This window comes from Bacillus sp. FSL R10-2780, from assembly GCF_038006125.1.
Taxonomy (GTDB): Bacteria; Bacillota; Bacilli; order Bacillales; family Bacillaceae_G; genus Bacillus_A; species Bacillus_A cereus_U.
On the sequence record NZ_JBBOUQ010000001.1, the window covers coordinates 921,780 to 1,037,122 of the forward strand.

Here is a 115,343-nt window from a genome sequence, read left to right on the forward strand (position 1 = left end):
TAGTAATAAACCAATCGTGACAACTATAGGTGCATTTCCGCCAAATTGGACGATAAATTGTAATAGTCCGTTTGTATGAAAAATACATTCCATAAAAACGAATGAAAGAATAATGGAACTCAAAATAGATTTATGATTAGAAGTAAGCGCAATAAATAACGTATCAACAAGGAAAGATGAATTTTTTATTTCGTATTCATTAGTAGTATTTAAAAACGGTAGCCATTTTTTAATTGCTTGCATAACGATTATCATAGAAGTGCTACATACGATGATAAAAGAGGAGAAGAAAGGAAACTTTATGAATTTCGCGATGTAGAGAAGTGATAATAGGACTAAACATTGTAATATCACCGTGCCAAAAGAATACGGTATCCAGCGAAATAAAGAACTACACTTTTTTAAAGAGTTTGGTGCTTTTAAAAATAGATGACCAATTCCTAGACTTATAAAGAAACCGATTACAAGAGTGAATGTGAAACGAACGATCGATAAAAAATATATTTCCCATATGTAGGGGAACAGTGGTGACGAATGGTTAGAGGTATGTATTATATTTTGTGTATGTATAAGCTGATTTGCTGAGAAAAGGATAGGTTCATGCATCCAATCAATTGTTGGAATTGAAATGGAAGAAGGCTGTGCTAAATTATGAAAAATGCTTATAAATCCAGTTAAGTAGGAGTAATTATGTGTAATGAATAATACTGGAAGAGGACTTATGACAAAAATAATCAAAACACCGGCTATAAATTTACATATATGTGAGCGCAATAAGGACATACAACCACCTACTCTTTGAATATTCAGAAAATTCTTATTCTTATTTTATCTTTTTTCGGATGAAGTTACAACATATTTTTCTCGAAGTAAGTTAGAGAGAATATACTATACTGTGATTAAACAAGTGTATGATTAATGAATAAATTATGACGGAAAAACGAATAATTTTCAGAAAAATAAAATAATATATTTATTTTTTTCTGAAAATATAATATAGTTATGGCACAGAAAGTATTTTAGCATAAGGAGGCTTTTTTATGAGGATTAAAGGGAATTATGTGCCAAAGAGGGAAGTTTTGTTTTGCTCAAGTTCAATTACGATAGGGGAAACGCTGGAGCATTTAAATAAAACGGGGTATCGTTGTGTACCAGTTTTAGATGAAAAAAAAGAGAAGTTTTTAGGGAATGTATACAAAGTAGATATTTTAGAATATAAAGGTTCACTTGAAGATAATGTATTACAATTATTGAACGATACGAATGGGTACGTGAGAGAAGACTCTTCCTTCTTTAAAGTATTTTTTACAATTAAAAAACTACCGTATTTATCAGTAGTTGATGAAAAAGGGATCTTCCTTGGTATTTTAACTCATAAAAAAGTTTTTGAACTATTAGAAGATGCATGGGGAGTCCATTCTAGTAAATATTCTGTCATGATTGGAACACAAGATTATAACGGGGCCATTCAAAAATTATCGACAGTGCTAAAGAAATACACTGGTATTCAAAGCTTAATGACTTTTGATAATGATGCTTTATTAGTACGTAGAATTATGTTTACATTGGGAGAAGAGTTTGAAGATAGTGAATTAGAAACATTGCTAAAGGATTTAGAAGATCATGGATTTAGAGTTGTGTATGTTGAAGAGATGAATAATCCACGTGAAGTTGAAACGATAGAGTAACAAGTAAAAGCCATCTTATTTTTTGATGGCTTTTACTTTCTTTCGCATAAAAATATTCAAATATAATAAAATGTAAAAATCGTAAATTTCTAAAAAAATTTGTGTAATAGAATAAATAAAGGAGTTATGTGTGGATAATTTTGATTTTCAAAAAATTCTATTTAAAAATATGTTTTTATTTTTCAGCCAAATATGTTACTATATGTGTGATAAAAACAAAGAGGTCTGACAACTAAACTCCACGTTATAACACTCTAATGACTTAAATATTCAAAAAAATCAAAATCTATCATTTGGAGTAATTAAAAGGGGAATGGAGAAATTATGGAGAAAGACATTGCTTTGTAAGGGGCATATTTTATGATTATGAACAGAGAGGAGGATGCATAGCATATTGTGAAAATAGAGAAAAACAATGAAAAAGTGCTATGCAAATGAAAAAAATGAAGGGACGATTAAGGCCAGGTGATACGCTAGCAATCGGTTTAATGTTATTTGCATTATTTTTAGGAGCAGGAAATTTAATTTTTCCACCAGTTTTAGGTCAACAAGCAGGAGAAAATGTTTGGATTGCTACCATTGGATTCCTAGTAACAGGAGTCGGATTACCCCTATTAGCTGTCACAGCTGTCGCGTTTGTAGAGGGGGACTTGAAAGCGCTATCTTCTAGAGTTCACCCTATATTTGCGTTTATTTTTCCACTAGTTAGTTATTTAGCAATTGGACCATTCTTTGCGATCCCGCGTACTGGAGCTGTTTCGTTTGAAATGGGAATGAAGCCGTTTTTATCAGAAGCAATGGTTTCAGAATGGTACATGCTGTTCCTTTACACTATAGTTTTCTTCGGAGTAACGTGGTACTTATCATTAAATCCATCTAAATTAGTTGATTGGTTTGGAAAGTTCCTTACACCGTTGTTAGTATTAATAGTTGCTGTTATTGTCGGAAAGGCAATTATTGATCCGATTGGAACACCGGCGGAACCGTTAGCTGCTTATAAAGAAAATGCTTTCTTTGGAGGGTTTATTCAAGGGTATTTAACGATGGATGCAATTAGTGCTCTTGTGTTTGGAATTGTTGTTGTACAAGTTATTCGCTCAAAAGGAATAAAAGAGAGCGGACAAATCGCAAAAATAACAGTCGTATCAGGAGTAATTGCTGTAATAGGTTTAACGTTAATATATTTATCACTTGCTTATCTAGGTTCAACAAGTACATCACTTGGTGTTTCAGAGAACGGTGGTCTTATATTAACGAATGTTGTAAATGAGTTGTATGGAACGAGTGGGAAAATTTTATTAGGACTTGTTATTACACTTGCTTGTTTAACGACTTCGGTTGGATTAGCATCTGCATGTGCAGGGTTCTTTTCAAACTTATTCCCGAAATTTTCACATAAAACGATTGTAACAATAGTATGTGTATTTAGTTTAATTGTATCTAACTTAGGATTGACACAATTAATCGCAGTAACTTTACCAGTGTTAATGATCATTTATCCAGTTGCAATTGTATTAATTGTACTTTCGTATTTCCATAAATGGATTGGAAAGCGTAATACAATTTATATTGGTGCAATATTAGGTGCATTGTCGATTAGTTTATTTAATGGTTTAGAAAGTGCGAACATCAAAATTGACGCAATTTCAAATGTACTACAAATGTTACCGTTATATAAAGAAGGAATAGGGTGGTTAATCCCATCATGTATTGGCGGAGTTCTCGGTTTCTTCTTCTATAAATCAAATGAATCATGTGAATTACAAAAGAAAGGTGCCTAGGCGCCTTTCTTTTTTTTGAAGGAGATTTTTATGCTTTGTCTAAGTAATAATTGGGAGGATTGATAAAATGGCTAATTTTGAAGATTTTTTAACTTTGGATTTGCGTATTGGGACGGTAAGAAAGGCAGAGGAATTTAAAGAAGCAAGAATTCCTGCAATTAAGTTAGAAATCGATTTTGGAGAGTTAGGGGTTAAGCAATCAAGTGCTCAAATTACGAAAAGATACAATCCAGAAGATTTAATCGGTCAACAAGTCGTTGCTATTGTGAATTTCCCACCAAAGCGTGTGGCAGGATTTAAATCGGAAGTACTTGTACTTGGCGGAGTTCCTGAAGCTGACGATGTTGTTTTACTTCAGCCTAATATGGAACTACCGAATGGAACGAAAATTAGTTAGTGTGAAGGTAGGTGTTAATTTGGATATCGGACGAGAATATTTAAAATGTGCAATTTCGAATTTTAAAGCAACACAAAGCCAAGGAGAACGAGTACTTTCTCAATTATCTTATGAACAGATAATGTTGTCTTCTCATGAGGAGATAAATAGTATTGCGATTATTATTAAGCATTTGCATGGTAATATGCGTTCGAGATGGACGGATTTTTTAACGTCTGATGGTGAAAAAACAGATCGTAACCGAGATGGTGAATTTGAAGGGGGCTATCGTTCTAAGGAAGAAGCCCTTGCAGCGTGGCAAGAAGGGTGGGAATACGTTTTTAAAACGATGAATACTATAATGTCTGAACACTTATTAAAGACAGTATACATTCGCGGTGAAGCACTTACTGTCATACAAGCAATTGAAAGACAAATTTCTCATTATGCTTTGCATATTGGACAGATTATTTACATTGGAAAAATGTTAAAAGAAAATGAATGGGAGTGTTTAAGCATTCCTAGAGGTCAGTCTACTAGTTATTTAGAGAAAAAACGTTCAACGTAATAATAGGAAAGAAATCGATATAAGATAGGAAGCAAAAAAATAAGCCAAACGATAGATGGCTCCGTGAACATTAGAATGCTACCAGCAATAAGTCCATATATAATAAGAAAGAAACCAAAGAGTGTATTTATAGGAATAAAACGTGAGACAAATAATTGCTGATTTTTGAAACAAGTGTTGTGAAATAAATAAAAGCGGAAATGCCATGTAGAGGTAATAAGATCTTTCTTTCTTGCTATTCTTTTTTTGCATTTATGACAGATGAATGGTGGCTGCATTTCGTTACGCTCCATTTTTTATATTCATTAGTTTCATAATAATTTGAGACAAAATTAAGTACAAAGTGTATATACCTATATATGCTCCTGCAAGTAGAAAAAGTGGATTTAGTAAAATTCCATGAATGCTTGTCATGAAAACTAAATTTTGTATTAAAACATCATATATATTAATAGAAATAATTGTCCCGAGTACATACAGTGCTAAGTATGCGAAAATATGTAGCGTAATACGAATTTTAGGATGTAAAGCAAACAAATAAAAAATAAATGATAAGACGATTGGTAATGTTCCTATTAGTAGCTTCAATTCATTTCACCTCATTAACAATATAGCCGGAATTTAAGCGGTCTATTCTCTAGAGCTTGTACATAACTTGAAATAGAGAGGGTGATAGTATGAATCGAGGCTTTTTTTACGTGAAATTAACAAGTGTACGCAAGTTAATTATATTTGTTATTACTACGGTATTAGCGACTTTCTTTCTTATTAGTGTAATGGTAACTTCCATGAAAGAGACAAAGTCAACGTATTTATATAATTGGTTAAATGAGTTATCAATGAATGGTTACATGTACGTTATTGGGAAAGAGAATCATTATTTTACACAGGAATACCGGAATTTGAATCAAGACTTTTCTATTTCTTCATTCCTCTTTTCGATGGCTACGAATATTCGTTTTGATGATGTACGTAGTTTTGTCGGGAAAGAACTTCCGGGATTTGGGAAATATGATACAGAAATCGTTATAGCAGGTGAAGGAACAAATTACTCCAACTTACCGATAGAATCGAGTGTTCCTCTTGAAGAAGTAGTGAAGGAACGGACTGGAGAAGCTGGACAAGTTCCTAAGCCTGATCCGAATAAAGAGAAGAAACAACCATCTCAAACGACGGGAAAAAGACAAGTTGCATTGATTTATCATTCACATAGCTGGGAATCTTATTTGCCGTTACTCAACTTAACGAATGACCCAAATCCAAATAAAGCAACGAGTTCTGTAACGAATATTTCAATAGTTGGCGATCGATTGCGTGAACAGTTAGAAAGTGAAGGGATCGGTGCTACTAACGATAAAACTGATGTTGGTCAAAAATTAATAAGTAAAGGATTAAATAGTAATAGTTCTTATAAACTGTCACGAGAAATTGTACAAGAAGCGATGGCTGGTAATAAAGAACTCCAATATTTTTTCGATTTGCACCGTGATAGTGCACGGAAAAATGTCACGACAAAAACAATTGGAGATAAATCATATGCAAAGCTTGCTTTTGTAATTGGGAAAGGAAATAAAAATTATGAAAAGAACTTACAATTAGCAACAGCTCTTCATGAGGAAATTAATAAGAAATATCCAGGAGTAAGCCGTGGTGTCATTCAAAAAGGGTTCCAAACAGGAAATGGAGTCTATAATCAAGACTTATCGGGACAAGCGATTTTAATTGAAGTTGGTGGTGTAGATAATACAGATGAAGAATTAAATAGATCGATTGATGTTCTTGCTAAAGCATTTGGAGGGTATTTTTGGCAAGCGGAAAAAGTGAATGGATAAAGTGGGAATTTAATTAGCCCTCATCAATCGGGATACCCGTTAATACGGGAAAAACGTAAGCGAGAAGCTTACGTTTTTTTTATTCATAATCTATAGGTAGAAAGACATGTCACATTATAGACATAATTACCTATTATTATAGTAATATCGAAATTTGTCTATTTATAGTAAGAAATTTAGAAAGGAATTTTCAGAATAGTGGAGAAAATGTTTTTACAAGGGAAATTTTAAACTAACAGAATGGATAGGGGATCAAGATGATACGAGAGATTAGAGTAGAAGATGCAGCATCATTTTTACAATTAAGTAAGCAATTAGACGAAGAAACGAAATTTATGTTATACGAACCAGGAGAACGAAAAACTACAGTAGAGCAACAAGAAAAGATGGTCCACCGTTTTATAGAAAATGAATATGCGACAATATTTGTAGCAGTTGAAGATGATAGAGTAATTGGATTTATTTTAGCTAATGGTAATGATGTTCAAAGAAAGAGACATGTTGCGACAATTGTAATTGGTATTTTGCAAGAGTATAGTGGCCGAGGTATTGGAACGAGTTTGTTTAAAGAAGTGGAGATGTGGGCAAGATTACATGATGTATGGCGTTTAGAATTAACGGTAATGGCCCACAATACAAGAGCTCAGGCACTATATAAAAAAGCTGGATTCGAACAAGAAGGTGTCAAAAAAGCTTCTCTTATTATCGATGGAAAGGACGTCGATGAGTATTACATGGCCAAATTATTAAAATAAGAGGTCGTTATATGAAAAAAAGATGGACATTACTTGGTATCGTAGCAGTGATACTGATTGTTGGAGTAGCGGGAATAAATTATAAAATGTATAAGGATCAAGAGGCGCGAGAAGTAAATGTAAACAATATATTTCCGAAAGCAAAAGAAACGATTGCTAATATGGATGGGGATATCGCAGTCATTAGTAATCCAAATTCGATGCTTGTACTTGTGAATAAAAATAGGCGTTTACCAGATGGGTATAGACCGCCAGATTTAGTTGTTCCGAAAGTACGTTATTCTAGTGAAGGTGATCAGGAGAAGAAAAAGATGAGGAAAGAGGCAGCGGTGGCACTTGAGGAAATGATTCAGCAAGCCGATAATGAGCGGATTTTCCTTTTTGCAGTCTCTGGATTTAGATCTTTTGATCGACAAAAAGCATTAAATACAATGTATAAAAAACAAGATGGAGAAGCAAAGACAGCGATGTCTAGTGCAGTCCCTGGTACGAGTGAACATCAAACAGGACTAGCTATGGATATTACATCTCAATCTGCTAAATTTCAGTTAGAAAATGTTTTTGGGGAGACGAAAGAAGGAAAGTGGCTTTCTGAAAATGCCCATAAGTTTGGTTTTGTTATTCGATATACGAAAGAGAAAGAAGGGATTACCGGCTATCGTTATGAACCGTGGCATGTACGGTATGTTGGGAATCCGCAAGCTACATATTTATATGAAAACCAACTGACGCTTGAAGAAGTAACGCAGTAATGAATTGAGGGGAGAGGGCTAAGATGACGATGTTATATAAGAAAAAGGTACATGCATATATTACGAGAGAAAAAGAAGGGGTTATGCAACTACTCGTTTTTAAACATCGTGATATACGAGAGGCTGGTATCCAAGTGCCAGGTGGGACAGTAGATGAAGGGGAAACGTTAGAGGCAGCAATTTTACGCGAAGTACAAGAAGAGTCAGGGCTACGCCATTTTTGTATCGAACGCTTCCTTTCTGATTACATTATTTATATGAAAGAAAAAAAGGAATATCAAAAATGTCATTTTTTCCACATTTCATTATTAACAGATGTGAAAGATACGTGGGAACATATAGTAAGTGCCGGTGAGGAAGACAAAGGTTTAGTATTTTGTTATGAGTGGATTGATATTAACAAATGTCCTGAATTAGCGGGTAAACAAGGCGAGTTTTTACATTTGTTAGAAGAGGTATATGTAAAATAATAAAAAGGGTCTGAGGCGATATTGAATTCGTTTCAGACTCTTTTTATTTCTCTGGAAATTAAAGGTTTTTGAACTAGTAAGTTGAAGTCCTTTAAAGGGTAACTAACTGTTACGATTTATTTAACCAATTATAACCAAAGTTAATTAAATATATCAGTAAGCCCTGCTAGTCAAGTGATTGGCTAGTAGGGCGGGTTAACTGCGGGCAATCCCTAAAGCTGATTGAACTACAACGTGGCTAGAAATGGTGAGCGTGAATGTTGCGAAAGCTGAAAAAATCAATCAGATGATTAAGGAGTTGACTTCTGATGATATTGTCGAAGAAAGTCAGACTGATTCCAACGCCTGAACAAGAAAAAGTGCTTAGAAACCATGCTGGTGCTGCAAGATTCGCTTATAACTATTGTAAAAGAATGAGTGATAGATACTATAAGCTATTTGGAAAATCTGTTTCACAGTTAGCTTTACAGAAACGATTTACAAAGATCAAGAAGCGAAAGAGATATAAGTGGTTAAAAGACATCAATGCACAAGTTCCCAAACAGGCTTCAAAAGATTTTGACAAGGCGAGGAAACATTCGTTCGAAAAGTACAAAAATGGTTATCACACTTCTTATAAATCCAAAAAAGATTTAATCCAAGGATTTTATGCCAATTATGAAAGACTGATTATAGGAAAGAAAGTAGTTGATATTCAGTCCATTGGAGAAGTAAAAACAAGCCAACAACTACCAAGAAACAAAAAACCATCAAATCCAAGAGTTACCTTTGATGGTCGTCACTGGTGGATTAGTGTAGGGTTCCAAGAATCCTTTGAAGCACAAGAATTAACCGATGAGTCGATTGGTGTGGATGTTGGTTTAAAAGAGCTGTTTGTAGCTTCTAATGGTACGAAAGAACGAAATATAAACAAAGATGCTAAGGTTAAAAAACTTTTAAAAAGGAAAAAGTCAGCGCAAAGAGATATGTCTAGGAGATTTAAAAAAGGTGTGAAAATTCAATCTGCCGGATATGAAAAAGTTAAAACTGAGCACCTTCGGTTATCTAGGAAAATTATTAATATCCGAAATAACCATATCCATCAAGCAACAGCTAACTTGGTGAAAACCAAACCAATGAGGATTGTTGTGGAAGACTTACATATCTTAAACTTGTTAAAAAACAAAAAACTATCGAAAGCATTTTCATTTCAAAAATTAAACTTCTTCTTTCAATGTTTGTCATACAAGTGCGAGAAGTACGGCATTGAATATGTAAAAGCTGATAAATGGTTCGCTTCAAGCAAGATTTGCTCATGTTGCGGAGTTAAATACGACCATTCAGTTCAATCAGAAGGACAGTGGAGTTTAAAGATTCGTGAATGGGACTGTGTTCAATGCAATAGCCATCACGATAGGGATTTAAATGCTTCGATAAATTTATCAAGATGGGTAAAATAAATGCTTGATAATATGAGGTAACGATACTGCCTCGTGTGGAGTGTGATACCCCTCGTCCCTTCGGGGTTGCGAGAACACGATGAAGCACTAACTTGTGTAAATTTGATTGAATTGTATAGATTTAGTTAAGTTTATCGTATCGGCTTATAAAAGGAGAATGAAAATGGAAATTCAGTTCAATACATTATTGCAAAAAGAATTAACAATTCATGATATACAAACTGCAATGGAAGAAGGAAAATTAACGTCGAAAGAATTAGTCATGTATTATTTTTATAGGATCGCAAAGTATGACCAAGATGGTCCGAAAATCAATTCTATTTTAGAAATAAATCCAGATGCTATCTTTATTGCAGAAGCGTTAGATCATGAAAGAAAGACAAAAGGTGTGAGAGGTCCATTACATGGTATACCAGTTTTACTGAAGGACAATATTGAAACGAATGACTCCATGCATACAAGTGCAGGTACGATTGCCTTGGAACAAAATATAGGTAGTGAAGATGCATTTCTCGTAAAAAAATTGCGAGAAGCAGGAGTAGTTATAATAGGAAAAACAAATATGACAGAACTAGCAAATGCAATGTCTTTTGAAATGTGGGCCGGGTATAGTGCAAGAGGTGGTCAAACAATCAATCCATATGGAACGGGCAAGGATGATATGTTTGTTGGAGGATCGAGTACAGGTTCTGCTATAGCGGTTGCCGCTAATTTTACAGTGTTATCTGTTGGGACAGAAACGGATGCTTCTATTTTAAGTCCGGCTATTCAAAACTCTGTAGTAGGTATTAAACCGACTGTTGGTTTAATTAGCCGTAGAGGAATTATTCCGTTCACTTATTCACAAGATACAGCCGGTCCGTTTGCTAGAACGGTAACAGATGCAGCTATTTTGCTAGGGAGTTTAACTGGGGTAGATGAGAAAGATGTAGCTACTCATAAAAGTGAAGGTATGGCAGAGAAGAGTTATACAAAATATCTCGAGGTTAATGGCTTAAATGGAGCGAAGATTGGTGTATTTAGCAATGCACCAAAAGATTATTACGAATCTAGTGAGTACGATGAAAAATTGTTTGAAGAAACACTTCAAGTATTACGTAGTGAAGGAGCGACAGTAATAGAAGAGATAGATATTCCATCCTTTCATAGGGAATGGAGTTGGGGAGTTCCGCTTTATGAACTGAAGCATAGCTTAGATAACTATCTTTCTAAATTACCTTCTACTATCCCAGTACATTCTATTTCGGAGTTAATGGAATTTAATAAAAATATAGCAGAAAGAGCTTTGAAATATGGACAAACTAGGTTAGAAATAAGAAAAGATTTTCCTAATACGTTAAGAAATTCTGAATACTTAAATGCAAGATTAGAAGATATATATTTTTCGCAAGAACAAGGAATTGATTTTGCATTAAAAAAATACGATCTTGATGCGATACTGTTCCCTTCCTATATAGGCTCTACAATATGTGCAAAAGCTGGGTACCCATCTATAGCAATACCAGCAGGATATATGAAAAGCGGGAGGCCTTTTGGAATTACGATTGCCAGTACTGCTTTTAGTGAGGGGACTTTGATTAAATTAGCATACGCTTTTGAACAAGCGACAAAACATAGAAAAATACCAAACTTATCGTAAATAGAAACGAGAGAAGGTTGCCTGAAATGGATTTATTATAACAAGAAGCATAAGATGGCCGTTTTGGTCAACTTATGCTTCTTTTAGTATACGGCCAACTTGTGCTTCCAGGATTTGAAGAATATTTTTAATGTCGCGACTTTTAGGGATAGCATCACATTGCCATCAACCTAAGAATAGCAAATACCCCAAAATGAAAAACGAGCTGAATTCCCATAAATAAATGTAGAAAGAACAAACTTCGTTTTGGATACATTTCAAAGTCTCAAGTCTATAGGCATATGGCTACTTTTCAACTAGTACGATATCATCAATATAGGCATGAAGATATTCATTATCATCGCCTGGTAATACGGAATCAGTAAAAATGTTGATGTTTGGACTTGGAGAACTATAATTTCGAGTAGTAAATTCGAACGATTTTTGTTCATACTGTGAGGAAGTAAATCTAATGCCGTCTGGTTTTATTACATCAGGCCCCCCTACTGATACGTATATACTTCTACCAGGAGTAGTTACTTTTCCAGATGCGGACAGTATGTATGTAGTATTAGGCTTCAAAGTTACGTCCCCCAAAAATCCACCGCTATATCCACTTAAATGAAGTCCTTTAGAATTATTTACTCCTGCATGCTCTTCAATATTGTAATTTATATAGCCATATGGTTTAAGAGGTTCTAAACTTGAATTGTGGTCAAAATCAACATTTAAAATATAAGATTTTTCCTTTTCCTTTAATTGTACATTATCAAACTTAACCCTCCCATTTGCTGTAGAAGCAAGTTTGACAGCAAAGTTTGACACATCTTCCCCTGTTTTAAACTTTATCTCATGATGTTCCGGCTTAAATCCTGTATACTGCTTCTTTGTTAATGGAACGATTTCTTGATTGGCATTCAGATTACCTACTGTTACTTCTGATGGGGAAACTATACTTCCCGCTATATCAAATGTTAATGTATATTCTGTATACGGCTTTACAGTAACAAGCTGATAGGCTGTGTCTGCATGTATTAATTTGAGATAATGATTGCCTGGTTCAGAAGTGCCGATATTCTCGGTAGAAGAATTAGGATTAGATAAAATCCAGTTATTTAGCCCATCCTCAAAGTCTCCATTCCTAACTTGTTCATTTGCAGATGGACTATCTGCTGATACAATACCTGAAAAACCTATACTGGCACTTAATGCAATTGCTGTAGAAAATACTCCTATACCGACTTTTTTTAACAATTTCTTCATCTCCTCTGGTCAGATTAAAATTTACTTTTTCACATTTCTATATATATTTGGATAAACCTGCCAAAGAACAACTTTATTTATAAATGATTTATAGGTTATTTTCAATTGAAAGATCTTCAACATATACAAGGACACTTTGCTCAAATTGAACGGGTAAAGAAAGCATATCAAGAGAGCATAGTGACCTATTAACTAACGAAAGCGTCAGTTCCACTTGCTCGTATATTAAGGTTATTAGTATCAATTTAACCAAATATTATTCCAAAGCTACATGAATAAAACACACGGCCAGCTTATGGGTTAATAATTAACTTACGGCCAATTTATGTTTCCAATTCCGTTGAATAACTAGATAATTATTTGCAAAAATAAGTGTTTTCTGGTCAACTTATGCTTCCAACTGCGGCCAACTTATAGGTAAAGTGACATTTATGGAGGCCAGCCTTCTCTTATTAATAGCTAAAAGTATTGTCGATTTCTGTTGATGAATCGATATCTCATATCGAATCGTTGATATATTGTAAGCTGTGATAGATATAATTGGAAAATCGTTGATATAAATTCATTGGACTATGTAGTTGGAAGTCTTATATAAGAAATAAATCACTTAGATACAATATGTTAAATAGAAATCTCTTTCTTTTGCAATCTCTGATGCTTTAATAAACGAAAAGACAAACAAGCAGAACATAAAATAAGAAAAGAAGCGATGATATAAATAGTACGAACACCGAAAATATCGGTAATTGTAGCTGATTTAGTTGTGATATAGATATACAATGTCAGCGAGGGTAATACACATTTTGGAGCCTAAATAGTAAGCTAGTGAACGTTTCGGCAATAAGAATCCCATCTTCAAATCAATAATATTTTTAAAATTATAATCTGAAAAATATATTTTTGAAAGAATTAAATTTTTTGTCATTTTTTGAAAGGGATTTTCATGTATAATGAGGAATATATTAATATAGTATTTTATTAATGCTTGTTGTAACAGCGAATATACATAATAGCTTGTAGCAAACGCCCCTCTATGAGAAAGGGCGGATAAACCATTCTTTTCTTCATATACATATAGAAAATGAGAAAGAAAGTGAGGGTTGCATATGGCTGGATGGGTGATTTGGTTTATAATAGCGGGTATTTTATTTATTGCAGAAATGTTGTCGATTACTTTTTACATGCTTTGGCTTGGAATTGGAGCTGTTGTCGGAGGTCTTATTGCTTTGTTTGCTCCTGATGCACTATTCTTACAAGTTGTTGTTGGGGCGATTGTAAGTTTAACATTGACTTTCTTTACGAAAAGAATTTCAAAAAACTTTCGAGAAGCAAAAGGTTTTACTGATACAGTAGATAAACTGGTTGGTAAAAATGGAATTGTTATGCAAGCGATTACAAGTGAAGTGAACGGTATTGTGAAAGTGGATGGAGATACTTGGACAGCTATTTCGGATACTCCTATTGATGCTGGAGAAAAAGTCGTTGTTATAAAGAGGCATAGTACTATTTTACAAGTGAAAAAGGAGAGTGAATAAATATGGCAGTAGCATTAACGTTAACGATTATTTTCGCATTGATTGTCGTTGTATTTATTGCATTGACGATTAAAATTATTTCGCAGCAAAAAGTTGGGGTTGTTGAAAGGTTTGGTAAATTTCAACGGATTATGCACCCAGGATTAAATATTTTAATCCCAATTGTAGATCGTGTTCGTGTATATCATGATTTACGTATTCAACAAACGAATGTACCACCACAAAAGGTAATTACGAAAGATAATGTACAAGTAGAAATTGATACAATTATTTTCTATCAAATTGTTGAACCAGAGCTTGCGACATATGGTATTTCAAACTATGAATATGGTGTTCGTAATATTACATCTGCAACAATGCGACAAATTATTGGTAAAATGGAGCTTGATGAAACATTATCAGGTCGTGAAAAAATTTCAACAGAAATTCGTTTAGCACTTGATGAAGCGACAGAAAAATGGGGCGTTCGTATTGAGCGTGTCGAAATAGTCGATATTAACCCACCAAAAGATGTGCAAGTATCAATGGAAAAACAAATGAAAGCAGAACGTAATAAACGTGCAATCATTTTAGAAGCTGAAGCAGCGAAACAAGATAAAGTCCTTCGTGCTGAAGGGGAAAAACAAAGTAAAATTTTAATGGCTGAAGGGGATAAAGAAGCGCGTATTCGAGAAGCTGAAGGTTTAAAAGAAGCAAAAGAATTAGAAGCGCAAGGGGAAGCAAGAGCGATTGAGGAAATCGCAAAAGCAGAACAAAATCGAATTGAATTACTTCGCGCAGCAGATTTAGATGAGCGCGTACTTGCTTATAAATCATTTGAATCATTGATTGAGGTTGCAAAAGGACCAGCAAATAAAGTCTTTATTCCGTCTAATGCAATTGAAACACTTGGTACTCTTGGTGCTATTGGGGAAATTTTTAAAGAGAAACAAGCGAAGAAATTACCTTCGTCAGATACAGAAAAATAACTATCAGAGTGAGGAAGAGAAATGGGATGCCATTTCTCTTTTTTGTGCGTATATTGCGAAAGGCTTGTACATATCCATGTATAAAGAAGGTGATACAGTGAAAAAGTATGCTACTCGTATACATGGGAAAAAACTAGTTTCGTTACTCTTTCTATATGCACTAATAGTAATTATTATTGCGTCGATTTTGACGTCACTTTTACATACAATGAAATCGAATTATGCGAATCAATGGTTTGGAAAAGTATCTATGCAAGGTTTTGTTCAAATGATAGAAAGTGAGAATCGCTATTATGGATTTGATTATTTTAAGCAAAATAAACGAGAATCGGTTGGGAATTTAATGTTCTCTATTGCGACAGATTTAAAAATAAAAGATTTGAGAACGTTTGTCGGTAAAGAAGTACCTGGTATGTCAAAGTATTACTCTAACATTATCGTAGCTGGAGAAGGGACAAACTTTACGAATATCCCAAATGAATCTAGTGTACCGATTGAAGAAGTAACGAAAGAGCGAGAAGTAGCAAAAGATAAAGTTACAGAAGCGGAAAAGAATAATCCAATCAAGAAAAAGAACGGAACGAAAAAAGGAGAAAGCGCAGTATACATTTATCATACACATAGCTGGGAATCCTTCTTTCCGTTATTACCAGGGGCTACCGATCCATCAAGTCCGGATGTAAATGTGTCCTTACTAGGGAAACGTATGAAAGAACAACTTGAAGGACAAGGAATTCCGGTAATTCATGATAAAACGAATATGGGGGATTTATTAGCGAGTAAAAAATGGAAATGGCCGCAATCATATAAAGCGTCTCATGGATATGTAAAAGAAACATTAGCACAAAATACTAAAATTGCGTTTCCGATTGATATACACCGTGATGATCAGCGGAAGAAGGTAACAACAAAAGTAATTAATGGAAAATCGTATGCAAGATTATATTTTATAATTGGGATGGAAAATGAAGGGCGTGCTGAAAATGAAAAAATTGCAAGGGCAATCAATAGTTATTTAGATGAAAACTATTACGGATTAAGTAGAGGGATTTTTCCGAAGTATAAAAAAGATGGAAATGGCGTTTATAACCAAGATTTATCTAAAAATGCGATGTTAATTGAAGTTGGTGGTGTTGATAATACGTTAGATGAATTATATAACACAATTGATGTGTTAACGGAAGCGTTTAGTAAGTATTATTGGAATGATGCAGAGAAAGTGAATGGGTGAGGAACGGGAAACCGTTCCTTTTTTATTTTTGAAATCCTAAAATATGATATAATAGAATTTTGTGAATATTAAACAAGGAGTGGGATAGACATGCAAATACTATTAATACGTCACGGTGAATCAGAAGCTGATATTTTAAATGTACATGAAGGTCGAGCTGATTTTGAATTAACAGAAAAGGGAAGACAGCAAGTACAAAGACTTGTACAGAAAGTGAAAGCGGACTTTTCGCCAGATTTCATTTGGGCAAGCACATTAAAACGTGCTCGAGAAACGGCTGAAACATTAGCTGAAGCGATTCAGTGCCCAATTCAATTAGAAGAGGAATTAATGGAGTTCAATAATGGAGTGCAAGCAGGTTTATCATTTGAGGAAGCAAAAAAATATCCAGAGCCAAAGTTTCTTCATGACCGGTTTGAAAACGGGGAATCATTTATTGAATTTAGAATGAGAATAGAAGGAATCTTTTCTAAAATCGTGACAGAAAATACATATGATCGGATTGCAATTGTTGCACACGGTGGTGTAATAAATAGTATTTTACGAGCATTTTTCCAAATGCCAATTAGTATGGACTATTATTTTAAAATGGGAGATACGGGTATTAGTTTGATTGAACTTACGGATAAACAGAAAACTGTTCATTTTATAAATGATACAAATCATTTGGATGGATTGTAAGAGGATATGTACAAAGTTGTATTTTTCGATGTTGACGGTACTCTTTTAAGTGAGATTGATAGAAGTATGCACGAAAGTACAAAAGAAGCGATACAAAGGTTAATAGATAAAGGAATTCACGTCGTTGTTACAACTGGGAGACCATATAGTTTATGCTCACAATTTAAAGAACTGGGCATAAATACGTTTATTTCTGCAAATGGTGCACATATAAAATGTGCTGATGAAGTTATACATAAATCGGTACTTTCAATTGAAATTGTTCATGACATTTCAAATTTCGCTGAATTACATGGTCACAGTGTTTCTTATTTTACAGAAGAATTTGTAATGAATGGTATTGCCTCAAAAGACGAACGTGTAATACGAGCATTAAATGAAACGTTAAATTTAGAGCGGTATCCTGACAAAGTTAGAAACTTGTCAGAAGAGATTTATTGTGTATGTCTGTATGCTGATGAAACAGAAGCTCAAAAATTCTTTGAAAGATATCCAGCACTTACGTTTGAACGTTTTCATGGTTACATTATGAATGTGTTGGAAGATAATAAAGTATCGAAGCTAACTGCAATTCAAAAGGTATTGGAACATCTGAAAATTTGTAAATCAGAAGCAATTGCTTTTGGTGACGGTGGAAATGATATTGAGATGTTACAGTATGTAGGACTGGGAATTGCGATGGGGAATGGTGGAGAAGAGTTAAAAACAAAAGCTGATTTTGTTACAAAGAAGGCGAGCGAAGGTGGTATTGCTTTTGCTTTAAAAGAGTTTCGTATTATTTAAAAATAATAGCTAGTCAGTGTAGAGAGATCCTGTTTAATAACAGGATTGTTTTGTCTAATAATATTCTTGCAATAAAAGGAAGAATGTGAGTATAATGAAAAGTAGTTAGGTAAGCTAATTAATTGAGGGGAAAGGAGAGTGAAGATGAATGAATTCAAGAAAAGATTCTCTTCCTTTAGGGATTGAGCCATATGCAGAGTTAATAAAAAAGACAGCATCAGCGGATACGGATCAAGTCGCAGCAAAACTTGGTTTGTTAATGTTATGGACGTCTGATAATGTTCTTGATGCTGTTGACGTAGATTTAGCTCCGCTTGGTATTTCGGAAAGTAAATTAGATTTTTTACTGTTATTTATTTTGCGTGAAATGGAATCGAATGGGGAAGAAGTGAACATGAGTCCTTCGGATATTGCGAGTCGATTAGGGATTACACGTGCTTCTGTCACTGGCTTATTAGATTGGATGGAGAAACGAGAGTTAATCGTCAGATTCCATCATTCTGAAGATCGAAGAAGATTAAAGGTGAAAATTACTCCAAAAGGAAAAGAACTAGTTACGCATTCTTTACCAACTTTTTGGTTATCTTGCGCTTCGTTAGTTGATGACTTTAATCAAGAAGAGCGTCAAGTTTTAGAGAAGCTATTAAATAAAATGCAAGTAACTATGCAGGTGAAATTAGGAGAAGGTAGATAAATAAGTTGATTGTGAGAGTCAACTTTTTTATTTAAACATATAATTAGGTTACCTAATTATATGTTTAGCTAATTTGATCAAGGTGGTGATATGTCTTTTAACGTAAACAAATTAAGTGAGTATTGAAGGAATGTCCTTTTGAGTAATTTGCTTCAGATGTTTTAACCCGATGGGGAAAATCATTGTAAGGGGGAGATTTTATGATGGAAATATCAAAAGAAGTAAATAGTGAAAGGAATTACGCAGTAATGACAGCGGTGTTATGTTGGGCAGGTATGGTAGTTATGTCCAGCTTATATGTGACAATTCCTTTAATCGCTCTATTTTCAGACCTTTTTAAGGTTTCATTAGCGCAATCTGCGGCTACAGGCAGTATATTTTCTGTAGGCTTTGCTATAGGTTGTTTGTTATTTGGGGCAATCTCTGATAAATATGGGCGGAAGAAAGTGATTTTTATCGGATTACTTGCGCTGTCGATTGTTTCTTTTTTATTAGGGTTTGTCGATAGTTTATTTTGGTTTGTTATTCTTCGAGGATTACAGGGGATAGCAGCAGCTACATTTTCTCCAGTAGCGTTGGCTTACGTCGTAGAAATGTTTCCAGTAGAAAAAAAGGTTACAACAATAGGATTTGTTAGTACCGGTTTTTTAGTAGCTGGAATTGCAGGGCAAGTAATAAGTACAGCTGTTAGTCAGCATTTTGGATGGCATATGGTGTTCTTTCTTCTTAGTATTGTCTATATCATTACTGCTGTATGGATTCATTATTCTCTTCCGAAAGGGGAAACGTCTCAATCCTATACTGATATTTTGGGACCAATTAAACAGATGGGTAAAGTTTTTACACATAAAAGCTTAGTATTGAGCTATATGATTGCTTTTGTTTTATTAATGGCTTTTGTTAATATGTATACTGTTTTAGGGAATTATTTGAGCTCTCCTACTTACAATTTAACTCCAGAACAAATTCTTTATTTTCGCTTAGCAGGGCTATTTGGTATGTTGCTGTCACCACTTGCGGGTCGCTTAACAAAGAGGTTCGAAGTAAGGCAAGTTCTTCAAGGCGGATTGTTGGTCTCTATTTTTAGTCTAAGTTCAATGGGCTTTATTTCGAACCTGCCGCTACTTGTAATGATGAGCGTCTGTTTTGTAATAGGTATTGCTATATCCGTTCCGTCTTTAGTTTCTCTTGTCAGCCAATTAGGAGGAAAATCAAGGGGAATAGCAGTTTCTATTTATACTTTCATTTTATTTTTAGGAACTAGTATAGGACCTATTATTTCTATTTATCTTATGAAAATAGGGGACTATGCTCAGACGTTTATTTTATTAGGGTTGATACTCTTTATTGGTTTTGTTGCTTCGCTTTTTATAAATAACGAATCTATGTTTGATAAGGCATGAAAATGGTTTATATAAAGTGAGCAGGCATTCGCTTTCTCTCTATATGTTAACTTTGTCAGGGGGTGACCGTTTTTATGCAAAATTTTTAAATTACATTTATATAGAAAGAAAGTGGTGATTTCATATTAACGAAAAATTAGGAATGTATGTAGAATAATGAATGGGTGGAAAAGCTATTCAAATAAGGGAATGCAAGGATCTTTAATATGCTCAACTAATAAAACATGAATTTGCCCGCGATGATGATAAAAATGTGCAACGATTTCAAGTAACCATTCGAATCGAGAGTAAGAAATACCCCAATAAGCAGTCATAATTTCTGCTAATTCTTCATTGGAATAGGATAAAAAAGTTTTAGAAAGTAAATCGTACCCTTGTATCATCGTTTGTTGCATTTGAGTAATTGTTTCTGGTGTTTGTTCTATATAAAAGGTATGTAATTCTTTTTCTGTAATACCATTTAATATGAGTAAATCAGCATGGCAAATAAGGGAAAGATGTGTACACATTTCAAATAATGACCGCTTTGATTCAATCGGTTGTATTTTCAAATCACTTTCAGTATATTGGTTCAGTATTTGAATGGAAGTATCGATAGCAATTTTAACTTGATTCAATGCAGATGGAACAAACATTGTAATTATTCTCGCCTCCGTATATAATAATTTCTTAAGGGTATTATATCACACTCAAAATTCCGAAAATTCTAGTAGTTTGACTAGCATAGTGAAAAGTATTATATTGTAAAAGGTCATATGAAACATGAAATAGAATGGAATGTAATTATTGAGTTAGGAGTTAGACCAATGAGCTTGAAATATGGAAGAGATACAATTGTTGAAGTTGACTTAAATGCTGTAAAACATAATGTAAAAGAATTTAAAAAACGTGTGAATGATGAAAATATTGCAATGATGGCTGCTGTAAAAGCAAATGGGTATGGTCATGGGGCAGTTGAAGTTGCGAAATCGGCTATTGAAGCAGGAATAAACCAACTTGCAGTTGCATTTGTAGACGAAGCAATTGAATTAAGAGAAGCTGGAATCACTGTACCTATTTTAATTTTAGGATATACACCAGTAGCAGCTGTAGAAGATGTAATTCAATATGACGTTATGATGACTGTTTATAGAGTAGAAGATTTACATGGTATAGATGAAGTTGCAAACCAACTTCAAAAGAAAGTGCGAATTCATGTGAAAATTGATACAGGAATGAGCCGTATCGGTTTACAGGAAGAAGAAATTAAACCGTTTTTTGAAGAGTTAAAAAGTATGCGATATGTAGAAGTAGTAGGGATGTTTACACATTACTCTACCGCTGATGAAATAGATAAAACTTATACAAATATGCAAACAAGTTTGTTTGAGAAAGCTGTAAATACAGCGGAAGAATTAGGAATTCATTTTCCATATATTCATAGTTCAAACAGTGCAGGATCAATGGAACTTAGTAACACATTTCAAAATATGGTTCGTGTCGGTATTGGAATTTACGGTATGTATCCTTCAAGAGAAGTGGATCATACAGTTGCTTCCTTACAGCCAGCGTTGTCTTTAAAATCAAAAGTAGCTCATGTTAAACATGCGAAGAAAAATCGTGGTGTTAGCTATGGGAATACGTATGTAACAACGGGTGAAGAATGGATTGCAACTGTACCAATTGGTTATGCTGATGGTTATAATCGTCAGTTATCTAATAAAGGGCATGCATTAATTAATGGAGTTAGAGTACCTGTTATTGGTCGTGTTTGTATGGATCAGCTTATGCTAGATGTTACAAATGCAATGCCAGTACAAGTAGGAGACGAAGTTGTATTCTACGGCAAACAAGGTGAAGAAGAGATTGCGGTGGAAGAAATAGCAGATATGTTAGGTACAATTAACTATGAAGTTACATGTATGTTAGATAGAAGAATTCCACGTGTTTATAAAGAAAATGATGAAACGACTGCGGTTGTAAATATATTAAGAAAAAACTGAATCGATATGATTCAGTTTTTTTATTTTTGACAAATGAAAAATGTTCTATTTGCACCATGTATTTGAATGTTTTTAAATCCCACAGAGTTTAAAGAGATAATAATTTCGTCTCTAGAATAACATGCTTCCTCGATGGAAAAGTCAATATTATTCCGATAATTCGTAATAATCATACTTTGTTATAATTTCAAATCCACACTGTGTATATAGTTTTAAAGCATTGTTATTTTTCGTTTCGACGTCTAATTCAATTGTTGAAACGCCTTTTGTAATAAGTGTATGTACCATATAACTAAGAATATCTTTACCATATCCTTTACCTTGATAAGAAGGATGAACTGCGAATCCTGATAGTGTAGTAGACTGCTCTTGCTCAGTAACGGTAATCGTTCCAATTGCTTTTTCATTAATAAAAGCAATGTAAACTTGATGAGAAGGTGACTTCATCATTTTTTGTAACCATGTGGATGTATTTGCTGCCGAATCTCCAAAAGCTTCACTAGCGATTTCTATAAGATCAGGAAGTAATTCAGAGGATGCAACGGTAAGGTTAATATGATTTTTCATTGTTTTTTGTGCTTCGTTTATTTTGAACTCCATACCGTACTCACTATATAAATAAGGTAAGTTCATTTGTTTTGCAAATGATTTCCCTGAAATAGAGTCACCATTAATTATAAGAAGGGCTTCATCTGCCTCTCTTTTTTGTATTTCTTTCATTGCAGTTTGTAAAAGAGTAGTGCCTATATGTTGTTTTCTATAGTTTGGATGAACAAATCCTATTAACTCCAGTTTAGTCGGTCTTTCAAAGTCATACATACTTAATGCACCGATTAATTGAGTATCATCATAAAATAGAAAATCATTTACCACTTCTTTATTACGGGCAGTTAAAAAGTTGACATGCAAATCTGACGAGTAATCAATTTTATCGTGTTGCCCGCAAACATGAGCTAAATCTTTCAGCTGTTGTATTTCATTTTCAACTAAAAAGTTCTTTTTCTGAATATCCATTTCATAATCCCTCTCAATCATATTTAAAAATAGGATGGGTGACATAACCACTTTTCTAACTCCACACTACCTTGAATAGATAATAAGCGATATAAATATCGATAGGGTTGTCTACATTCTTCAAGACGAGGAATGGGCATAATGGTCTCATAACCTTGTTTAAAAGCACGAGCCTCTTTTTCTGTAAGTACATATTCTAATCCAATAAAATCGAACTCTCGTGGAGCAATTGCATAAGCTTCTGTATCTACTAAACCAGTAATAGATTGACCATCTGATAAAAACTGAGTAGGATCCATATCAATTAAAATGAGTGTAGATTCCTTCGGTGATGGCAAGGAAGAGAGTTGTGATTCAAAAGTATGAAATGCGTTATGTATGCTCGCATTATCGGAATAAAACATATTTACAAGATTCTTGCTTACTTTTAAAATATGAGACTTAAATTCTTCAAGTGGAACTTGGAAAGTACCAGAAGGGTTTCCTGTGAAATTAGCTTTAAATGAATGAATCTCTGCTAGTCCTTTTCCAAGGCTGAATAAAATAGAATCAGGTTGTCCAATAAATGATTGCAGCGTATTTCCTGCTAGTTTTTCGGCGATAACATACTCTCGTCCATTTAAAACATGTTTTTGCAAAATAGTCGGGATGGGTAAGGTAGTATGCTTTTTCAATAGTGCGTGTATCGTTTCTAAATGATGTACATTTCTTGGGTCAATTCCAAATAGGTTTTTGCATTCCCACCAAAAATCATTGCTTGGCTCTTCAGTCATTTTTGAGGAACGAACAATAACTTTTTCAGCTTCTGTTTTAACAAGAAACACGTCGCTTGCATGGTCTTCATAGCCCGGATGTAGTGCTTGAACAGATAGGATAGGTGAAGTGAAGAGTTGTTGTAGCATGAAAAGGCTCCTTTTTCTGTAAATTCTATAAATTGATTATATACCATAATTTAATTAAGAGGTAAAAATCAGGAGGGTTATTATTTCTATATATAGTGTATTAAAGTTTGAAATTCTACATAAGAATTAACAAAAAGGTGAAGGATGTGTGTATATAAAGCAATTTCTTTGTATTTGCGAAAAAAATTAGTTATGATAATACTAAGAAAATATATATGTTTTGGGGGTAATGAATGAAAAAATTATTCGAATACGTATTATTAACAATTGGATCTATTATTGTAGCTGGTTCACTAGAGCTTATTTTAGCGCCTAATGGATTAGTAGATGGCGGAGTAACTGCGATTGCTATTATGGCAAATAAAGTTGCAGGGCTACCACTTTACGGAGTGTTTTTAGGACTTAATATTCCTATTTTACTATTTACTGCAAAAGTAATGGGAAAGAAGTTTTTTATCCGTACATCCTATGCAAATGTTGTTACAACACTCGGATTGATTTATTTAAAACCATTTCCAGCAATTACGACTTCGGAATTATTAATTGTACTTTACGGAGGAGTTCTATTTGGTGTTGGTGTTGGGATTGTTGTAAAAATGGGCGGAGCAATTGACGGATCAGAAATGTTAGCTGTTTGGATGAATAAGCATTTTAAAGTACCAATTAGTACATTTTTACTTGCTGTAAATGCGGTTATTTTTGTATTTGTTGCTATTTTATTTTCAATTGAGCAAGCGATGTTCTCATTAGCAATTTTCTATATTGTTACGAAGATGATTGATTTCATATTAGACGGTATTAATCAAGGAAAGAGCGTCATGATTATTTCGAATAAAAATAAAGAAATTGGCGAACTGCTTATGAAAGAATTACAACTGTCTGTTACGTATCTACATGGAGAAGGTGGTTTTTTAGGAGAGCACCAGAGAATTATTTATTGTATTACAAACCGTTTCATTTATCCGAAAATGAAAGATCTCGTTCTCTCTGTAGATCCAAGTGCTATAATTGAAGCTTCTTATTCAACAGAAACAACTGGTGTAAAGCGTCCAGGAAGGACAGCGAGATCAGGGCAAGTATCAGAAAAATAGTGAATGAAAATAACTCCACGCAAGTATAACTTGCGTGGAGTTATTTTTAGTTAGGGAACCAGACTCTTTTCAGTAATTTGACAACAGTTACGATACAATCTTCTGGAATACTGCCGAAACCGAGTAATACATACGACGCCTCGCTTAAATTATGAACAGAATCGTATGTTGAGAGAGGGTACAACTTAATGCGTTGTTTCGCAGCGACATGAATAAGTTCTTGTTCGTTCATCCCATTATGAACGTGAAGTACGATATGAAGTCCTGATTGTTCGCCGAGTATTTGAACACGAGATTTCATTTCATTTTTGATAGATTTAACTAGTAATGTATGCTTTCTTTTATATAACGTACGACTACGGTTTAAATGACGTTCCCAATCACCTTTTTGAATAAAGGTGGCAAAAGCGAGTTGTTGCAGGGTAGAAACCGTTTGTTTAAACATGCCACCAAGTTCTTTATAGATTTTTAAAAGATGAGGTGGTAAGACGATATATCCCATTCGTAAAGAAGGTAAAAAGGATTTCGAGAAAGTTCCCATATAAATAACACGTTCCTTTGAATCCAGTCCTTGTAAAGAAGGAATAGGTTTGCCTACATAACGAAATTCCCCGTCGTAATCATCTTCAATAATATATCCTTCGCAATCATTGGCCCATTTTAATAGTTCGAGTCTTCTAGATAAAGGCATAATTATTCCAAGTGGAAATTGGTGAGATGGAGTAACGTATGCTACATTAGCACCTGATTCACGTAAAGCTGAAATATGAATCCCTTTATCATCTAAAGGGATAGGGTGAACAGGAAGATCAGCACTTTGAATCATAGCAGTTATACGGTGAAATCCAGGATTTTCGATTCCGTATTCTTTTTTTGAACCAAGCAGTTGAAGTAGCAGCCAAAGAAGAGGTTGCGTACCGGCTCCGATAATAATTTGATCAGGTGAAGAATGTACCCCGCGGGCATGATATAAATATTTTGAAATATGCTCTCGTAGAACGAACTCACCTTGAGGATCTTCTTTAGCAAATAATTCATTTTCATACTGGAATAAAGTTTCTTGTAATGCTCTTTTCCAGTTTGTAATTGGAAAAGCTTTTTGATCAATAAGCCCTTGGCTACAATCATAGTCATATTTTTCTTTTTTAATATTGTTAGTGCTGTTTGACACAACTTGTTGTTTATTTTGAATGACATCAATATCAACTTCTGCAACAAAAATCCCACGTTTCGGTTTACTTTCTACGTAACCTTCAGCTAATAATTGTTGATAAGCAGATTCAACAGTAATACGGCTAACATTAAGTTGTACCGCTAAATTTCTGTGAGAAGGAAGGCGTGTACCAGTAGGTAGTAATCCCTGAGAGATTTCTCGTTTCATATATTCGTAAATTTGTAAGTAAATTGGTGTTTTACTTTCAAGTTGCAATGGGATAGTAAAATCCATTTTATGAATTCTCCTTTAAAAACTGGCCATATAAAAAATAATCGAACTGTCACTTAAGTTAGGGGCAGTTACTTTTTATAATAATGATATAACATTTAGAAAATTTTATAAATAGTAAGGAGAGAATCATAATGAATATTAGAGAAGTAGTAACAGAAGCTGATTTACATGATGTATTCCCCGTATTACAGCAATTACGAACGAAACTTTCAAGAGAAGAAGCAAGTTCTTTATTTCAAAAAATGAAAGAAGAAAATTACAAACTACTCTCGTTACAGAATGAAGATGATGAAGTTGTTTGTCTCGCTGGTGTAGCGATTTGTACGAACTTTTATAATGAGAAACATGTTTTTGTATATGATCTTGTAACTGCGAAAGCTCACAGATCAAAAGGGTATGGTAAGGTTCTGCTATCATATGTAGAAAAATGGGGGGAAGAGAAAGGGTGCAGTTCTATCGTTCTTACATCAGCGTTTCCAAGGGTTGATGCCCATCGTTTTTATGAAAGAGAAGGCTATGATAAGGTAAGTTATTCTTTTTATAAAGAGTTATAATACTAAGTAGGTTCTATGTGAGATAACATATAGAACCTACTTTTATTTAGAAGTATAAGATGAAGAGGGTTAATTGCTTATTTTGTCGAATAGTTTCTTTACAATTGAGACGATAATATTGAATTTAAAGAAGGTTAGGGGAGTTTATACTTGGAAAAAGTTCAGAAACTATTAGTCCCAAAAGGTGTAAGAGTTATCGTAATATCTGATATTCATGGGGAATTAAATCTTTTAAAAGAATTATTACATAAAGTTAATTTTAAAGATGATGATTATTTAATTATAAATGGCGACCTTTGTGAGAAGGGGAGCGATAGCATTGGCGTCGTAGACTATGTGATGGATCTAGTAATTAGCAAGTCAAATGTTTATGTTGTTGAAGGGAATTGTGAAGTTGTAGTTGAAGCGCTTGTAAATGAAAATCCTGCGCTAATAAATTATTTATGTACGCGAAAAAATACAATTTTTAATGAATGGCTAGGGAAATTGAACGTTACCGTTCATGAAGAGAGTGATATTTGTGAAGTGAAAAACATATTGATGAGCCATTTTTCAAAAGAAATAAAGTGGCTAACAGGATTGCCAACTGCTATTGAAACTGAGGAGTATATCTTTGTGCATGCTGGCCTTGAAGATAGAGAGGATTGGAAACAAACAGATAGGAAAAATGCAATTGCAATGCCAGGGTTTTTTAATAAGTCACACCGAGCGGATAAGTACGTAATTGTTGGACATTGGCCTGTTGTGAACTATTCTGAAGAAGCGCCGTCTAATAATCCAGTTATTGATAAGGAGAAAAAAATTATTGCGATTGATGGTGGTAATGCGATTAAAGAAGCAGGGCAATTAAATGCATTTATTATTTATCGAGATATTTTAAATGATACATTTTCCTATACATATGTAGATCATTTTCCGCAGTATGAAGTATTGGCCGATTTTAATGCGAATTCAGAAATGCAGGGCGGGGTTACATATCCGCATTATTACATAGAGCCTGTGGAGAGAATGAAAGATTTTACCGTATGTAAACAAAAAGGAACAAATGAACTACTTCATGTAAAAAACGAGTATATAAAGCAACTTGAATCAGGTGAATACACGGTAAAAACCGATATTTCTTGCGCGCAAATCAATATTAGAAAAGGGGATACAGTTTCTTTAATTGATGGTAGATGCATGGGATATGATTTAATTAAAAAAGATGGAGTAGAGGGCTGGATAGAGAAAGGAATTCTACTTAAGATAGAAAGGAAGGAAAATAAAATATTTAGCTAAAATGGGAGGGATATAACCTCCTATTTTTTATTAACTATGTTACGAGTTCGTACTTCATCTAATTTTTTTCGAAGTTCCGTTTCTAAATTAAGCTCGAAAAAATTAGCGAACTTACATAAATAATTCGTATCTTATAACAAAATTATACAATATAGAGTATAGTTTTGTTTTGATTTTTCTGAAAAAATATTATAATTATATATGAAATAAAGAGGAATGTAGGAGGAAATTATGCAAAACGTTATATTAAAGGGGAACAAAGTTACAATTCGTACAATTGAAGAATCGGATATAAAAACATTATGGAGCTTCATATATAAAGAAGAAAATCCAGAATGGAAGAAATGGGATGCACCGTATTTTCCGTTTGCAATGCAAGAATACTCGTCCTATAAAGAGAAGATGCAAACTCGTTTGCAAGAAGAACCACTATCAAATTTAATAATAGAAAATAACGGTCAAATTATAGGGACAGTCGGATTTTATTGGGAACATAAACCGACGCGTTGGTTAGAAATGGGAATCGTAATTTATGATCCAGCATACTGGAATGGTGGCTATGGTACAGAAGCATTAACACTATATAGAGATTTACTATTTGAAAATATGGAGATTGGTAGAGTAGGGCTCACAACTTGGTCTGGAAATGAACGAATGATGAAAGTAGCGGAAAAAATAGGAATGCGATTAGAAGGTAGAATGCGAAATTGTCGATATTATAACGGGACATACTATGATTCTATTCGAATGGGAATGATTCGTGAAGAATGGGAAGCGCTATGTGTAACGAAGGGGTGAGGAAGCATGTACGCTATTATTGCTACATTTGATTGTGTGTTCACTAATAAAATTAGAGAATTGCAAAATGAATTAACAAATATAATAGGAATAAATCAACTAGCTGGAGTAGAACCCCATATAACATTGGCTGATTATAATGAGTTAGATGTTAATTTATATACGGAGAAATTAGAGGAGTTTGTAGTTTTTCAAGAGAACATTGCTGCTGTAACTTTTCCTTCTGTTGGAACTTTTCCTACTAATAGAACGATCTTTCTAGCACCAACCATTACCGATGAGTTATTAAGACTTCATCATTCTTATCATGATTATTTCAAAGTTTTTCATGATAATCCGAATTCATATTACGTACCAGGAAAATGGGTTCCGCATTGCACGATTGCTAATGGGTTAAATTCAAATCAATTTTTAAGTGTAATGGAATATATATATGAAAAATTTGATGTTACACTAGCTTCGATTGAGAAGTTAAAATTAATTAAGGTAAATTATGAAAATGGTTCTGCCATTTCTTCTAGTATATTAGCAGAATATAATTTAAAGAGAATGGAGACAGCGAGATGACATATGTAATTAGAGAAATGAAGCAAGAAGATATTCCTGCTGTACAAAACGTAGCAAAAATAGCTTGGCATGATACTTACGAAGGAATTATTCCGAGAGAGGTTCAAGATAGTTTTTTAGAGGAAGCATATTCTGATGAAAAAATGAAATATCGTCTTAAAAATACACATTTATTCGTTGCAGAAGAAGAGGGAGAAGTAATTGGATTTGCGAATTTTTCACCTGTTAGACTGCAAAATGAAGCAGAATTAGGTGCGATTTATTTGTTACCAGATCAGCAAGGAAAAGGGATAGGAAGTACCTTATTACAAAGAGGGATTAAGACATTAAAAGGGATCCGGAAACTGTACATACATGTAGAGTCAGCAAATGAAAAAGGAAAGCGCTTTTATGAAGCGAAAGGTTTTGCCGAATTAGAGCAATTTGAAGAAGATTTTGAAGGACATTTGATGCAGACAGTAAGGATGGTTTTATACATATAAGGAGGACTAGAAGTGAAAATTTTTGATTTTAGTGAAAAAGTGGGAAAGCACATATCAGTATTTCAATCTAATTTCATAATGTCGAAAATATTAAACCATCAAGGGAATATACATATCGGTGCTATGCATTTACAAGAGAATGGAATCATCGGATATCATGAAGCAGTTGTATCTCAACTGCTTCTTATTGTGGACGGCGAAGGATATGTGTGCGGGACAGATAAAGAAAAAGTGACAGTAGAAGCTGGACAAGCTGTGTTTTGGGAGAAGGGTGAGTTTCATGAAACAAGTACAGAAAAGGGATTAATGGCAATTGTTATGGAAGTGGAGAATCTTGAACAAGCGATAATAATGCCTATTATTCAAGGGGAGTTGTGAAAAATGATAATAAAGGCAAATCAAGAAGATACAAATGAAATATTAAAATATACAGCTCAATCGCTTTTTGAAGGGACGAGAGGAAATTGTCAGTTAAGTACGGAGAAAGCGATTGAAATTACAGAGCCAATAATAGAAAAAGGAGCATATTATTTAGTCATTAAAGAAGAAAATAAAGTAATGGGATGGATATTAATAGGGGAAAATACTGATTATTTTTCTCGTGAAAAACTTGGATTTATATACGAATTGTATGTGTTTTCAGAGTATCGCGGGAGAGGGTTATCACGAAAATTAATGGAGGCTGGGATCAAAGAACTACAAGAAAAATATTCAGAAGTTCGTTTGAATGTATTTGCAGGGAACTTTGCGAAAGAAATGTACGAAGATTTTGGGTTCGTTGAAAGACAAGTAATTATGACTTTGAAGTGAGAAAATAGCTCAAGCTGGAATAGCACAATATAAATAAAAGAAGCCGATGAATAAATCGGCTCTTTAACGATACATCGTCCACATTCCAATATCTTTAAACCCTAGTCGTTTATAAATACGTCCAGCAGTTGGATTGTTATAAAATAGGCAAAGTGTTCGGCCTTCTTTCGTAAAGTCCTGAATCATTTTCTGTAATATGAGTGAAGCATATCCGTTTCCGCGATAATTCGGATGTGTACATACGCCAACTACCATAGCGGATAATGAATTTTCAGCGGAAGTAGAGGCGGATGCGATGATTGCACCGTCTTTTTCAATATAATATGTACGTCCTGTAGTTGTTTCGATAGCTTGCCTTAACATTTTTTCTGATTCATTAGCGGTCGGGAATTCAGAGATGTTACTTCGTAATTGCATAATTCGTTCTATATCATCTAGTGAGGCAAGTTTAATTGTTTCATGAATTGGTGTGTTAGGTAAGTTATTGTCATCTAGACATTCACAAAAATACATTTCATTTTTGGCCCCCAGTTGTATACTTGGAGCAGTTTCAAATCTTTCTACAATAGTTGACTTGCCAGAGAGTTTAAGCGGCTTATATGCTGAAAGAAGTGCCTCATAGTCAGTAACCACAAACTCTTCTTTACTATAAGGTATAAACGCATCATGAAAGCGAAGTAAAATAGATTTTAATGTTCCGCTTTCTTCAAATGCTCCCCATAACTCTTGAAAGTCTGTTTCGTAACCAAAAGCCTCAATATCTCCAATAATAAACAAGTTAAGGGCTACTTCTTCTTTTAGAAAAGAAAATACTTGTTCATGATCTTTCTTTGTTAATTTTCGTATCATAACAAACTACCTCTTTTTTGTTTTTTCTAAATATTATAACTTTATATTTTTGAAATCAATATAAAATTTTATGTTTAGTTCACAAACTTTCGGAAAAACTAGGAAAGATATGACAAAGGAGGTTATGAACGGTGGATCATCCAATTCAAGGGTTAATGAAAGCAGCGATGGAAAATTTAAAGGAAATGGTCGATGTAAATACGATTGTTGGGGAGCCTGTTCAAACGGCTGACGGTGGTGTAGTGTTAACAGTTTCTAAAGTAGCGTTCGGTTTTGGAGCAGGAGGTTCTGATTTCCAGACGAATGATGGACAAAGAGCGAATGGTAACCCTGCATTTGGTGGCGGTAGTGCGGGTGGTGTGTCAATTACACCAGTAGCATTTCTAGTCGTGAATAAAGATGGGGTAAATATTCTTCATTTACAAAATGCGACACATTTAGCAGAAAAAATAATTGAATTAGCTCCACAAACAATCGATAAAATTCAATCGATGTTCCAAAAAGATGAAAAAAAAGAGGGGAATCATCACCCTCAAAATCCAGATGATATCCTTTAAAAACGCCTGCTTATGAGCAGGCGTTTTTTCTTGTAATCAGTATGTAATAAAACACATGAAATTGTAAATAGTTTTTGAAGTTTTTTCTATGTTTCTAAAATTTTTCATGTTAAAATATGCTATAGAATTGAAACATATAAAACGAAGGTGGCTAGGTGCTTTGTCTGGAGGATCTGACCAAGTAAACAATATGATATATATTAATGGTAATCGTCGGGGTCATTGTTTTATTACATCTGGAATTACGTTTAAAGAGTTTGCAAGTAACATCCCTTCACCGCTTCATCAAGTATTGCTTTTAAAGCATAATTTTGAGTGGACAGATTTTCATTATCATACTTTATTTGAATATGTTGAGGAAGAAAACATACATAAACTCATTCAAGCAGAGATTGATGAATTTGATGAATTTTGTTGGGTAGATTTCGATGATGCAAGCGATTTAGATGAGTTAGAGCCAAAAGAAATTGCAGAATTATTATATTTGGCTCACAAAAAAGAACCACTTGGAAGAACGTTCTTCCCATTGTTGAAGAATAGATTCGTTTATTTTTCACATGATGACGGTTGGTACAACAAAGTGTATTACCGTAGAATCGGTGATTTTGTAGGAATGCTAAGTAAAGTGATTCCATATAAACTCGGTTCGTTTGGAAAGAAACGTTTTACTTTCTTCCAAAAATCAAAAATTTTCCCAGCAATTTCAAAGGAAGTTATCCTTGGGCTTATGCCGTTAATGGAAGATGGGTTATACATTGATTTAGCGGGGAAAATTGAGTCGAGAAGAGGTCTTGAAATTCCGGTATATGTAGTAGGATCATTCGAAAGTACGGATGAGGTACTAGATAATATCGATGAATTGAAAGCGGAAGCAACAGAAACGGGTTGGCTCATTTTTGATAAGAAAGAACAAGAGTGGCAATGGGTTGTGGACTAAGAAAACTTGGCGCATGAAGTCAAGTTTTCTTGTCTTTTGAAAGGAGAACAAATGAAGAAATATTATACAATTGTGGGTATTGTAAGTATTATTCTCGTGGCGATATTACTTATAACTTGTCCGAAAGAATCAGATTTTAAATTGTATTTAGAGGATAAGTATGCATTGAAATGTGACGAGAGTAGCTTTGAATGCACGCAAAATGTAGATGAAAAAAAAGAGAAATTACAGTTTGAAAGTATTGATGCACGAAATGGTGTTTTCTTTATGACTGTAAAGCAAACGTATAAAACAGAAGCTGGTGTTACGAAAGAATATAGCGGAGTAGGTATATTCGGTACATTTCTTTTTGTTTCAGAGAAGACTTTCTAGTAATAGAAGGTCTTTTTTTTATGCTTATGTTCATATAGATGAAGTAAGACAAGCATAGGAGGGGTATTGATGAAGAAGGGATGTATCGTTTGTGGTGGTGAGGAGTTTTTTTCTTCAACATTATATGCACGTACGAAACAAGATTGGGCATATGCGCCAAACATGTACCGATTTGAAAAGGTGTTTATTGAGCATAGAGATGAAGAAAATTATCCGGTTTTTCAAGAAATTACAGCGAAGCATTGTTGTGGATGCGGTCATATCATGTTGTATCATGAATGAACACACCAAGTATAACTTGGTGTGTTTTTTTTTAAAACGCTGATAAAGCAAGCGGATATAGTAGAGTGAATAAAACAGAAAAACTGCCAAAACCAATTGCGGTATATCCAAGTGTTCTTGCCCCAAAATTGACAGCTAATAAGCCAACTAAAATAGCAAGGGAGCCGAGTGTAACAGGATAAAAAGCAATGGAGAATAACGAAAGAAATAATGCGACATAGCCGATCATTGCACCGGTATTTGTACCTTCAATTTCATTTGCAATTTCTTTGCGCTCATGTCTAATCGGAATACCAGCTGGAGATATTTCAGCTGCATACTCTTCGTTTTTTTCACCACTTTTAAAATGATGATTTCTCTTTCTTCGCATGTACATCCCTCTCTTTCAATTGGGTGTATCTATAGTATCTTTCATAAGGAACAGAACATGAGTATGAGTTAAACCCAAGTAAAGCAAAAATTGGAGAAAATAGATTTCGTTGTTATCCTGTTCATCTCCTTATGAAGATAAAGTGAAACTTTAATCAGTGGGGGTTTTGTCCATCCCCCACTGATTATTAGCCCTCACCAATCGGGCTTTTACGGGCAGTTATCTCCCACCTAACTTCCTCGCATTCGCCGAATTCTACTGCCCGTTAATGCGGGATAAACAGGAATTTTGGAAAATGATGTAGAATGAAATGAATGATAATAACTGAAGGTAGGGGAATGTATGACGAGGTTTAATTGGCATGAATCGGCGGAGAAAAAATGGGATAACAATGCAGAGTTTTGGAATCAAAATAGTCAAGAAATGTGGGATAGCGGGAGCAGGAGTACAATCATTCCATTTTTTGAGCAGTACGTGGAAAAGGAAGTACAAGTGCTAGATGTTGGCTGTGGTGATGGGTATGGTACATATAAATTAAGTCTTACTGGGTACAAAGCGGTTGGGGTGGACTTATCGGAAGTTATGATTCAAAAGGGTAAGGAACGCGGAGAAGGCCCAAACTTATCTTTTATAAAAGGTGATCTTTCTTCATTACCATTTGAAAATGAGAAATTTGAAGCAATTATGGCAATTAATTCTTTAGAATGGACCGAGGAGCCATTGCGAGCATTAAATGAAATAAAGCGTGTTTTAAAGAAAAATGGATACGCATGTATTGCAATTTTAGGACCGACAGCAAAACCGAGAGAGAATAGTTATCCGCGTCTATACGGCAAAGATGTTGTTTGCAATACGATGATGCCTTGGGAATTTGAACAGTTAGCAAAAGAACAAGGATTTGAAGTTGTAGATGGCACCGGCGTATATAAGCGCGGAGTAAATGAGAAGATGTTAGGTCAACTACCTACAGAGTTACAACAATCGTTAACGTTCTTATGGGTATTTATGTTAAAAAACGTATAACGAAATCAAAAAATTTTTAGGAGGTAAAAAAGTGCAGAAAATACAAAAAACTGATACAATATCATCAGAACCAATTAAAGGGGGACTAGGGTATATGACAACTACTACAACAGTTAAATCCGATATTGAAATCGCACAAGAAGCAAGTATGAAGAAGATTCAAGAAATTGCAGCTAATTTAAATATTTTAGAAGAAGAACTAGAGCCATACGGACATTATAAAGGCAAGTTATCTCTTGATATTTTTAAGCGTTTACAAGATGAGAAAGACGGTAAAGTTGTTTTAGTAACAGCGATTAACCCAACTCCAGCAGGAGAAGGTAAATCAACAGTAACAGTTGGTTTAGGTCAAGCTTTTAATAAAATTGGTAAGAAAACAGTAATTGCACTTCGCGAACCATCTCTTGGACCAACAATGGGATTAAAAGGCGGAGCAGCAGGTGGCGGTTATTCTCAAGTAGTACCAATGGAAGATATTAACCTTCACTTTACTGGAGATATTCATGCGATTACAACTGCCAATAACGCATTAGCGGCGTTCATTGATAATCATATCCAACAAGGAAACACACTTGGAATTGATACGCGTAAAATCGTTTGGAAACGCTGTGTTGACTTAAATGATCGTGCCCTTCGTAACGTAGTAATTGGCCTTGGTGGACCGGTTCAAGGTGTGCCACGTGAAGACGGTTTTGATATTACAGTAGCATCTGAAATTATGGCCGTATTCTGCCTTGCAACAGATATTCAAGATTTAAAAGCTCGTCTATCTCGCATTGTTGTCGCTTATAATTTTTCAAATCAACCTGTAACAGTTAAAGATTTAGGCGTAGAAGGTGCGTTAACACTTCTATTAAAAGATGCATTAAAACCGAACTTAGTACAAACATTAGAAAATACACCAGCTATCATTCATGGCGGACCATTTGCGAATATCGCTCACGGTTGTAACAGTGTTATCGCTACGACGATGGCAGCAAAATTAGGTGATTATGTTATTACAGAAGCTGGATTCGGTGCAGATTTAGGTGCTGAGAAGTTTTTAGACATTAAAGCACGTGCAGCTGGTATTAAACCAGAAGCGGTAGTTATTGTTGCGACTATTCGTGCGCTTAAAATGCACGGTGGCGTGGCGAAAGATCAATTAAAAGAAGAAAATGTAGATGCGTTAGCAAAAGGAATGGAAAACTTACAGAAGCATGTTGAAACAATTCAAAGCTTCGGTGTTCCATTCGTAATTGCCATTAACAAATTCATTACTGATACAGATGCAGAAGTTACATACTTACAAGAATGGTGCAATGAGCGTGGCTATGCAGTATCCTTAACAGAAGTTTGGGAGAAAGGTGGCCAAGGCGGAGTTGACCTTGCTGAGAAAGTGTTAAAAGAAATTGAAAAAGATGAAAACAACTACGCACCACTTTATGAATTAGAATTACCATTAGAAGAAAAGATTCGTACAATTGCTCAAAAAGTGTACGGCGCAAAAGATATTGAATTTGCTCCGAAAGCACGTAAGCAACTAGCTCAATATGAAGGGGAAGGTTGGAGTAACCTACCAATTTGTATGGCGAAAACACAATACTCTCTTTCTGATGATGCAACAAAATTAGGTCGCCCATCTGACTTTATCGTTACAATTCGTGAATTGAAACCATCTATCGGTGCAGGGTTTATCGTTGCGTTAACAGGAACAATGTTAACAATGCCTGGTCTTCCTAAACAGCCAGCTGCGCTTCAAATGGATGTAAATGAAGATGGAAAAGCAGTAGGTTTATTCTAAAAGGTTGTAATTCATCTCGTTTATCTGTAAACTATATATACATCAAGTGGCGCCTTTCCATAGAAAGGCGCCTGTTTTTTGGAGGAAATTATGTTTGATCCAACTGCTTTTGAAAATTTAAAGGTAATTGTGGAAGGAGCTGTCTATGATTTCGATTTACACGGTGATATTCTCGTAACAGATCGAAAAGATGTGATGGATCTTGCTTCATTAAGTCGTATGTATAGTATTTCATTTCAACTAACAGAAACATTTAAAACGCTGGTAGAGGCGACATTTTCACTATCTGTTGATGCGAAGAATTTATCAGGTGAAATATTAGAAGTACCTCAGTTTATACCAGGTTGTGAAATGAAGTTAGCGTTCTCGTTCGAAATGGAACAGCCAGAGATAGGATGTCAAGAAATTGAAGCTTTATTGCAATCTATTTGGGGAAAAGAGCGAATGATTACACAGAAAATTTCATACGAATATAATAAGCAAGCGATTTCATATCATAATAAGGTAGAGGTTCTATTTCAAAAAGCGATTACAGAAGACCATGTTGATGATTTAATAGCTGTTATTTCACACATGATAGAAACGGTGCGAACAATACAACATTTTCTTCAAAAATAGAGATAAAGGAGAAAAACAAATGATAAAAGATATGCAACCATTTTTACAACAAGCTTGGGAAAAGGCTGGTTTTAAAGAGTTTACTGAAATTCAAAAACAAGCGATTCCAACTATTTTAGAAGGACAAGACGTTATAGCTGAATCTCCAACTGGAACAGGAAAAACATTAGCGTACTTATTACCACTTTTACATAAAATTAATCCTGAAATTAAACAACCTCAAGTTGTAATTTTAGCGCCAACTCGTGAACTTGTTATGCAAATTCATGAAGAGGTTCAAAAGTTTACAGCAGGAACTGATATTTCAGGTGCGTCTTTAATTGGTGGTGCGGATATTAAGCGCCAAGTTGAAAAATTAAAGAAACACCCAAGAGTTATTGTCGGTTCACCAGGACGTATTTTAGAATTGATTCGTATGAAAAAATTAAAGATGCATGAAGTGAAAACGATTGTATTTGATGAGTTTGATCAAATTGTAAAACAAAAGATGATGGGTGCTGTACTTGATGTAATTAAATCAACGATGCGTGATCGTCAATTAGTATTCTGCTCGGCGACAATAACAAAAGCTGCAGAAGATGCGGCACGTGATTTGACAGTTGAACCACAATTAGTACGTGTAACACGCTCAGAGGCACAGAGCCTAGTTGAACATACGTATATCGTTTGTGAACGTCGTGAAAAAAATGATTATATTAGAAGAGTTATGCATATGGGAAATGTAAAAGCAGTTGCCTTCTTAAATGATCCATTCCGTTTAGATGAAATTACTCAAAAACTAAAATTCCGTAAAATGAAAGCAGCAGCACTTCATGCAGAGGCAAGCAAACAAGAGCGTGAAGTAACGATGCGCGCTTTCCGCAGCGGGAAATTAGAGATTCTACTTGCTACTGATATTGCAGCACGTGGATTAGATATCGATGATTTAACACACGTAATTCACTTAGAATTACCAGATACAGTAGACCAATATATTCACCGCTCTGGACGTACAGGACGTATGGGTAAAGAAGGAACAGTCGTTTCTCTTGTAACAGAACAAGAAGAGCGTAAATTACTTCAATTTGCGAAAAAATTAGGTATCGTGTTTACGAAACAAGAAATGTTCAAAGGAACATTTGTAGAATCGAAACCACCAGCACCAAAGAAAAAGAAACCAGCTTTTACTGGTAAGAAAAAGCCTAGATAAATGAATGGAAAGACGTAACTATGCGTAGTTACGTCTTTTTTTTGTGGAATAATAGATGAAATTTTATTAACGATGATTAAAATTTCATCTATCGTAACTTTAAAAATATTAACGATTCTACAGGGAATATTGATAAAGGTGTAGCATTTCTAGTTTAGTTTGTACAAGGAAGTAACATAAAAAAAGTCGAATATTAACATGATACGAAATAATAAAAAGAAGGTACATGTATGGCTAGGAAATTAGGAATGTTTTTAAATACGAAACATATTGAAGTAAACGAAGGAATAAGAAAGGCGAGAGAATGGGATTTAGAATATATTCAACTATATGCTATGAATGAGAATTTCAATTTAGCTAATATTTCAAAGTTAGAATGGATTACTTTAAAGGATAGCTTATCTTTTAATGGGATTAAAGTCCCATCATTAGCGATTAATTTTGGAGAAAACGGAATTGTAGGAATGGAAGTTGACAGTGCAATAGAACGGTTTAAATATATTACTGACAGAGGGTTAGAGTTGGGAGCAAGGATAATAACAGCTCATATTGAGGGAATTCCAAATGATGAAAAAAGTGAGTACTATAATAAAATGGAACAAATCTGTTACGAAATAGGGAATTTAGCATTCAAATTCGGGGGAGTCTTCGCTATTGAGACGGGATCTGAAAAAGCAATAGTGTTAAAAAGATTTTTAGAAACTACAAACTCAAAAGGACTAGCTGTTAACTTTGACCCAGCAAATTTAATAAGTGATGTAAATAAAAATCCGATAGAAAGTTTATTGCTATTAAAAAATTATATAGTACAAACGCATATTAAAGATTGTAAAGAATTGAAAAGCGATAGTTCAAGTAAGTATATAGAAGTCGCAGCAGGAAATGGTGAAGTAGATTTCGACTTGTTTTTTCATACATTAGATAACATCGGTTTTGATGGATATAACATGATTGAAAGAAATGATTATTTTGACGAACGTGAAGGAATGATCCAGTCGATAAATTTCATAAAGAAGTACATATAAATGAAAAAGGAATAACAATAGTAATTGTAGAAAGCTACATAGAATATAAAAACCATTAGGGGGAAATGAAATGATTCATAAAGTCGGACAAATTATGTTATATGTAAATAATCAAGATGAGGCATTAAATTTTTGGACAGAAAAAGTAGGGTTTCATGTAATCGCAGAGGAAGATAACAATCAAGGAATGAGATGGATTGAAATCGCTCCAACTAATGATGCTGAGACGAGTATCATATTACATAATAAAGAGGTTATCTCCAAAATGAGCCCAGAATTGAATCTTGGTACACCGTCTTTAATGTTCTTCTCAGAAAATCTGGAACAACTATATACAGATTTAACAAATAAAAATGTTACAGTTGGCGAAATGGTAACAATGCCTTCGGGTAAAGTGTTTAACTTTGCTGATAGTGAAGGGAATTATTTTGCGGTTATGGAAAAGAACAAATAATGATATTGTTATGTCAAAATCCCCCTCATATATAATGAGGGGGATTAAATGTTTGAAGTGGATTTTTCATTAGAGAGTTGTTTGATAAAAAATGTCCCTTTTTCAATAGCTGTCTCAATATAACCAACGATTTGATCAAATGTAAACACCTGTAGGTCTTCATACAAATGTTGCTCGGGGTACAGCATATCTTCAAAAATATATTGCCGAAAAGCTAAAGCATTCTCTCTAGAAATCTCCTCGATATTTACAATGTTAGCCTCTTGATTAAGTAGGGCGAAGAGCTGTTGTTCTTTATCGTAATGATGCAACAATTGTGCGTTCAATAATTTAAAATCGTTATAGTACATAGGCACGATAGTTTCGTCGTTCTCAATTCTGTTTTTTAGCCAAGGTAGAAAAAATCCACTTAGCCAATTATCATCGGCAATGAGGTGGGTATAATAACCTAAAATATAAGAGGCATCCATATGATCTTCATATTTATGAATAAATGAATCATAATCTATTCTTCTCGTATAGTTTTTCGTTGTACCAGCGTAAAAATGTGAAGTTCCTTTTTCTTCTTTTGAATGAACAGCATCAGGAGCTACACCACCAAGTAAGAAAGAGGTTTTATCTTGAATAGAAAGTTTCTCAGCAATACCGTTAGCGATAATGATATGCATAATTCGTGATCCCATGAATAACACCTCTATTTCATGTATTCATTTTAGGGAGCTGTCTGAACGTGTAGTATTACTTTCCCTGTACTTTGTCTACTTTCGACCCATTCATGTGCTTTCCCTGCATCTTGAAGAGGAAAAGATTTCGTAGTTTTAATTTGTAAACTTCCATCGCGTAAATAACGGAAAACTTGATTAGCAGTTTCTTGAAGCAATTCAGGACGTTTTTTTCGTGTAGTGCCAAAGCTGAAGCCGAGTATAGAACGGCAACTTGCGTGTAAATCTTTCGTTTGAAAACTACCAACTTCTCCGCTAGCATTGCCGAAATGGACGAGACGACCGTAATAAGCAAGGCAGTCTAAACTTCTTTCGGACACAGTACCAGAAATAGAATCTAAAACAATATTAACGCCTTCTCCGTTTGTAAGCTGACCTACCCTCTCTACAAAATCGTCATCTTGATGACAAATAACATAATCAGCGCCAGCATCTAAAGCAATTTTTCTTTTTGCTTCACTTCCGACAGTCCCGATTACTTTTTTAGCCCCTAATAATTTTGCGAGTTGAATCGCAGTAGTACCAATTCCTCCAGCAGCGGCATGAATTAGAACAGATTCACCTTGCTGAAGTCTTGCAACATTTGCAAGTAAATTGTAGCTTGTAAAAGATACGATAGGGCAGGCAGCTGCAGTTTGGAAATCAACTTCATCAGGTAATACAAAAGTAAGATTTTCGTTCGCGACAACATATTCAGCGTAAGAGCCATTTTGAGGAAAAGTAATGACACGCTGGCCAGGATAAATATTTTTCACATGAGAACCTACGTGTTCTACAATACCAGCTGCATCTATCCCTGGAATAAAAGGTAAGGCTTTGTTTCCTTTTTTGCCATAACGTGATTTAATATCGGCGAAATTAACACTAGTAGCAACAACGCGAATTAAAACTTGATTATCTGAAAATGTAGGAATATCCATGTCCGTATATTTCAACACTTCAGGACCACCGAATGAAGTTACAACGATAGCTTTCATATACATCCTCCTAAATTTGAATATATATATTATTTTAAATCTTCATTAGGAATTGGGAAATTATATAATTGTTATGCAGGGTTATAAGTGAAGCTTATGAAGCCATTGCATCCTTATATTAATTTATTTGAAAAATCTTTGAAAGAAATCGAACGAAATATCGTTTGCTTGCCAATATATAGTGTAGGACAAAGGAGGGATGGTATATGAAGGATGAAACAGTATACACAGAACTAATCCAATTAACTTTATCAGGCAATAAAGAAGCGTATAGTGAGTTGTATGATAAAACGATTCAAGAAGTATATAAGACAGCACATTTTTTAATAGAGGATAAAGCAGATATAGATGATGTCGTTCAGGAAATATACATACAGCTATATGAATCGCTTCGTAAATATGATAGTGAGAAGCCATTTCGTCCATGGTTAATTGGACTTGCGATTAAACAAATTCATTCTTATAGAAGAAAGAGGTGGATGCGACTGCGAATTGTAAAAAAAGCAGAAGAGCAAAGAAAACCAGTACAAATTGATTTTTCTAGCGATGTTGTAAGTAAAATATCAAACCAAAAATTAATTGAACTCATTCATAAATTACCATATAAATTGAAACAAGTTATTATCTTAAGATACTTACATGATTACTCACAAGAAGAAGTAGCACATATATTACATACTCCAATCGGTACCGTGAAGTCCAGAATTCATGCAGCACTAAAGAAACTACGTCAAAAAGAGCAAGTAGAAGAAATCTTTTTAGGAGAGGTAGGGAATGTGAAATGAGTTTAGATTGTAGAGTTAGGGAATCCATACAAGAAGAAGCGAAAGGGATTATAGCCCCGCCAGAGTTAAAAGAAAAAGTAATCGTTCAAATTAAAATGAAGAACGGTGGAAGTAAAAGGAAGAAGCGCCTTATCGCAGGAGTGCTTGCAGCCGCATTTTTAATTCCGACAACTGGTTTTGCTTATCAATCTATTATGGCAGATGGTATATACGGGTCGTTTGAAAATTTAAAGAAGCATGCCGGAGCTATAACATTAGAAGGATACATACGTTTTAATGCAAAGTTATCTCAAGCGAAAGATGAAATAGGTGCAAAAGAATATGAAGAGTTTACAAAAGAACTAAAGAAATTAACGAATGCAAAGCTTGAGTACGGGGATTCGAATGGTAATATTGATTATGATCAATTATCGCCAGCTAAAAAAGAGGGATTAAAAAAGGTAGAAATGGAGCTTCAGCCGTATTTTGATAAATTAAATGGCCATAAATCTAGTAAAGAAGTATTAACTCCTGAAGAGTATGAACAATATATGGAAGCATTAATGGCATATCAAACCGTGTTAGTAAAAACGAAATCGAGTGGTGGGATAACAGTAGAAGAAGTACCTGAAGCGTATAAAGAAAGGTTTATTAAAGCAGAACAGTTTATGGAGTATGTAGATGAAAAGGTGAGCTTTTCTTATTGAAACGTAAATATATTAACCACCTATTCCTTTTGCTAGCAATAAGAAATATACAAATACTAGTATTACTCCATTTAATGCCGTACCAACTATTTTAAATAGCCAATTCTTTGATGCGATCGCAAAAATAATACCGAGTAATGAAAGCATACTTAGAAGCACAATAATTAATGTTAAATTCGCATTAGGTCCTCTTAAAACAAAGAAAGAACATATACTTGCGATAAACGTTAGAAACGAGAAAGTCCCTAATTTCATAATAAGTCTCCCTTGTTTGAAATGTATTTTGATTTAGTGCACGACTTTCTTTAGTTTAACATAAATTTCCTATTATCAATTAAATATATGAACAATAAAAAACGAGTATAAAATCTATGCGATTTCATACTCGTTTTGTTATTACTTAAATTTCCTTACCGCATGTATAGCAACTCTTACAAGGAGTATTGCACTTATAAATAAACCACCATAACCAACGACACTTAAAAATTGAACATTAGGCTCTTTTGCATACAAGTCAGGGGCAGAATTAACTTGATTTGCTTAATAAAGTGAAAGTGGGAAATCACTTAGTTATATTCCTTACTATTCTCCTTGTCTTTTTGTATAAAACAATCTAATAGTGAATAACCAGCTATTAAACTAATAATGGTAACGAAAGTTGTATTCACAAGAATAATATTAGTTAAATAAGGTAGGTATTCGCCAAGTGGTGAAAAGAGTAGAGCTGGAGAAAAGGAAATGAATAGTGTAGGCAACGTAATAGCGATAAATTTATCCAGCTGAAAGTTCCAGTTTTGTTTGCTCGTTTCGCGATTAATTGATTGTAGGAATCGTAATAAAATGCCGACTAAAAGAGGGAAGAGTGTAAAGTAGAATAACCTTGGATAAAGGTTAAAGTTCACTTGCGCATCTGTATCTAAATAAAATTGAATTTTTACTCCGACAAATAATAATAAGACGATAAATAATGTAAAGCAGAGGTATAGCATCACTTTTTGCATTGCATTCCACCATCCTTTACTAAAAATATATTCAAAGAAAGAAGAGATATACAATAACTACTGTTGTATATCTCTTTTTTTGCCGTTATTTAATAGTGGAATTTGTTTTTTCTTGCTTTGTGAAATAATCAATAATGCCCATGGCGCTAATTTCTATATCTAGATGTAAAATGTTATAAACGGAATGATTTGATGGGACGTTTAATTTTGTAAGGTGAGAAGAGATTTTATCCATTAATAAAGTTTGTAATGCTTTGGTTGCCTCATCGAAATCATTACATTTTTCAAAGACATCTTTACCAGTATGAACGAAAATGGGTAACCAATGTTCAAGTTGGCTATATACTTCTGTAACATTGGCAGATGCGCCGTAATGACCGAAATAAATAGTATCTACATTCATACTTTGAATGTGATTTTTAGAGGCAATCATCGCATCTGGCTGGAATTGTGAAGGGGACGTTGATGGTAGATATAATTCTACACCAAGATCAGCTAGCTCCCTATAATAAATTCCAATCGTATCACCAGTGAAAATGCCGTTTGTTTTTGAATCGTGAATGCTAATATGGTGCTTCGCATGTCCCGGTGTATCATAAAATGTAAGTGTACGGTCTTCTGCAATTTTTAATGTATCACCATTTTGTACAATGTGAACACGTTCTTCTTCAATTGGAAGAATTGGATCAAAGAGTGTATCAAAATCTTCTTTGTACACAGCTTTTGCGCCAAGAATTAGTTTTGTGGGGTCAATCATATGACGTGCCCCGCGCGGATGCACAAATAGAGTAGCATTTGGGCACTTTTCCATCATTAACCCTGCTGCGCCTGCGTGATCTAAATGAACATGTGTAACGATAATGTTTTTTACATCATTTAAATTAATATGTAATTGCTGTAAGCCGTCTAAAATATAGGGAAGAGAAGGGGCCGCACAAGTTTCAATTAAAGTAATATCGTCACCTAATAAAACGTATGTACCTGTGCGTTCATCATGTTGTAAGTCATAATCATCAATAAGATATAGATGAGAAGATAGTTGTTCTACTTTTTTCATACTTACCACTCCTTATATACTTGCATGTTTTTTATTATACGCTAAAAAAGAAAAAGGCAGAAAACGAAAATTTCGTCTTCTGCCTTTATGTAATGTTGTTATTTAGTTTGTTCTTTATTGATAAACATAACGAACAGTCCAACAATGCCGCCAACTAAGGGAAGAATAATCTCTCCTGCTAAATTAAAGTAGGAACTTAGGAATAAGCCATTTACATCAATTACCCAACCAGTAACATACAATAACATCATATATAGTACGAAATAAAACTCACGATTTGAAATCATTTCACGTTGTGCAGTTTTCATAATCAACACCATCCTTTTCTTTTATAATGGAATTGAAAATGTCACAATTTATAATGCAAACTGTCACATTTTGTTCACAATTCAATTGTAAAACTTTCCATCATTAAAGTCTAGTAATTTGTGTCGAATTTTTGAACAAAAATAAAGCGCTATCATTTTAATGTGTAAGTATTGTAATAAGAGCCGTATATTCACTAATGTAGTATAGTATAAACATAGAATGATAGTGAAGAGAGGGGTAGGAACAATGACAGTTTATGATTTTTCAGCTAAAACAATAACAGGAGAAGAAAAATCGTTAAAAGATTACGAAGGAAAAGTACTTCTCATTGTAAATGTAGCTAGTAAATGTGGATTTACACCTCAATATAAAGGGTTACAGGAAGTATATGATAAATATCAAGAACAAGGACTAGAAATACTCGGTTTCCCTTGTAATCAATTCGGGGGACAAGAACCTGGTACAGAAACGGATATTACAAGTTTTTGTGAATTGAACTACGGTGTAAACTTCCCGATGTTTGCAAAGATTGGTGTGAAAGGTGATAAGGCTCATCCTCTTTATGCATACATGACAGAACAAGCACCAGGTTTACTTGGTATGAAAGCTGTGAAATGGAACTTTACTAAGTTTTTAATTGGAAAAGACGGGAAAGTAGTAGGGCGTTTTGCACCGCAAACGAAGCCGGTGGATTTAGAGGTTGAGATTGAGAAGCTGCTTGGGGAATAATTAGGAGTTAGCTATCTTTTATTATGTTTATTAAATAACACCTCAAAGAACAAAGTAGTTCTTTGAGGTGTTTTCTTTAAACTCACATTATCAAGATTAAATCACTGTATCGAAGTCATTTGATTTAGGCAGAGAAGTTGCTTTTTTCATAAGCACTTCCCATAAGTGTACGGATTTCTTCCATTCGGCTGCGGCCTGTCCCTTTTGATACATAGCGTTCTCATAACTGAAAGTAAGTTGTTGCATATCGGCCGAGTTGTAAAGTGTATCGATCTGGAGAGCATACTCTCGGAATGTTTGACTTTCACCCCGTGGTATGCCAATTCTCGCAAATTGTTTTAAAAGTGCACTGTAAGCTTTTTGATAAACAGCATCATCTTTTCGGTATTTATAGAAAAGAATAATAAAAAATGTAATCCATTTCATTCTAGTAGTGAAGAGAATGTATCCGATGATACTAATCGGTATCGTAGAGAGGAATACGTACCACCAAGAAATCCTATTTTTAGAATTTGTAATCTTTTTAGTAGAGGCTTCTTCTGTATTTTCTATTAAACTTTTGAGCTTCGCTTCATTGTTCCGTTGGTGTATTTGCCCACTATTAGAATTAGTTTCTTCGCTATTTTGTGAAGTAGAAGCAGGGGTATTATTTATAAAATTATAGGGATTGGTAAACCCTTTTGTTGGTTCGAATGGAATCCATCCGTATTCTGGAAAATATACTTCGACCCAAGAGTGTGCGTTATTGTTCGCGATTTTATAAACATTCTCACCTTCTGTACCAGCAAGTGTATTCTCAAGAGTTCCTTCTGTATAGCCTTTTACCCAGCGAGCAGGAATCCCGGCAGAACGAAGTAACACGATCATAGACGTCGAAAAATTATTACAGTAGCCGCTTTTTGTATCGAAAAGGAATTGATCTACATAATCTTGGTTTTTGGCAGGGAATAAGACATTCATTGTTTCGTATACAAAAGAATTGTCTGTGAAGTAATTTTCAATAGCTAATACTTTATCATATCGATTGTCTTTATCATTTGTAAGATTGATAGCCAAGTCTTTTACTCGCTGCGGTAATGATTCGGGAAGTTGTGTGTACTTTGTCATGAAATAAGAACTTGTTTCCTGACCTTCATTCGTTTTTACAGCTTTCAAGTTTTCTATGGAAAACTCCGGGATCTCATATGTTACTTTATATGAATTTAAAGTAGTAGAAGAGTCTCCGTGCATCGTATAGATTTTTTCTGAAAATGGGTCAACGCTGTATGATACATCAGAAGAAGCCTCAACTGATACTAATCCTGCTGGATAGGTAAGGTGAGGATAACTTTTTTGCATGGTGATTGTTGCCTCCGTTGCCTCCGTCTTTGTATTTTGTTCGTACCAGCTCACGACGTCGTTTTTATTTTTAAAAGAAACCTTTTTTTGATTTTCAGAAACTTCCCAGCCTTTTCCTGTATAAAAATCTTTTGTTTCTACTCTCCAATATTGTTTGTTTTGTGTTTGTGCTGTGAAAACAATTGTAGGATCCGCCTTAAAAGGACCGCCTAATCGGGAGTCATCTAAACCATACCCAATTTTAGAAACTTCTTGTTCTTTACTTGCTTCGGATGTGTTGAATTTTAAAAAATTCATTGGGTTTGGCCATTGAGGACCAAATTTTGGAGCAAAGTATGCGATGATTGCTGACAATACAATAAATATTGTAAGAGGTCTAAGTAATTTTGAGATTACTCTAGCATAATTTTGTAAGTGTTCCATCTCTTTTATTCGTTCTATGTGAAGAAGACTAAGCATAAAAAAGCCGATGACAACAGTACGAATAATAGCGTAGTTTGCATTGTATAAATGTAAGTTATGAAAAGTTGTGATATAAATAATAGTCAATACAAGAAATAACAATCCACGTTTTTTATGAATCATCCAAAAAGAGATGAAAGCACTCAAAAACCAAAATGATAAAAAAAATAAAAGTGTTGGAAAAACTGGAGAAATATCTAGCAAATTCCCTTGGAAAAACAGGGAGGAATTTCGAGAAATATCAGTAAAAAATTTCGTTAACCAAGATGGATTTATAAAAGTATTTTTATAATACAGAAAATGAATGATGAATAATATCGTGACGATCTTTATTGGAATCTGCCACCTTGTTTGAAAAAAAGAGAGAGTGAAGCAAATTCCTATAAATATTACAAAAATATCTAATCTACCTACGTTTGTAATACCTATAAGGGGTCTTAGCCATTCTAGTAAAAGAAGAAGTGCACATACATGCATGAAGAATCTGCTCATATCCCATTGGTATTTTGTTTGTAATGTTATCATTTGCTCACCTCAAAAAACACGTTTGTATACCGGTTTTCATAAACCGCGTTTACAAATATTTTTCGTTTTTGTAGAGTTTCTAGTATACTGAGTTCTCGCTGTGAGAGTTGATTCGCTTTTTCTTTCACGACAAACACCATTAATTTTCTATTTTTTATAGCAGCACAGTCAGCCGACTTTTGAATATCGGGAGAAAGATCGCTTGTCACGAGTATAATCGTTACGGGCTCATAAATTTTTCTTAATTCCATTTCTACACTCTGGGAGAGCGGGAATACACTGTCTGCTTGTACTTTCGCTAAATGACAAAAGATTTGCTGCAACTGAGTATCTCCATTGTCTAAAGGGAAAATAGTTTGTTCTTTTCCGACGGACACGAATGACGCTGGTGAATTTTGCTTCAAGACAGCCCTCACAATAGAGGCAGTAAACGTTACGACTGATTCGAATAGAGGGGATGTGGTTCTGTCCATGAATATCATGATATTATGGCTGCGCTGTTGTTCAAACTCTTTCGTCATAATATTGTTTGTTCGTGCAGTTGCTTTCCAATCAATCCATGAAAAGCGGTCACCAGGTTTATAGTCTCTGACACCGACAGAGATTGTAGAGTCTTTTGCTAAATTTATATTTGCTGAAAGCGCTCCTTGTTCGAAATGATTTTCCAATTGTCGATACGTTATATCTACGTACTGGGGATAGATTAAAAATGTATCTGGAACTGAAAAAGTTACTTCTTTCTCCATCATACCGAATAGATCGCCAGTTTTGACACGTACGCTTGAAAAAGTGTGCTCTCCTCTAGGGAGTGTGTCAATCACATATTGAAACGAAATATTTCGTTTTAATCCTGGAAAGAGTATTACCTTATTCATCTTTGTTTGTATACAACTTGTAAATTGTGATGGCAGTTCATCTTCTATAACTAAATAAAGTAAGGGAAAAGGAAATTTTCTTTTTATTGTAATAGTGCTTAAAAATTGTTCTCCTGCTACATATTCGTTTTGGTTTGTTATTCGTTTTACTTCAGCATCCCGTAAAGCGTAGAAGGGGAGTAGTAGTGAATAAAGACCAATAGGAATCGTACTGTAAAACAAAAACCAACTTACAAATCCTCCTTGAAGCATAGCGTAAACAAATGTTAAGACTAGGCATAAAGGGATTAGCGATAACTTGGTAACGTGATATAGTGCTCGTAGTAGTCGTTTCATCAAAGGTTCGTCGTCCTTTGAGTTGGCACGGTAGTTCGTGCAACGATTTTGGCGACAACTTGTTCTCCTGTTATTCCTTCAAATCTTGCTTCCATTTTTAGAATGAGTCTGTGTGCTAAAACGTAAGGAGCTAAAAATTTAACATCGTCTGGAATAACATAATTTCTACCATGGATGAATGCATAAGCCTGTGAAGCTTTCATTAAAGCAATTGAGCCGCGTGGACTTGCACCTAGCTGTATAGAACTATAAGAACGAGTCTGATTAACAAGCTTTATAATGTAATGCTTGATTGCTTTGTCCATGCTTACTTCCCGTACGCTTTGTTGTAAATAAAGTAATTCTTTTATTGTAGTAATAGCTTGTAAATGGGAGAGTGGATTTGTTTTTTCCATCCGGTTTAAAATTTCAAATTCTTCTTCTGGTGTAGGATATCCCATTCTTAGCTTCAACAAGAAACGATCGAGCTGAGCTTCTGGTAAAGGGTATGTTCCCTCATATTCGACCGGATTTTGTGTAGCCATTACAAAGAACGGTTTTGGTAACGGTCTTGTAATGCCATCTATTGTGATAGTGCCTTCTTCCATACTTTCAAGTAAGGCAGATTGCGTCTTTGGAGATGTACGATTAATTTCATCAGCAAGTACAAAATTCCCCATAATTGGTCCAGGCTTAAACTCAAATTGGAGCTCTTTTGGATTGTAAATAGAAACACCTGTTACATCTGACGGCAGTAAATCAGGTGTGAATTGAATCCGCTTGTAATCGGCATCAATTGATTTAGAAAGAGCACGTACTAGCATTGTTTTCCCGACACCGGGAACATCTTCTAATAGTACATGACCTTCAGCTAAGAGAGCTGTCAAGACTAAGATCGTTTCTTTTCGTTTTCCGACCATTAATTTTTCAATATTGTTGATTATTTTTTCTACAATGGGATGTAATGAATCAATCTGGGGCATCGTAATCCTCCTAGTTTTATTATCGTTTTCTAATTCATTTAGTGAAAAATAGAATTTAGGTTAAAGAAAAGGAGTTCCTTCATTTTATTGCAGTATGATAGTAATCTAAGAGGTAACTCGTAATGGTATTATATAAGTTCATATTGAGAACTTGTATAAATAGGAAGAAACTTACATGTTAAAAAATCATGGTGAGATACTTTACAATTTCTATGCCCTCAAAGGAAATCCTACTCTTAATTCTAAGAATATTCAGATTATTAATTCAAATTATATCTAGTATAATTGTTTCCGTAACCAAGGGCAATATAGTAAATAATGATTTCTAGTTTAATGTAAAATATGTCTTAATATAAAATAGTATCGCTGAAAAAATAAATTCCTTACATACAATTTATAATCGTTTCCTTATAGCATTTTTGAAATAATATCAAAACTTTTTTTAATATATTTATAAAGAAAAACGTAGGAATGTCTCCTACGTTTTTTCTTTTGCAAAATGGTCGATACCTCAAAATACTATTCTCCTAATAATCACTGTTGACCTTAAAACTTCACAACGGAGCAAAGAAACCTTTATTTACGAATACTTTCTCTCAAACTTATTTTTTTATGAATTTTTGACAATCTCTTGAACTGTGCGAAATGTCACATCTGTATTTTACAACCTCTTTTATAGTAAGGGTATGTAAGAGAGACGTATTAAAGGAGTGAACACTATGAAGAAGAAACCTTCAGCACTAATGAGACGTTTAAAATATTTTTCACCAATAGATCGTTATAACGATAATCATACACAAGAAACATATGAAGATCGTGAATGGGAAAATGTGTACAGAAAGCGTTGGCAGCACGATAAAGTGATCCGTTCTACACACGGTGTGAACTGTACTGGTTCGTGTAGTTGGAACATTTATGTGAAAGATGGAATTGTAACATGGGAAGGGCAAGAGCTTAATTACCCAACAACAGGTCCTGATATGCCTGATTTTGAACCACGAGGATGTCCACGTGGGGCGAGTTTTTCTTGGTACATTTATAGTCCACTTCGTGTGAAATATCCGTATGTACGTGGTGTTCTTTGGAGTATGTGGCAAGAGGAATTACAAAATAACGATTCACCACTAGACGCTTGGAAAAGCATCGTGGAAAACCCTGAAAAAGCACGTGCTTATAAAGAGGCACGCGGTAAAGGGGGATTCATCCGAGCGAATTGGGATGAAGTATTACAACTTGTTTCAGCTTCTTTACTTTATACAGTAATTAAATATGGTCCAGACCGAAATGTTGGATTCTCACCAATTCCAGCTATGTCGATGTTAAGTCATGCTGCTGGTAGCCGTTTTATGCAACTTATGGGTGGGCCGATGCTAAGCTTCTATGATTGGTACGCTGATTTACCACCAGCTTCTCCGCAAATTTGGGGTGATCAAACGGATGTGCCAGAAAGTAGTGACTGGTATAACTCTGGTTACATTATGACATGGGGTTCAAATGTACCGATGACAAGAACACCAGATGCTCATTTCTTAGCAGAAGTTCGTTATAAGGGGACGAAAGTCGTTTCTGTAAGTCCTGATTTTGCCGAGTCTACAAAGTTTGCTGATGATTGGATTAGTGTGAAGCAAGGTACAGACGGTGCCCTTGCGATGGCAATGGGGCACGTGATCTTACAAGAATTTTACGTAGATAATCAAGTGGAATACTTCACAAAGTATGCGAAGCAATATACTGATTTTCCGTTCTTTGTCACATTGAAACAAAAAGGAGATCAATTCGTTGCTGATCGTTTCTTAAACGCTTCTGATATTGGACGTGAAACTAAGTTAGGTGAATGGAAACCTGTTCTTTGGAATGATAACACGAAAGATTTTGCAACACCTCACGGCACAATGGGATCACGTTGGGATAACGAGAAGAAATGGAACTTGCGTTTAGAAGATGAACAGACAGGTGAAACGATTGATCCACGTCTTTCTTTACTTGGAATGGAAGATGCTGTTGAAACTGTACAAATCCCGTACTTCTCGGATGATGGAAACAAAGTATTAGAACGTACCATTCCAGTGAAAAAAGTTATGACAGAAGAAGGCGAAGTGTTCGTTACAACTGTATACGATTTAACGTTAGCAAATTACGGTGTGAACCGAGGTCTTGGCGGGCAAGAACCGAAAGATTTCAATGATGATGTACCGTTTACACCTGCATGGCAAGAGAAGATGACTGGAGTAAAGCGAGAACTTATTATTCAAATTGCTCGTGAGTTCGCGCAAAATGCAGTTGATACGAATGGTCGCTCGATGATTATTGTCGGAGCTGGTATTAACCATTGGTTTAATTCTGATACGATTTATCGCGCAGTTTTAAATCTTGTTCTTCTCGTCGGGGCACAAGGTGTCAACGGCGGTGGTTGGGCACATTATGTTGGTCAAGAAAAGCTGCGACCAGCAGAAGGGTGGCAAACAATCGCAATGGCAAAAGATTGGCAAGGGCCACCGAAATTACAAAACGGTACGTCATTCTTCTATTTCGTAACAGATCAATGGCGCTATGAAGATACACCTGTTGGACATTTAGCATCACCAATTGAGGGCAACTCACGTTATCAACATCACGGTGATTACAATGTATTAGCGGCACGACTTGGCTGGTTACCTTCGTATCCAACATTCGAGAAGAATGGAATTGAATTATATAAAGAAGCTGTTGCTGCTGGTGCAACAACGCAAGAAGAAATCGGAAAATACGTTGCACAAAAATTAAAAGAAAAAGAACTGAAATTTGCAATTGAAGATCCAGATAATAAAAACAACTTCCCGCGTAACTTATTCGTATGGCGTGCAAACTTAATTTCAAGTTCCGGTAAAGGTCACGAATATTTCTTAAAACATTTATTAGGTACAACAAACGGATTAATGAATGACGATAGTGATTCATTACGACCAGAAGAAATTAAGTGGCATGAAGATGCACCTGAAGGGAAGTTAGATTTACTCATTAATTTAGATTTCCGTATGGCTGGAACGGCGCTTTATTCTGATATCGTCTTACCTGCTTCAACTTGGTATGAAAAACATGATTTAAGTAGTACAGATATGCATCCATTTGTACATCCATTTAATCCAGCAATCGGTTCACCGTGGGAAGCACGCTCTGACTGGGATATTTTCACCGCTCTTTCTAAAGCTGTGTCGGATTTAGCGAAGAAAATTGATCTTGAGCCAATGAAAGAAGTTGTTGCAACACCACTTCTTCACGATACACCGCAAGAATTAGCGCAACCACTTGGCAAGATTAAAGATTGGAGCAAAGGTGAGTGTGAACCAATACCAGGTAAAACAATGCCGCAAATTCATGTTGTCGAAAGGGATTACAAAACGATTTATGACAAGATGACAGCGCTTGGACCAAATACCGGAAAACAACCGATTGGTACGAAAGGGATTTCTTGGTCAGCAGAAAAAGAATATGAGCAATTAAAGAGTCGATTAGGAGTTATTCGAACGGATTCTATTGCGAAAGGGTGCCCAGATATAAAAGAAGCAATCAATGCTGCTGAGGCGGTATTAACACTTTCTTCTACAACAAACGGTCATATGGCTGTAAAAGCATGGGAAGCACTTGAAAAACAAACCGATTTAAAACTACGTGATTTAGCAGAAGAACGTGAAGAAGAATGCTTCACATTTGAACAAATTACAGCGCAGCCTAAAACAGTAATTACTTCTCCAGCCTTTACGGGTTCTGAAAAAGGTGGACGACGTTACTCACCATTTACAACCAATGTTGAGCGTCTCATCCCTTGGAGAACGATAACCGGTCGACAATCTTTCTACTTAGATCACGACATGATGAAAGAATTTGGTGAAACGATGGCAACATTTAAACCAATTCTGCAACATAAACCGTTTCGTAAATCACGACCTGAAGTAGAAGGGAAAGAAATTACACTAAACTATTTAACACCGCATAATAAGTGGTCGATTCATAGTATGTACTTCGATTCATTGCCGATGTTAACGCTGTTTAGAGGCGGTCCAACTGTTTGGATGAACAAAGATGACGCGAATGAAGCTGGAGTTGCCGATAATGATTGGATTGAATGCTTTAATCGTAACGGCGTTGTCGTAGCACGTGCTGTTGTAACGCACCGTATACCGAGGGGAATGGCATTTATGCACCATGCACAAGATCGTCACATTAACGTGCCTGGTACGAAATTAACAAGCACCCGCGGGGGAACACATAATAGTCCAACCCGTATTCACGTTAAACCAACACATATGATTGGTGGATATGGCCAATTAAGCTATGGATTTAACTACTATGGTCCGACGGGGAACCAGCGTGACTTAAATGTCGTAATCCGTAAACTGAAGGAGGTAGATTGGCTTGAAGATTAAAGCGCAAGTCGGAATGGTAATGAACCTAGATAAATGCATCGGCTGCCACACTTGTAGCGTAACATGCAAAAACACCTGGACAAATCGTCCAGGTGCTGAATATATGTACTTCAATAACGTAGAAACGAAACCTGGAATTGGTTATCCGAAACAATGGGAAGATCAGGAGAAATACAAAGGCGGCTGGGAATTAAAAAATGGTGAAATTCAGCTGAAATCCGGTTCGAAAATGAAGCGTCTTATGAACATTTTCCACAATCCAGATCAACCAACAATCGATGATTACTTTGAACCTTGGAATTATGATTATGAAACGTTAACAAACAGCCCGCAGCGTAAGCATCAACCAGTTGCTCGTCCAAAATCAGCAATTACGGGCGAATTTATCGACAAAATTGAATGGGGTCCAAACTGGGAAGATGATTTAGCAGGTGGACATATAACAGGATTACAAGATCCGAACGTCAAGAAAATGGAAGAAGGAATTAAAACGGATTTTGAAAATGTCTTTATGATGTATTTACCACGCATATGCGAACATTGTATGAATCCATCTTGCGTTTCGTCTTGTCCATCTGGTGCGATGTATAAACGTGAAGAAGATGGAATTGTCCTTGTTGATCAAAATGCATGTCGTGCTTGGAGATTTTGTGTATCGTCTTGTCCGTATAAAAAAGTGTATTTTAACTGGCAAACAAATAAAGCAGAAAAATGCACAATGTGTTTCCCGCGTATTGAAGCTGGTATGCCAACAATTTGCTCTGAAACATGTGTAGGACGTATTCGCTATATAGGGGTAATGCTATATGACGCTGACAAAGTAAAAGAAGCAGCTTCTGTTGAAAATGAAAAAGATTTATATGAATCTCAGCTTACTGTTTTCCTAGATCCAAATGATCCAGAAGTAATAGCTGAAGCAAAAAAACAAGGAATTCCTGATGAATGGATGAAAGCTGCTCAAGAGTCACCTATTTATAAAATGATTATTGATTGGAAAATTGCTCTTCCTCTTCATCCAGAGTACCGTACAATGCCGATGGTTTGGTATATCCCGCCGCTTAGCCCGATTATGAATATGGTGGAGGGGAAAGGAAGTAACTGGAAAGCAGAAGAAATTTTCCCTGCTATTGATAATATGCGTATTCCAATTCAATATTTAGCGAATTTACTCACTGCAGGAGATGAATCACACATTCGTCTTACATTGAAAAAAATGGCTGTCATGCGAACACATATGAGAGCACTGCAAATTAATAAGGAACCAAATGAAGCAGTATTAAAAGAAATTGGTTTAACGAAAGAGGATGTAGAAGATATGTATCGTCTTCTTGCCATTGCGAAATATAAAGATCGCTTCGTCATTCCGACATCTCACCGCGAACAAGTTGCAGATTTATATAGTGAACAAGGAAGCTGTGGTCTTTCCTTCACAGGTGGCCCAGGCTCTTGTATGACAATCTCTTAAATAAAGGGGGCAGACAAATATGAAACAAAGTTTACAAACCGCTTTTTCTTGTTCTTCTTTTCTTCTCTCCTATCCTGAACTAGGTTGGAGAGAAGCTTTACTAGAATTACAGGAAGAGATTCAAGAAATTGAACAGGAAGAAATCAGAGCATCACTTACAACATTTATAAAAGCAGCGCTAGATAAAACAGACAATCAACTTATTGATTCTTACGTCTATACATTCGACTTTGGAAAGAAGACAAATATGTATCTTACCTACATGAAAACAGGTGAACAAAGAGAGCGTGGAATTGAATTATTAGAGTTAAAACAGCATTATCAAAAATCTGGTTTTAACGTAACAGATAAAGAACTACCTGATTATTTACCGCTTTTACTTGAGTTTCTTGCAAACGCGAATGAAAAAGATAGCGAACCAATTATGAGTAAATACACGGAAAATATACAAGCACTGCACGGGCAATTAAAAGAAGCAAACTGTATGCACGAACCAATTCTTGCAGCCGTTCTCTTAGCTATCGATGCATGGGGAGTACAGACGAATTAGAAAGGAGTGTTGTCAAAATGATGGATCAATTTTTATGGGTGCTGTTTCCCTATATCATTTTTGCAATCTTTATTGGTGGACACATTTTCAGATACAACTATGATCAATTTGGCTGGACATCAAAATCTAGCGAACTATTAGAGAAGAAAATGCTCCGGATCGGAAGTCTATTATTCCACTTTGGGATAATGTTCGTAATTGGCGGTCATGTTATGGGGATATTAATTCCAGAGTCCATATACCGCTCAATAGGTATTTCTGAGCATATGTATCATATAATAGCGATTAGCTTCGGACTTCCGGCAGGGATTGCCTCTATTATTGGATTAATTATATTAACGTATCGCCGTTTAACAGTAAAACGCATCATTGCAACGAGTACAACAGGAGATTATGTTGCGCTTATCTTATTGCTTATTGTGATGCTGGCGGGACTGACTTCAACCTTTTTAAATATTGACTCAAAAGGATTTGATTATCGTACAACAATCGGTCCTTGGTTCCGTAGTCTCTTTATTTTCCAACCGAAAGTTGAATATATGATGGAAGTACCTGTATGGTTTAAAATTCATATTATTGCAGGGATGGGGCTTTTCGCAGTATGGCCGTTTACAAGACTTGTCCATGTTTTTAGTGCTCCGATTAAATATTTAAGCCGTAGTTACGTTATTTACAGAAGACGTATTCCTAATGAATTGAAAAAATAATGCCGTTATACCTATTTAGTAATATATCAAGAAAGACGAGGTTTAATTGAAGCCCTCGTCTTTCTTGATATAGGGGATAGCAACAAGGAAAATAACCAGTAACTTAATATGAAAAAAGAGTAGCATCTAAATAAGATGCTACTCAATACTACAAATTGAGGCAGAACAATCCTCACAAGCAATTTCACATTTTAAGAATTGTAAATCATGAATTGTAATCTTACCTTTGTAAATAGAAATTGTCCCTTGTTTTTTTAAATCACTTAACATCCGATTTACGCTTTCACGGGAAGTTGCACAGAAATTCGCAAGTTCTTGATTCGTTAAAGGTAAATCGATGAGAATCCCATTTTCTTTTAAAATACCATAACTATTTGTCATTCGAATGAGTGTAGAATACAGGGCACCTTTTTTACCGTGTAATACTAGATCTCGGAATTTTGTTTGCATTCTTCTTAAATGTTCGCTAATCCATCTCATAAATTCAAATACAAGTGCAGGCTTTTGAAGTAATGCTATTTCTAAGGCTGCACGTTTAATAACCCCTACTTCAACATCTTCAAGGCATTTCGAATTTAATAAATACCTTGCATTTTCCGTGAACAATGTTAATTCCCCAATAATATCATTTTGTGAACAAATGCGAAGTGTTAATTCTTGTCCGTCAGCACTAAGTTTACTGATTTGCACTTTTCCAGAGTGAATGATATAAATTTCTGTTGCTTCCATACCTTCTTGAAAAATAAAACTCCCCTTATTGATTTGCATTTTATATTCAACAGATGAAAGTAACTCCTTTAAATCTTTGGATAATGCCGTACTGTTTGCCACAGCAATCACCTTTCTTCTTATAAGCAGTATATTTCTTATTTTGGATGTAATCATGATGAAATTGCAAGAGATATTTTTGGAAATAAAGTGAAATTTCAATGACCGTAAGGAAAAACGACTTTAAATGTCTAAAAAGCTACTTATAGTAAGGGATTATATTATGCGAATATAAGTTTTTTAGTTTAAGAAATTTTAGTATGTAAAGAGAATGGGACTAGAGATGTGAACAAAATTCGAACGGATTTGTGAAGATTTTTTAAATGGGGAAAGTAATGTGAGAAAAGTCACATTGAATATGTAGCTTCTTTTTTATAATGAAGGCAAATGAAAAATTGAAAACTTACTAAGGATTTAAGTAGAAAAGAAGGGATATAGATGCAAGGGAAGATGAAAGATTCTTTAGAGCGACCACTTCAAGATTTACGTATTTCAGTTATTGACCGTTGTAATTTTAGGTGCACATACTGTATGCCGGCTGAAGTGTTCGGACCTGATTATGCTTTTTTACAGGAAGAGTGTTTACTGACATTCGATGAAATTGAAAGGTTAGCGAAATTATTTATTAGCATGGGAGTGAAAAAAATTAGGATCACAGGCGGGGAACCTTTATTACGTAAAGACTTACCGAAGTTGATTGCAAGACTTGCAAAGTTAGATGGCTTAACGGATATTGGACTCACAACAAACGGTATTCATTTAGCAAAACAAGCTAAGCTATTAAAAGAAGCAGGATTACAACGTGTAAATATTAGTCTAGATGCGATAGAGGATCATATCTTTCAAAAAATTAATGGTCGTAATGTAAGTACGAAGCCTATATTAAAGGGAATTGAGGCAGCAAAGGCAGCAGGACTAGAAGTAAAGGTAAATATGGTCGTAAAAAAAGGGATGAATGATAGTCAAATTCTTCTGATGGCAGGTTATTTTAAAAAGCAGGGAATTCAGCTCCGTTTTATCGAGTTTATGGATGTTGGTAGTACGAACGGATGGAACTTTGAACAAGTAATTACGAAGGAAGAGTTAATAGAAAAAATTAATCGTGTATATCCTATTGAGCCCATTAAGCCTCGTTATTTTGGAGAAGTAGCGAAATTGTATCGGTATGTAGGGAGCGATACAGAAGTTGGATTTATTACTTCTGTTTCTGAGTCATTCTGTTCTTCTTGTACGAGAGCTCGTATTTCGGCAGATGGTAAATTTTTCACGTGCTTATTCAGAGCAGATGGAACAGATTTACGAACGCTTCTTCGGGAAAATATTTCTGATGCATCATTATTAAAAATTCTAAAAGGTGTATGGGAGTACAGAAAAGATCGGTATTCAGATGAACGAACGGCAGAAAGTACAAAAAATCGTCCTAAAATTGAAATGTCTTATATTGGTGGATAACGAAAGGAGGATTCTGCATGGAAGAGCGTTATTCAAGGCAAGTTTTATTTTCTGGAATTGGTGAAATGGGCCAAAGAAAAATAAGAGAAAAGCATGTGCTCCTAATCGGTGCGGGTGCACTAGGAGCTGCAAATGCGGAAGCGCTAGTTAGAATGGGAATTGGGAAATTGACAATTGCTGACCGTGACTACGTCGAATGGAGTAATTTACAGCGGCAACAGTTATATACAGAAGAAGATGCACAGCAGTGTAAACCAAAAGCAATTGCAGCTGCAGAACATTTAGGGAAGATTAATTCTGAAGTAGAAATTGTACCAATTGTAACGGACGTCACAATGCAAGAGATGGAAGTGTTAACAAAAAAAGTGAATCTCATATTAGATGCGACTGATAATTTCGATACGCGCCTACTTATAAATGACATTTCGCAAAAAGAAAATATACCTTGGATATACGGTGGATGCATTGGAAGTTACGGTGTAACGTATACAATTCTTCCTGGGAAAACACCATGTTTTCGCTGTCTGATGGATCATCCTATGGGCGGAGCAACATGCGATACAGCAGGGATCATTCAGCCAGCTGTACAACTGGTCGTTGCTCATCAAGTAACAGAAGCAATGAAAATATTGGTGGATGATTATGAGTCGCTAAGAGGGACAATGTTATCATTTGATATTTGGAACAATCAGTATCTCTCATTAAAAGTAAATAGACAGAAGAAAAATACATGTCCATCTTGTGGAAATGCACGCACGTACCCAAGTTTAACATTTGAATCACAGTTGAAAACAGAAGTGCTATGCGGAAGGAATACGGTTCAAATCCGCCCAGGCATAAAACGAGTTCTTCATTTAGAGGAAGTTCAAAAGCGCTTACAAAAAAGTGTGAATGTCCAAAAAACGCCGTATTTACTATCGTTTTTAGTTGATGAATATCGTTTCGTTTTATTTACAGACGGTAGGGCATTTATTCATGGAACAAATGATGTGAAAATGGCAAAACGATTATACGCAAAATATATAGGTTAAATAGAAAGAGAGTTTTTCTTTCTCAAAATGAGGTGAAAAAAGAATGTTAGAAAAACGTATACCAATTCAAGTGGAAGAAGCAGTCGCACGTGTAATGGAGTATGCCTATCTAGGTGAAACGGAAAAGGTTTCTCTTATAGACAGCTACGGAAGAACTCTTGGAGCAGATGTAGTTGCGGATCATGACGTCCCGCATTTTGATCGATCTCCATACGACGGGTTTGCGATTCGAGCGGAAGATACAAAAGACGCAAGTAGCAGTAATCCTATTCGGTTTGAAGTTATTGGTGAAATCGGGGCTGGTTTTGTTTTTACAGAAGAGGTGAAGGTATTTCAAGCTGTTCGCATTATGACAGGAGCCGCAATTCCAGTAGGGTGTAATGCTGTCGTTATGTTAGAGCTAACGGAAGCATTTGAAGAAAACGAAAAGACTTATATGAAATTAAAACGTCCTTTCGCCTCTGGTGATAACATTTCTTTTACAGGAGAAGATGTGAAAAAAAATTCCATACTTGTGAAAAAAGGGACTTCTATTACCCCTGGAGTAGCAGCACTTCTTGCTACGTTTGGTTATAGTTCAGTATGTGTTGTAAGACAGCCGGTTATTGGAATTGTAACGACGGGAAGTGAACTGCTCGAAGTACATGAACAACTGAAACCAGGGAAGATTCGAAATAGTAACTCCTATATGATAGCTGCTCAAATTGAACGAGCGGGCGGAGTTGTACAGTATTATGGACAATTTGCTGATGATTTAGAGACGTGTTATAACACTGTAAAAAAAGCGATGAAAGAAGTCGATATTTTAATTACAACTGGTGGTGTTTCAGTAGGAGACTACGATTATTTACCTGCTATTTATGAGAGGTTACAGGCTAATGTATTTTTCAATAAAATAGCGATGCGGCCAGGAAGCGTGACAACTGTAGCTGAGCTAGAAGGAAAACTATTATTCGGTCTATCTGGTAATCCTTCTGCTTGTTATGTCGGTTGTGAATTATTTGTTCGACCCGTCATTCAAACATATTTGTATAGGAAAGATCCGCATGTATATCGTACAGAGGCGATTTTACAGAAAGACTTTGCGAAAGCAAACCCATTTACTCGTTTTGTAAGAGGGAGAGTGGAAATTGTAGATGGTCAATTGCAAGTTACACCAGTTGGCTTAGATAAATCAAGTGCAATTTCTTCACTTGCAGATGCGAATGCATTTATCGTTTTACCGGGAGGAACGAGAGGATTTGAAGCAGGAATAACTGTTTCGGTACTGTTATTAGAATCAAACGTAGGCAGTGAGTGTCCATGGAAAGAACCACTTCGATCATACAAGTAATAGAAAAATAGATTGATGGCTTCTTCGCGGATTATGATTTATACAAAGATAAGAGGTGCAAGATGACACATACGTATTATGAAGTAATTGATACGCCTATTTCAATTGAAGATGTTACAAGTAAAGTAATTCGACGTGAGTGTGGTGCAGTTACTACTTTTATTGGTACTGTCAGAGAATTTACGAAAGGACGTCGTACGTTATATTTAGAGTATGTGGTTTATAAGGCAATGGCGGAAAAGCAGCTTGCGAAAATTGGTACCGAAGTAGAAGAGAAATGGCCTGGGACATATGTGGCAATTACGCATCGCATTGGTACATTGCAAATTTCTGACCTTGCTGTTGTTGTAGCTGTTTCTACACCACACCGGAAAGCAGCCTATGAGGCGAATGAATATATTATGGAACGAATTAAACAAATTGTTCCGATTTGGAAGAAAGAGTTTTGGGAAGATGGTGAGTCATGGATAGGGGATCAGTTAGAGAAAACAGCATATTTAAGTGGGGAGCCTGAAAAGGAGATGAGAAGATGATTGAAGTATTATTATTTGCAAATTTGCAAGAAGAAGCAAGTAAGCCAGCGTTGCAAATAGATTGTGAAAAGATTACTGTTGCTGAGCTAAAAGATATTCTTGTTAAAGAATACAACATAACAATTTCAAACCAGATTATGGTCGCTATAAATGAAGAATACGCAAATAAGGACGACATCATTCAAACTGGCGATATTGTAGCGATGATTCCGCCAGTAAGTGGTGGTTGATTCTTTTCAGTCTAATCATGTTAAGACGTGATTAGACTGGAGGGAATTAATATAACTACGAATACATAGGAGGGAACAGGATGAAGAGTCCTAATTTTCAATTAAGTTTACAAACTTCTAATCTAGTTATCGGTTTTATGGTATGGGTAATTTTATCATCATTAATGCCATATATTAAAGCAGATATTCCATTAACTGCGGGAGAAATTTCTATGATCACAGCAGTACCGGTTATTTTAGGTTCTATTCTTCGCATTCCAATTGGTTATTGGACAAATCGTTTCGGAGCAAGAAAATTATTCTTTATTAGTTTTATTCTATTATTATTCCCTGTCTTTTATATTAGTGTTGCCAATTCTATGAGGGATTTAATTATTGGTGGCTTATTTGTAGGGATTGGTGGGGCTGTATTCTCTGTAGGGGTAACTTCTTTACCGAAATACTTCCCGAAAGAGAGTCACGGCTTTGTAAATGGTATTTACGGTGTAGGTAACGCCGGAACAGCAATTACTTCATTTTTAGCACCTGTCATTGCAACTTCATTTGGCTGGAGAACGACAGTACAGTGTTATTTAGTTTTACTTGCAGCATTTGCACTTATGAACTTTTTATTAGGTGATCGTAAGGAGAAAAAGGTGAATACACCATTAATGGAACAAATAAAAGGTGTATATAAAAATGAAAAACTTTGGTTTTTATGTATCTTTTACTTTTTAACATTCGGATCATTTGTAGCATTCACAGTATATTTACCAAACTTTTTAGTATCTCACTTCGGATTAGAGAAAGTAGATGCAGGTATGCGGACAGCCGGATTCATCGTATTAGCAACAATGATGCGTCCGATTGGTGGTTGGCTCGGTGATAAGTTTAATCCATTTAAAATATTAATCTTCGTATTTATCGGCTTAACACTATCTGGTATTGTGTTATCATTTATGCCTAGTATGAACGTGTATACATTTGGTTGCTTACTAGTCGCATTCTGTGCAGGTATTGGAAATGGTACAATCTTTAAACTTGTTCCAATGTACTTCTCTGAACAAGCAGGGATTGTAAATGGGGTTGTGTCAGCTTTAGGTGGACTAGGAGGGTTCTTCCCACCATTAATTTTAACACTACTATTCCAACTAACAGGTCATTATGCAATTGGATTTATGGCATTATCAGAAGTAGCGCTTGCTTGTTTAATCATTACAGTGTGGATGTATAGCCAAGAGAAGCTGTTAGTGATGTTAAAGAATAATTAATAGAGAAAAAGGGTGCCTAGTAGAGGCATCCTTTTTTTATACTTGAACACGAGAGGGGATGAATGGTTGTATCAATATCGTTCTATAGATAACGATATTTTACTTGTTTCATAAAAAAGAACAAACGTCTCTAAAAACGTTTGTCCAAAGTAAATTCATATGCTAGCTAAGAGATAGATTCCGATTTATGTGTACGGGAAAGTTTTTTTATAAGCTTAGGAAGTATAGAGGTTAGTTCCTGCTTCATACGTTTTGTAAACGATGGATCTTTACCTGAAGTTGAAATACTGACAACAAATTCATCATTTCGTATGACACCAGGTGTGTGAAATGATGATGCTGTACCATCACTTACAACGTTAACCCATTGGAAATCATGGGCAGCTTGCTTGACCATCATATTTACAGTATGTTGATTTGTTGCGGCATAAATAAGATGGGCATCTTTAATATCATCATTAGTAAAAGTTTTTTGCTTCCATGTAACATAAGGAAGCTCCTTCATTTCCTCGCAAATTTCCGGGCTGACAACCGTGACAAAAGCGCCTGTATCCTTTAATCCAGACGCTTTTCGATATGCAATTTTACCACCACCAACTATAACAACCACTTTTTTATTTAGATTAAGCATAAGAGGGTACAGGTTATACATACACACATTCCTCCATTCGTTCTAATAATGTTAACTTCATGTATGTATCAAACTGAAGGCAGTTGCAAGTTGTAACGGGATCATACTTTTTTGTATGTAATTTAATTTTTTGAAGCAATAATCCGGTAAAGAGAAGGTACGGCATGACATATACATGTGACGCAGTCGATGTTATATTTTTGAGCTCAGCAGTAAAAGAGGGAGTTCCTTTTGTTAAAAAGGAACAAGATACTGGCATACCGAGTTTTCGTCCGGCAGCTGCTCCAATTTGTTGTAATTCATATATCGGCTGAGGGTCACTACTACCTCGACCGACGAGTATAATTCTACTGTCTTGCATTGGCATTGTTTCACGTATTCTTTTAACTACAAGTTCAACCATATGTGGATGCGTACTAAAAGGTGGTGCAACTGAAAAATTTATATGTGGATATTTCTTTTGCATTTGCTCTATCTCAAAAGGAATATCACGTTTATAGTGAGCTGCTGCAAATAATAAAACAGGAACTATCATTATTTCAGTTGCTCCCTCTAGTATTGTTTCTGTAACTGCATCTTGAATGGTAGGTGTTGTTAGTTCAAGAAAAGCTATTTTTTGAATTCTTTCGTTACGCTCTGTCATAACTGATTGAATAAAGTGAATGAATTGTTCATTGCCTTCTTGTAGTCGACTACCGTGTCCAACATATACAATTCCTTTCATCTTGCCACCATATCCTTCTTCATAATAATGTCTTGTAATTGATGATCAATGTTATGTAACCCGACTTTATTCGCATAGTGTAAAGTTGGAACGTCTGTATACGAGAATGGAAGAGTAAGAACATGCATAAATCCAAGACGCTTTACTTCTGATAGAAACGTATCAATTGAAGCGCGTCCTTCAAATACAATGCTATCCCATGAGAATTCCGAAAGCATACGGGAATGAATTTCATCGAAGCGATTATCGATTGTATACTCATGAGTCATCATATAGGAGCCTGCACCAATTTTTTCTTGAATGAAAGCAATTCGATTAATATTTCGGCCTAAATAAATAGTTGTATTAGAAGAAAACGCTGCAGGTTTACTTAACAATCCATACTGCATAAGCTTTTCTTGAACAGGAAGGTTCATATATTGCAGTTCTGCCTGTAAGGAACGAATATCTTTATGGTGCTTACTGCATGATTGCATCAAAATCTCTACACTCTCAGCTGAACAAAATACAAGGCGATCAACACTAAAAATTTCATTGATTTGTTCAGAGGTTAATGTGTATTCTTCCTTTTGGAAAGTTGGAATTTGATATATTTCTGCACCAGATTCTTGTAACATTTGTTTTATTGAACTTTCTTTATTTGTTGCAGATGCAAATAAAACTTTCTTGCCGTGCAATGGTTTACGTTCTTTCCAAGCGATTTGATTCCGCAAAGTAACAACATCACCAACAATTGTCATGGAAGGGTTAGAAATATTTTCGTTTTTGACGATAGGAACAATGGTTGAAAGTGTCCCTGTGGCAACGCGCTGCTTTCCAGTTGTACCCCATTCAATGACTGCTACGGGTGTATCTTCTTTTTTTCCTGCTTGTAGTAAGTTTTCACAAATGGTAGGTAAGTTTTTTATACCCATATAGTAGGCGATCGTGTCGCTATTGTGGGATGAATTGTATTTTCCATGATCGGTTAAAGGACCTTTTGAATGTCCAGTTAGTAAAGTTACACTATTACTGTAGTTGCGGTGGGTGAGGGGGATACCTGCATAACTACTAGCGGCGATGCTAGCTGTAATACCTGGCACAATCTCGTATGGAATGTTTGCTGCCGCTAAAGTTTCTGCTTCTTCACCAACTCTGCCGAAAATAGATGGATCTCCGCCTTTTAAGCGGACAACGATTTTCCCTTCTTTCGCAAATTGAAGGAGGTGGGCGTTAATCATTTCTTGTCGCATAGTATGATTCTTAGGCATTTTACCGCAATAAATAAGTTCACAAGTTTGCTTTGTATAACTAAGAAAAGTAGGGTTCAATAAGCGGTCATATAAGACAATATCTGCACGCTTTAAGCAATCTATCGCTTTTTTTGTAATAAGCCCTTCATCACCTGGTCCTGCACCAACTAAATATACATATCCGTTCATATTCGCACCTCGTTTGTTTTTATTTAAAAGGAAGCCAGGGGAGGCTTCCTTTTGTAAATTACATATATATATAAATATCTCCGTCGATAACTTCTACTTCGTACGTTTGAATACAGCCGTCATCCGGTTTTTGAACTTCACCTGTTAGTAATGAAATTTTCCAATCATGTAGTGGACAAAAGACGAATTCTCCAGATACAATTCCTTCCGCTAACGGTCCGTTTTTGTGAGGACAACGATTTTCTACAGCTCGAATATCGCCATTTGAAAGACGAAATAGGGCGATAGACATGTCTTTCATTTGCACTTCTTTACCAATTTGAATAGGAAGGTCTTCCGCACGCATAACTTTTATTTTCTCTTTCGTTTGTAACATATGGTTCACAGCTCCTTATTTCACAGTTTCTACTTCATACATAGCTTTTAATGATTTCGTTTCTAGTGCCTGTCCCCAAGCTTCCGTATATGTGCTACGAGCTGTTTGGAAACGCTCATTTAACATCGTGACCATACTTGTATCCTGTAGTATTTCTTTTATGTGATCGAAGCCTAACCGTTCTGTCCAGTAGGCAGTACGTTCCCCATAAATACCAGTTTCACGATAATATTGCATGTAAGCTGTTGCGATGCGAAGGACATCATCTTCAGTAGGGACGATCATTACAAAATCAGCTTCACGTACTTCCGTACCACCATTTCCGCCAATATAAAGTTGGAATCCATTTTCAACACACACAACGCCGAAATCTTTCGTAAGTACTTCCGCACAGTTACGTGGACAGCCCGTTACACCCATCTTCATTTTATGAGGTGTATCTACCATTTCTAATGATTGTTCAAGGAGCATACCAAGTCCTAATGAATCTTTCGTACCGAACCGACAGAAACGAGAACCAACACATGATTTTACATTACGAAGCGATTTTGAGTACGCATATCCAGAAGTCATATGTAAGTCAGCCCATACGTTAGGTAAATCTTGTTTCTTAACACCATATAAGCCGATTCGACTCGCACCTGTAATTTTCAAGAGAGGGACGTCATATTTTTTCGCAACCTCAGCAATCTTCATTAAATCATCTGCGGTTGTAACCCCTCCGTACATACGTGGAATAACAGAAAATGTACCATCATGTTGGATGTTACCATTCATTCTTTCATTAACGTAACGGGATGATTTATCATCTGCATATTCTTCTGGAATCGCCATACGTAAATAGTAGTTTAAAGCAGGGCGACATTTCGAACAGCCGTCTTCATGTGCAAAACCAAGGACATTTCGTACTTCTTTTGGTGATTTTAAACCTTTCTCGTGAATTGCCGCTACAACTTCATCACGCGATAAAGTTGTACATCCACACATACCGGCAGATTGCGTTGAGGCATCAAAAGCATCTCCAAGTGTATGAGATAAAATTTGTTCAACAAGTGGACGACATTTACCACAAGAACCTGCGGCTTTCGTGCATCCTTTTACTTCTTCAAAAGTAGTTAACTCTTGTTCTAAAATGGCGTGAACTATTGTGCCTTTCGTAACACCATTACATCCGCAAATAGTGTCATCCGCACTCATAGTAGCTACGTTAAGTTCACTTTCTTCACCAGCTTTGTGAAGAAGGGAAGCGGCTGTATATTCTTGTATGTCTTCTTCTTTCTTTAACATGCTAAAGAGGCGTGTACCATCAGCAGTATCACCATATAAAACGATACCAACGACTTTATTGTCACGAATTAATACTTTTTTATAGGAACGTTTACATTCATCAAAGATTGATATTGCTTTCGTTATATCATCTTCATAAATTTGGCCAGCAGAGAATAAATCACAACCTGCAACTTTTAATTGCGTACCGACGATACTGCCTGTATATCCATCCGTTTGTAAATTCGTTATTTGTTTTGCTAATATTGCACCTTGTTCATAAAGAGGAGCAACAAGTCCATATGCGATACCATCATGTTCTGCACATTCTCCAACTGCATAAATGGATTCATCATTTGTTTGCATATAGTCGTTGACTACAATGCCGCGATTTACAATTAAGTCAGCATCTTTTGCTATTTGAGTATTTGGACGTATTCCGACAGCCATTACGATTAAATCACAATTTACAATTTCACCATCTTCAAATTGAATACCCTCAACATGATCGGTACCAAGAATCTTCACAGTTTTCTTTTCCATTAGAAATTTCATGCCTTGCGTTTCTAAATCTTCACGCAATAGAGAAGCAGCTTTGGCATCTAATTGTTGCTCCATTAAGCTCGGCATTAAATGAACAATATGTACGTCCATTCCTAAGTCAATAAGACCTCTTGCGGCTTCTAAACCAAGTAATCCACCACCAATGACAACGGCCTTTTTCTTATCTTTAGCAGTATTAATCATAAATTGTGTATCTTCAATTGTTCGGAATCCAGTCACACCAGGAAGGGTGGAACCTTCAACAGGTAATATAAAAGCACTAGATCCTGTTGCGATAATGAGTTTGTCATATGTAAGAGTACGATTTTTTTCTGTGACAATGACTTTTTCTTCTCGGTCAATACTTTGAACTCTCTCGTTTGTATATAAAGTTATTTCATTTTCTTCGTACCAACTATATTCGTTCATAATGATATCTTGCATATTTGTTTTTCCCTGCAGAACATGAGAGAGCATAATGCGATTGTAGTTTGGATGTGGTTCATCTCCAAAAATAGTAATATTATATAAATCACTATCATGTTTTAATATTTCTTCCATACAGCGTATGCCAGCCATACCATTCCCGATCATAACTAAACGTTTTTTCATATTCATTTCCCTTTCTATGTGAAAAGTTGAACAAAGAATTATATTTCCATTATAGAAAATTAAAAAAGAGGGAGATGTGATATTTATCACATATTTATAATGATTCACAAATTGTTAAAATTCGGGTTTATGTGAAGGGAGAAGCGAAAGAGATATTTGGTTATGTGGGCAGATAACTAGATTGTAGTGGAAGTGAAAGGAGAGAGGGACGCTTAATGGTCTGCGGGAAATGAACAAAACCCCGCAAATTAGAAGTTTTACTTTATGAGAGGACTTGTTTTTTAGTGAGATTAAAGAAGAGAGGAAGGAGGAATAATCAGTTGGGAATGAAGAACCCTCCATAACAAGCTGTAGTTCTTCTTCTGAAAGTTCTTTAAAGAGGAGGAACTCTCGTAAATGTTTTTTAATCATTTTTTCTTTCATAAATACAACGCCTTAATGCTACCTGATATATTCCTTTGATAAATTAAATTATATCAAGCTGTCCAGTGAAACGGTGGGGGAACGTGTGAATATTTTTTACAAAATGAAAAGCAGGACATGAGTAAAAATGCTCATGTCCTGCGCCGTAATTAAGCTTTTGCGATAGCACGTGGAAATAAAATGTTATTTCCTAAATGAATATGTTCAAACAAGTCAGATTCAAGAGCTTCAAGGCGCTGGTAAACAAGACGATAAGTGCCGCAAGCTCCTTCTGGAGGAGTAAAGTCATTTGTCACCTTACGAAGTTCTTTAATAATATTGCCAGCGTGGCTATGTTCATTCTCCAACTCATCTACTACTTTACGTAACTTTGCATAGTTTTCATCAGTTGGATTTTGCTCGAATTCTAAAATTAATGGGAAATCTTCGGTTTCTTCTTTAATTAAATGCTGTTCTAATTCAATTTTAAGTTCATGAAATAGCTTATGAATTTGAGCTAAATGAGGCTGACTAGCCCCATGAACGCGTAATACTTTCGTCACATATGGGCTTAACTGTGGCAATTCTTCATTTAAATAGCGATGATGCTTATTTATAACATAATCAATCAATTCTTGATAAGAAGCATTTTTCCAATCAACTTCAGATTCGTTTAATAGTTTCGTTTTATGATAAAGCGTATTTAACTCTGTGATTACCTCTGATGCTGATAAATTTCTTTCATTAATTGCATCAATAAGTGGTCTATTTCCACCACAACAAAAATCTATTCTATATGATTTGAAAAGATCACTAGCTTTCGGAAATTGTGTTACAATCTCACCGATAATTGAAGTTTCAGTAAATGTATGTTCCATATGAAGACCTCCATAAAGTTTAAATGTAATATCTAAATCAAGAATAGCGATAAATTAAAATCAATGTGGTGATTTAAATCACTTATTATGTGTCATTTTTGAGAATAATAAAAGGAGTTTTATTTAAGTAAGAGGAAGCGTAATTCGTCGCAATACTTTAGGATAATAAAAAAAGAAGCTTAGTGGAAGCTTCTTTTTTATTACTATCTTTCACACGCAACTCCATCGCCATCACGATCAAGTTTAGAGCTATATCCTGGTTGGTCTCTATATAATGGGGCTTTCCCAGCATTTTTAACTTCAGTACAATTTTTGAAATATGTATTACTATTGCTTCCAGCAGCCGGTTGGGTTTGAGTTTGCTGTGCTTTTTGTTGTTCCTGTTGTACGCGAGCTTGTTCAGCAGCTTGACGTTGTTGTTCTTCTTGTTGTTTGCGAGCTTGTTCAGCAGCTTGACGTTGTTGCTCTTCTTGTTGTTTGCGAGCTTGCTCAGCAGCTTGACGTTGTTGCTCTTCTTGTTGTTTACGGGCCTGTTCTTCAGCTTGACGTTGTTGCTCTTCTTGTTGTTTACGGGCCTGTTCTTCAGCTTGACGCTGTTGCTCTTCTTGTTGTTTACGAGCTAGTTCTTCAGCTTGACGTTTCTCATCTTCTTGCTTACGAGCTAGTTCCTCAGCTTGACGTTTCTCATCCTCTTGCTTACGAGCTAGTTCCTCAGCTTGACGTTTCTCATCTTCTTGCTTACGAGTTTTTTCGTCCGCTTCTTTCTTTTCTAATTCCTTTTTCTTTGCGTCATCTTTTTTCTCTTCACTATTAGAAGCGACTTGTTTATTAGTTGCTTTCGTTTTTTCAGAAGAAGGACTTGAAATACCTGATAGCGCAACAAAAATGACAAATAAAACAGCTGTAATTATAAATTGTTTTTTTGCTACACCTGTTTTCTTAATAACAGATAATATTGCAAGAACAAGGAAAAATATAAATAGAATGAAACTTAAAGTAGAAAAAAATTCGACGACTGGGTGTTCAGATTTTGTTGTGCCGGTCATTATTAACATAATTGAAATCATAAAAAGAATAACAGTTGGACGACCATATTGTTTTGCTTTTCCATTTTTCTTAAAGAATGAAATGATACATAAGATTAAAAGAATGATAGCAATCAAAAATAAAGCTACACCAATATTACTCAAAATAGCCATTTTCATACCTCCATTTGTAAGATTTTCTTTATTGATTATATAAGAATTCATTGGAAATTACAGGGTTTTTAATAAAATAAAAAGATTTATATTATTTTTAATAGATAAACAAACATTTATTTTATATATAAGGAAAAATAGATTTAATTCCTATTACATTTTGAAAAGATTTTCATAGATTATAGTATCTCATTTGAAAGGAGGAGATTTGAATGGAATTTCAATTATTAGTGAATTGCGTGTTACAAGAAGGGAATGCTTACTTTTTAGTAACAAAAGTAGATGATGTTATTACGTTGAAGGTGCCAATTACAGCAGGAGTAGCGGGTTTATTTTTAGCTTTAGGTGTACCAAGGTGTTCTTAATTTAGATTTCTATAGTAAAAGGATGAGGGACAAGCCTTACCCTTTTACTATTACATAATTTTTTTATGTAAACTAAATGAGGTTTTTTCAGTTTTTTAATATTATTTTTGCCATAGCACGTTTAAAATGGACATGCATATACTATAATGTTTCATTGGCCTTTGATGATGAACGATAGTTTTAAAAAGTGTATCGAAAGTAGAAGTGGTACTCTTTTTATTAATGAAAATAGAAGAGGTGCTAGTATATATGAAAAGACGAACGTATGAAATTCCAATCGCGTTGCGAAGAGAATGGTTTTTAATAGAGTTAGCGCATTTAACAAAAAAATATGGAATCGAAATTGCAACTAGTAAAATAGAAGATGCACCATTCCTTAGAGATCAAGTTACAGAATTGAGAATAGGAGCTGGTTTGCAATACGATAAATATGATGATGAGTATATCATCGGATTTTAAACAAAGAAGCTGCGTATAAAAGGTTATTAAAGAGACCTTTTATACGCAGTTTTTTTTGTGAAGAGAAAGCTTTATTGAGAAATATTCAAAACGCTTATTGTAAAAAGGAATGAATGAATGTTGAGAGAATAACGTTTGATAAGAAAGAAATGCGGCTACTAATTTCTAATTCTAATGTATCGAAAAAGTAATTGATTAAATGGAATTTAAAACAATTGGTGTTCAATGTAATGGTAGCGTTTTCTTTCTTGCGGAAAAGGGGGATGTTAATGGGAATTATGAAAAGGAGTATAGCATTATTTATTGTACTTTGTTTTATGAGTCCGCTGGTTTTTAGTACAAATGTACACGCGGAGGTTGTAACAGAGCTTAAGACTGGTTTTCCAGACAAAGAAGTATTTACTCCTGGAGAATGGTTTTTAGGTCAGAAACCTGCTAATTATGATGAGAATAAACCACCAATTCTCTTTGTGCAAGGAAGAAATGGTAATGCGGATAGTTGGTATGGAAAGACAGTATATCATGATATGAATGATATGTACGACTACGCCTTGAAAGCAGGCTATCAAACTGTATTTATTCAATTATACGATGCTGCGGGGAAAGGATCAGCTAGCCAATGGGACAATGGAAAATTGTTAGCACAAAAGCTTGAAGAAATTTATAATCATTTTGGTGAAAAAGTAAATGTTGTAGCTCATAGTAAAGGTGGTATCGATACACAAGCTGCGTTAGTTGGATATGGAGCGAATCGATTTGTTGGAAATGTTATTACACTTGCCACTCCGCATTACGGATCAAATTTAGCGGATTTATCATATAGTTGGTGGGCAGGGTGGCTCGCCTCTATATTAGGTCAAAAAGATGATGGGACATATTCATTGCAAATAGGTGAAATGGCAAAGTTTCGTTCTACAATAGATAATAATCCTGCAGCTAAATTAAACCGTTACTATACGGCTACTGGGACAAGCTGGGGACCTGTTTTTTCAGCATTATCTATGGGCGGGTTGTACTTGTCATCATACGGTTCTAATGATGGATTAGTGAACGAATGGAGTGCTAAGTTACCATATGGAACACATTTATTTACGGATGCACGATTTGATCATGATAATATACGAAAAGGTTCAGCTGTTTTCGCACGAATTGAGCCATATTTACGGACAGCAAATTTACCAGTACCGGCTTTATTAGCCCCGAGTAATAGTTCAGAGGAAAAGGTAGAACAATTAAACACAACTTCTAATCAAGCTATTTTAGGAGGAGAGTTGTCACAAAATCAGTGGGTAGGGAAAATTGTCGCAGTTGATAAAAAAGCAGAAGGGGTAGTTTCTGTTTTAACAGCTTCTTCGGATGTAGAAATACAACTAATATCTCCAAAAGGAAAAGTTTATACAAATAAAGATAGTGCTGTATCTACTGGTGAAGGTGAATCTCTCTTTAAAGGAGCGACTATAAGAACATTTAAATTTGATAAAATGGAAGCAGGAGAATGGCAAGTTAAAATGATGGCAAAGCAGCCAAAAGATGCATATTTAATCGTAACCGATTACAAAAAAGATGCTCCGTTCGTCCTTCAAATGCCGGCAAAAGTTAAAGGAAATAAAGCAGAGTATAAACTCAAAAAATCACCTGCAGCTCCAGAAATGAAAGGCAATCTTTCAGTAACAGTAAGAGTAATTAATAAAGATGGAAAATTAGTTTCTGAATCAAATGAATCGCAAAATATTAATACAACTACATTCACAGGTGCTTTGAAAAATATAGAACAGCCAGGTGTATATAACGTTACAATTGATATGAAAGGGATGAATAAGGAAGGACAACCTTATAATCGTACGATAGTTAAATCGGTTTATGTAGAGAAGTAGGAAAGAAGGAATCTGTTTTAATAAAAAAAGTGCCGAATTCTTGTGGTAGAAGGATTTCGGCACTTTTTCATGTTTATTAGATGAATAGAAAAGTGAAATGGGAGTTTATGTTCTATAAGAGGACGATAGGAATCAAAAAAACGTTATGCAATAAAAAAAGATGCGGAATTAGCATCTGAATGTGAGGGAGTAGTATTAACTTAGTTTTGTAACTGTTAATTCAACTGAATTTATACCATTATCACAAGTTATAATACTTTGATGATTGAAACCACTATTATTTCTAAGTTGAAGTGTTGAATTAGCTGGAACCGTAACAATAGTTTCGCCAACTAGTTGAAGGCATTCGTTATTTGATGAAGTATTCATTTGAAAAGCGAAATCACCTTGACTATTAGCAAGTGGATTGTTATTTAAAAATATAGTTATGACTGGAATATGGGGCAATACAGGATTTAAAGTAGTGTTAATGCTTGAAATGAATGAGATTCGATAATCACCTGCTGGACTAAATTGTATAGTAGTAGGATTTAGTAAAGAAACTCCTCCCGCCAAAGGGCCAACGTGATTAGATGGAAAAGAATCGCCAAAAGGGACAGTTATAAACTCAGTTTGCCAAAAAGTTACGTAAGCTGAGCAGGATGGTTTATGTGAATGGTCGCATGAACATTTTTTATACGAACTGGAAGATTGATGGCACGAACACTTTTTATATGAACTAGAAGAAGAGTGGCATGAACATTTTTTATATGAGCTTGAAGAATGATAGTATGAACCCAATATATTACCTCCTATTATTAATAAATGTATAATATATAGTAGTTTATGTAATTGAAAAGTAATTGGCGTGTATACTTGTCCATATATAAGGTGATAGATTTGGGATAAAAAGCTGGCATAATATAAAGTGCTCTAATGAGGAGATACAGTTTTCAAAAGAATAGAACTAGAATATTATATGTAATGACTTTTGAAGACGAAAAAGGCTGGAAATTTAGCAGATAACTCTATCCGAGGTTTTAAAATGTTGAAGTATTTAAAGGAAAGCATCTTAGTGACACAGAGAAATGGATAAAGCGATGATTAAGTTTCCAGCTTAGTCATCGCTTTTTATTTATGCAATTGAGCAGGAAGAAGACAAAAGATATCGAATGAATGTAATTATACAGAATTGTTTGCTTTTGGTATGAATAGTAGTTAAAGATACGTTAGTTATATTTCAAACCGTAAGAAAAGAGAGATTAAATAATAGAGGGAGCAACGTACATGGAAAATATATTAAAGGTATCCTCAAAATCAAGTCCAAATTCAGTGGCAGGTGCAATAGCCGGTGTACTAAGAGCAAGTGGCAAGGTAGAAATTCAAGTAATTGGAGCGGGTTCTTTAAATCAAGCGATTAAAGCAATTGCGATTGCAAGAGGTTTTGTCGCTCCAAGTGGAATTGATTTGGTTCTTGTTCCAGCGTTTCAAGAGGTTACTATCGATAATCAAGAAAGAACAGCAATCAAATTAATTGTAGGTCCTAGAAGGAAAAGATCTTAATAGCGAACACTAATATAAGGGGATTTGAAAAGGCCAATAGACTCCAAAAAGTTAGACACGTTATTTCATTTGGCAGTTCCTTGGGCGTGGACACAGTATTGTACCGGATTCATGACTTTTAATTTCCCCTTATATTTAGCGGGTTTTTCTAGAACCTTAAAAATGCCAAATCCTTTGTGACATAAGGGATTTGGCATTTTTGAGGTTTTTATGTTTTTTAAAATCAACAATTCTAAAACTGCTCATTCTTCTCCCAAGATTCTACAATATAATGAGCAATCGTTGGGTTGAATCCTTTACCAACTAAGAACATAATCGCAGCAACTTCTGTTAAAGCATGTTTGTGTGATGTATGTTTCGCTTCATTTAAACCGTAATCTACCCAAGGTTTTACGAAATCAAGTACAGGTTTTTTTAAAGGTAAAAACTGTGTACCGACAACTTGTTGGATTTGTTGTTGCGTTGGTTCTGTAATAGGTCCTGGTGGTAAAATTTGTGGCTGTGTAATATCGAATGTTGGTCCAGGCGGTAAAATTTGCGGTTGCGTAGGATCGATAGTTGGCGGTGCTGGCGGTGAGACACGTGGGTCATAGTTTGGCTGATACATTTGTTGTTGGTATTGCGGTTGTTGTGGCTGAGTTGTGTATGGATTTTGTTGATATTGTTGTTCTTGAGTGTACTGAGTTGTGTATGGATTTTGCTGATATTGTTGTTCTTGAGTTGGTGGTGCTGCATATGGATTTTGAGGATATTCATAATTTGGACGTGTGTCATATGGATTTTGTTGATATTCAGTTTCTTGAGTTTGCGGTGTTGCGTATGGATTTTGTTCGTATTGAGGCTCTTGATGTTGTGTCTCTTCCTCCCCATACTGTTCAGCATATCTTTGTTCCTGATGTTGAGGGGAAAAAGGTTGTTGTGGGTAAGGCGGTTGATTATTATAGAACATGTTTATTCCTCCTTCATAATGATGCCTACCACCTAGTGTATGGGCAGACAAGAAAATATGTGATGAAAAAATGCGGGCGTGTTACAATAAGTAACTGGGTGAAGATAAAATGATAAAACAAGAAAAAATTCAAAAAACAATAACTTTCGTAAAGCATATTTTAGAAAAAGATGCGAGTGGGCATGATTGGTATCATATTGAACGCGTACATAAATTGGCGATTTCTTTATCTGAGCAAGAAGGGGGAAATCGTTTTATAATTGAAATGGCAGCATTACTTCACGATGTAGCAGATGAGAAGTTAAATGAGAGTGAAGAAGCAGGAATGAAAAAAGTTTCTGATTGGTTAGAAGAGTTACGTGTTGAAGAAGAGGAAAGTAAACATGTTCTTCATATCATCGCCAATATGTCTTATAAGGGTGGTCATGGTGGCACAGTTGAGTCACTTGAAGGTAGAATTGTTCAAGATGCGGATCGTTTAGATGCTCTTGGTGCAATTGGAATAGCTCGTACATTTGCATACGGAGGAGCGAAAGGGAGATTAATGTATGATCCAACTATCCCTCCTCGAGAAGTGATGACGAAAGATGAATATAGAAAAAATAATGATCCATCTTTAAATCATTTTTATGAAAAACTTTTAAAACTAAAAGATTTAATGAACACGAACGCAGCAAAACAAGAGGCTGAAGTTCGTCATCGTTATATGGAAGAGTTTATTGAACAATTTATGAAAGAGTGGAATGCACAAATATGAAAATGTTAACTGTGGAGAACTTATCGAAATCATACGGAGAAAAACCGTTATTTGATGGATTATCATGTAGTATTACAGAAGGACAACGTGTCGGAATTATTGGTGTAAACGGTACTGGTAAATCGACATTATTAAAAATAATTGCAGGATTAGAAACTCCTGATACAGGTGATATGACGCATTCACGTGGTTATACAATTAGTTATTTATCACAGCAACCAGAGTTTGATGAAAAACTAACAGTATTAGAGCAAGTGTTCCATGGTGATACACCTTTAATTCGTCTTCTTCGTGATTATGAACAATCGTTATTAAATATCGAAAAAGATCCAAGTAATGAAAAAGTACAGGAACAATTATTTGCCGTACAGCAACGTATGGATGCAATGAGTGCATGGGAAGCAAATGCAAATGCGAAATCTCTTTTAACGAAATTAGGAATTACAGATTTTACTGCAACTGTTGGAAACCTATCTGGTGGACAGAAAAAACGTATCGCAATGGCACAATGTTTTATTGAAACACCTGATCTATTAATTTTAGACGAGCCTACGAACCATCTTGACCATGAGACAGTTGAATGGTTAGAAGAATATTTAGCAAGATATACAGGTGCGGTATTACTTGTAACCCATGATCGTTATTTCTTAGATCGTGTGACAAACCGTATTTTTGAATTAGATAACGGTAAACTATATAGCTACGAAGGAAACTATAGTACATTTTTAGAAGCGAAAGCACTTCGTGAAGAGCAAGAATCGGCACAAGAATCCAAACGCCAAAATTTATATCGTCGTGAACTTGCTTGGATTCGCCGTGGTGCAAAAGCCCGTTCTACGAAACAAAAGGCGCGTATTCAGCGTTTTGATGAGCTGAAGGGACAAGAAGGACCAGCAGCGAAGCAATCAGTTGATATTGCACTAAGTGGAAGTCGTCTAGGAAAGAAAGTACTTGAGTTAAAAGATGTAATGAAAAAATTTGGCGATAAGACGGTACTACATAATTTTAATCATATTGTGAAACCAGGCGATCGTATCGGAATTATTGGGGCGAATGGAAGCGGGAAATCTTCGCTATTAAATATGCTTGCAGGCAAGTTATCTCCTGATAGTGGTGAAGTTGAAGTAGGACAAACTGTAAAAGTTGCTTATTATACGCAAGAAAATGAAGAGATGAATTTAAATCAGCGTATGATTGAATACATTAAAGAGATTGCAGAAGTGATTCATACGACAGACGGAAAAGTAATTGGTGCATCTCAAATGTTAGAACGTTTCTTATTCCCGACACATTCACATGGTACACCGATTGGTAAACTATCTGGTGGTGAAAGAAGACGTTTATATTTATTACGTATTTTAATGGGAGAACCAAACGTACTATTACTTGATGAACCTACGAATGATCTAGATACACAAACATTAACAGTACTGGAAGATTATTTAGAAGATTTCCCAGGTGTCGTTTTAACTGTATCGCATGACCGTTACTTCTTAGATAAAGTAGTAGATGAATTGTTCATCTTTAGTGGCGAGGGCGAAGTGCGTGAATTCCTAGGTAGTTATACGGACTATTTAGAAATGGAAAAGACGAAAGAACTTATTGAGAAGGCGGAAGTTCAAAAAGAGAAAAAAGTAGTAGAAGAAGCTCCAAAACAACAACGTAAACGTAAACTTTCATACAATGAGCAGCGTGAATGGGAAACAATTGAAGATACAATTGCCGAACTAGAAGAGAAAATTGAGTCAATTGGAGAAGAACTTGCGAAAGTTGGATCTGACTTCACAAAGGCACAAGAATTATCTGAAGCACAGCAGAAAACAGAAGAAGAGCTAGAAAAAACGATGGAAAGATGGAGCGAACTATCAGACATTGTTGAAGGATTAAAATAAAAACAAGCTGCATATATTGAAAAGTAAAGAGAAAAACTTTACACTATTGGTAGAACCTATTTTAGGAGGGGAAAAAATGAGAACATCTAATCCAATGTTGAAAAAAGACGCATTTCGTAAAGAGGGAGCAAGTGCTTCTGCGATGACTATTGGTGGAACAGTAGGCAAAACGTTTATCATGCTTATCTTGCTTCTTGCAACGTCTGTCTATTCATACATACAGATGACAAATAATACGATGAAAATGCCAGTATTAATTGGTGCTTTAGTTATTGCGGCAATCGTCGCATTTGCATCTATCTTCTTCCCGCGTATATCACCAATTGGTGCACCGATTTATGCAGCGGTAGAAGGGATTGTATTAGGAAGTATTTCAGCGATTTATACAATGAAATTTGGCGATACTATCGTTTTAAACGCTGTCTTACTAACAATTTCAATTCTATTTGCAATGCTAGTGTTGTATGCAACGCGCGTAGTAAAAGTAACTGATAAATTCCGTACGGGTGTAATAGCAGCGACAATGGGAATTATGGTTATGTATTTAATCGTATTCTTACTAAACATGTTCGGTGTTACTGTTCCATATATTCACCAAGGTGGAACAATTGGTATGATCATTAGTGCAGTTATTATTGTAGTTGCTGCATTAAATCTATTACTAGATTTCGATTTAATCGAAAGCGGTGCACGTAGCCAAGCTCCAAAATATATGGAGTGGTACGGTGCAATGGGTCTAATGATGACTCTAGTATGGCTATACTTAGAAATTCTTCGTTTTGTTTCTTACTTTACGAAAAATGACTAATAAAAAAATCCTGCATGAAATGTGCAGGATTTTTTTGTTTTCAAAGATAAATTGAAAATATGGATGTTGGCGACTTAAATTGAAGGGGGATGGAATATGATGAAAGAGAAAAAAGGATTATGAAAAAACTATTTTCTAAACGTTTTTTCATAGAACTAGATGACGCTTTAACATATCCATCAGCAGAAGTCATTCGTTCAGCTATTGAAGGATATGCGGCTGAATGTAATGGGAAATTAAAATTTGAGAGTAAAGTTAAACCGATTATTTTTAACTTGGAAAATGTAATGTACTGCGCTGAAATAAAGATGGGTCGCGGAGGATATTACATATCTTGCAGTGAAGTATAATATTTTTGGAAACCTTACATGTTTAAACTATGTAGGGTTTCTTTTTTAGTTTTGTAAGATATAAAGTAATACTTTTTATTTACAAACATGCCGTTTTGTACTTTTTACCCTTCCAACATTTTTCCTTACAATGAAGAAAAATATGTGAGGTGGTATAACTTATGATGAATCGAGTTGTATTAATCGGTAGATTGACAAAGGAGCCAGAATTATACTACACAAAACAAGGAGTCGCTTATGCACGAATATGTGTTGCGGTGAATAGAGGTTTTCGAAATAGTTTAGGTGAACAACAAGTCGATTTTATAAATTGTGTCATATGGCGAAAATCGGCTGAAAATGTAACAGAATATTGTATGAAGGGCTCACTTGTTGGGATTACCGGGCGTATTCATACGAGTAATTACGATGATGAACAAGGAAAGAGAATATATAGAACTGAAGTTGTAATTGAGAGCATTACATTTTTGGAGAGAAGGCGGGAGGGTGCATCGCAATAATATTAGAATTTTAACGATAGTTTCGGATTGATTAGGTGGAAAGAGAAAGAATGAAAAAGTATGAAAAAGTATGATGATGGGAAGAAATCAGCAAAATTAAGCATCCGAGTAGGAGTATAAAGGGTTAACATGTTACAATACAGCTAAGAACACGCAATAAAGGAGAGTTTTTTACGTGAAGATTAAAGCTATTGAACCGACGCCAAGTCCGAATACAATGAAAGTTATTTTAAATGAAGTATTACCATCAGGAGCGCGTAATAATTATACAAATGAAAATAAAGAACAAGCACCAGTACAAGTGCAAGAAATTTTGAAAATTGAAGGCATTAAAGGTGTGTATCATGTAGCAGACTTTTTAGCAGTGGAGCGAAATGCGAAGTATGACTGGAAAGTTTTATTACAACAAGTTCGTGCCGTTTTTGGTGAAGAAATAGTGGAAGAAAGCGAAGAACAACAACTTTCTCATTTTGGAGAAGTGAAAGTGTTTGTTCAAATGTTCTTTACTATTCCGATGCAAGTGAAGTTAACAGATGGAACGACAGAAGAGCGTGTAGGCTTACCTGATCGTTTTAAAGAATCCATTATGAAAGTGCAAATGTCTGCACCTAACGTTGTGAAAGAGCGCAAATGGGTAGAGCAAAGTACACGTTACGGTAATTTTGAAGAAATCGGGAAAGAAGTAGTAGAAGAAATTGTTGCTGCTTATTCAGAAGAACGTGTAAATGAAACGGTTAAAGAATTATTAGATCAAGCGGGTGCTGTTGAAGTAACGATTCAAAAGCGTGAGCCATATAAAGTAACAGAAGAGATGATGAAGGATTCCGACTGGAAAAAACGTTTTGCAGCTTTAGAACAAATGGATCCTACTGAAGAAGATATGCCAGTATTGAAAATGGCGTTAGATGATGAGAAAGTATCTATCCGCCGCCTAGCAACAGCTTATTTAGGTATGGTAAAAGGTGATGGAGTATTGCCGTTATTATATAAAGTGTTATTAGATCGTTCTGTAAGTGTTCGCCGTACAGCAGGAGATTGCTTATCAGACGTAGGTGACCCAGCAGCGATGTTCGTTATGATTAAATCTCTGAAAGATTCAAGTAAATTAGTACGCTGGCGTGCAGCAATGTTCTTATTTGAACTTGGTGATGAAAGTGCAATTCCGGCATTAAAAGTAGCTGAAGATGATCCAGAGTTTGAAGTAGCAATGCAAGCACGTTTAGCTTTAGAACGTATTGAAGGCGGCGAAGAAGCAAAAGGATCAGTATGGAAGCAAATGACGGAGTCTCGTAAAGGGGAATAGTTTATGATTGTTTTCTATGATAGTTGGTGTCCGATGTGTACAGCAGTTGCAGAGCGTACGGAAAAATTAGATAAAAAGGGTACGATGAAATTTGTTTCATTTCGAGATGAAGATGTAGTTGAGAAGTATGAACTTTCTCAAGAATTACAAAGTAAGATGGAACAGAGATTGTATATTTTAAAAAATAATAAGTGGTATGACGGAATTCATAGCATTAACGTATTAGCAAAGGCCGTTCCATCTTATTGGTTTGCAGTGCCGTTTATAAAATTATCTATCGTACTTGGATTTGGAAGTAAAGTATACGATTATATTGCCAACAATAGAAAACTTGTCCCAGTTGGACACTGCCATGAAGGGGTTTGTGAAATCCCTACAAAAAAATGAAATCATCACTATCTTTCTTTTGCACCTATTAATAGCGCGTGATATGATGAAGTTGGAATGAAAGTTGAAGGAGAGATTACAAGATGTCAAATGCATATGAAGAATACATGCGCCAAATGGTAATTCCAATGCGCCAAGAATTAGTGCGTTCTGGATTTGAAGAGTTAACTACAGAAGAAGCTGTAACAGAATTTATGGAGAATGCATCAGGTACAACTTTAGTAGTTGTAAACTCTGTTTGTGGTTGTGCAGCTGGTTTAGCACGCCCATCAGCAGGTCAAGCGGTTGTACGTGCTGAAAAACAACCTGATCATCTTGTAACTGTATTTGCAGGTCAAGATAAAGATGCTACTGCGAAAATGCGTGAATACTTCGGAGAAATTCCTCCATCTTCACCATCTATGGCATTACTAAAAGGAAAAGAAGTTGTTCACTTCATTCACCGTCATGAAATTGAAGGCGCAACAATGGACGAAATTATTACAAACTTAGAACAAGCTTTCGAAAAGAATTGCTAAAGTAGGGGGAGAGTAAATCTCCCTCTTTTCTTTATATAGAGGTGAAAAAATGATAGTAACAACAGCAGGAAGAACAAATAAAGAAATGACAGCTTATGCAAATAAGGTAGCAGAAGAATTAAATTGTTCTTTCGTTTTACGTAATGATATACCTGTGCACAAACTGCATGAGCAGTATGAACAAGATGTGCTGATTGTAGGGAAAAACCGATTAGCTATTTATCCAAAGGGTACGGAAGAGTCGTTTTTCTTTCATCCAAACTCAGCAATGTTTCGTGTGAAAAGGTTAATGCGCGGAGAACACGATCCCTTTGTACAAGCTGCTAAACTAGAGAGCGGAATGACCGTATTAGATTGTACGCTTGGTATGGCATCAGATAGTATTGTTGCTAGCTATATTGTTGGTGAAGATGGAAAAGTAACAGGGCTTGAAGGAAACGAATATATGGCGTACATCATGGGAAAAGGCTTGAAAACATGGTCTTCATCCGTTTCTGAAATCGATGAAGCAATGCAAAGAATCGATGTAAAACAAACTGAGCATTTCGCATTTTTAACGCAATGTGAAGATAATAGTTATGACGTCGTATACCTTGATCCGATGTTTGAAGAAACTGTCATCGAATCAGATGGAATAAAAGGGTTAAAACATTTCGCTTTGTATCATGATATTACTGACGAAACAATTGCGGAAGCGAAGCGTGTGGCGAGAAAACGTGTCGTTCTGAAAGATCATTTCCGTAGTTCTAGATTTGAAAAGCACAATTTTCACGTATACAAAAGAAAAAGTGCAAAATTTCATTTTGGTGTAATTGACCCTTGCTAATTGTTTGAAAAGATGTATAATAAGCAATAATTAATTAAATATACTGTCTGTGATGAAGAGAGTAGTCTTTTTCAGAAGGAAAGCGAGCTAGGGATGGTGTGAGCCTAGTGCAGAAGAAAAAGATGAAGCGCACTTCGGAGACGCTTCTTGAACGAATAGTAGAGTAAGCCGAGGCCCCCTGTCCTCGTTATAAACGGGAAAGTGGTTCGGAATGAACAACAAGGGTGGTACCACGGGTTAAAACTCGTCTCTTTTTTAGAGACGAGTTTTTTGTGTTTTAAAAAATAAGGAGGTTACAGTATGGAGTATAAAAAGCAGTTTGCGAAGAGCTTATCAAATATTATTACGAACGAATTAACGCAAAATCAAGTTTTAGATTTAATTGAAACACCAAAACAAGATGAATTGGGTGATGCAGCGTTCCCATGTTTTTCACTAGCGAAGCAATATAAAAAATCACCAGCTGCTATCGCAAAGGAAGTTGCGGAGAAATTAAATGACCCATTTTTTATGAAAATAGAGGCTGTTGGCCCGTATGTAAACGTCTTTTTTAATCGTCAAACAGTAAGTGATGAAGTATTAAAAACAATTTTAGCGGAGAAAGAAGAGTACGGTCAAAATCATTTTGGATGTGAAAAAACAGTAGTTATCGATTATTCCTCTCCTAATATCGCGAAACCTTTTTCAATGGGGCATTTACGTTCTACAATGATCGGTAATTCGCTGAAACATATCGCCGAAAAATGTGGATATGAAGTTGTCGGAATTAATTATATTGGGGATTGGGGAACACAGTTTGGAAAGTTAATTACCGCATATAAAAAATGGGGAAATGAAGAAGTAGTTAAAGAGGATCCAATTCGTGAGTTATTTAAGTTATATGTTCAGTTTCATGAAGAAGTAAAGGAGAATAAAGAACTAGAAGAAGAAGGGCGATCATGGTTTAAAAAACTGGAAGAAGGAAATGAAGAAGCAGTCGAACTTTGGAATTGGTTCCGTCATGAGTCTTTAAAAGAATTTTCTCGTATTTATGAACTTCTCGGTGTGGAATTTACAAACTTTCAAGGAGAAGCTTTCTATAACGATAAAATGGAAGACTTTATTGGGATTTTAGAAGAGCACGACTTACTGGAAGAATCAGAAGGGGCATTAGTCGTTAATTTAGAAGAAGAAGGTATGCCGCCATGTTTAATTAGAAAATCAGATGGTGCTACCATTTACGCAACACGTGATTTAACAGCGGCATTGTATCGTCAGAACACATACGAATTTGATAAAGCTTTATATGTAGTAGGACCCGAACAAAGCTTGCATTTTAATCAATTTTTCACTGTATTAAAAAAGCTTGGCTATAACTGGGTGGGTGGTATGGAACATGTACCGTTCGGGTTCATATTAAAAGATGGTAAGAAAATGTCGACACGTAAGGGCAGAATTATTTTATTAGAAGAAGTGCTAGAAGAAGCTGTTGCACTTGCGGAACAAAATATTGAAGAGAAAAATCCGAATTTAAAACAAAAAGAAGAAGTGGCAAAACAAGTCGGTGTTGGAGCAGTTATCTTCCACGATTTAAAAAATGAGCGTATGCATAATATCGAATTTTCATTAGAAAATATGTTGAAATTTGAAGGAGAAACAGGACCGTATGTACAGTACACGCATGCGCGTGCTTGCTCTATTTTAAGAAAAGAAAGTGTGGAATTTGAAACGTGTAATTTTGAATTAAAAGACGATTACAGCTGGAGTGTAGTAAAATTACTCAACAAATTCCCGCAAGTAATTGAAGCGGCCTTCAACAAAAATGAGCCATCTATTATTTCAAAATACGTATTAGATGTAGCACAAGCGTTCAATAAATATTATGGAAATGTTCGTATTTTAGAAGAGAGCGAAGAGAAGGACAGTAGACTCGCATTAGCTTACGCTGTGACGGTTGTATTAAAAGAGGGATTACGTTTACTTGGGGTGGGGGCGCCTGAGGAGATGTAAAATAATAATTTTGTATTTTCTTGAATAAATTCTTATCTATAAAGTGTTATACGCTACGAAGTGTAAGAATTCTATAATTTTGTTACGAAATCAATTAAAATATTTTTAGAGAGGATGGTTCGTATTGATTCGAAGTTTCATTTTAAATATTCCTTGTCATAGAATACAGGAAAGGAGTTTCCTGAAACTACAAAAATACATACCTTTATGTGCACGATGCACAGGTATGTTTATTGGTTTCTGTATATTCCCAATATATTTTTTAATAACGCCTTCGTTTAGTCTTTCATTAATACTATCCTTTTTTGCTCAAATTCCATTATTAATCGATGGATTCACCCAAAAGTGGAAATGGAGAAGCAGTACAAATTTACTAAGAGTAACGACCGGTTTATTAAGCGGTAATGGTATGGGATTATTCATTTCATCTAGCATTATATGGATATTGTCTTAAAACATATACTAACGGAGGTACCTACATACATGTTTTGGATCTACTTAATTCTAATTTTTATTTCAGGGGGAAGCGGAATTGGTTTTATTATTCATGAAAAATATATAGAAGCAATAATAGCCTTTGTTATTTGCCTATTATTTATGGTACTACTATATTTTTATCTTAAAAGAAACAAAAAAAGGAGAAATTTAGATTGTGACGTAATAGATTGTACCGATTGCTCAGATTGTGATTGTACTAACTAAACCTCCATTTGTTTTGATATTTTTATAAAAAGGATTATATATCGTTTTAGGTATGTAATCCTTTTTATTTTTTGAAGCGTTTCATATACATTCTTCTTTGGTGTACGCTCCTAATATGAAAATTACATACGGTGAAATAAGGAGATAAATCTAATATTAGAAAAGTAGGGATATAATGAGAATTGCTATCCTCAACATTTGGAATCATCAAACTTTGTGGTCAGAGAGATTAGAGGCTATTTGTGAGGAAGTTCAAAATGTTGCTCCTCATATTCTAGCTATTCAAGAAGTTAGGAGTCATATGGATGATGAAAAGAAGATAAATGTAGCACAATATATCGCGAATCAAATAGGTTATCCATTTTGTATATTTAAAGAGTATCATGCGTATTTCCGAGTGATCATTACGGTGTTTTTGTGGATATAAAATTTGATAAGTGAAACGACCTCTCTAATATATGAAATAGAAGGTAGGGCAATTGTTGTTTTGTCGATAAATCGATATTCCTTGTCGGATCGTTGATATATTATGAATTATGATAGATATATTTAAAAAATCATTAATATAATTTCATTTACTGAGAATGATCTCTTAAGAACATACATTATTACATCAAATTAAACAAAATAACGAGAAAAAGTATCGTTTTTAAGATATTTAGTTATAAACTTGAATAATATTAAATAATATCGTTCATTATATGAGGTTTTAGTTGAATGCATACTATATGATGTGTAAAATCTAAGCAAGTAGGTTAGAATACTGCTTGCAAATGGCAGTATAAATAATTATTTGAGGTGAATACATGCTAGATTTTAAACAATTAGAAATTTGTTTGAAAGAAAAGAGATTTGTAGATGGATTACATGAGATAAATAATGAAATTGCACATATAAAAGAAACGAATAAGTTATCATACGTGAAGAACTGGCTTTCTAACGTCTCGTCACCCAAGGAGTTTGATACATTAATTCGTCTTGCTGATGAAGGTTTGATGCATCAATATAGCTCCTTTTTAATTCGGTATACGTATAAAAAATTCCCAAATATGAGAACGCTCTCTTTATATTGTGATGAGTTAATTGATGAGCGTAAAATTCTTGATGCTGAACAATTGTTAAAAGATTCTTTGGAAGAGGTAAATGAAGAGGAAACTGATGCGGATGTTTTAACGAAAGCATATTTTACGTTAGTTAGATGTTTGTTAGATATGAAGCGAAATGAAGAGGCCTATGCCTATATGCAAAAGGCGGAAAAGTATAGTACACGTGCAGTTTTTGATAAATGGGGTTACTTATATATACAGACTGGTGAGTGGGAGAAGGCAGAGGAACAACTTTTATCCGGTCAGCAGCATAAAGATTGTGAAGAGTTAGCTACGTACTTATTGGCGCAATTATATGCATATAAAGGTGAACAGCAGCGAGCATTACAACTCATTAATGATGCGATTGCAAAGTTCCCTCAAGTACCATATTTCTATTTTGAAAAAGTAAAATATTTATTAGATTTAGAGCGCTATGAAGAAATGTTAGCGGTAATAGATAAAATTAATCATATGCTTCCGCATCATGCATATACAACTTATTTTATACATTTACGTGCAGAAGCATTTTATAAAACGAATAGTATTCACGATTTGCAAGCACTATTGAAAAGTGAAAAGAGTTTGAAGAATTCTCTATATCATCATATAGAAAAAAATCCTGATGGGAAAAAGGTTCGTTTACCGATAGTTCCGGTTGTACAAAAGGATAACTATTGCGTTCCGACAAGTTTGGAAATGATGTTAGGGGTATGGGGAGAAAAATGTACGCAAGATGAAATTGCACAATATATTTTTGATGTAACAGGTTCTAAGTTTTCAGATACAGTTACATATATAGAAGAGCAAGGTTACGAATATCGTTATTTTCAAGGGAATGCGGAAAATTATAAGAGATTACTCAATCAAGGTATTCCCGTTTTATTAAGTATAGATATTGAGCACGCTTCCCATGTACAAGTGCTTTCTGGTTATGACGATGTACTGCAAGCTTTTTATATTCAAGATCCGAATTTCTTGGAACCGATTCTTGTGGAATATGATAAGTTGCAAGAAAAATATCGTTATACAGATTGTTTAGCTATTACGTTTATACCGAAAGATAGAATAGAACAACTTTCATTTTTAAATGAGGAAGAACACACTTATTATAAAACAATCTTTTCTCTTACAGATCATTTAGCTGAGCAAGATAAAGAGGGGATTGAAAAGTTAGTACTATTTTTAAAAGAAACAAGTGAAAATCCAAACACTTGGCTATATACGATTAAACATTTAGATGCTGAAGTAGATAAAGATTTTATTCAGTTTTGTATAGAAAAATTAATGGAAAAGTTTCCGAGCTCTGACTTTGTGAAATTGCATAGTGCACAGTGTTTTATTCGTCTGCAAGATATGGAAAAAGCAGGACATATGCTTCAAAGTGTGGAGAAGAAAAATAGTCAAGCGTTGTATCATCTTATAAATGGACGTTATTCTTTTGAGCAAGATAATTATGCAGAAGCGATTGCTAGTTTTCGTTCATCATTACAATTGGATGCAGATCAACCAGTTGCGTGGAGTTTCTTAGCATTATCATACATGTATATGGATCAATCCGAAAAGGGGCTAGAGTATTCTCTAACAGCTATAGAACGTAGCCCAGAAAGGTTTACACTTGTAAATCACGGTTTGATTTTAATAGATTTAGAACGATATGAAGAAGCATATGTATTCTTTAATGATTTATTAAAAGAATATAAGTATGAAGCGCACATATGGTATGAACGTGCAAGATGTGCTCAGCATTTAGGAAAAGTGTATTTGGCGGTAAAAGGACTTAAAGTAGCAATTCAATTAGATAAAACGGCAGCGTATTTATATACGAAGCTTTCGGAAATCTATGAATCAGATTTGGATGATGGGAATAATGCGAAGGAAATTTTATTACAAGGAATTCAAAATTGTGAAGATCAGGCATCTTTATATGTTCGTTTAGGAGATGTGCATTTTCAAAATGATGAACTTGAAGAAGCGGAAAATATATATAAGCGTTCTTTAGAAGAAAATAATGAAGATGTATATGCCCATTTCGGTTTAACTCAAGTTTATATGGCAAAGGAACAATATGAGGATGCAAAAAACTATATTGTTAGTATTAATGAGCAATTTGAAGACAATCAAGATTTCCTTATGAATGCTGGCATGGTGCTATGGGATGCTGAAATGGCATTAGGTGGGGATGAAAAAGAGTTAAAACTTGCACTTTCTAAATTAGAGAGCGGTATACGAAGTGTATACGCTAATATAGCGAGCGTGTTGGATGAGTATGTAAATCGAATAAAAGACACAGCTTTTGTGCAACGAGGCATAGCGTTTTTAAGAACGTTAGAAAAAGAGAAAACGGAAGTAATTGAATACGGTTGTTACGCTGGTGTTTTATATGAATCTATTGGACAGTATGATCAAGCAATAAAACGGTATAATGATGCACTTAAGAAAAAACAGGATTTATTGCCGTATTTCCGAATCGGTGAAACATTCATGGCGTTAGGGCAATTTCAAGAAGCGAAGCATGCGTATGAAACATGTTTAGAAATGGATAAGAATTTCACAGGTGTACATGTGCAACTAGCAGAAATATATGAAAAAGAAGAAAATAGTTCTAAAGAACAAAGTCATATGGTCCAGGTAATGAAAGAAGAGCCTTTGCATATTAATATGGAATATTTGGCACAGCTTTCAGTAGATTTGAATCTTCATGAAGAATTGCTAGTTGAACTAGAACAATTAGCAGAAGAGGTACCAGAAATATGGCGTTTAGATGCAATTGCATATGTATATGGTGCGATGAATGAGGTAAATAAAGAAAAAGAATATATTGAATGCGCAATGAAAATAGATGAAGCGCATGTGGAAGTACTATATCATTATGCGAAAGTACTAGTTAAAAAGCAGAGTGCAGAAGCAATCGAAGTTGCGCTGAAAGTAATGCATAAAGATTTGGAAAGTGAACGTATATTTGGTGTGTACGTAAAAGCAATGGAACAACATAAAAAATTATCCCAAATACGAGACGTACTTAATACGCTAAAGGTGAAAAAAGCAGAAAGAAGTACAGCGTTTATGTATGCAGCTACTGCGGTTGCCGAAAGATTAGTAGAAAGGCAGCAAAATGAGCAACCGAAAAAATCTTTATTTACAAGAGCATTTTATCGCATGAAAAATCGTGCGAAGGAAATTTCAATGATTACAGTTATTATTGATTTATTTGAGATTTCCTTAAAGTTAAATCCGAAAAATAGTACGGCAGCGAAGCGTTTTGCACTATTTTACGAGAATGCAGCGATGAATAAAGAAGCGATAGAGGTATTACAAACATCGTTAGAACATAAGTGGGATTATGATGTAGCGAAGCAACTTGTAAATCTTTTCATTGAGTGTGAGGAAGAAGCTATGTTACGAGATGCTTTGGAATTAACGAAACAAATGGTTCGAGAGCTACCGGATGATTATGATACTCTTCTTTTACAAGCGAGTGTATTATGTAAAACCGGAGAAGAAAGAAAAGCGGAGAAAATTTGCTTACAATTAATTGAGAAAACACCATTTGTAAGTAGAGGATTCCTTGCTTTAGCAGAAGTATATCAAAGTCAAGAGAGGTTTGAGGATGCGATTTATTTATTAGAAGATGCTTCTGTACATCATCCAAATGAAACGGCAATTCTTCTTACGTTAGCATCTTCGTGTCATAGAGTTGGGCAAACGACAAAGGCAGAAGAAATAACAAGTGAAATATTAGCAATTGATGCTACTGACTTGTTAGCAAGATACGATCATGCTTGTTACTTAGCGTTATTAAATAGAAATGAAGAAGCGAAAGAAGAACTTGAAATTGTGCTTCGTGAAGATGAAACAGGATTTTTCGCTGAACTTGCAGAGGAAGATGAAGATTTAGCAGGATTGCGAGAGTTTGAAAAGTAATTGTATAAGAATAGAAAAAAAGGGTATAAATAAAAATATATTTTGAATTAGTTGACAATTAATTGCCCAATGGCATAAAATAACTTTTAATAAAGTATACAAATCTGAAGACGAGAAAGAGTAAAATAGTGAGCTGTTCCCCAGAGAGCCGGTGTATTGCTGAAATCCGGTGTGCAGACGTTATTTGAAAATCATCTCCGAGGAGCCGTGGCTGAATAAAGTAAGCTCGGACGGATGTCTACCGTTACAAAGAACGCGTATGTTAGTACGTTGCTAAGTGCTATTAGTGAAAAGCTAATAGAATTAGGGTGGTAACGCGGGTAAACCCGTCCCTACTTCATAGGGACGGGTTTTTTGTGTGCTTTTTAAAAAATTCAAAGGAGTGATTGTACATGAAAAAAGTAGATGTCAAAGAGTCAGCTGTAGGGAGAGAAACACGTATTCGTAAGCAGTGGAACGAACAAAGTATTTTCGAGCAATCAATTCAGAATCGAGAAGGCGCACAATCTTTTGTGTTTTATGAAGGGCCACCAACTGCGAACGGATTACCACACGTCGGCCATGCACTTGGACGGGCGATTAAAGATTTAGTAGCGAGATATAAAACGATGGCTGGATATAAAGTTTTAAGAAAAGCCGGATGGGATACACATGGATTACCTGTAGAATTAGGCGTTGAAAAACAACTTGGTATTTCAGGTAAACATGAAATCGAAGAGTACGGCATTGAACCATTTATTCAAAAGTGTAAAGAAAGTGTATTCACATATGAGAAGCAGTGGCGTGAATTTACGGAGAGTATTGGATATTGGGTAGATATGGATGATCCGTACGTTACTTTAGAGAATCCATATATCGAAAGTGTATGGAATATTTTAGGGACGATTCATGAAAAAGGTTTGTTATATAAAGGGCATAGAGTTTCACCGTATTGTCCAAGCTGTCAAACATCTCTTAGTTCACATGAAGTTGCACAAGGATATAAAACAGTGAAAGATTTAAGCGCGACAGTTAAGTTTAAAGTGAAAGATAGTGAAAATGAATATTTCCTTGGATGGACGACAACACCGTGGACACTCCCAGCGAATGTTGCACTTGCCGTACATCCGAATATGGAATACGTTAAAGTGAAACAAGAAGGGTATGTGTACATTGTTGCGAAAGAACGTGTACAAGAAGTACTAAAAGAAAACTATGAAGTACTATCTGTTCATAAAGGTGAAGAATTATTAAATACATCGTACACAGCACCGTTTCCGATGAAGGAAGTTACAAATGGATACCGTGTTATTGCGGCAGATTTTGTTACTGCGGATAGTGGTACAGGACTCGTTCATATCGCTCCAGCATATGGGGAGGACGATTATAAAGTCGTTCAAAGTGAAGGGTTATCGTTCTTACATGTTGTAGATGAAAAAGGTGAGTATACAGAAGCGGTACCATTTCTTGAAGGTAAGTTTGTAAAAGAATGTGACGTTGATATCGTTCGTTATTTAGCGAAGGAAGGTTTACTATATCATAAAGAAAAATATGAGCATAGCTATCCACATTGTTGGCGCTGTGATTCACCATTACTTTATTATGCAGGAGAAAGTTGGTTAATCCGAACAACTGAGATTAAAGAAACATTTTTACAAAATAATGATACTGTCACGTGGTATCCAGATCATATGAAACATGGACGCTTTGGTAAGTTTTTAGAAAATATGGTGGACTGGAATATTAGCCGAAATAGATATTGGGGAACACCGTTAAACGTATGGGAATGTGAAAGCTGTGATCATCAATTCGCACCAAAAAGTATTGCTGAATTAAGAAAGCATAGTACAAAAGAAACGCCTGAAGATTTAGAATTGCATAAGCCATATGTAGATGAAGTACAAGTGTGCTGTGAAAAATGCGGAAGTACAATGCATCGTACACCAGAAGTAATTGATGTTTGGTTTGATAGTGGTTCCATGCCTTTTGCGCAATATCATTACCCGTTTGAAAATAAAGAGTTATTTGAAGAACAGTTTCCAGCAGATGTAATTGCGGAGGGAATTGATCAAACACGCGGCTGGTTTTATAGTTTATTAGCGGTATCGGCACTATATACAGGGAAAGTACCATATAAACGAGTATTATCACTTGGGCATGTTCTAGATGAAGAAGGACAGAAAATGTCTAAAAGTAAAGGTAACGCACTAGATCCTGTTGATTTAGTAGAGAAGTTTGGTGCCGACGCTCTAAGGTGGGCTCTACTCGTGGACAGTGCTCCGTGGAATGCGAAACGTTTTTCTGAAAGAACAGTACTGGAAGCAAAATCGAAATTTGTAGATACATTAGTCAATGTGTATAGTTTCTACGTTTTATATGCAAATTTAGATGAGTATAATCCGAAAGAAACGTATGATGTAAAGCGGACGAAATTAGATGAATGGGTATTATCAAGATTGCATAGCACAACGAAAAAGGTAAGAACGGCACTTGATGATTATCAATTCACAAATGCAGCTCGTGAAATTGCTGCTCTTGTAGATGAAGTGAGTAACTGGTATGTAAGACGTTCACGCAATCGTTTTTGGGAATCTGGTATGAATCCTGAAAAAGCAGCTGCGTATGAAACACTTCATGAAGTGCTTGTAACAATTAGTAAATTAATCGCACCATTTACACCGTTTGTAGCTGAGGATATTCATCTGAATTTAGAAGGAAGCAGCGTTCATTTAGCAGATTATCCGGTTGTAAACGAATCACTTATCCAGCCTGAGTTAGAAGCGGAAATGGATGCTGTTTTACAAGTTGTTGAACTTGGAAGAAGTAATCGTAATCAACATTCATTAAAAGTAAAACAGCCGTTAGCAGAGCTTGTATTACTTGAGCATAACGAAAGTGATATGGATTGGGAATCTTATCGTGATATCGTAATGGATGAGCTAAATGTGAAAGCATTCCATGTTGAACTCGATGAATCGAAATACACATCATATCAATTAAAGCTGAATTTTAAAACAGCGGGACCGAAGTTTGGTAAAAATGTGAATGCAGTAAACGGGTGGTTAAAACAATTATCACAAGAAGAAGTACAAAATTTTGTATCAACAGAAAAAGCAGTATATGAGGCAACAGCAGGGGAAGAAGTAATTGTCACGGCTGAAGATGTATTAGTAGAGAAAGTTGCGAAATCAGGATTCTCAAATACGACTAACGGACAATATACGGTCATGTTAGATATGAATGTAACTGAGGAATTGTTACAAGAAGGAGTAGCACGTGAATTTATTCGTGCAGTTCAAGAATATCGTAAGCAGTTGAATTTACCGGTTAATTTACGAGTGGATGTAATTCTTGATACAGAAGAAGAACTACAGCAAACGTTAACGAATCATAAAGATCTATTGGAAGAAAACTTACTCGTCAAGCAATTTACATTTGGTCACTTAACGAATGAAGACGACGAACTTTCTTTAGGGGAGACAAAACTCCGAATTAAATTAAACGCGGCTAATTAAAGAAAAAAGGAAGTTGGAATGATTCCAACTTCCTTTTTTCATGCTAGAAAATTATCCCGCTATTTGTGGGAGTCGGACTGCTCGTAAAAGCCCGATTGGTGAGGGCTAATAATCAGTGGGGATGGACAAAACCCCCACTGATTAAAGTTTCACTTTATCCGGCCAATTTCCTCATAATCCATTCGATAGGGCCTCTAGAAAATTTCTTTCTCCATAAAACGCTAAATAATACACTGAAAATGAAAAATCCAGTAGCAAATAGTAAAACGAATAATAGTGTTTGATGTTCGATCCTATTTAATAGAATCAATAGCCCAATACCGATAAATACATGACTTACATAATGAGTTAATGTTAATTGACCGGTTTGTACAATGGATGTAATAAACCAATTCTTTTCATATTTTTCAGTAAGATGGAGGCAGATTATTAATATAGCAATAGCAGATCCTGTAGCGGATGCGACGTATAATATATTTGGTAAAATCGGTCCTGTATTAAATAAAAATGTAGATGCTTCCTCACCAATGTATGGGATGAAAAGGTGAGTTAACGCTTTGGATAATAGCTCTATAATTAACGTTACTGTTAAACCGAGCAAGAGCAATCTATGCCTAATTTGTCTATTATGAAGATCTAACCTGCCAATTATCATACCGATTAAGAAGAAAGAAAACCACGGAAAAATAGGGTGATAGCCATTAAAAAGTAAGTTGCGAAGAAATCCTTTTAAGGTCCAAAAGTCTATATAGTTTATAAATGGGATTGTGCCTCCCCATCCTTCGAAGGCGTTGAAAGTAAGTTGGAGATATTGTGCAGCAAGTAAAATAATGATAGAAAGCCATATTAGTATAGTTCTTCGTACAGTAATTAGTAATGCAGCGATGAAAAGGTAAACGCCGTAGTAGTGTAAAATATCACCCGTCCATTCCATTACATACAATAATAATCCTAAAATAAATAAGAATAGTGATCGTTTCCAAATCAATATTCGGCTGGTATTGATTTTTATTTTCTCTTGGCTAGCAACAGATGATTTAGTCATTAAAGTTATGCCAATCCCAGCAAGTATAACAAACAAGGCAGAAGCTCTACCTTCAAAAAGTGACATAAAGGTTTTTAACAGAGGAGGCCCATTTCCTTCCGCCCCTGTTATCACCATGAAATTAACTAGTAACATTCCAAACATCGCCCACGCTCTAGCAAAATCTAAGCCGATAATTCGTTTTTTAGTTTTCATATGAATCACTTCTTTCGAATATGCTGTGGACAGCTTCAATCCATATTTGTTTATAATTCATATTTACATCAAACATCATGAAGTTTCCGATATTATCAAGTACTAATGCTAACATATGAGCTTTTGAAACTAGATTTTTATTTTGAATGAGTTGAAGTTCATTTGCTTTTGTGAGCAGTGATTCAAATCCGTTTAAATATTCTGTTTGTACAGTTAGTAATCGATCTTTGTACATATCGTTTCTTGAAGATAGTAATACATATTCTTGTAATACACGATTAAAATAAGGATCTTTCTGTTGTTCGTCTATCATTTTAAATCCAATTTCAATACATTTCTCAATGAAATTCTCTTTCGTAAACTCTTCTGTATGGAAGAATGAGGAGAACTGCATCGCTTCGCATAATTCATTAAAAATACTTTCGATTAATGCATCTTTAGATTTAAAGTAATAATAAATAGATGGCTTGGCGATACCAACTTCCTCAGCAATCATTGAATAGGTCGTTTTGGCAATGCCGTGTCTGGCAAATAGTCGATAACTTGCTCCAACTATGGAAGAGAGTGTTTCTTCACTTTTGCTCATGATAAGTCCTCCTAATAAAATAGGTTACATATAGTGTAGCATTCATCAGTAACTTTTTCAACCTACCGTTAGGTAAAAAATATCCTATTTTTCAATACATTATTTAAAATAATATAAGGTGAAGGAAATTGGTAAAAGAAATATATTTCTAAAGTATTTTTCTCATTTTATACATAAATATTGAGAAAATTTCACTCACCCTAAATGGAAAGGTAATAGAATTGCTCGTATAGAAATACTCGTAGATTCACTTTATTTCGTTACTTGTGGACAGTAATAGCCTTATAGGAATGGGGTAAAGGTTTCAATTTATTAGGGGGAGTGGTTCTATGTTAAACAAAAAAATGGTGGCAATGGCAATGACTGTGCCATTAGTAATGGGGACAATTTCTACTGTTTCGGCACTGGAAAAACAACAGCAAGTAAAGTTAGAAGCTTATTCACCACAGAAAAAAGCAATTGAATATTTAAAGGGACATGCTACGGAATATGGATTGAAGGCGGACCTTTCAGACTTACAATATATTTCTACAACAGAAACATCAGTAGCTTCATATGTTAGGTTCCAACAAGTAGTTAATGGTGCTCCTGTATTTTCAAAACAAATTACAGTTACTCTTAACGGTGAGGGAAAAGGATTACTTGCAGTTTCTGATTATCAGCCTGTTACAGGTGTGAAGGAAGTTACGAAAAAAATTAGTGAAAAAGATGCAGAACAAAAATCGATGGCGTATGTTGGAGGAGAAAGTGAGCAAAATCTATGGGCTCCTACAGAAAAAGAATTCGGATATATTGTTGAAGAAGGTGTCGCTCTTCCAGTATATAAAGTGGTAGTTCATTCTAATAATCCATTCGGTGCATGGGAAACATTCATTGATGCAGAAAATGGAAAGTTAATTAAAAAGGTTGATATAAACCGAAAAGCAGAAGGAACAGGAAAAGTATTTTTACCTAATCCTGTCGTATCTAGTGGTAGTAAAACAGGATTAAAAGATAGTAATGATGCAGATTCAACAGCACTAACGAATCAACTGAAAACTGTTACGTTAAAAGGTTTAGATGGTACAGGATTTTTAATTGGTGAGTATGTTACAATTTCTTCAAAAGCGAAGACGAAATCTACAAACTTACAATTTAACTATACACGTGCAAATGATAGCTTTGAAGATGTTATGTCGTATTATCATATCGATACATTGCAGCGTTACATTCAAGGATTGGGCATTAACAATATTAATAATCGTTCTATTAAAGTGAATGTAAATGGTACAACTGATGATAACTCATTTTATTCACCATCAACGAAAGCCTTAACTTTCGGTACTGGCGGAGTAGATGATGCAGAAGATGCGGGCATTATCGCGCATGAATATGGACATTCTATTCAAGATAATCAAGTACCAGGCTTCGGAAGTTCACCAGAAGGTGGAGCGATGGGAGAAGGGTTTGGAGACTTCTTAGGTGCTACTTATGAAGATGCAGTATCGACAACAGGTTACGGTAAAGCATGTATTGGAGAATGGGATGCGACCGCTTATTCTAGTTCAGATCCGACGTGCTTACGCCGATTAGATACGAATAAAGTATACCCGAAAGATATAACGAATGAAGTGCATAATGATGGAGAAATTTGGGCTCAAGGTCAATACGAAATGGCACAGGCCTTTGGCCGTGATGTAGCAACAAAAATTATTTTACAATCACATTGGTCATTAACGCCAAATGCTAAATTCCGTGATGGAGCGAAGGCGATTAAACAAGCAGATGCTCTTTTATACGGCGGACAACACGCGGCTGAAATTGATCGCATTTGGGCAGCGAGAGGGATTAGTACGAATTAATTAAAAACGTCGTGGCATTTATAAGCCACGACGTTTTTAATTTGCTTAAGAACTGGTACTGGAAAATTTATTGGTATCGGTAATAATGTACATATACCGATAAATTTACTTTACTGCTTCTTTAAAAACAAAATGCTCTTTAAATTTTCTAGATTCAAATTTTTGACCGTTTCTCATGGAGAGGAAAGGATGTTCTTGCCACGTAATGATCACGTCAATCTTATCCGCTTTTGTAGAAACTGGAAAATTAGCGTGTTCAAATCCAGTTTTTCCGCCCGATAGGCGACTTTCTTTTAGGGAAAAGAGTTCATATTTTGTTTTCGTATGTGGTTCATTCCGAAAAACTTCAACTTGTACATTATACACTTCACTTTTTCCAAGATTTTTTACAGAGAAATGATATGTTTGAAATACACCTTTTTTTGGTTGTAACAATTTTTCACTCGTTTTTTTCACTTCATCAATATTTACTTGCCATTGATCAGAGTTTTGAGAGATTGGTAAAGACTTTGGTGAATAGGCATATGTTTCATTTACAACAATAAGGCAAAACAAAAGGAGAAAGAAACTAATTGCTTTTTTCATATGTACACCTCCGATAAAACTTTAATAATAATATGCGTGGGAAACGTGTAATTTATGTAATAAAATGGAAAAACGAGTGCGATTGAAAGAATTTGAGAAGGATAAAATATTTCTAAGCTGTCAAATGATAATTGTATAGAGTTCAATGTTCATATTACATACCTTTAGAAGGGGTCTGTTTAGTGAGAAATCGCAATATTTTCCTAAAAAGGCTTGCGTTTTATAAAACAAAGAGATAGAATACTCTGTAAATATAAAAAGTGATGATTAGGAAAAGTACATGATGCAAGGGTCTACAGAGAGCAATCGGTTGCTGGAAAGATTGCGATACCGCATGATGGAAAGACACCTGTGAGTGTTGCTTTGAACGTGATAATTAGTAAAAGCAAACGGTACCTACCGTTATCAGGGCTAAGATGGTCATTATGACAATTTGGGTGGTACCGCGGAAAAATCCGTCCCTATTTATAGGGGCGGATTTTTGTATTCTTTGAAAGGAGGTGAGTGACCGTGGATGATGACGACGACAACAATAACAATAACGTAAATAAAAATAAAATTAATGGAGGGAAATATAATGGATCAAATAATGAAGCGTTCACTCACACGAGAATGTACGGAGCATAGCGGAAAGGTTGTATTACTACAAGGGTGGGTAAAAAAGATTCGTCATCTAGGGAATGTTAGTTTTTTATTATTAAGGGACCGAACGGGAGTTATTCAATGTGTATTAGAAAACGAGTTAGCTGGGTATAAAGTTGATGTTGAAAGTGTCGTCCAAGTAATTGGTGAAATAGTAACGACAACGAAAACAGAATTAGGGGTTGAAGTACTTGCTCATGAAGTGAAAGTATTAAATGGTGCAGAACAACTTCCATTTGAAATAAATAAAAAGAAGTTACAGGTTGGCTTAGATCAACTGTTGAATGAGCGGGTATTATCATTAAGACATGAGCGAATCGCTGCGATTTTTAAAGTGAAATCTACACTCGTTCAAAGCTTTAGTGAATTTCTAATAGAGAACGATTTCACACGTGTATTTACTCCGAAAATTGTCTCGCAAGGGGCAGAAGGAGGAGCAAATGTTTTTAAGATTCCATATTTCCAAAAAGAAGCGTATTTAGCTCAATCACCACAATTTTATAAACAAATGATGGTAGCAGGAGGGCTCGAGCGTGTTTTTGAAATTGCACCTGTATACAGAGCGGAACATCACAACTCCTCCCGTCATTTGAATGAATATATATCGTTAGACGTAGAACTTGGATTTATTCATGATTTTCATGAAGTGATGCAATTAGAAACAGATGTTTTACGATATATGTTTCAACAAGTAGGAGAAAAATGTGAAAGAGAACTACAACTATTACAAGTAACAGTACCTGTTATTGCGGAAATTCCTAAAATCACATTATCAGAAGCACAAGAAGTTTTGAAAAGTAAGTATCGAAAAGAATCTCCCATAGGGGATTTAGATACAGAAGGTGAAAAATTACTAGGGAAATATGTGAAAGAAACGTATAATAGTGAATTTGTATTCATTACACATTATCCGAAAGAAGCGCGACCGATGTATACGATACCGAATAAAGAAAATCCAACTATTACTGATTCATTCGATTTATTATATAAAGGGTTAGAAATTACATCAGGTGCACAGCGAATTCATAACTATGACATGTTACTTGCTTCTTTTAAAGAAAAAGGATTACATCCAGAGAAATTTCAATCTTATTTAGATACATTCCGATACGGTTGTCCACCACATGGCGGATTTGGGATAGGATTAGAAAGGGTTGTGTATCGACTTTTAGAATTATCCAACGTGAGGGAAGCGAGTGCTTTTCCGAGAGATTGTACTCGTCTTATACCGTAAAAAAGAATCTTCGCGATTATCGCGAAGATTCTTTTTTAATGTTCTTTATATTTCATTTGTAAATATTTTCTATATAAGTCTATAAAAATCCTTTTCGACAAAATAATTAATATATACCTTGACAGTTATAAATATAACCGATATACTTCATATTAATTTCAAAAGAAAATATATTCTAAATATTAAAATGTGTTGAATAGGAGTAGTAAGGTCATGTATTTGTACAGAGAGCTATGGGTTGGTGTGACATAGTCAAATGACATCCTGAACTCGCCTAGGAGCAGTAAGGTGGAACGGAATCACATTCTTAGTAAATCTTAACGGTTAACCTTCGATATTAGGTTTGTAATCAAACGATTACTACTAAGGTGGATTCATAATGGAATCAATAAGGGTGGTACCGCGTTAAGTAAATGGCTTAGCGTCTCTTTATATAAAGAGATGCTAGGCCATTTTTTATTTTATAGAAAAAGAAATGGAGGGTTTATTCGGATAGGTATATAAAATTTATTTATTTATATAAAAAGATTTAAATAGGAGGAAAATAAGATGAAACAGACGGAGCAATGGACTTCGAAATTAGGTTTTATAATGGCAGCAGCAGGATCAGCAATTGGACTTGGCGCAATATGGAAGTTTCCTTATATCGCTGGAAAGAGCGGGGGAGGAGCATTCTTTTTAATCTTTATATTATTTACTGTATTAATTGGACTACCACTACTTATTGCTGAATTTATGATTGGACGCAGTACACAGAAACAAGCAGTTGGAGCATTTAAAAGTATCGCACCAAATACAGGATGGCACTGGATTGGCCGTCTTGGCGTTGGAACTTGTTTTATATTACTATCATTTTATAGTGTTGTAGGTGGATGGGTATTAATTTATTTATTCAGAGGAGTGACAGGACAGCTTATTACTCCAGGACAAAATTATAGTGCATTATTCACAGAGACAATTGGAAATCCGACTTGGGCCATTATCGGTCATTTTGCATTTATGTTCATTACGATATGGGTTGTATCAAAAGGTGTACAAAATGGGATTGAAAAAGCAAGTAAATATATGTTACCAGCGTTGTTCGTATTATTTGTCGCTCTTATTATTCGTTCATTAACACTTGATGATGCGATGCAAGGTGTGAAGTTTTTCTTACAGCCGGATTTCTCAAAAATTACTTCAGAAAGTATTTTGTTCGCAATGGGGCAATCATTCTTTGCGATTAGTATAGGAATTTCGATTATGGTTACGTATAGCTCGTATTTAAATAAAAAAGAAAGTTTACCAAAATCAGCAGTTACGATTGTTGGATTGAATTTATTCGTTTCTTTATTTGCGGGACTTGCTATATTTCCAGCAGTATTTTCATTAGGAATGGAGCCAACAGAAGGACCTGGATTACTATTTATCGTATTGCCATCTGTATTTAGTCAAATTCCATTCGGTGGACTATTCTTAACAGTATTTCTTGCGTTATTTACATTTGCGACATTAACATCGGCATTTTCACTACTAGAGACGGTCGTTTCAGCATTAGCAAATGGCGAGCAAGAAAGAAGAAATAAACTATCATGGATCATCGGTTTCTGCATTTTCCTAGTAGGTATACCATCTGCGTTATCATTTGGAGTATGGAGTGATATTACGATTTTTGGGAAGAATATTTTTGATGCGATAGACTTCTTATCTAGTAATATATTAATGCCACTCGGAGCATTATTTATTAGTATTTTCGTATCATTCAAAATGGAAAAGAAAGTGTTAGAAGCTGAATTTTTTATAGGTGGAAATTACGGAAAGAAAGTATTTACTACCTGGGTATTTTTACTTCGATTTATAGCTCCACTTGCAATAATTATCGTCTTTTTAAATGTAATAGGGATTATTTAAGGTAAAATGTTATAATATTCAGTAAAAAAAGAAGGTGATGATAATAAAAACGAATTTGATTGAAGTTGGGAAATACATAAACATTAGAGGGAAAAAGCTATATGTTGAAACACATGGAAGTCCTAAGAATAAACCAGTATTATATTTGCACGGTGGACCAGGAGAGAGCTGTTATGATTTTTCATTTCATCAAGCGGAACGATTAAAAGAATCATTGTATGTAATTATGTTAGACCAACGAGGAGTTTGTCGTTCGGAAGTAATTACTGAGGAAGAACCTTTTGGACTAGGTGATTTAATTCAAGATTGTGAAGAACTAAGAAAAGTATTACAAATTGATAAATGGTCTGTAATAGGACATTCTTTCGGTGGGTATTTAGCATTGTTATATGTAGCGATGTATCCAAATTCAATAGAGAAAATAATATTTGAAGGTCCGACTTTCGATTTTGCATTAACAAGTAGAGCTTTGTTACAAAAGACAGGAGATTTATTAATAAAGTATGGAAAAGAAGAAGCAGCAGAAGAGTGCCTAGCTTATTCATCTAGTAATGCTAGTTCAGAAAAATTGCTAGAAGCTTATATAAGATTAAGCTCTGAATTAGAAGAGAAGAGAATGGAGATTTACAATTATAAGGAAGATGAGACAGACGATAGTTTATATAGTGACGAAGAGTGGGAACAATTTTCCAATCGTTCAAAAACCCATTTTGATAGATTAAAATCAGAGGGATTATGTCATACGTCATTATTATCAAAAATAAAAGATGTACAGAACCCAATGTTATTAATTGTAGGAAAACATGATGTAGTAACGTGTGAAAAGCAAATTGAAATATTCAATCGAGATTCTCTAAATGGAAAGTATATCATATTTGAAGAAAGTGGTCATACACCACATTATGAAGAAGCAGATCGATTTGCTGAAACAGTCATTCATTTTTTGAAATAAAAAAAGAAAGGGTGCTTCTAATAATGAGAAGCACCTTTTTTAAATTTCTGGATAAGTGATTGTAATGTTAGGCCATTTGCTTTGCCAATTCTTTTGATTAACCCTATTTTTGTACATATGTATTCCTTCTTTCGTTTCACGAAAATGGGCTGTAGGCTGCACTTGTAATGAAAGTACATCTTCAATTCCGCACGGGGATGTTAATATGACATTATTCTTCTCGTCTAATGTAACACCAAGTGCGGTTGCTGTTTCAGGAAATTTAGAAATAGCATCAACAGCAGAAGAATATGGTGGCATGTTATTCACCACATGCATACGAGCTTGATTCTTTACTGACCAAGGGATAGTAGTATCCATATTCATTAGTTTCGTTTCTAACGATTGTTCGTATGTCTCATCTTTATGTAATTGATCAAAATAGATGACATCAACATCTGGTGTAGCTGTCCGTACTTCGTAGTTATGTAAAGTATCCCAAATTTTAGAACGAACAAACCCAGCGCAAATCCACCAATCAGGTAGCTCTAGTGATCTTGCAATTTGTAATACATTCATCATCCACGGATCATTTTGTATCAAGTGGATAATATCTTGTTCGGTTTTAATAGTCATTTGATAGTACACCTACTTTTTTAGAGAGTGAATTAATGCATAAGCTCAATAATCCATAAAATCCAGTAAGCACCTGGTACAAATAAAAGTTGTGCTAATAAGGTGCCGAGAAGTCTAGAAATCATTAGCCAGCCATACATTTTACTCATTGCTTCAGCACCCTTTTCTGATTGTAAAGCTCGTTCTGTTAAAAGAGCAATGCGTGGATCGAGTAGCACTGTTAATAAAATGGTAGCAAAACCATTAACAAGGCCAGAAGCTGTACTTGCATTTGTTGCGTAATCTGGGTTTAAAAAGGAAGCGTAAAGGGCTGAAAGGACACCCGCTGTATAAATTGCAGTAGCAAACATGTTGATAAGCATAATACGCTTTGGGATACCACCGATCCTCATTCGATGAATCATTTCGAATTTTGGGAAGCGTACATATTTTTTTGTGTACTTTAATTTTTGAATGTTATTCGTCTTCATCATTCGAATGAATGAACCATCTGTTTCAAAGTTTTGAATTACGTATCCAAATAGCTTTGTCAAAGTTGGATAGAGTATAATCGCGAGCAATGTACCGACAGAAGCAGATAATAGAACGAGCCGTATAATATGCTCTAAATCAATAGAAGAATCTAGCTTTGCTTCATCGACAATACCACCAATTAAAAAAGCTTGTAGTAAGTTAGATGTTCTTGAAATAAGTAGTACCATTCCTACGATGGATAAGGCAACGACAATCTTTTTTAAACGTACACCAGCTAATCGAATACTATAAGAGCTAGTTTCAACTGCGTGGATAACAATTGTGAAAGCCATTATAAAAATTAACGTAATTGACATGTGTTTCACCAGTTTCTATTAAATTAATTATAACTTTTTCACTTTATCATATCTTTTGTGATTTTGTAACTGAAAGTATAAGGGGTAGAAAAAGTAATTTTCTGAAAAGTTGAATGGTGATAGTATAGTAAAGGTGTAAGTAGGAGAATGGCCTTAATGGGGTACATATAAAATCAGTGGGGGAATGAAATATGTATACAACATTTCTATTTGATTTAGATGGAACATTAACTGATCCGAAAGAAGGGATTATAAATTCTGTTCTATACGCGTTAGAAAAAATCGGGATCGAAGAAGTAAATATAAGTGAATTAGATTCATTTATCGGCCCACCAATACAACAATCTTTTGTAGATAGATATAATATGAATGAAATAGAAGTAGAACGAGCAGTGTTTTATTTTCGGGAATATTTAAAGCAAAGTGGTTTATTAGAGAATAAAGTATACGATGGAATTCCAACCCTATTGCAAGAATTAAAGGATGCTGGCAATCGTTTGTTTGTAGCAACTTCAAAGCCTACTGTATTTGCGAGACAAGTAATAGAGCACTTTCAGTTAACATCTTTTTTTGAAGAGATTGTTGGGAGTAATTTAGATGGGACAAGAATAAAAAAGGAAGAAATAATTGCTCATATTTTACAAACAAATGAAGAACTTCAAAAAGAAGAAATTGTGATGATTGGTGATAGAAAGCATGATGTAATCGGTGCGAACAGTAACGGAATTGCTTCAATAGGTGTATTGTATGGATATGGTAATGAGAATGAATTGAGTGATGCTGGGGCGAGTCATATAGTGAAAGATGTCGAAGAGTTACAAAGCTTTTGTATAGAGAATAGTACGATAAAACTATAGAAATAGAACCTAGAAATCCCTTTATAACATATGACGATGGAATCGTTTTTGTTTAAAGGGATTTTACATATGTAATCGAATACTATAATTAGACAATTTTAGCATGAAAAATTTGTAATAAAGTGAAACTTTAATCAGTGGAGGTTTTGTCCATCCTCCACTGATTATCAGCCCTCACCAATCGGGCTTTTACGGGCAGTTGATCTCTCGCCTAGCTTCCGCGCATTCGCCGAATTTTAAGGTGGGAGTCATACTGCCCGCAAATAGCGGGATAAAAAGAGGAGGAATGTCATGAAATAAAAGGTTTCGAAATACTAGTGAAAGTTCGTTGTCAAAAGATTGAATTTTCAGTTTAAAAGGAGGGTTATAATTGGAGCTAGTTATTATTTTATTAGCACTTAGTTTACTCATGTTTGTAGCATATAAAGGATTTTCTGTAATATTATTCGCACCGATTTTTGCATTATTTGCGGTATTTTTGACAGAGCCTAGTTTTGTATTACCTTTCTTTTCAAATATTTTTATGGAGAAAATGGTAGGGTTTATTAAATTATATTTCCCTGTGTTTTTACTTGGAGCAATATTTGGGAAAGTAGTAGAAATGTCAGGAATCGCTGATTCCATCGCAAAGACGATTGTAGAGTTAGTTGGAGAAAAACGTACAATTTTAGCGATTGTTTTAATGGGAGCTATTTTAACGTATAGCGGTGTTAGTGTGTATGTAGTGGTATTCGCTATATTTCCGTTTGCGGCTAAGTTGTTTCGACAAGCGGATATCCCAAAGCGTTTAATCCCTGGCACAATCGTTCTTGGAGCAGCAACATTTACAATGGATGCGCTTCCTGGATCACCACAAATTCAAAATGTAATACCTACAAGTTTTTTTAAAACTGATATTTATGCAGCACCGATACTTGGTATTTTAGGCGCAATTTTTGTTTTAACGTTAGGTTTACTTTATTTAGAGAGTAGGCGTAAGAAGGCAAAAGCAGCAGGAGAAGGGTATTTTGGTTTTAACGATGGAAAGTCTGAAATGGCAGCATCTTTACAATTAGAACAAAAAGATATACCGATACTAAGCAGTATTGAAATCACAAGAGTACAGCAAGTAATTGCGTTTGTACCACTTATTTTAGTAGGTGTAATGAATAAAGTTTTCACAATCATGATACCAAAGTGGTATCCAAATGGTTTTGATTTCTCAGCTATTGGTATGAAAGCATTTGGAAAAGTAGAATTAAGTGCGGTAGTTGGAATTTGGTCTGTAGAATTGGCACTTATTATAGGGATTTTATCAACGCTTTTATTATATTGGAAACGAGTAGTAACTGGATTTCAAGCTGGATTGAATACAAGTATTGGTGGAGCGCTACTTGCAACAATGAATACAGGAGCTGAATTTGGATTTGGTGGTGTAATTGCAGCACTTCCAGGTTTTGCAATTATGAGAGATAGCATCTCTGCAACTTTCACGAATCCATTAGTAAATGGGGCAGTAACAACGAATATTTTGGCTGGTATTACTGGATCAGCATCAGGAGGAATGGGGATTGTTTTAAGTGCGATGGGAGATAAATTTATTGCAGCGGCCAATCAATATGATATTCCATTAGAAGTTATGCACCGCATTGTATCAATGGCATCAGGCGGAATGGATACATTACCACATAATGGTGCAATTATTACTATTCTAACGGTAACAGGATTAACACATAAACAGTCATATAAAGATATATTTGCTATTACAGTTTTGAAAACGGTCGCTGTATTTGCAGTCATCGCGTTCTATACTTTAACAGGAATCTATTAATACTAGTTAATATACGAAAAGAAAATATTTATCAGATTGATATTTTACATAATAAAATATTTATTGTAACTACGCAGTCACTCTATGAAAAATCGGCAGAAAAGTTTTTTAAGTTGGTCGAGAGAGGACCTGGCTATGTATAGGAGCGGTCAGGGCCTTTCCTGCCACGCGCAAAGTTTTAAAACAAAGAAAGGTAGCAAGGTGTAGGTCCATTTTTATCTTCATGGCAGCAATCTATATGCTGAAAAATGAAAACAACTTTCTATAGTTAATAAGGGGGCTTATTTTAACTGGAATAATACACTTTATCAAACTTCTGAATGAAATGCATGGCTGAGTAGTTGCAAATATTTATTATAGATAGAAGGGGTGGAGTACTTGCAAGAAGTTGCTGAGTTTCGTATGCCGAAGTCTGTATTATATGGGAGAAATTCGTTTGAAAAACTAGGGGATCAATCAAGAAAGTTAGGGAAAAGGGCTTTTATTGTAAGTGATACAATTATGGAGAAGTTGGGTTATGTTGAAAGATGTGTGGATCACTTAAATGCGAAAGGGATTACTGTTATTACGTACAATGAAGTAAATACTGAGCCTACAAATTTACACGTATTAGAAGCGTTATCTATTTGTAAAGAAGGAAAATGCGATTTTATCATAGGTATTGGCGGAGGAAGTTGTATTGATGTTGCGAAAGCAGTAGCAGTGTTATATACAAATGGTGGAGAAATTGAAGATTACGTCCAAAAGGATATAGAAATAGAATACAATCCACTACCGCTAATCGCAATCCCAACGACTTCTGGTACTGGATCGGAAGTAACAAGTGTAGCAGTAATTACGAATAAAAAAACAGATGTGAAAATGATGATAAAACATCCAAGCTTTATCCCTCATGTTGCGATAATAGACCCGATTTTTACAAGTTCGGTACCACCTCATATTACTGCAGCAACGGGAGTAGATGCATTATGCCATGCAATTGAAGCTTATATTTCTAAAGTTTCACAACCTCTTACAGATGTTCTTGCTCTTTCAGCTATTGAAAGCATTATGAAATATTTACGTATCGCATATGAAGATGGAGATAATATGGAAGCAAGGGAAGCAATGATGATTGCTTCATTACAAGCTGGGATTGCTTTTTCAAATGCATCTGTTACATTAGTGCATGGTATGTCTCGTCCAGTGGGGGCATTATTTCATGTGCCACATGGAATATCGAATGCAATACTATTACCTGCAGTTTTAGAGTTTACAAAAATGAGTGCAATAAAAAGGTTAGCGGAAGTAGGACGTAGCTTAAACAAAGATTTGTATTCTCATTCTAATGAAGAAGTAGCGAACTACACGATTGCTGAAATTAAGAAACTTTGTTTTGATCTTCGTATTCCTAATTTAAGAGAATACGGAATTGATGAAGTAGAATTTGAAAATGCTATTTCTAAAATGGCGAAAGATGCTATCGAAAGTGGGAGTCCAAGTAACAATCCGCGAGTTCCATCTTGTGATGAAATAAAAGAGCTCTATCGAAAATGCTTTGATTATAAATATGAGTCTACTACAAAAGTTATTTTCTGAATGTTCTTTAATTATTTCCGTGGAAATGAAAAATAACTTTAAATCATGTAGAGGGTTTAATTTGATAAAGAAAATGTTTTCATTGCTATAAAACGATATTCATTATGTATAAATTACAGTATTAGTGTTGACTAAAACAATATTATCTTAAAGGTGAATATATGAAATTAATAGGTCTTATTGGGGGAATGAGCTGGGAGTCATCTACTGAGTATTACAAAATGATAAATGAAGAAGTAAAAATAATATATAATTTTATTATGTAAACAACAATCGTATGTGTGGAAAACATTCAGAAAATATCTTATAATGTAAGTGGTTACATTTAAGGGGGAATGCGGATGTTTTCAGTTCGACCAATCGCATTTGTACATAATGAAAGAATGGAAATTGCGGATGATGAGTGGGGAGAAGTAAGATCACTTATTACTTTAAGCGAGTCGTTTACAGAGGAAAGTATACAGGGGATCGAAGAGTTTTCTCATATTGAAGTTATTTTCTATTTTCATAAAGTAACAGATGAACAAATTCAGTATTCTGCTAGACACCCTAGAAATAATAGTAAGTATCCGAAAGTAGGGATTTTTGCACAGCGTGGAAAAAATCGTCCGAACCGAATAGGAGCGACAATTGTTAATGTGATAAGAAGAGATGGAAAAACAATTGTTGTTGAAGGATTAGACGCAATCGATGGTACACCTATATTGGATATTAAGCCTGTTATGAAAGAATTTATACCGAGGGAAGAAATAAAGCAGCCTAAATGGGCAACAGATATTATGAAACAGTATTGGAAGGGGAATGGAGTAAAATGAGAATATATGAAGCAACAATTGCAGATTTAGATGGACTAGCATCTGTTTTTAATAACTATCGAGTATTTTATCGACAAGATTCTGATATTGAAGGAGCAAAAGTGTTTTTACGAAATCGAATCGAGAGAAAAGAATCCATTATTTTCGTCGCAGTTGAAGACGGTGAATATATTGGATTCACGCAACTATATCCTTCATTTTCTTCCATTTCGATGAAAGAATTATGGATTTTAAATGATCTGTTTGTACAAGAGGCAAAGCGCGGAGCCGGAACAGGTAAAAAATTATTAGAAGCTGCTAAAGAATTCGCCTTAGAAAATGGCGCAAAAGGTGTAAAATTACAAACAGAGATTGATAATTTATCAGCTCAGCGATTATACGCTGAAAATGGATACTTGAGAGATAATCGTTATTTCCATTATGAATTAACTTTTTGAAATATATATAGTTAAATGAGACGTTTTCAAAGTGAAGACGTCTCATTTAATTTTTTTATTGATGATTTAAAATCCAATTTGTAGCGTCTTCAAAGTTTTCTGCAATGTAATTCGGTTCAATATGTGCCCATTTGTCTCGGAACGTATGTAAAGCATCATATCCAGCACCAGTTCGAACTAATATTGTTGTTGCATTTACTTTTGCACCAGCAACAATATCAGTCCAGCGATCACCGATTACAGCGCATTTTGTTAAATTAAGCTCATGTTTTGCTGCTGCTTGCAGGAGCATACCTGTGCTCGGTTTGCGGCATTCACATCCGCCACCATGTTTATGAGGACAAAGGTAAATATCATCAAAACCAAACTCTTTTAATTCTTGAACAAAATCATTCGCAGTTGCTTTTCCATCCGCGATACCTGGTTGATTCGTAAAAGAGAATAGTTTAATATTTTGAGCTTTTAACTTTTGTAAAGATGCCTTTGTAAAAGAAAATAATGTGAAAGAACCTGGATAATGTATTGTAGTATCACCGCCAATTGTTCCGTCACGATCAATGAAAATAGCTTCAATGTTTTTCATAGTTACAGTCCTTTCAATTTAAAACTTCAAACATTAAATATTCTGTTAAAATATGTTTTTTCCTGCTACCGAAACAAATATATCAGAAGTGATATAATACTAAATTAAGAGGGGTATGTTATTTTTTTCCTTGATTGTAATGTAAATGGAAAGAAGGTAAGTATTATGCTAGAGGTGAATATCCGCTCAGCCGGATATGAAATTGGTGAAAAGACAGTTCATGATATTGCCTTTGCAATTGAAAAAGGCGAGTTAGTTGCTCTTATTGGTGCAAATGGCGCAGGAAAGAGTACGACAATTAAATCGATACTCGGTTTGCTTGTCAATACGGATGGTGAAATCTCATTTGGTGAAAAGAAAAATCCATATGCATATGTACCGGAGCATCCCACTTATTATGATTATTTAACTTTATGGGAGCATATTGAATTGTTAATGGCTGCCCGTGGAAATGAAGAGGGAAATTGGGAGGGCAAAGCAAGGGAATTATTACATACGTTTCGAATGGAAAAACATATACACGAATACATATCAAAGTTTTCAAAAGGTATGAAACAAAAGTCGATGCTTATATTAGCATTTTTAACAGAGCCAGATTTTTATATTATTGATGAGCCTTTTATCGGTTTAGATCCAGTAGCTACGAAAGAATTTTTGAATTACTTATATAAAGAAAAAGAGCGAGGAGCCGGAATTTTACTTTGTACGCACGTACTGGATACAGCTGAAAGAATTTGTGAAAGATTTTTACTCATTTCGCAAGGTACGTTAGTAGCAGATGGACATTTAGGGGCGATCCAATCGTTAGCAGAAATGCCAGGAAGTACACTGTTAGATTGTTTCGATGCAATTGTAAGGCGGGAACAAAATGATTAAACAACAGTTTAATAAAAGGTTACGTCATGAATTGCAAAGAAAATGGAAAGCGATTCGTTCTGTAACAGATTGGACAGTAGCATTATATATTATTATTCCCGCACTTATATTTATTGGAATGTATTATCGTTCATTATGGGTAAAAGAACTATCAATGGAAGAGACCGTTTATTTCGGATTAGGTTTACTTGCATTTTACTTTGTTACATTTTCAAGAGGAGTTCGCTCATTCTTTGAACAAGCAGATAGCTTATTTTTAATTTCGTACCCAAATCATATGCGAAGGTTAATGAAGATTGGCATGATATATACGTTAATTCGGATTGCAATAACGAACGCAATTGTAGTATTCATTATGCTGCCTATATTGATGAAAAGTATGGGAGCGACAATTATACAAATCGTACTGTTCTGGATTTTCTTTACTGTTTTTCGATTTATGCTATCGTTGTTGACGAGATTCATAAATGTACGTGTGGGGAAACGATGGGTTTTATTGATTATAAAAGATGTTATATTTTCTTTTAGTTTGATTTTTTTTGGAATCAGTGTATTTTTTATTTATAAAAATCCATTGTATTCCATATTATTTATCGGTCTAGCAGCTTTATTTACTATAGTCTTGGTAAAAGAAAAGGTGAATTATAAAAATTTCTTTTTTAAAGAAGTTGAGAAAGAAAAAGAAGAAAGTATGCGTTGGACGGTAGGGATTATGCAAGTTGGTGGCCATGCTGCGAAGCCGAGTAGTTCGAATAAAAAACCGTGGATGTTCCCTCGTTCTAAAAAGATATTAGGAAAAAAATCTGATTCGCGTATTGTAGAAGCTTTTTTAAAAGAATTTTTGCGTACAAGTAGTGCTTTAATGTTTTATGTTCAAATTGTATGTATAAGTACTGTAAGTATTATCGTGACTCCGCAGTGGATAACAGCTATTATTCTTGTATTTGCTATAGTTGCTATTTCTCGCTATGCGCGTGATTATTGGAATGAATTTACGAAGAAAATGTTTCTACATTTATATTGTGATGAAGGAGAATTACTATTATTAAGGTGGAAGGCGGATCGTTATTTGCTCCTTCCAGTCGTATTTATGTACGGAACAGTCATCCTCTCACAGTTTTATTTATTGCCAGCAGTAATTATTGGAGTTATTTTTATAGTATTCATTGGTTGGATTGTATTTTTACCATAGAAAAAGAGCCGGAAATGGCTCTTTTTCTAGTCTGTAACACACTGATAAATAAAATATACTAAAACGAGTATGCTTGCGGCGGAATATATGACATCTAAAGTCATTTAATCGCCTCCTCATTGTTGTTGTATTTCTAGTGTATGAAATCTTACAATTTCATATTCAAGTGAAAAATATGTGAACGTTAACAAATTTGTAAAGTGCAAAAATTACAATCATTTTGTATAATAGAAGAAACAACCGTTAAATAAAATATAATGAGTGAAAGGGGAGGGAACATAAATGCCAAATTGGTTT

At 35.0% G+C, this 115,343-nt stretch carries 115 protein-coding genes, 4 pseudogenes and 4 other annotated features (2 of these 123 cut by a window edge); of the genes and pseudogenes, 81 read left to right on the forward strand and 38 right to left on the reverse strand.

Translation table 11 applies throughout. From position 1 onward, the window contains the following. A protein-coding gene (locus NSQ47_RS04860; RefSeq protein WP_340823354.1) for a hypothetical protein crosses the window boundary here: on the reverse strand, positions 1–783 show its 5' portion. 105 nt of this gene lie to the left of the window's left edge; only the first 783 of its 888 coding nucleotides appear in the window; its start codon is at positions 781–783; its stop codon lies off the left edge, out of view. Between the two features lie 257 nt (positions 784–1,040). On the opposite strand from NSQ47_RS04860, the gene cbpA reads away from it, so the two are divergent. The 4 genes from cbpA to NSQ47_RS04880 all read left to right on the forward strand — a co-directional run bounded on the left by cbpA (position 1,041) and on the right by NSQ47_RS04880 (position 4,413). Continuing rightward, positions 1,041–1,688 (forward strand): cyclic di-AMP binding protein CbpA, encoded by a 648-nt coding sequence (gene cbpA, locus NSQ47_RS04865; protein WP_340823356.1) that lies wholly within the window; start codon positions 1,041–1,043, stop codon positions 1,686–1,688. 443 nt (positions 1,689–2,131) lie between these two features. After that, on the forward strand, positions 2,132–3,469 hold the full coding sequence (gene brnQ4 / locus NSQ47_RS04870; protein WP_445661757.1) for a branched-chain amino acid transport system II carrier protein BrnQ4: 1,338 nt from the start codon (positions 2,132–2,134) through the stop codon (positions 3,467–3,469). A 67-nt stretch (positions 3,470–3,536) separates the two neighbouring features. Further along, positions 3,537–3,866, forward strand: a complete 330-nt coding sequence (gene csaA, locus NSQ47_RS04875; RefSeq protein ID WP_340823360.1) for a chaperone CsaA — start codon at positions 3,537–3,539, stop codon at positions 3,864–3,866. Then, on the forward strand, positions 3,847–4,413 hold the full coding sequence (locus NSQ47_RS04880) for a DUF1572 domain-containing protein (RefSeq protein ID WP_340823361.1): 567 nt from the start codon (positions 3,847–3,849) through the stop codon (positions 4,411–4,413). Before csaA ends, NSQ47_RS04880 begins: the two co-directional genes overlap by 20 nt. Here the strand turns inward: NSQ47_RS04880 and NSQ47_RS04885 are convergent. Beyond that, positions 4,386–4,691, reverse strand: coding sequence for a hypothetical protein (locus tag NSQ47_RS04885; protein ID WP_002158145.1), 306 nt, complete (start codon positions 4,689–4,691; stop codon positions 4,386–4,388). The two genes, NSQ47_RS04880 and NSQ47_RS04885, sit on opposite strands and share 28 nt — an antisense overlap. A gap of 4 nt (positions 4,692–4,695) precedes the next feature. Further along, positions 4,696–5,001 (reverse strand): hypothetical protein, encoded by a 306-nt coding sequence (locus tag NSQ47_RS04890; RefSeq protein WP_002148531.1) that lies wholly within the window; start codon positions 4,999–5,001, stop codon positions 4,696–4,698. 89 nt (positions 5,002–5,090) lie between these two features. Between NSQ47_RS04890 and spoIIP (NSQ47_RS04895) the strand changes: the two genes are divergently transcribed. From spoIIP (NSQ47_RS04895) to NSQ47_RS04920, 6 genes are all read left to right on the forward strand, one after another. After that, a complete protein-coding gene (gene spoIIP, locus NSQ47_RS04895; protein WP_078173780.1) occupies positions 5,091–6,245 on the forward strand; it encodes a stage II sporulation protein SpoIIP in 1,155 nt (384 codons plus the stop codon). A 257-nt stretch (positions 6,246–6,502) separates the two neighbouring features. Next, positions 6,503–7,000 carry a GNAT family N-acetyltransferase gene (locus NSQ47_RS04900; protein ID WP_340823366.1) on the forward strand — a complete coding sequence of 166 codons (498 nt, stop codon included), beginning with the start codon at positions 6,503–6,505 and terminating at the stop codon, positions 6,998–7,000. Positions 7,001–7,011: 11 nt separating this feature from the next. Then, a complete protein-coding gene (locus NSQ47_RS04905) occupies positions 7,012–7,752 on the forward strand; it encodes a M15 family metallopeptidase (protein WP_340823368.1) in 741 nt (246 codons plus the stop codon). A 23-nt stretch (positions 7,753–7,775) separates the two neighbouring features. After that, positions 7,776–8,222: an NUDIX hydrolase gene (locus tag NSQ47_RS04910; protein WP_340823371.1), complete on the forward strand. Its 447-nt coding sequence runs from the start codon at positions 7,776–7,778 to the stop codon at positions 8,220–8,222. Positions 8,223–8,530: 308 nt separating this feature from the next. Continuing rightward, positions 8,531–9,661 (forward strand): RNA-guided endonuclease InsQ/TnpB family protein, encoded by a 1,131-nt coding sequence (locus tag NSQ47_RS04915; protein WP_340823374.1) that lies wholly within the window; start codon positions 8,531–8,533, stop codon positions 9,659–9,661. Positions 9,662–9,824: 163 nt separating this feature from the next. Next, positions 9,825–11,300: an amidase family protein gene (locus NSQ47_RS04920; protein WP_340823378.1), complete on the forward strand. Its 1,476-nt coding sequence runs from the start codon at positions 9,825–9,827 to the stop codon at positions 11,298–11,300. A gap of 285 nt (positions 11,301–11,585) precedes the next feature. On the opposite strand, the gene NSQ47_RS04925 is transcribed toward NSQ47_RS04920, so the two are convergent. Together NSQ47_RS04925 and NSQ47_RS04930 are read right to left on the reverse strand one after the other, a co-directional pair. Further along, positions 11,586–12,533: a choline-binding protein A gene (locus NSQ47_RS04925; RefSeq protein WP_340823383.1), complete on the reverse strand. Its 948-nt coding sequence runs from the start codon at positions 12,531–12,533 to the stop codon at positions 11,586–11,588. A 630-nt stretch (positions 12,534–13,163) separates the two neighbouring features. Further along, positions 13,164–13,289 (reverse strand): annotated as a pseudogene (locus NSQ47_RS04930) (MFS transporter); the annotation flags it as partial. A gap of 359 nt (positions 13,290–13,648) precedes the next feature. Between NSQ47_RS04930 and NSQ47_RS04935 the strand changes: the two are divergent. The 7 genes from NSQ47_RS04935 (at position 13,649) to NSQ47_RS04965 (ending at position 19,837) form a co-directional block, all read left to right on the forward strand. Next, positions 13,649–14,077, forward strand: a complete 429-nt coding sequence (locus tag NSQ47_RS04935) for an NfeD family protein (RefSeq protein WP_002158137.1) — start codon at positions 13,649–13,651, stop codon at positions 14,075–14,077. Between the two features lie 2 nt (positions 14,078–14,079). Next, positions 14,080–15,045, forward strand: a complete 966-nt coding sequence (locus tag NSQ47_RS04940; RefSeq protein WP_002158136.1) for an SPFH domain-containing protein — start codon at positions 14,080–14,082, stop codon at positions 15,043–15,045. A gap of 97 nt (positions 15,046–15,142) precedes the next feature. After that, positions 15,143–16,276 carry a stage II sporulation protein P gene (gene spoIIP / locus NSQ47_RS04945; RefSeq protein ID WP_341036276.1) on the forward strand — a complete coding sequence of 378 codons (1,134 nt, stop codon included), beginning with the start codon at positions 15,143–15,145 and terminating at the stop codon, positions 16,274–16,276. 90 nt (positions 16,277–16,366) lie between these two features. Next, the gene (locus NSQ47_RS04950; RefSeq protein ID WP_341036278.1) at positions 16,367–16,957 is read left to right on the forward strand and encodes a histidine phosphatase family protein; all 591 of its coding nucleotides are present in this window, start codon (positions 16,367–16,369) and stop codon (positions 16,955–16,957) included. 6 nt (positions 16,958–16,963) lie between these two features. Then, complete coding sequence (locus NSQ47_RS04955; RefSeq protein WP_340823399.1) at positions 16,964–17,740, forward strand: Cof-type HAD-IIB family hydrolase; 777 nt, start codon at positions 16,964–16,966, stop codon at positions 17,738–17,740. 148 nt (positions 17,741–17,888) lie between these two features. After that, the gene (locus NSQ47_RS04960) at positions 17,889–18,434 is read left to right on the forward strand and encodes a MarR family winged helix-turn-helix transcriptional regulator (protein WP_340823402.1); all 546 of its coding nucleotides are present in this window, start codon (positions 17,889–17,891) and stop codon (positions 18,432–18,434) included. 203 nt (positions 18,435–18,637) lie between these two features. Beyond that, complete coding sequence (locus NSQ47_RS04965) at positions 18,638–19,837, forward strand: MFS transporter (protein WP_340823404.1); 1,200 nt, start codon at positions 18,638–18,640, stop codon at positions 19,835–19,837. A 173-nt stretch (positions 19,838–20,010) separates the two neighbouring features. On the opposite strand, the gene NSQ47_RS04970 is transcribed toward NSQ47_RS04965, so the two are convergent. Continuing rightward, complete coding sequence (locus tag NSQ47_RS04970; RefSeq protein WP_204208076.1) at positions 20,011–20,472, reverse strand: DinB family protein; 462 nt, start codon at positions 20,470–20,472, stop codon at positions 20,011–20,013. Positions 20,473–20,643: 171 nt separating this feature from the next. On the opposite strand from NSQ47_RS04970, the gene alr reads away from it, so the two are divergent. Next, entirely contained in the window at positions 20,644–21,819 is a 1,176-nt protein-coding gene (gene alr, locus NSQ47_RS04975) for an alanine racemase (protein WP_340826892.1), read from the forward strand. A 20-nt stretch (positions 21,820–21,839) separates the two neighbouring features. Here the strand turns inward: alr and NSQ47_RS04980 are convergent. From NSQ47_RS04980 to NSQ47_RS04990, 3 genes and pseudogenes are all read right to left on the reverse strand, one after another. After that, positions 21,840–21,962, reverse strand: a pseudogene (locus tag NSQ47_RS04980) (class I SAM-dependent methyltransferase); the annotation flags it as partial. Between the two features lie 4 nt (positions 21,963–21,966). After that, the gene (locus tag NSQ47_RS04985) at positions 21,967–22,833 is read right to left on the reverse strand and encodes a GNAT family N-acetyltransferase (protein ID WP_340823408.1); all 867 of its coding nucleotides are present in this window, start codon (positions 22,831–22,833) and stop codon (positions 21,967–21,969) included. A 23-nt stretch (positions 22,834–22,856) separates the two neighbouring features. Next, positions 22,857–23,735: a nitrate reductase gene (locus tag NSQ47_RS04990; RefSeq protein ID WP_340823409.1), complete on the reverse strand. Its 879-nt coding sequence runs from the start codon at positions 23,733–23,735 to the stop codon at positions 22,857–22,859. 233 nt (positions 23,736–23,968) lie between these two features. On the opposite strand from NSQ47_RS04990, the gene NSQ47_RS04995 reads away from it, so the two are divergent. After that, a complete protein-coding gene (locus tag NSQ47_RS04995) occupies positions 23,969–24,826 on the forward strand; it encodes a YitT family protein (protein ID WP_000732301.1) in 858 nt (285 codons plus the stop codon). 46 nt (positions 24,827–24,872) lie between these two features. Here NSQ47_RS04995 and pdxR read toward each other — a convergent pair whose 3' ends face one another. Then, positions 24,873–26,273 (reverse strand): MocR-like pyridoxine biosynthesis transcription factor PdxR, encoded by a 1,401-nt coding sequence (pdxR, locus tag NSQ47_RS05000; protein ID WP_340823412.1) that lies wholly within the window; start codon positions 26,271–26,273, stop codon positions 24,873–24,875. A 131-nt stretch (positions 26,274–26,404) separates the two neighbouring features. Here pdxR and NSQ47_RS05005 point away from each other — a divergent pair, with 131 nt between their 5' ends. The 7 genes from NSQ47_RS05005 (at position 26,405) to NSQ47_RS05035 (ending at position 30,762) form a co-directional block, all read left to right on the forward strand. Then, entirely contained in the window at positions 26,405–26,827 is a 423-nt protein-coding gene (locus NSQ47_RS05005) for a GNAT family N-acetyltransferase (RefSeq protein WP_002158126.1), read from the forward strand. A 150-nt stretch (positions 26,828–26,977) separates the two neighbouring features. Further along, positions 26,978–28,105, forward strand: a complete 1,128-nt coding sequence (locus NSQ47_RS05010) for a metallophosphoesterase (RefSeq protein ID WP_340823414.1) — start codon at positions 26,978–26,980, stop codon at positions 28,103–28,105. A gap of 231 nt (positions 28,106–28,336) precedes the next feature. Then, on the forward strand, positions 28,337–28,903 hold the full coding sequence (locus NSQ47_RS05015) for a GNAT family N-acetyltransferase (protein ID WP_002158124.1): 567 nt from the start codon (positions 28,337–28,339) through the stop codon (positions 28,901–28,903). Between the two features lie 6 nt (positions 28,904–28,909). Next, positions 28,910–29,470, forward strand: coding sequence for a 2'-5' RNA ligase family protein (locus NSQ47_RS05020; RefSeq protein ID WP_078181689.1), 561 nt, complete (start codon positions 28,910–28,912; stop codon positions 29,468–29,470). After that, positions 29,467–29,952 (forward strand): GNAT family N-acetyltransferase, encoded by a 486-nt coding sequence (locus NSQ47_RS05025; protein WP_215572719.1) that lies wholly within the window; start codon positions 29,467–29,469, stop codon positions 29,950–29,952. The genes NSQ47_RS05020 and NSQ47_RS05025 overlap by 4 nt, the downstream gene beginning before the upstream one ends. Before the next feature lie 12 nt (positions 29,953–29,964). Continuing rightward, complete coding sequence (locus NSQ47_RS05030) at positions 29,965–30,330, forward strand: cupin domain-containing protein (RefSeq protein WP_088078408.1); 366 nt, start codon at positions 29,965–29,967, stop codon at positions 30,328–30,330. 3 nt (positions 30,331–30,333) lie between these two features. Next, positions 30,334–30,762 carry a GNAT family N-acetyltransferase gene (locus NSQ47_RS05035; RefSeq protein ID WP_341036281.1) on the forward strand — a complete coding sequence of 143 codons (429 nt, stop codon included), beginning with the start codon at positions 30,334–30,336 and terminating at the stop codon, positions 30,760–30,762. A gap of 63 nt (positions 30,763–30,825) precedes the next feature. On the opposite strand, the gene NSQ47_RS05040 is transcribed toward NSQ47_RS05035, so the two are convergent. After that, entirely contained in the window at positions 30,826–31,611 is a 786-nt protein-coding gene (locus tag NSQ47_RS05040) for a GNAT family N-acetyltransferase (protein ID WP_340823420.1), read from the reverse strand. Positions 31,612–31,742: 131 nt separating this feature from the next. On the opposite strand from NSQ47_RS05040, the gene ytfJ reads away from it, so the two are divergent. The 4 genes from ytfJ (at position 31,743) to NSQ47_RS05060 (ending at position 33,759) form a co-directional block, all read left to right on the forward strand. Continuing rightward, positions 31,743–32,168: a GerW family sporulation protein gene (gene ytfJ, locus NSQ47_RS05045; RefSeq protein WP_002158105.1), complete on the forward strand. Its 426-nt coding sequence runs from the start codon at positions 31,743–31,745 to the stop codon at positions 32,166–32,168. Positions 32,169–32,328: 160 nt separating this feature from the next. Beyond that, positions 32,329–33,105: a hypothetical protein gene (locus tag NSQ47_RS05050; RefSeq protein ID WP_002085994.1), complete on the forward strand. Its 777-nt coding sequence runs from the start codon at positions 32,329–32,331 to the stop codon at positions 33,103–33,105. Between the two features lie 51 nt (positions 33,106–33,156). Beyond that, positions 33,157–33,477: a hypothetical protein gene (locus NSQ47_RS05055; protein WP_002118741.1), complete on the forward strand. Its 321-nt coding sequence runs from the start codon at positions 33,157–33,159 to the stop codon at positions 33,475–33,477. A 69-nt stretch (positions 33,478–33,546) separates the two neighbouring features. Further along, positions 33,547–33,759 (forward strand): hypothetical protein, encoded by a 213-nt coding sequence (locus tag NSQ47_RS05060; RefSeq protein ID WP_002012518.1) that lies wholly within the window; start codon positions 33,547–33,549, stop codon positions 33,757–33,759. Between the two features lie 31 nt (positions 33,760–33,790). Here the strand turns inward: NSQ47_RS05060 and NSQ47_RS05065 are convergent, their stop codons facing one another. Next, positions 33,791–34,129: a hypothetical protein gene (locus NSQ47_RS05065; RefSeq protein ID WP_001253195.1), complete on the reverse strand. Its 339-nt coding sequence runs from the start codon at positions 34,127–34,129 to the stop codon at positions 33,791–33,793. 342 nt (positions 34,130–34,471) lie between these two features. Here NSQ47_RS05065 and NSQ47_RS05070 point away from each other — a divergent pair, with 342 nt between their 5' ends. From NSQ47_RS05070 to NSQ47_RS05095, 6 genes are all read left to right on the forward strand, one after another. Continuing rightward, positions 34,472–35,152 (forward strand): class I SAM-dependent methyltransferase, encoded by a 681-nt coding sequence (locus tag NSQ47_RS05070; RefSeq protein ID WP_340823423.1) that lies wholly within the window; start codon positions 34,472–34,474, stop codon positions 35,150–35,152. A 94-nt stretch (positions 35,153–35,246) separates the two neighbouring features. After that, positions 35,247–36,935: a formate--tetrahydrofolate ligase gene (locus NSQ47_RS05075; RefSeq protein WP_340826893.1), complete on the forward strand. Its 1,689-nt coding sequence runs from the start codon at positions 35,247–35,249 to the stop codon at positions 36,933–36,935. Positions 36,936–37,025: 90 nt separating this feature from the next. Then, the gene (locus tag NSQ47_RS05080; protein WP_002158102.1) at positions 37,026–37,553 is read left to right on the forward strand and encodes a hypothetical protein; all 528 of its coding nucleotides are present in this window, start codon (positions 37,026–37,028) and stop codon (positions 37,551–37,553) included. A 19-nt stretch (positions 37,554–37,572) separates the two neighbouring features. Then, positions 37,573–38,742, forward strand: coding sequence for a DEAD/DEAH box helicase (locus tag NSQ47_RS05085; protein ID WP_002158100.1), 1,170 nt, complete (start codon positions 37,573–37,575; stop codon positions 38,740–38,742). Positions 38,743–38,972: 230 nt separating this feature from the next. Further along, complete coding sequence (locus NSQ47_RS05090; RefSeq protein WP_340823425.1) at positions 38,973–39,767, forward strand: sugar phosphate isomerase/epimerase family protein; 795 nt, start codon at positions 38,973–38,975, stop codon at positions 39,765–39,767. Between the two features lie 70 nt (positions 39,768–39,837). Next, the gene (locus tag NSQ47_RS05095; protein ID WP_070128275.1) at positions 39,838–40,221 is read left to right on the forward strand and encodes a VOC family protein; all 384 of its coding nucleotides are present in this window, start codon (positions 39,838–39,840) and stop codon (positions 40,219–40,221) included. A gap of 44 nt (positions 40,222–40,265) precedes the next feature. Here the strand turns inward: NSQ47_RS05095 and NSQ47_RS05100 are convergent, their stop codons facing one another. Continuing rightward, complete coding sequence (locus NSQ47_RS05100) at positions 40,266–40,904, reverse strand: zinc dependent phospholipase C family protein (protein ID WP_340823431.1); 639 nt, start codon at positions 40,902–40,904, stop codon at positions 40,266–40,268. 29 nt (positions 40,905–40,933) lie between these two features. Beyond that, the gene (locus NSQ47_RS05105; protein ID WP_340823433.1) at positions 40,934–41,920 is read right to left on the reverse strand and encodes a quinone oxidoreductase family protein; all 987 of its coding nucleotides are present in this window, start codon (positions 41,918–41,920) and stop codon (positions 40,934–40,936) included. Positions 41,921–42,126: 206 nt separating this feature from the next. On the opposite strand from NSQ47_RS05105, the gene NSQ47_RS05110 reads away from it, so the two are divergent. Both NSQ47_RS05110 and NSQ47_RS05115 read left to right on the forward strand, forming a co-directional pair. Continuing rightward, on the forward strand, positions 42,127–42,705 hold the full coding sequence (locus NSQ47_RS05110) for a sigma-70 family RNA polymerase sigma factor (protein WP_002158094.1): 579 nt from the start codon (positions 42,127–42,129) through the stop codon (positions 42,703–42,705). Then, positions 42,702–43,391: a DUF3600 domain-containing protein gene (locus NSQ47_RS05115; RefSeq protein WP_341036282.1), complete on the forward strand. Its 690-nt coding sequence runs from the start codon at positions 42,702–42,704 to the stop codon at positions 43,389–43,391. The genes NSQ47_RS05110 and NSQ47_RS05115 overlap by 4 nt, the downstream gene beginning before the upstream one ends. A 12-nt stretch (positions 43,392–43,403) precedes the next feature. Here NSQ47_RS05115 and NSQ47_RS05120 read toward each other — a convergent pair whose 3' ends face one another. The 4 genes from NSQ47_RS05120 to NSQ47_RS05135 all read right to left on the reverse strand — a co-directional run bounded on the left by NSQ47_RS05120 (position 43,404) and on the right by NSQ47_RS05135 (position 45,757). Continuing rightward, positions 43,404–43,646 (reverse strand): hypothetical protein, encoded by a 243-nt coding sequence (locus NSQ47_RS05120; protein WP_078173750.1) that lies wholly within the window; start codon positions 43,644–43,646, stop codon positions 43,404–43,406. Positions 43,647–43,957: 311 nt separating this feature from the next. Then, positions 43,958–44,392 (reverse strand): hypothetical protein, encoded by a 435-nt coding sequence (locus NSQ47_RS05125; RefSeq protein ID WP_340823438.1) that lies wholly within the window; start codon positions 44,390–44,392, stop codon positions 43,958–43,960. A gap of 85 nt (positions 44,393–44,477) precedes the next feature. Continuing rightward, a complete protein-coding gene (locus NSQ47_RS05130) occupies positions 44,478–45,449 on the reverse strand; it encodes an MBL fold metallo-hydrolase (protein ID WP_340823440.1) in 972 nt (323 codons plus the stop codon). 98 nt (positions 45,450–45,547) lie between these two features. After that, on the reverse strand, positions 45,548–45,757 hold the full coding sequence (locus NSQ47_RS05135; protein ID WP_070128281.1) for a DUF3925 family protein: 210 nt from the start codon (positions 45,755–45,757) through the stop codon (positions 45,548–45,550). 247 nt (positions 45,758–46,004) lie between these two features. Between NSQ47_RS05135 and bsaA the strand changes: the two genes are divergently transcribed. Next, the gene (gene bsaA / locus NSQ47_RS05140; RefSeq protein WP_340823443.1) at positions 46,005–46,487 is read left to right on the forward strand and encodes a glutathione peroxidase; all 483 of its coding nucleotides are present in this window, start codon (positions 46,005–46,007) and stop codon (positions 46,485–46,487) included. Positions 46,488–46,583: 96 nt separating this feature from the next. Here the strand turns inward: bsaA and NSQ47_RS05145 are convergent, their stop codons facing one another. The 3 genes from NSQ47_RS05145 to NSQ47_RS05155 are packed head-to-tail and all read right to left on the reverse strand — an operon-like array spanning position 46,584 to position 50,985. After that, a complete protein-coding gene (locus NSQ47_RS05145; RefSeq protein ID WP_340823445.1) occupies positions 46,584–48,812 on the reverse strand; it encodes a transglutaminase TgpA family protein in 2,229 nt (742 codons plus the stop codon). Next, complete coding sequence (locus tag NSQ47_RS05150) at positions 48,809–50,023, reverse strand: DUF58 domain-containing protein (RefSeq protein ID WP_340823447.1); 1,215 nt, start codon at positions 50,021–50,023, stop codon at positions 48,809–48,811. The genes NSQ47_RS05145 and NSQ47_RS05150 overlap by 4 nt, the downstream gene beginning before the upstream one ends. Continuing rightward, the gene (locus tag NSQ47_RS05155; protein ID WP_340823449.1) at positions 50,023–50,985 is read right to left on the reverse strand and encodes an AAA family ATPase; all 963 of its coding nucleotides are present in this window, start codon (positions 50,983–50,985) and stop codon (positions 50,023–50,025) included. Before NSQ47_RS05155 ends, NSQ47_RS05150 begins: the two co-directional genes overlap by 1 nt. Positions 50,986–51,704: 719 nt before the next feature. On the opposite strand from NSQ47_RS05155, the gene NSQ47_RS05160 reads away from it, so the two are divergent. Genes NSQ47_RS05160 through narI form a run of 4 tightly spaced genes read left to right on the forward strand, consistent with a single transcriptional unit; the run spans position 51,705 to position 58,110 of the window. After that, positions 51,705–55,388, forward strand: coding sequence for a nitrate reductase subunit alpha (locus NSQ47_RS05160; protein ID WP_340823451.1), 3,684 nt, complete (start codon positions 51,705–51,707; stop codon positions 55,386–55,388). After that, positions 55,378–56,853 carry a nitrate reductase subunit beta gene (gene narH, locus NSQ47_RS05165; protein WP_340823453.1) on the forward strand — a complete coding sequence of 492 codons (1,476 nt, stop codon included), beginning with the start codon at positions 55,378–55,380 and terminating at the stop codon, positions 56,851–56,853. Before NSQ47_RS05160 ends, narH begins: the two co-directional genes overlap by 11 nt. Before the next feature lie 19 nt (positions 56,854–56,872). Continuing rightward, the gene (gene narJ / locus NSQ47_RS05170) at positions 56,873–57,403 is read left to right on the forward strand and encodes a nitrate reductase molybdenum cofactor assembly chaperone (RefSeq protein WP_002158082.1); all 531 of its coding nucleotides are present in this window, start codon (positions 56,873–56,875) and stop codon (positions 57,401–57,403) included. A 17-nt stretch (positions 57,404–57,420) separates the two neighbouring features. Next, a complete protein-coding gene (narI, locus tag NSQ47_RS05175) occupies positions 57,421–58,110 on the forward strand; it encodes a respiratory nitrate reductase subunit gamma (protein ID WP_341036285.1) in 690 nt (229 codons plus the stop codon). A gap of 138 nt (positions 58,111–58,248) precedes the next feature. On the opposite strand, the gene NSQ47_RS05180 is transcribed toward narI, so the two are convergent. Next, complete coding sequence (locus tag NSQ47_RS05180) at positions 58,249–58,941, reverse strand: Crp/Fnr family transcriptional regulator (protein WP_002158081.1); 693 nt, start codon at positions 58,939–58,941, stop codon at positions 58,249–58,251. 375 nt (positions 58,942–59,316) lie between these two features. On the opposite strand from NSQ47_RS05180, the gene moaA reads away from it, so the two are divergent. The 6 genes from moaA (at position 59,317) to narK (ending at position 64,707) form a co-directional block, all read left to right on the forward strand. Next, positions 59,317–60,330, forward strand: a complete 1,014-nt coding sequence (gene moaA, locus NSQ47_RS05185; protein ID WP_002148399.1) for a GTP 3',8-cyclase MoaA — start codon at positions 59,317–59,319, stop codon at positions 60,328–60,330. Positions 60,331–60,347: 17 nt separating this feature from the next. Continuing rightward, positions 60,348–61,361, forward strand: coding sequence for a molybdopterin-synthase adenylyltransferase MoeB (locus NSQ47_RS05190; protein WP_341036286.1), 1,014 nt, complete (start codon positions 60,348–60,350; stop codon positions 61,359–61,361). A gap of 43 nt (positions 61,362–61,404) precedes the next feature. Beyond that, positions 61,405–62,694, forward strand: a complete 1,290-nt coding sequence (locus NSQ47_RS05195) for a molybdopterin molybdotransferase MoeA (protein WP_340823465.1) — start codon at positions 61,405–61,407, stop codon at positions 62,692–62,694. Between the two features lie 62 nt (positions 62,695–62,756). Beyond that, on the forward strand, positions 62,757–63,227 hold the full coding sequence (locus NSQ47_RS05200; RefSeq protein ID WP_340823467.1) for a molybdenum cofactor biosynthesis protein MoaE: 471 nt from the start codon (positions 62,757–62,759) through the stop codon (positions 63,225–63,227). Beyond that, the gene (gene moaD / locus NSQ47_RS05205; protein ID WP_002148393.1) at positions 63,224–63,457 is read left to right on the forward strand and encodes a molybdopterin converting factor subunit 1; all 234 of its coding nucleotides are present in this window, start codon (positions 63,224–63,226) and stop codon (positions 63,455–63,457) included. The genes NSQ47_RS05200 and moaD overlap by 4 nt, the downstream gene beginning before the upstream one ends. An 80-nt stretch (positions 63,458–63,537) precedes the next feature. Further along, positions 63,538–64,707, forward strand: a complete 1,170-nt coding sequence (gene narK, locus NSQ47_RS05210) for a nitrate transporter NarK (protein WP_340823469.1) — start codon at positions 63,538–63,540, stop codon at positions 64,705–64,707. A gap of 166 nt (positions 64,708–64,873) precedes the next feature. Here narK and NSQ47_RS05215 read toward each other — a convergent pair whose 3' ends face one another. From NSQ47_RS05215 to NSQ47_RS05250, 8 genes are all read right to left on the reverse strand, one after another. Next, positions 64,874–65,359 carry a precorrin-2 dehydrogenase gene (locus NSQ47_RS05215; protein WP_070170080.1) on the reverse strand — a complete coding sequence of 162 codons (486 nt, stop codon included), beginning with the start codon at positions 65,357–65,359 and terminating at the stop codon, positions 64,874–64,876. Beyond that, positions 65,352–66,062 carry a sirohydrochlorin chelatase gene (locus NSQ47_RS05220; protein WP_340823473.1) on the reverse strand — a complete coding sequence of 237 codons (711 nt, stop codon included), beginning with the start codon at positions 66,060–66,062 and terminating at the stop codon, positions 65,352–65,354. The genes NSQ47_RS05215 and NSQ47_RS05220 overlap by 8 nt, the downstream gene beginning before the upstream one ends. After that, on the reverse strand, positions 66,059–67,483 hold the full coding sequence (locus NSQ47_RS05225; RefSeq protein WP_340823475.1) for a uroporphyrin-III C-methyltransferase: 1,425 nt from the start codon (positions 67,481–67,483) through the stop codon (positions 66,059–66,061). Before NSQ47_RS05225 ends, NSQ47_RS05220 begins: the two co-directional genes overlap by 4 nt. Positions 67,484–67,541: 58 nt before the next feature. After that, positions 67,542–67,859, reverse strand: coding sequence for a nitrite reductase small subunit NirD (nirD, locus tag NSQ47_RS05230; protein WP_002148387.1), 318 nt, complete (start codon positions 67,857–67,859; stop codon positions 67,542–67,544). Positions 67,860–67,874: 15 nt separating this feature from the next. After that, on the reverse strand, positions 67,875–70,280 hold the full coding sequence (gene nirB, locus NSQ47_RS05235) for an NADPH-nitrite reductase large subunit (protein WP_340823477.1): 2,406 nt from the start codon (positions 70,278–70,280) through the stop codon (positions 67,875–67,877). 114 nt (positions 70,281–70,394) lie between these two features. Beyond that, on the reverse strand, positions 70,395–70,703 hold the full coding sequence (locus NSQ47_RS05240; protein ID WP_340823479.1) for a hypothetical protein: 309 nt from the start codon (positions 70,701–70,703) through the stop codon (positions 70,395–70,397). A 149-nt stretch (positions 70,704–70,852) separates the two neighbouring features. Then, a complete protein-coding gene (ric, locus tag NSQ47_RS05245; RefSeq protein WP_341036289.1) occupies positions 70,853–71,560 on the reverse strand; it encodes an iron-sulfur cluster repair di-iron protein in 708 nt (235 codons plus the stop codon). 203 nt (positions 71,561–71,763) lie between these two features. Then, positions 71,764–72,759, reverse strand: a complete 996-nt coding sequence (locus NSQ47_RS05250; RefSeq protein ID WP_340823483.1) for an excalibur calcium-binding domain-containing protein — start codon at positions 72,757–72,759, stop codon at positions 71,764–71,766. A 212-nt stretch (positions 72,760–72,971) separates the two neighbouring features. Here NSQ47_RS05250 and exsG point away from each other — a divergent pair, with 212 nt between their 5' ends. The 3 genes from exsG to NSQ47_RS05265 all read left to right on the forward strand — a co-directional run bounded on the left by exsG (position 72,972) and on the right by NSQ47_RS05265 (position 75,457). Further along, positions 72,972–73,124, forward strand: coding sequence for an exosporium protein ExsG (gene exsG / locus NSQ47_RS05255; protein ID WP_000395676.1), 153 nt, complete (start codon positions 72,972–72,974; stop codon positions 73,122–73,124). A gap of 249 nt (positions 73,125–73,373) precedes the next feature. Then, positions 73,374–73,583: a hypothetical protein gene (locus NSQ47_RS05260; protein ID WP_002158072.1), complete on the forward strand. Its 210-nt coding sequence runs from the start codon at positions 73,374–73,376 to the stop codon at positions 73,581–73,583. Between the two features lie 263 nt (positions 73,584–73,846). Further along, positions 73,847–75,457, forward strand: coding sequence for a lipase family alpha/beta hydrolase (locus tag NSQ47_RS05265; RefSeq protein WP_445662088.1), 1,611 nt, complete (start codon positions 73,847–73,849; stop codon positions 75,455–75,457). A gap of 195 nt (positions 75,458–75,652) precedes the next feature. Here the strand turns inward: NSQ47_RS05265 and NSQ47_RS05270 are convergent, their stop codons facing one another. After that, a complete protein-coding gene (locus NSQ47_RS05270) occupies positions 75,653–76,237 on the reverse strand; it encodes a preprotein translocase (protein WP_340823488.1) in 585 nt (194 codons plus the stop codon). Between the two features lie 486 nt (positions 76,238–76,723). On the opposite strand from NSQ47_RS05270, the gene NSQ47_RS05275 reads away from it, so the two are divergent. Further along, positions 76,724–76,999 (forward strand): stage V sporulation protein S, encoded by a 276-nt coding sequence (locus NSQ47_RS05275; RefSeq protein WP_002148380.1) that lies wholly within the window; start codon positions 76,724–76,726, stop codon positions 76,997–76,999. A 232-nt stretch (positions 77,000–77,231) separates the two neighbouring features. Here the strand turns inward: NSQ47_RS05275 and NSQ47_RS05280 are convergent, their stop codons facing one another. Then, positions 77,232–77,948: a hypothetical protein gene (locus NSQ47_RS05280; protein ID WP_088078448.1), complete on the reverse strand. Its 717-nt coding sequence runs from the start codon at positions 77,946–77,948 to the stop codon at positions 77,232–77,234. Positions 77,949–78,057: 109 nt separating this feature from the next. On the opposite strand from NSQ47_RS05280, the gene NSQ47_RS05285 reads away from it, so the two are divergent. The 15 genes and pseudogenes from NSQ47_RS05285 (at position 78,058) to ileS (ending at position 96,483) form a co-directional block, all read left to right on the forward strand. Continuing rightward, complete coding sequence (locus NSQ47_RS05285; RefSeq protein ID WP_002202190.1) at positions 78,058–78,705, forward strand: HD domain-containing protein; 648 nt, start codon at positions 78,058–78,060, stop codon at positions 78,703–78,705. Beyond that, positions 78,702–80,597, forward strand: coding sequence for an ABC-F family ATP-binding cassette domain-containing protein (locus tag NSQ47_RS05290; protein WP_341036292.1), 1,896 nt, complete (start codon positions 78,702–78,704; stop codon positions 80,595–80,597). The genes NSQ47_RS05285 and NSQ47_RS05290 overlap by 4 nt, the downstream gene beginning before the upstream one ends. Positions 80,598–80,673: 76 nt before the next feature. Then, positions 80,674–81,405, forward strand: a complete 732-nt coding sequence (locus NSQ47_RS05295) for a Bax inhibitor-1/YccA family protein (protein WP_002158065.1) — start codon at positions 80,674–80,676, stop codon at positions 81,403–81,405. A gap of 96 nt (positions 81,406–81,501) precedes the next feature. Next, positions 81,502–81,755: pseudogene (locus tag NSQ47_RS05300) on the forward strand (DUF4318 domain-containing protein). Between the two features lie 161 nt (positions 81,756–81,916). Further along, positions 81,917–82,255, forward strand: a complete 339-nt coding sequence (locus NSQ47_RS05305; protein WP_016100419.1) for a single-stranded DNA-binding protein — start codon at positions 81,917–81,919, stop codon at positions 82,253–82,255. A gap of 175 nt (positions 82,256–82,430) precedes the next feature. Next, complete coding sequence (locus NSQ47_RS05310) at positions 82,431–83,558, forward strand: conserved virulence factor C family protein (RefSeq protein ID WP_341036293.1); 1,128 nt, start codon at positions 82,431–82,433, stop codon at positions 83,556–83,558. Positions 83,559–83,561: 3 nt separating this feature from the next. After that, positions 83,562–83,945 (forward strand): thiol-disulfide oxidoreductase DCC family protein, encoded by a 384-nt coding sequence (locus NSQ47_RS05315; RefSeq protein WP_340823503.1) that lies wholly within the window; start codon positions 83,562–83,564, stop codon positions 83,943–83,945. Positions 83,946–84,028: 83 nt separating this feature from the next. Then, the gene (locus tag NSQ47_RS05320) at positions 84,029–84,463 is read left to right on the forward strand and encodes a BrxA/BrxB family bacilliredoxin (RefSeq protein WP_000063703.1); all 435 of its coding nucleotides are present in this window, start codon (positions 84,029–84,031) and stop codon (positions 84,461–84,463) included. A gap of 49 nt (positions 84,464–84,512) precedes the next feature. Further along, the gene (locus tag NSQ47_RS05325) at positions 84,513–85,289 is read left to right on the forward strand and encodes a class I SAM-dependent methyltransferase (RefSeq protein WP_215581543.1); all 777 of its coding nucleotides are present in this window, start codon (positions 84,513–84,515) and stop codon (positions 85,287–85,289) included. Between the two features lie 40 nt (positions 85,290–85,329). After that, positions 85,330–85,544: a binding site (T-box leader), on the forward strand. 45 nt (positions 85,545–85,589) lie between these two features. Beyond that, the gene (gene argS, locus NSQ47_RS05330) at positions 85,590–87,278 is read left to right on the forward strand and encodes an arginine--tRNA ligase (RefSeq protein WP_340823505.1); all 1,689 of its coding nucleotides are present in this window, start codon (positions 85,590–85,592) and stop codon (positions 87,276–87,278) included. Between the two features lie 124 nt (positions 87,279–87,402). Next, entirely contained in the window at positions 87,403–87,732 is a 330-nt protein-coding gene (locus tag NSQ47_RS05335) for a DUF2085 domain-containing protein (protein WP_078181754.1), read from the forward strand. A 29-nt stretch (positions 87,733–87,761) separates the two neighbouring features. Beyond that, on the forward strand, positions 87,762–87,980 hold the full coding sequence (locus tag NSQ47_RS05340) for a hypothetical protein (protein WP_080025011.1): 219 nt from the start codon (positions 87,762–87,764) through the stop codon (positions 87,978–87,980). Between the two features lie 175 nt (positions 87,981–88,155). Continuing rightward, entirely contained in the window at positions 88,156–88,407 is a 252-nt protein-coding gene (locus NSQ47_RS05345) for a hypothetical protein (RefSeq protein ID WP_340823509.1), read from the forward strand. A gap of 379 nt (positions 88,408–88,786) precedes the next feature. Continuing rightward, positions 88,787–92,989, forward strand: a complete 4,203-nt coding sequence (locus NSQ47_RS05350; protein WP_341036295.1) for a tetratricopeptide repeat protein — start codon at positions 88,787–88,789, stop codon at positions 92,987–92,989. Positions 92,990–93,087: 98 nt separating this feature from the next. Beyond that, positions 93,088–93,326 (forward strand) — a binding site (T-box leader). Between the two features lie 55 nt (positions 93,327–93,381). Then, entirely contained in the window at positions 93,382–96,483 is a 3,102-nt protein-coding gene (ileS, locus tag NSQ47_RS05355) for an isoleucine--tRNA ligase (protein WP_341036297.1), read from the forward strand. A gap of 154 nt (positions 96,484–96,637) precedes the next feature. Here the strand turns inward: ileS and NSQ47_RS05360 are convergent, their stop codons facing one another. Beyond that, positions 96,638–97,723 carry a DUF418 domain-containing protein gene (locus tag NSQ47_RS05360; protein ID WP_340823515.1) on the reverse strand — a complete coding sequence of 362 codons (1,086 nt, stop codon included), beginning with the start codon at positions 97,721–97,723 and terminating at the stop codon, positions 96,638–96,640. Then, entirely contained in the window at positions 97,713–98,309 is a 597-nt protein-coding gene (locus NSQ47_RS05365; protein ID WP_340823517.1) for a TetR/AcrR family transcriptional regulator, read from the reverse strand. Before NSQ47_RS05365 ends, NSQ47_RS05360 begins: the two co-directional genes overlap by 11 nt. Before the next feature lie 329 nt (positions 98,310–98,638). Here NSQ47_RS05365 and NSQ47_RS05370 point away from each other — a divergent pair, with 329 nt between their 5' ends. Continuing rightward, complete coding sequence (locus NSQ47_RS05370) at positions 98,639–100,150, forward strand: M36 family metallopeptidase (protein ID WP_002200669.1); 1,512 nt, start codon at positions 98,639–98,641, stop codon at positions 100,148–100,150. 105 nt (positions 100,151–100,255) lie between these two features. Here NSQ47_RS05370 and NSQ47_RS05375 read toward each other — a convergent pair whose 3' ends face one another. After that, a complete protein-coding gene (locus NSQ47_RS05375; RefSeq protein WP_340823521.1) occupies positions 100,256–100,735 on the reverse strand; it encodes a hypothetical protein in 480 nt (159 codons plus the stop codon). A 254-nt stretch (positions 100,736–100,989) separates the two neighbouring features. Continuing rightward, positions 100,990–101,201, forward strand: a binding site (T-box leader). A gap of 111 nt (positions 101,202–101,312) precedes the next feature. Here NSQ47_RS05375 and aspS point away from each other — a divergent pair. From aspS to NSQ47_RS05390, 3 genes are all read left to right on the forward strand, one after another. Then, a complete protein-coding gene (gene aspS / locus NSQ47_RS05380; protein ID WP_340823523.1) occupies positions 101,313–102,611 on the forward strand; it encodes an aspartate--tRNA(Asn) ligase in 1,299 nt (432 codons plus the stop codon). Between the two features lie 183 nt (positions 102,612–102,794). Then, positions 102,795–103,043, forward strand: a binding site (T-box leader). A 117-nt stretch (positions 103,044–103,160) separates the two neighbouring features. Continuing rightward, on the forward strand, positions 103,161–104,501 hold the full coding sequence (locus tag NSQ47_RS05385) for a sodium-dependent transporter (protein WP_016104721.1): 1,341 nt from the start codon (positions 103,161–103,163) through the stop codon (positions 104,499–104,501). Between the two features lie 37 nt (positions 104,502–104,538). After that, positions 104,539–105,453, forward strand: a complete 915-nt coding sequence (locus NSQ47_RS05390) for an alpha/beta fold hydrolase (RefSeq protein WP_340823527.1) — start codon at positions 104,539–104,541, stop codon at positions 105,451–105,453. Positions 105,454–105,492: 39 nt separating this feature from the next. Here the strand turns inward: NSQ47_RS05390 and NSQ47_RS05395 are convergent, their stop codons facing one another. Both NSQ47_RS05395 and NSQ47_RS05400 read right to left on the reverse strand, forming a co-directional pair. Then, entirely contained in the window at positions 105,493–106,068 is a 576-nt protein-coding gene (locus NSQ47_RS05395) for a nucleotidyltransferase family protein (protein ID WP_340823530.1), read from the reverse strand. 32 nt (positions 106,069–106,100) lie between these two features. Continuing rightward, positions 106,101–106,898 (reverse strand): lipid II flippase family protein, encoded by a 798-nt coding sequence (locus NSQ47_RS05400; RefSeq protein WP_078173709.1) that lies wholly within the window; start codon positions 106,896–106,898, stop codon positions 106,101–106,103. 191 nt (positions 106,899–107,089) lie between these two features. Here NSQ47_RS05400 and NSQ47_RS05405 point away from each other — a divergent pair, with 191 nt between their 5' ends. The 6 genes and pseudogenes from NSQ47_RS05405 (at position 107,090) to NSQ47_RS05430 (ending at position 112,395) form a co-directional block, all read left to right on the forward strand. Then, positions 107,090–107,755, forward strand: a complete 666-nt coding sequence (locus NSQ47_RS05405; RefSeq protein ID WP_340823533.1) for an HAD family hydrolase — start codon at positions 107,090–107,092, stop codon at positions 107,753–107,755. Positions 107,756–108,125: 370 nt separating this feature from the next. Then, positions 108,126–109,565: a GntP family permease gene (locus NSQ47_RS05410; RefSeq protein WP_340823535.1), complete on the forward strand. Its 1,440-nt coding sequence runs from the start codon at positions 108,126–108,128 to the stop codon at positions 109,563–109,565. A gap of 378 nt (positions 109,566–109,943) precedes the next feature. After that, entirely contained in the window at positions 109,944–111,143 is a 1,200-nt protein-coding gene (locus tag NSQ47_RS05415; protein ID WP_002202165.1) for an iron-containing alcohol dehydrogenase, read from the forward strand. Between the two features lie 161 nt (positions 111,144–111,304). Next, positions 111,305–111,385: pseudogene (locus tag NSQ47_RS05420) on the forward strand (aspartate racemase); the annotation flags it as partial. Between the two features lie 99 nt (positions 111,386–111,484). Then, entirely contained in the window at positions 111,485–111,958 is a 474-nt protein-coding gene (locus tag NSQ47_RS05425) for an SAM-dependent methyltransferase (RefSeq protein ID WP_016104727.1), read from the forward strand. After that, the gene (locus NSQ47_RS05430; RefSeq protein ID WP_033710381.1) at positions 111,955–112,395 is read left to right on the forward strand and encodes a GNAT family N-acetyltransferase; all 441 of its coding nucleotides are present in this window, start codon (positions 111,955–111,957) and stop codon (positions 112,393–112,395) included. Before NSQ47_RS05425 ends, NSQ47_RS05430 begins: the two co-directional genes overlap by 4 nt. A 55-nt stretch (positions 112,396–112,450) precedes the next feature. Here the strand turns inward: NSQ47_RS05430 and NSQ47_RS05435 are convergent, their stop codons facing one another. Continuing rightward, positions 112,451–112,978 carry an HAD-IIIA family hydrolase gene (locus NSQ47_RS05435; protein WP_341036298.1) on the reverse strand — a complete coding sequence of 176 codons (528 nt, stop codon included), beginning with the start codon at positions 112,976–112,978 and terminating at the stop codon, positions 112,451–112,453. A 165-nt stretch (positions 112,979–113,143) separates the two neighbouring features. Here NSQ47_RS05435 and NSQ47_RS05440 point away from each other — a divergent pair, with 165 nt between their 5' ends. The 3 genes from NSQ47_RS05440 to NSQ47_RS05450 form a co-directional block, all read left to right on the forward strand. Further along, positions 113,144–113,854 carry an ABC transporter ATP-binding protein gene (locus NSQ47_RS05440; protein WP_340823542.1) on the forward strand — a complete coding sequence of 237 codons (711 nt, stop codon included), beginning with the start codon at positions 113,144–113,146 and terminating at the stop codon, positions 113,852–113,854. Next, complete coding sequence (locus tag NSQ47_RS05445; protein WP_016100423.1) at positions 113,847–115,046, forward strand: ABC transporter permease; 1,200 nt, start codon at positions 113,847–113,849, stop codon at positions 115,044–115,046. The genes NSQ47_RS05440 and NSQ47_RS05445 overlap by 8 nt, the downstream gene beginning before the upstream one ends. Before the next feature lie 282 nt (positions 115,047–115,328). Next, on the forward strand, positions 115,329–115,343 hold the 5' end (the start) of the coding sequence (locus tag NSQ47_RS05450; RefSeq protein ID WP_002031682.1) for a YpjP family protein. 573 nt of this gene lie beyond the right edge of the window; 15 of the gene's 588 nt are visible here — the first part of the coding sequence; it begins with the start codon at positions 115,329–115,331; the stop codon falls past the right edge of the window.

Coding starts and splice junctions, on each gene's coding strand:
- cbpA (WP_340823356.1), top strand. CDS start 1,041: ATGAGGATTAAAGGGAATTATGTGCCAAAGAGGGAAGTTTTGTTTTGC.
- brnQ4 (WP_445661757.1), top strand. CDS start 2,132: ATGAAGGGACGATTAAGGCCAGGTGATACGCTAGCAATCGGTTTAATG.
- csaA (WP_340823360.1), top strand. CDS start 3,537: ATGGCTAATTTTGAAGATTTTTTAACTTTGGATTTGCGTATTGGGACG.
- NSQ47_RS04880 (WP_340823361.1), top strand. CDS start 3,847: ATGGAACGAAAATTAGTTAGTGTGAAGGTAGGTGTTAATTTGGATATC.
- NSQ47_RS04885 (WP_002158145.1), bottom strand. CDS start 4,691: ATGCAGCCACCATTCATCTGTCATAAATGCAAAAAAAGAATAGCAAGA.
- spoIIP (WP_078173780.1), top strand. CDS start 5,091: ATGAATCGAGGCTTTTTTTACGTGAAATTAACAAGTGTACGCAAGTTA.
- NSQ47_RS04900 (WP_340823366.1), top strand. CDS start 6,503: ATGATACGAGAGATTAGAGTAGAAGATGCAGCATCATTTTTACAATTA.
- NSQ47_RS04905 (WP_340823368.1), top strand. CDS start 7,012: ATGAAAAAAAGATGGACATTACTTGGTATCGTAGCAGTGATACTGATT.
- NSQ47_RS04910 (WP_340823371.1), top strand. CDS start 7,776: ATGACGATGTTATATAAGAAAAAGGTACATGCATATATTACGAGAGAA.
- NSQ47_RS04915 (WP_340823374.1), top strand. CDS start 8,531: ATGATATTGTCGAAGAAAGTCAGACTGATTCCAACGCCTGAACAAGAA.
- NSQ47_RS04920 (WP_340823378.1), top strand. CDS start 9,825: ATGGAAATTCAGTTCAATACATTATTGCAAAAAGAATTAACAATTCAT.
- NSQ47_RS04935 (WP_002158137.1), top strand. CDS start 13,649: ATGGCTGGATGGGTGATTTGGTTTATAATAGCGGGTATTTTATTTATT.
- NSQ47_RS04940 (WP_002158136.1), top strand. CDS start 14,080: ATGGCAGTAGCATTAACGTTAACGATTATTTTCGCATTGATTGTCGTT.
- NSQ47_RS04950 (WP_341036278.1), top strand. CDS start 16,367: ATGCAAATACTATTAATACGTCACGGTGAATCAGAAGCTGATATTTTA.
- NSQ47_RS04955 (WP_340823399.1), top strand. CDS start 16,964: ATGTACAAAGTTGTATTTTTCGATGTTGACGGTACTCTTTTAAGTGAG.
- NSQ47_RS04960 (WP_340823402.1), top strand. CDS start 17,889: ATGAATTCAAGAAAAGATTCTCTTCCTTTAGGGATTGAGCCATATGCA.
- NSQ47_RS04965 (WP_340823404.1), top strand. CDS start 18,638: ATGGAAATATCAAAAGAAGTAAATAGTGAAAGGAATTACGCAGTAATG.
- NSQ47_RS04970 (WP_204208076.1), bottom strand. CDS start 20,472: ATGTTTGTTCCATCTGCATTGAATCAAGTTAAAATTGCTATCGATACT.
- alr (WP_340826892.1), top strand. CDS start 20,644: ATGAGCTTGAAATATGGAAGAGATACAATTGTTGAAGTTGACTTAAAT.
- NSQ47_RS04985 (WP_340823408.1), bottom strand. CDS start 22,833: ATGGATATTCAGAAAAAGAACTTTTTAGTTGAAAATGAAATACAACAG.
- NSQ47_RS04990 (WP_340823409.1), bottom strand. CDS start 23,735: ATGCTACAACAACTCTTCACTTCACCTATCCTATCTGTTCAAGCACTA.
- NSQ47_RS04995 (WP_000732301.1), top strand. CDS start 23,969: ATGAAAAAATTATTCGAATACGTATTATTAACAATTGGATCTATTATT.
- pdxR (WP_340823412.1), bottom strand. CDS start 26,273: ATGGATTTTACTATCCCATTGCAACTTGAAAGTAAAACACCAATTTAC.
- NSQ47_RS05005 (WP_002158126.1), top strand. CDS start 26,405: ATGAATATTAGAGAAGTAGTAACAGAAGCTGATTTACATGATGTATTC.
- NSQ47_RS05015 (WP_002158124.1), top strand. CDS start 28,337: ATGCAAAACGTTATATTAAAGGGGAACAAAGTTACAATTCGTACAATT.
- NSQ47_RS05020 (WP_078181689.1), top strand. CDS start 28,910: ATGTACGCTATTATTGCTACATTTGATTGTGTGTTCACTAATAAAATT.
- NSQ47_RS05025 (WP_215572719.1), top strand. CDS start 29,467: ATGACATATGTAATTAGAGAAATGAAGCAAGAAGATATTCCTGCTGTA.
- NSQ47_RS05035 (WP_341036281.1), top strand. CDS start 30,334: ATGATAATAAAGGCAAATCAAGAAGATACAAATGAAATATTAAAATAT.
- NSQ47_RS05040 (WP_340823420.1), bottom strand. CDS start 31,611: ATGATACGAAAATTAACAAAGAAAGATCATGAACAAGTATTTTCTTTT.
- NSQ47_RS05055 (WP_002118741.1), top strand. CDS start 33,157: ATGAAGAAATATTATACAATTGTGGGTATTGTAAGTATTATTCTCGTG.
- NSQ47_RS05060 (WP_002012518.1), top strand. CDS start 33,547: ATGAAGAAGGGATGTATCGTTTGTGGTGGTGAGGAGTTTTTTTCTTCA.
- NSQ47_RS05065 (WP_001253195.1), bottom strand. CDS start 34,129: ATGCGAAGAAAGAGAAATCATCATTTTAAAAGTGGTGAAAAAAACGAA.
- NSQ47_RS05070 (WP_340823423.1), top strand. CDS start 34,472: ATGACGAGGTTTAATTGGCATGAATCGGCGGAGAAAAAATGGGATAAC.
- NSQ47_RS05075 (WP_340826893.1), top strand. CDS start 35,247: ATGACAACTACTACAACAGTTAAATCCGATATTGAAATCGCACAAGAA.
- NSQ47_RS05080 (WP_002158102.1), top strand. CDS start 37,026: ATGTTTGATCCAACTGCTTTTGAAAATTTAAAGGTAATTGTGGAAGGA.
- NSQ47_RS05085 (WP_002158100.1), top strand. CDS start 37,573: ATGATAAAAGATATGCAACCATTTTTACAACAAGCTTGGGAAAAGGCT.
- NSQ47_RS05090 (WP_340823425.1), top strand. CDS start 38,973: ATGGCTAGGAAATTAGGAATGTTTTTAAATACGAAACATATTGAAGTA.
- NSQ47_RS05095 (WP_070128275.1), top strand. CDS start 39,838: ATGATTCATAAAGTCGGACAAATTATGTTATATGTAAATAATCAAGAT.
- NSQ47_RS05100 (WP_340823431.1), bottom strand. CDS start 40,904: ATGGGATCACGAATTATGCATATCATTATCGCTAACGGTATTGCTGAG.
- NSQ47_RS05105 (WP_340823433.1), bottom strand. CDS start 41,920: ATGAAAGCTATCGTTGTAACTTCATTCGGTGGTCCTGAAGTGTTGAAA.
- NSQ47_RS05110 (WP_002158094.1), top strand. CDS start 42,127: ATGAAGGATGAAACAGTATACACAGAACTAATCCAATTAACTTTATCA.
- NSQ47_RS05115 (WP_341036282.1), top strand. CDS start 42,702: ATGAGTTTAGATTGTAGAGTTAGGGAATCCATACAAGAAGAAGCGAAA.
- NSQ47_RS05120 (WP_078173750.1), bottom strand. CDS start 43,646: ATGAAATTAGGGACTTTCTCGTTTCTAACGTTTATCGCAAGTATATGT.
- NSQ47_RS05125 (WP_340823438.1), bottom strand. CDS start 44,392: ATGCAAAAAGTGATGCTATACCTCTGCTTTACATTATTTATCGTCTTA.
- NSQ47_RS05130 (WP_340823440.1), bottom strand. CDS start 45,449: ATGAAAAAAGTAGAACAACTATCTTCTCATCTATATCTTATTGATGAT.
- NSQ47_RS05135 (WP_070128281.1), bottom strand. CDS start 45,757: ATGAAAACTGCACAACGTGAAATGATTTCAAATCGTGAGTTTTATTTC.
- bsaA (WP_340823443.1), top strand. CDS start 46,005: ATGACAGTTTATGATTTTTCAGCTAAAACAATAACAGGAGAAGAAAAA.
- NSQ47_RS05145 (WP_340823445.1), bottom strand. CDS start 48,812: ATGATAACATTACAAACAAAATACCAATGGGATATGAGCAGATTCTTC.
- NSQ47_RS05150 (WP_340823447.1), bottom strand. CDS start 50,023: ATGAAACGACTACTACGAGCACTATATCACGTTACCAAGTTATCGCTA.
- NSQ47_RS05155 (WP_340823449.1), bottom strand. CDS start 50,985: ATGCCCCAGATTGATTCATTACATCCCATTGTAGAAAAAATAATCAAC.
- NSQ47_RS05160 (WP_340823451.1), top strand. CDS start 51,705: ATGAAGAAGAAACCTTCAGCACTAATGAGACGTTTAAAATATTTTTCA.
- narJ (WP_002158082.1), top strand. CDS start 56,873: ATGAAACAAAGTTTACAAACCGCTTTTTCTTGTTCTTCTTTTCTTCTC.
- narI (WP_341036285.1), top strand. CDS start 57,421: ATGATGGATCAATTTTTATGGGTGCTGTTTCCCTATATCATTTTTGCA.
- moaA (WP_002148399.1), top strand. CDS start 59,317: ATGCAAGGGAAGATGAAAGATTCTTTAGAGCGACCACTTCAAGATTTA.
- NSQ47_RS05190 (WP_341036286.1), top strand. CDS start 60,348: ATGGAAGAGCGTTATTCAAGGCAAGTTTTATTTTCTGGAATTGGTGAA.
- NSQ47_RS05195 (WP_340823465.1), top strand. CDS start 61,405: ATGTTAGAAAAACGTATACCAATTCAAGTGGAAGAAGCAGTCGCACGT.
- NSQ47_RS05200 (WP_340823467.1), top strand. CDS start 62,757: ATGACACATACGTATTATGAAGTAATTGATACGCCTATTTCAATTGAA.
- moaD (WP_002148393.1), top strand. CDS start 63,224: ATGATTGAAGTATTATTATTTGCAAATTTGCAAGAAGAAGCAAGTAAG.
- narK (WP_340823469.1), top strand. CDS start 63,538: ATGAAGAGTCCTAATTTTCAATTAAGTTTACAAACTTCTAATCTAGTT.
- NSQ47_RS05215 (WP_070170080.1), bottom strand. CDS start 65,359: ATGTATAACCTGTACCCTCTTATGCTTAATCTAAATAAAAAAGTGGTT.
- NSQ47_RS05220 (WP_340823473.1), bottom strand. CDS start 66,062: ATGAAAGGAATTGTATATGTTGGACACGGTAGTCGACTACAAGAAGGC.
- NSQ47_RS05225 (WP_340823475.1), bottom strand. CDS start 67,483: ATGAACGGATATGTATATTTAGTTGGTGCAGGACCAGGTGATGAAGGG.
- nirD (WP_002148387.1), bottom strand. CDS start 67,859: ATGTTACAAACGAAAGAGAAAATAAAAGTTATGCGTGCGGAAGACCTT.
- nirB (WP_340823477.1), bottom strand. CDS start 70,280: ATGAAAAAACGTTTAGTTATGATCGGGAATGGTATGGCTGGCATACGC.
- NSQ47_RS05240 (WP_340823479.1), bottom strand. CDS start 70,703: ATGAAAGAAAAAATGATTAAAAAACATTTACGAGAGTTCCTCCTCTTT.
- ric (WP_341036289.1), bottom strand. CDS start 71,560: ATGGAACATACATTTACTGAAACTTCAATTATCGGTGAGATTGTAACA.
- NSQ47_RS05250 (WP_340823483.1), bottom strand. CDS start 72,759: ATGGCTATTTTGAGTAATATTGGTGTAGCTTTATTTTTGATTGCTATC.
- exsG (WP_000395676.1), top strand. CDS start 72,972: ATGGAATTTCAATTATTAGTGAATTGCGTGTTACAAGAAGGGAATGCT.
- NSQ47_RS05260 (WP_002158072.1), top strand. CDS start 73,374: ATGAAAAGACGAACGTATGAAATTCCAATCGCGTTGCGAAGAGAATGG.
- NSQ47_RS05265 (WP_445662088.1), top strand. CDS start 73,847: ATGTTAATGGGAATTATGAAAAGGAGTATAGCATTATTTATTGTACTT.
- NSQ47_RS05275 (WP_002148380.1), top strand. CDS start 76,724: ATGGAAAATATATTAAAGGTATCCTCAAAATCAAGTCCAAATTCAGTG.
- NSQ47_RS05280 (WP_088078448.1), bottom strand. CDS start 77,948: ATGTTCTATAATAATCAACCGCCTTACCCACAACAACCTTTTTCCCCT.
- NSQ47_RS05285 (WP_002202190.1), top strand. CDS start 78,058: ATGATAAAACAAGAAAAAATTCAAAAAACAATAACTTTCGTAAAGCAT.
- NSQ47_RS05290 (WP_341036292.1), top strand. CDS start 78,702: ATGAAAATGTTAACTGTGGAGAACTTATCGAAATCATACGGAGAAAAA.
- NSQ47_RS05295 (WP_002158065.1), top strand. CDS start 80,674: ATGAGAACATCTAATCCAATGTTGAAAAAAGACGCATTTCGTAAAGAG.
- NSQ47_RS05305 (WP_016100419.1), top strand. CDS start 81,917: ATGATGAATCGAGTTGTATTAATCGGTAGATTGACAAAGGAGCCAGAA.
- NSQ47_RS05315 (WP_340823503.1), top strand. CDS start 83,562: ATGATTGTTTTCTATGATAGTTGGTGTCCGATGTGTACAGCAGTTGCA.
- NSQ47_RS05320 (WP_000063703.1), top strand. CDS start 84,029: ATGTCAAATGCATATGAAGAATACATGCGCCAAATGGTAATTCCAATG.
- NSQ47_RS05325 (WP_215581543.1), top strand. CDS start 84,513: ATGATAGTAACAACAGCAGGAAGAACAAATAAAGAAATGACAGCTTAT.
- argS (WP_340823505.1), top strand. CDS start 85,590: ATGGAGTATAAAAAGCAGTTTGCGAAGAGCTTATCAAATATTATTACG.
- NSQ47_RS05340 (WP_080025011.1), top strand. CDS start 87,762: ATGTTTTGGATCTACTTAATTCTAATTTTTATTTCAGGGGGAAGCGGA.
- NSQ47_RS05345 (WP_340823509.1), top strand. CDS start 88,156: ATGAGAATTGCTATCCTCAACATTTGGAATCATCAAACTTTGTGGTCA.
- NSQ47_RS05350 (WP_341036295.1), top strand. CDS start 88,787: ATGCTAGATTTTAAACAATTAGAAATTTGTTTGAAAGAAAAGAGATTT.
- ileS (WP_341036297.1), top strand. CDS start 93,382: ATGAAAAAAGTAGATGTCAAAGAGTCAGCTGTAGGGAGAGAAACACGT.
- NSQ47_RS05360 (WP_340823515.1), bottom strand. CDS start 97,723: ATGAAAACTAAAAAACGAATTATCGGCTTAGATTTTGCTAGAGCGTGG.
- NSQ47_RS05365 (WP_340823517.1), bottom strand. CDS start 98,309: ATGAGCAAAAGTGAAGAAACACTCTCTTCCATAGTTGGAGCAAGTTAT.
- NSQ47_RS05370 (WP_002200669.1), top strand. CDS start 98,639: ATGTTAAACAAAAAAATGGTGGCAATGGCAATGACTGTGCCATTAGTA.
- NSQ47_RS05375 (WP_340823521.1), bottom strand. CDS start 100,735: ATGAAAAAAGCAATTAGTTTCTTTCTCCTTTTGTTTTGCCTTATTGTT.
- aspS (WP_340823523.1), top strand. CDS start 101,313: ATGGATCAAATAATGAAGCGTTCACTCACACGAGAATGTACGGAGCAT.
- NSQ47_RS05385 (WP_016104721.1), top strand. CDS start 103,161: ATGAAACAGACGGAGCAATGGACTTCGAAATTAGGTTTTATAATGGCA.
- NSQ47_RS05390 (WP_340823527.1), top strand. CDS start 104,539: ATGATAATAAAAACGAATTTGATTGAAGTTGGGAAATACATAAACATT.
- NSQ47_RS05395 (WP_340823530.1), bottom strand. CDS start 106,068: ATGACTATTAAAACCGAACAAGATATTATCCACTTGATACAAAATGAT.
- NSQ47_RS05400 (WP_078173709.1), bottom strand. CDS start 106,898: ATGTCAATTACGTTAATTTTTATAATGGCTTTCACAATTGTTATCCAC.
- NSQ47_RS05405 (WP_340823533.1), top strand. CDS start 107,090: ATGTATACAACATTTCTATTTGATTTAGATGGAACATTAACTGATCCG.
- NSQ47_RS05425 (WP_016104727.1), top strand. CDS start 111,485: ATGTTTTCAGTTCGACCAATCGCATTTGTACATAATGAAAGAATGGAA.
- NSQ47_RS05430 (WP_033710381.1), top strand. CDS start 111,955: ATGAGAATATATGAAGCAACAATTGCAGATTTAGATGGACTAGCATCT.
- NSQ47_RS05435 (WP_341036298.1), bottom strand. CDS start 112,978: ATGAAAAACATTGAAGCTATTTTCATTGATCGTGACGGAACAATTGGC.
- NSQ47_RS05440 (WP_340823542.1), top strand. CDS start 113,144: ATGCTAGAGGTGAATATCCGCTCAGCCGGATATGAAATTGGTGAAAAG.
- NSQ47_RS05445 (WP_016100423.1), top strand. CDS start 113,847: ATGATTAAACAACAGTTTAATAAAAGGTTACGTCATGAATTGCAAAGA.